Source organism: Chitinophaga sp. 22308 (assembly GCF_052045305.1).
GTDB lineage: Bacteria > Bacteroidota > Bacteroidia > Chitinophagales > Chitinophagaceae > Chitinophaga > Chitinophaga varians_A.
On the sequence record NZ_JBQEOP010000003.1, the window covers coordinates 868,599 to 983,941 of the forward strand.

Annotated in this window: 97 protein-coding genes, 1 tRNA gene, 1 pseudogene and 1 riboswitch (2 of these 100 cut by a window edge); of the genes and pseudogenes, 47 read left to right on the top strand and 52 right to left on the bottom strand. The window is 49.8% G+C overall.

Annotation, left to right across the window (positions count from 1 at the left end):
* The 3 genes from ACTJJS_RS15370 to ACTJJS_RS15380 form a co-directional block, all read left to right on the top strand.
* On the top strand, positions 1 to 8 hold the final stretch of the coding sequence (locus ACTJJS_RS15370) for a sensor histidine kinase (protein ID WP_168870804.1). Its footprint begins 1,012 nt before the window's first position; 8 of the gene's 1,020 nt are visible here — the last part of the coding sequence; its start codon lies beyond the left edge, outside the window; its stop codon occupies positions 6 to 8.
* A gap of 62 nt (positions 9 to 70) precedes the next feature.
* Positions 71 to 781 carry a response regulator transcription factor gene (locus ACTJJS_RS15375; RefSeq protein ID WP_078669614.1) on the top strand — a complete coding sequence of 237 codons (711 nt, stop codon included), beginning with the start codon at positions 71 to 73 and terminating at the stop codon, positions 779 to 781.
* Positions 782 to 1,015: 234 nt separating this feature from the next.
* A complete protein-coding gene (locus ACTJJS_RS15380) occupies positions 1,016 to 1,828 on the top strand; it encodes a sensor histidine kinase (RefSeq protein WP_440664352.1) in 813 nt (270 codons plus the stop codon).
* Positions 1,829 to 1,836: 8 nt separating this feature from the next.
* Here the strand turns inward: ACTJJS_RS15380 and ACTJJS_RS15385 are convergent, their stop codons facing one another.
* From ACTJJS_RS15385 to ACTJJS_RS15395, 3 genes are all read right to left on the bottom strand, one after another.
* A complete protein-coding gene (locus ACTJJS_RS15385; protein ID WP_440664353.1) occupies positions 1,837 to 2,613 on the bottom strand; it encodes a tetratricopeptide repeat protein in 777 nt (258 codons plus the stop codon).
* Positions 2,614 to 2,630: 17 nt separating this feature from the next.
* Complete coding sequence (locus ACTJJS_RS15390) at positions 2,631 to 4,580, bottom strand: BatD family protein (protein ID WP_440664355.1); 1,950 nt, start codon at positions 4,578 to 4,580, stop codon at positions 2,631 to 2,633.
* Between the two features lie 190 nt (positions 4,581 to 4,770).
* Entirely contained in the window at positions 4,771 to 5,472 is a 702-nt protein-coding gene (locus tag ACTJJS_RS15395) for an SDR family oxidoreductase (RefSeq protein WP_168870799.1), read from the bottom strand.
* 96 nt (positions 5,473 to 5,568) lie between these two features.
* Between ACTJJS_RS15395 and ACTJJS_RS15400 the strand changes: the two genes are divergently transcribed.
* On the top strand, positions 5,569 to 6,264 hold the full coding sequence (locus tag ACTJJS_RS15400; protein ID WP_440664356.1) for a YjjG family noncanonical pyrimidine nucleotidase: 696 nt from the start codon (positions 5,569 to 5,571) through the stop codon (positions 6,262 to 6,264).
* 59 nt (positions 6,265 to 6,323) lie between these two features.
* On the opposite strand, the gene ACTJJS_RS15405 is transcribed toward ACTJJS_RS15400, so the two are convergent.
* The 5 genes from ACTJJS_RS15405 to ACTJJS_RS15425 all read right to left on the bottom strand — a co-directional run bounded on the left by ACTJJS_RS15405 (position 6,324) and on the right by ACTJJS_RS15425 (position 9,555).
* Complete coding sequence (locus ACTJJS_RS15405; protein ID WP_440664358.1) at positions 6,324 to 6,578, bottom strand: hypothetical protein; 255 nt, start codon at positions 6,576 to 6,578, stop codon at positions 6,324 to 6,326.
* Positions 6,579 to 6,605: 27 nt separating this feature from the next.
* Positions 6,606 to 7,259, bottom strand: coding sequence for a phosphatidylserine decarboxylase family protein (locus ACTJJS_RS15410; protein WP_440664359.1), 654 nt, complete (start codon positions 7,257 to 7,259; stop codon positions 6,606 to 6,608).
* A gap of 127 nt (positions 7,260 to 7,386) precedes the next feature.
* A complete protein-coding gene (locus ACTJJS_RS15415) occupies positions 7,387 to 8,271 on the bottom strand; it encodes a phosphatidate cytidylyltransferase (RefSeq protein ID WP_440664360.1) in 885 nt (294 codons plus the stop codon).
* A 66-nt stretch (positions 8,272 to 8,337) separates the two neighbouring features.
* Positions 8,338 to 8,577, bottom strand: a complete 240-nt coding sequence (locus ACTJJS_RS15420; protein WP_440664361.1) for a putative signal transducing protein — start codon at positions 8,575 to 8,577, stop codon at positions 8,338 to 8,340.
* A 27-nt stretch (positions 8,578 to 8,604) separates the two neighbouring features.
* Entirely contained in the window at positions 8,605 to 9,555 is a 951-nt protein-coding gene (locus tag ACTJJS_RS15425; RefSeq protein WP_440664362.1) for a lysostaphin resistance A-like protein, read from the bottom strand.
* A 198-nt stretch (positions 9,556 to 9,753) separates the two neighbouring features.
* Here ACTJJS_RS15425 and dusB point away from each other — a divergent pair, with 198 nt between their 5' ends.
* Both dusB and ACTJJS_RS15435 read left to right on the top strand, forming a co-directional pair.
* Entirely contained in the window at positions 9,754 to 10,821 is a 1,068-nt protein-coding gene (gene dusB, locus ACTJJS_RS15430; protein ID WP_168870792.1) for a tRNA dihydrouridine synthase DusB, read from the top strand.
* A 43-nt stretch (positions 10,822 to 10,864) separates the two neighbouring features.
* Entirely contained in the window at positions 10,865 to 11,434 is a 570-nt protein-coding gene (locus ACTJJS_RS15435) for an NUMOD4 domain-containing protein (RefSeq protein WP_168870791.1), read from the top strand.
* Positions 11,435 to 11,532: 98 nt separating this feature from the next.
* Here ACTJJS_RS15435 and ACTJJS_RS15440 read toward each other — a convergent pair whose 3' ends face one another.
* Complete coding sequence (locus tag ACTJJS_RS15440; RefSeq protein ID WP_440664363.1) at positions 11,533 to 14,823, bottom strand: DEAD/DEAH box helicase; 3,291 nt, start codon at positions 14,821 to 14,823, stop codon at positions 11,533 to 11,535.
* Positions 14,824 to 14,911: 88 nt separating this feature from the next.
* On the opposite strand from ACTJJS_RS15440, the gene proC reads away from it, so the two are divergent.
* Positions 14,912 to 15,709: a pyrroline-5-carboxylate reductase gene (gene proC, locus ACTJJS_RS15445; RefSeq protein ID WP_440664364.1), complete on the top strand. Its 798-nt coding sequence runs from the start codon at positions 14,912 to 14,914 to the stop codon at positions 15,707 to 15,709.
* Here the strand turns inward: proC and ACTJJS_RS15450 are convergent.
* From ACTJJS_RS15450 to rimP, 6 genes are all read right to left on the bottom strand, one after another.
* Positions 15,706 to 16,200 carry a SixA phosphatase family protein gene (locus ACTJJS_RS15450; protein ID WP_168870788.1) on the bottom strand — a complete coding sequence of 165 codons (495 nt, stop codon included), beginning with the start codon at positions 16,198 to 16,200 and terminating at the stop codon, positions 15,706 to 15,708. The genes proC and ACTJJS_RS15450 overlap by 4 nt on opposite strands.
* 179 nt (positions 16,201 to 16,379) lie before the next feature.
* Positions 16,380 to 18,227 carry an amidophosphoribosyltransferase gene (locus ACTJJS_RS15455; protein WP_168870787.1) on the bottom strand — a complete coding sequence of 616 codons (1,848 nt, stop codon included), beginning with the start codon at positions 18,225 to 18,227 and terminating at the stop codon, positions 16,380 to 16,382.
* Positions 18,228 to 18,460: 233 nt separating this feature from the next.
* On the bottom strand, positions 18,461 to 19,840 hold the full coding sequence (locus ACTJJS_RS15460; RefSeq protein WP_168870786.1) for a peptidylprolyl isomerase: 1,380 nt from the start codon (positions 19,838 to 19,840) through the stop codon (positions 18,461 to 18,463).
* A gap of 216 nt (positions 19,841 to 20,056) precedes the next feature.
* Positions 20,057 to 23,671, bottom strand: a complete 3,615-nt coding sequence (gene infB / locus ACTJJS_RS15465; protein WP_440664366.1) for a translation initiation factor IF-2 — start codon at positions 23,669 to 23,671, stop codon at positions 20,057 to 20,059.
* Between the two features lie 91 nt (positions 23,672 to 23,762).
* On the bottom strand, positions 23,763 to 25,010 hold the full coding sequence (gene nusA, locus ACTJJS_RS15470) for a transcription termination factor NusA (protein WP_168870785.1): 1,248 nt from the start codon (positions 25,008 to 25,010) through the stop codon (positions 23,763 to 23,765).
* 16 nt (positions 25,011 to 25,026) lie between these two features.
* Positions 25,027 to 25,491, bottom strand: coding sequence for a ribosome maturation factor RimP (gene rimP, locus ACTJJS_RS15475; protein ID WP_247654868.1), 465 nt, complete (start codon positions 25,489 to 25,491; stop codon positions 25,027 to 25,029).
* A gap of 161 nt (positions 25,492 to 25,652) precedes the next feature.
* Between rimP and ACTJJS_RS15480 the strand changes: the two genes are divergently transcribed.
* The 3 genes from ACTJJS_RS15480 (at position 25,653) to ACTJJS_RS15490 (ending at position 26,634) form a co-directional block, all read left to right on the top strand.
* Positions 25,653 to 25,949: a DUF2752 domain-containing protein gene (locus tag ACTJJS_RS15480; RefSeq protein ID WP_440664367.1), complete on the top strand. Its 297-nt coding sequence runs from the start codon at positions 25,653 to 25,655 to the stop codon at positions 25,947 to 25,949.
* Positions 25,950 to 25,955: 6 nt separating this feature from the next.
* On the top strand, positions 25,956 to 26,309 hold the full coding sequence (locus ACTJJS_RS15485) for a TM2 domain-containing protein (protein WP_440664368.1): 354 nt from the start codon (positions 25,956 to 25,958) through the stop codon (positions 26,307 to 26,309).
* Between the two features lie 97 nt (positions 26,310 to 26,406).
* Positions 26,407 to 26,634 carry a hypothetical protein gene (locus ACTJJS_RS15490; RefSeq protein ID WP_440664369.1) on the top strand — a complete coding sequence of 76 codons (228 nt, stop codon included), beginning with the start codon at positions 26,407 to 26,409 and terminating at the stop codon, positions 26,632 to 26,634.
* Between the two features lie 36 nt (positions 26,635 to 26,670).
* Here ACTJJS_RS15490 and ACTJJS_RS15495 read toward each other — a convergent pair whose 3' ends face one another.
* The gene (locus ACTJJS_RS15495) at positions 26,671 to 27,297 is read right to left on the bottom strand and encodes an HAD family hydrolase (RefSeq protein ID WP_168870780.1); all 627 of its coding nucleotides are present in this window, start codon (positions 27,295 to 27,297) and stop codon (positions 26,671 to 26,673) included.
* A gap of 134 nt (positions 27,298 to 27,431) precedes the next feature.
* On the opposite strand from ACTJJS_RS15495, the gene ACTJJS_RS15500 reads away from it, so the two are divergent.
* The 5 genes and pseudogenes from ACTJJS_RS15500 to ACTJJS_RS15520 all read left to right on the top strand — a co-directional run bounded on the left by ACTJJS_RS15500 (position 27,432) and on the right by ACTJJS_RS15520 (position 30,843).
* Positions 27,432 to 27,505 (top strand) — tRNA-Ile (locus ACTJJS_RS15500).
* Entirely contained in the window at positions 27,489 to 27,791 is a 303-nt protein-coding gene (locus tag ACTJJS_RS15505; RefSeq protein WP_440664370.1) for a YegP family protein, read from the top strand. Before ACTJJS_RS15500 ends, ACTJJS_RS15505 begins: the two co-directional genes overlap by 17 nt.
* Positions 27,792 to 27,856: 65 nt before the next feature.
* A pseudogene (locus ACTJJS_RS15510) lies at positions 27,857 to 27,937 on the top strand (DUF1508 domain-containing protein); the annotation flags it as partial.
* 521 nt (positions 27,938 to 28,458) lie between these two features.
* Positions 28,459 to 29,757 (top strand): DUF3108 domain-containing protein, encoded by a 1,299-nt coding sequence (locus tag ACTJJS_RS15515; RefSeq protein ID WP_440664371.1) that lies wholly within the window; start codon positions 28,459 to 28,461, stop codon positions 29,755 to 29,757.
* 108 nt (positions 29,758 to 29,865) lie between these two features.
* Positions 29,866 to 30,843 (top strand): hypothetical protein, encoded by a 978-nt coding sequence (locus ACTJJS_RS15520; protein WP_440664372.1) that lies wholly within the window; start codon positions 29,866 to 29,868, stop codon positions 30,841 to 30,843.
* Here ACTJJS_RS15520 and ACTJJS_RS15525 read toward each other — a convergent pair.
* Positions 30,785 to 31,372, bottom strand: a complete 588-nt coding sequence (locus tag ACTJJS_RS15525; RefSeq protein WP_440664373.1) for a sigma-70 family RNA polymerase sigma factor — start codon at positions 31,370 to 31,372, stop codon at positions 30,785 to 30,787. The two genes, ACTJJS_RS15520 and ACTJJS_RS15525, sit on opposite strands and share 59 nt — an antisense overlap.
* A 103-nt stretch (positions 31,373 to 31,475) precedes the next feature.
* Between ACTJJS_RS15525 and ACTJJS_RS15530 the strand changes: the two genes are divergently transcribed.
* From ACTJJS_RS15530 to ACTJJS_RS15550, 5 genes are all read left to right on the top strand, one after another.
* Positions 31,476 to 32,456: a FecR family protein gene (locus tag ACTJJS_RS15530; protein WP_440664374.1), complete on the top strand. Its 981-nt coding sequence runs from the start codon at positions 31,476 to 31,478 to the stop codon at positions 32,454 to 32,456.
* 253 nt (positions 32,457 to 32,709) lie between these two features.
* On the top strand, positions 32,710 to 35,979 hold the full coding sequence (locus ACTJJS_RS15535) for a TonB-dependent receptor (RefSeq protein ID WP_440664375.1): 3,270 nt from the start codon (positions 32,710 to 32,712) through the stop codon (positions 35,977 to 35,979).
* Positions 35,980 to 35,988: 9 nt separating this feature from the next.
* Positions 35,989 to 37,632, top strand: coding sequence for a RagB/SusD family nutrient uptake outer membrane protein (locus tag ACTJJS_RS15540; RefSeq protein WP_440664376.1), 1,644 nt, complete (start codon positions 35,989 to 35,991; stop codon positions 37,630 to 37,632).
* Between the two features lie 30 nt (positions 37,633 to 37,662).
* Positions 37,663 to 38,943 carry an IPT/TIG domain-containing protein gene (locus ACTJJS_RS15545; protein ID WP_440664377.1) on the top strand — a complete coding sequence of 427 codons (1,281 nt, stop codon included), beginning with the start codon at positions 37,663 to 37,665 and terminating at the stop codon, positions 38,941 to 38,943.
* Positions 38,944 to 38,945: 2 nt separating this feature from the next.
* The gene (locus ACTJJS_RS15550) at positions 38,946 to 40,082 is read left to right on the top strand and encodes a family 20 glycosylhydrolase (RefSeq protein WP_440664378.1); all 1,137 of its coding nucleotides are present in this window, start codon (positions 38,946 to 38,948) and stop codon (positions 40,080 to 40,082) included.
* A 58-nt stretch (positions 40,083 to 40,140) separates the two neighbouring features.
* Here ACTJJS_RS15550 and ACTJJS_RS15555 read toward each other — a convergent pair whose 3' ends face one another.
* From ACTJJS_RS15555 to ACTJJS_RS15570, 4 genes are all read right to left on the bottom strand, one after another.
* A complete protein-coding gene (locus ACTJJS_RS15555) occupies positions 40,141 to 40,434 on the bottom strand; it encodes a DUF1330 domain-containing protein (RefSeq protein WP_168870759.1) in 294 nt (97 codons plus the stop codon).
* A 12-nt stretch (positions 40,435 to 40,446) separates the two neighbouring features.
* Positions 40,447 to 40,854 carry a DinB family protein gene (locus tag ACTJJS_RS15560; RefSeq protein ID WP_440664379.1) on the bottom strand — a complete coding sequence of 136 codons (408 nt, stop codon included), beginning with the start codon at positions 40,852 to 40,854 and terminating at the stop codon, positions 40,447 to 40,449.
* 73 nt (positions 40,855 to 40,927) lie between these two features.
* Positions 40,928 to 41,764, bottom strand: a complete 837-nt coding sequence (locus ACTJJS_RS15565) for a helix-turn-helix domain-containing protein (protein ID WP_440664380.1) — start codon at positions 41,762 to 41,764, stop codon at positions 40,928 to 40,930.
* Positions 41,765 to 41,885: 121 nt separating this feature from the next.
* The gene (locus ACTJJS_RS15570) at positions 41,886 to 42,242 is read right to left on the bottom strand and encodes a hypothetical protein (protein ID WP_440664381.1); all 357 of its coding nucleotides are present in this window, start codon (positions 42,240 to 42,242) and stop codon (positions 41,886 to 41,888) included.
* 394 nt (positions 42,243 to 42,636) lie between these two features.
* Between ACTJJS_RS15570 and ACTJJS_RS15575 the strand changes: the two genes are divergently transcribed.
* Complete coding sequence (locus tag ACTJJS_RS15575) at positions 42,637 to 46,521, top strand: glycosyl hydrolase family 18 protein (RefSeq protein WP_440664382.1); 3,885 nt, start codon at positions 42,637 to 42,639, stop codon at positions 46,519 to 46,521.
* 104 nt (positions 46,522 to 46,625) lie between these two features.
* Here ACTJJS_RS15575 and ACTJJS_RS15580 read toward each other — a convergent pair whose 3' ends face one another.
* The 7 genes from ACTJJS_RS15580 to ACTJJS_RS15610 all read right to left on the bottom strand — a co-directional run bounded on the left by ACTJJS_RS15580 (position 46,626) and on the right by ACTJJS_RS15610 (position 57,704).
* Positions 46,626 to 49,085: a glycoside hydrolase family 31 protein gene (locus ACTJJS_RS15580; RefSeq protein ID WP_440664383.1), complete on the bottom strand. Its 2,460-nt coding sequence runs from the start codon at positions 49,083 to 49,085 to the stop codon at positions 46,626 to 46,628.
* Between the two features lie 141 nt (positions 49,086 to 49,226).
* The gene (locus tag ACTJJS_RS15585; protein WP_168870753.1) at positions 49,227 to 50,777 is read right to left on the bottom strand and encodes a RagB/SusD family nutrient uptake outer membrane protein; all 1,551 of its coding nucleotides are present in this window, start codon (positions 50,775 to 50,777) and stop codon (positions 49,227 to 49,229) included.
* Between the two features lie 24 nt (positions 50,778 to 50,801).
* Complete coding sequence (locus ACTJJS_RS15590) at positions 50,802 to 53,756, bottom strand: SusC/RagA family TonB-linked outer membrane protein (protein ID WP_440664384.1); 2,955 nt, start codon at positions 53,754 to 53,756, stop codon at positions 50,802 to 50,804.
* A 369-nt stretch (positions 53,757 to 54,125) separates the two neighbouring features.
* Positions 54,126 to 55,727 carry a DUF6377 domain-containing protein gene (locus ACTJJS_RS15595; protein WP_440664385.1) on the bottom strand — a complete coding sequence of 534 codons (1,602 nt, stop codon included), beginning with the start codon at positions 55,725 to 55,727 and terminating at the stop codon, positions 54,126 to 54,128.
* 62 nt (positions 55,728 to 55,789) lie between these two features.
* Positions 55,790 to 56,239: a copper resistance protein NlpE gene (locus ACTJJS_RS15600; RefSeq protein ID WP_440664386.1), complete on the bottom strand. Its 450-nt coding sequence runs from the start codon at positions 56,237 to 56,239 to the stop codon at positions 55,790 to 55,792.
* A 59-nt stretch (positions 56,240 to 56,298) separates the two neighbouring features.
* A complete protein-coding gene (locus ACTJJS_RS15605; RefSeq protein WP_440664387.1) occupies positions 56,299 to 57,450 on the bottom strand; it encodes an esterase-like activity of phytase family protein in 1,152 nt (383 codons plus the stop codon).
* A gap of 101 nt (positions 57,451 to 57,551) precedes the next feature.
* The gene (locus tag ACTJJS_RS15610) at positions 57,552 to 57,704 is read right to left on the bottom strand and encodes a lmo0937 family membrane protein (protein WP_168870749.1); all 153 of its coding nucleotides are present in this window, start codon (positions 57,702 to 57,704) and stop codon (positions 57,552 to 57,554) included.
* A gap of 256 nt (positions 57,705 to 57,960) precedes the next feature.
* Between ACTJJS_RS15610 and ACTJJS_RS15615 the strand changes: the two genes are divergently transcribed.
* Entirely contained in the window at positions 57,961 to 58,422 is a 462-nt protein-coding gene (locus ACTJJS_RS15615; protein WP_440664388.1) for a ferritin-like domain-containing protein, read from the top strand.
* Between the two features lie 433 nt (positions 58,423 to 58,855).
* Here the strand turns inward: ACTJJS_RS15615 and thiH are convergent, their stop codons facing one another.
* The 7 genes from thiH to thiS all read right to left on the bottom strand — a co-directional run bounded on the left by thiH (position 58,856) and on the right by thiS (position 64,852).
* Positions 58,856 to 59,962: a 2-iminoacetate synthase ThiH gene (gene thiH / locus ACTJJS_RS15620; protein ID WP_440664390.1), complete on the bottom strand. Its 1,107-nt coding sequence runs from the start codon at positions 59,960 to 59,962 to the stop codon at positions 58,856 to 58,858.
* 14 nt (positions 59,963 to 59,976) lie between these two features.
* Positions 59,977 to 60,753, bottom strand: a complete 777-nt coding sequence (locus ACTJJS_RS15625) for a thiazole synthase (RefSeq protein WP_440664391.1) — start codon at positions 60,751 to 60,753, stop codon at positions 59,977 to 59,979.
* Positions 60,753 to 61,382 carry a thiamine phosphate synthase gene (locus ACTJJS_RS15630; RefSeq protein WP_440664392.1) on the bottom strand — a complete coding sequence of 210 codons (630 nt, stop codon included), beginning with the start codon at positions 61,380 to 61,382 and terminating at the stop codon, positions 60,753 to 60,755. The genes ACTJJS_RS15625 and ACTJJS_RS15630 overlap by 1 nt, the downstream gene beginning before the upstream one ends.
* The gene (locus ACTJJS_RS15635; protein WP_440664393.1) at positions 61,379 to 62,131 is read right to left on the bottom strand and encodes a hydroxymethylpyrimidine/phosphomethylpyrimidine kinase; all 753 of its coding nucleotides are present in this window, start codon (positions 62,129 to 62,131) and stop codon (positions 61,379 to 61,381) included. Before ACTJJS_RS15635 ends, ACTJJS_RS15630 begins: the two co-directional genes overlap by 4 nt.
* Positions 62,104 to 62,697, bottom strand: coding sequence for a thiamine phosphate synthase (locus tag ACTJJS_RS15640; protein ID WP_440664394.1), 594 nt, complete (start codon positions 62,695 to 62,697; stop codon positions 62,104 to 62,106). The genes ACTJJS_RS15635 and ACTJJS_RS15640 overlap by 28 nt, the downstream gene beginning before the upstream one ends.
* A 12-nt stretch (positions 62,698 to 62,709) precedes the next feature.
* The gene (gene thiC, locus ACTJJS_RS15645) at positions 62,710 to 64,566 is read right to left on the bottom strand and encodes a phosphomethylpyrimidine synthase ThiC (RefSeq protein ID WP_440664395.1); all 1,857 of its coding nucleotides are present in this window, start codon (positions 64,564 to 64,566) and stop codon (positions 62,710 to 62,712) included.
* Positions 64,567 to 64,648: 82 nt separating this feature from the next.
* The gene (gene thiS / locus ACTJJS_RS15650; protein ID WP_168870741.1) at positions 64,649 to 64,852 is read right to left on the bottom strand and encodes a sulfur carrier protein ThiS; all 204 of its coding nucleotides are present in this window, start codon (positions 64,850 to 64,852) and stop codon (positions 64,649 to 64,651) included.
* A gap of 50 nt (positions 64,853 to 64,902) precedes the next feature.
* A riboswitch (TPP riboswitch) is annotated at positions 64,903 to 65,006 on the bottom strand.
* Positions 65,007 to 65,289: 283 nt separating this feature from the next.
* Between thiS and ACTJJS_RS15655 the strand changes: the two genes are divergently transcribed.
* The gene (locus tag ACTJJS_RS15655; RefSeq protein WP_168870740.1) at positions 65,290 to 65,769 is read left to right on the top strand and encodes a lipocalin family protein; all 480 of its coding nucleotides are present in this window, start codon (positions 65,290 to 65,292) and stop codon (positions 65,767 to 65,769) included.
* Between the two features lie 8 nt (positions 65,770 to 65,777).
* Here the strand turns inward: ACTJJS_RS15655 and ACTJJS_RS15660 are convergent, their stop codons facing one another.
* The 3 genes from ACTJJS_RS15660 to dnaN all read right to left on the bottom strand — a co-directional run bounded on the left by ACTJJS_RS15660 (position 65,778) and on the right by dnaN (position 68,356).
* Positions 65,778 to 66,029 (bottom strand): hypothetical protein, encoded by a 252-nt coding sequence (locus tag ACTJJS_RS15660; RefSeq protein ID WP_440664396.1) that lies wholly within the window; start codon positions 66,027 to 66,029, stop codon positions 65,778 to 65,780.
* A gap of 36 nt (positions 66,030 to 66,065) precedes the next feature.
* A complete protein-coding gene (locus tag ACTJJS_RS15665; protein WP_440664397.1) occupies positions 66,066 to 66,908 on the bottom strand; it encodes a sterol desaturase family protein in 843 nt (280 codons plus the stop codon).
* A 329-nt stretch (positions 66,909 to 67,237) separates the two neighbouring features.
* Positions 67,238 to 68,356 carry a DNA polymerase III subunit beta gene (gene dnaN, locus ACTJJS_RS15670; protein ID WP_168870737.1) on the bottom strand — a complete coding sequence of 373 codons (1,119 nt, stop codon included), beginning with the start codon at positions 68,354 to 68,356 and terminating at the stop codon, positions 67,238 to 67,240.
* A 384-nt stretch (positions 68,357 to 68,740) separates the two neighbouring features.
* On the opposite strand from dnaN, the gene ACTJJS_RS15675 reads away from it, so the two are divergent.
* The 8 genes from ACTJJS_RS15675 (at position 68,741) to ACTJJS_RS15710 (ending at position 79,694) form a co-directional block, all read left to right on the top strand.
* Positions 68,741 to 70,000 carry a pyridoxal phosphate-dependent aminotransferase gene (locus tag ACTJJS_RS15675; RefSeq protein ID WP_440664398.1) on the top strand — a complete coding sequence of 420 codons (1,260 nt, stop codon included), beginning with the start codon at positions 68,741 to 68,743 and terminating at the stop codon, positions 69,998 to 70,000.
* Positions 70,001 to 70,597: 597 nt separating this feature from the next.
* Positions 70,598 to 71,203, top strand: a complete 606-nt coding sequence (locus ACTJJS_RS15680) for a TetR/AcrR family transcriptional regulator (protein ID WP_440664399.1) — start codon at positions 70,598 to 70,600, stop codon at positions 71,201 to 71,203.
* Positions 71,204 to 71,215: 12 nt separating this feature from the next.
* Positions 71,216 to 71,830, top strand: a complete 615-nt coding sequence (locus tag ACTJJS_RS15685) for a TetR/AcrR family transcriptional regulator (protein ID WP_440664400.1) — start codon at positions 71,216 to 71,218, stop codon at positions 71,828 to 71,830.
* 10 nt (positions 71,831 to 71,840) lie between these two features.
* Complete coding sequence (locus ACTJJS_RS15690) at positions 71,841 to 73,199, top strand: TolC family protein (protein WP_440664401.1); 1,359 nt, start codon at positions 71,841 to 71,843, stop codon at positions 73,197 to 73,199.
* A 66-nt stretch (positions 73,200 to 73,265) separates the two neighbouring features.
* Positions 73,266 to 74,336: an efflux RND transporter periplasmic adaptor subunit gene (locus tag ACTJJS_RS15695; protein WP_168870732.1), complete on the top strand. Its 1,071-nt coding sequence runs from the start codon at positions 73,266 to 73,268 to the stop codon at positions 74,334 to 74,336.
* 21 nt (positions 74,337 to 74,357) lie between these two features.
* Positions 74,358 to 77,540, top strand: a complete 3,183-nt coding sequence (locus ACTJJS_RS15700; RefSeq protein WP_168870731.1) for an efflux RND transporter permease subunit — start codon at positions 74,358 to 74,360, stop codon at positions 77,538 to 77,540.
* 168 nt (positions 77,541 to 77,708) lie between these two features.
* Entirely contained in the window at positions 77,709 to 78,593 is an 885-nt protein-coding gene (locus ACTJJS_RS15705; protein ID WP_440664402.1) for a hypothetical protein, read from the top strand.
* A 141-nt stretch (positions 78,594 to 78,734) separates the two neighbouring features.
* Positions 78,735 to 79,694: a hypothetical protein gene (locus ACTJJS_RS15710; protein WP_440664403.1), complete on the top strand. Its 960-nt coding sequence runs from the start codon at positions 78,735 to 78,737 to the stop codon at positions 79,692 to 79,694.
* On the opposite strand, the gene ACTJJS_RS15715 is transcribed toward ACTJJS_RS15710, so the two are convergent.
* The 7 genes from ACTJJS_RS15715 to ACTJJS_RS15745 all read right to left on the bottom strand — a co-directional run bounded on the left by ACTJJS_RS15715 (position 79,624) and on the right by ACTJJS_RS15745 (position 86,863).
* Positions 79,624 to 81,210 carry a transferase gene (locus tag ACTJJS_RS15715; protein WP_440664404.1) on the bottom strand — a complete coding sequence of 529 codons (1,587 nt, stop codon included), beginning with the start codon at positions 81,208 to 81,210 and terminating at the stop codon, positions 79,624 to 79,626. The two genes, ACTJJS_RS15710 and ACTJJS_RS15715, sit on opposite strands and share 71 nt — an antisense overlap.
* A 92-nt stretch (positions 81,211 to 81,302) precedes the next feature.
* A complete protein-coding gene (locus tag ACTJJS_RS15720) occupies positions 81,303 to 82,718 on the bottom strand; it encodes a nicotinate phosphoribosyltransferase (RefSeq protein ID WP_440664405.1) in 1,416 nt (471 codons plus the stop codon).
* Between the two features lie 22 nt (positions 82,719 to 82,740).
* Entirely contained in the window at positions 82,741 to 83,646 is a 906-nt protein-coding gene (locus ACTJJS_RS15725; protein WP_343744566.1) for an NUDIX domain-containing protein, read from the bottom strand.
* Positions 83,647 to 83,895: 249 nt separating this feature from the next.
* A complete protein-coding gene (locus tag ACTJJS_RS15730) occupies positions 83,896 to 84,582 on the bottom strand; it encodes an NUDIX hydrolase (RefSeq protein ID WP_188097208.1) in 687 nt (228 codons plus the stop codon).
* 12 nt (positions 84,583 to 84,594) lie between these two features.
* Positions 84,595 to 85,002: a hypothetical protein gene (locus ACTJJS_RS15735; protein WP_168870724.1), complete on the bottom strand. Its 408-nt coding sequence runs from the start codon at positions 85,000 to 85,002 to the stop codon at positions 84,595 to 84,597.
* A gap of 11 nt (positions 85,003 to 85,013) precedes the next feature.
* Complete coding sequence (locus tag ACTJJS_RS15740; RefSeq protein ID WP_169223458.1) at positions 85,014 to 85,409, bottom strand: nuclear transport factor 2 family protein; 396 nt, start codon at positions 85,407 to 85,409, stop codon at positions 85,014 to 85,016.
* 128 nt (positions 85,410 to 85,537) lie between these two features.
* Positions 85,538 to 86,863: a M28 family peptidase gene (locus ACTJJS_RS15745; protein ID WP_440664407.1), complete on the bottom strand. Its 1,326-nt coding sequence runs from the start codon at positions 86,861 to 86,863 to the stop codon at positions 85,538 to 85,540.
* A gap of 199 nt (positions 86,864 to 87,062) precedes the next feature.
* Here ACTJJS_RS15745 and gcvT point away from each other — a divergent pair, with 199 nt between their 5' ends.
* The 3 genes from gcvT to ACTJJS_RS15760 all read left to right on the top strand — a co-directional run bounded on the left by gcvT (position 87,063) and on the right by ACTJJS_RS15760 (position 89,517).
* Entirely contained in the window at positions 87,063 to 88,151 is a 1,089-nt protein-coding gene (gene gcvT, locus ACTJJS_RS15750; protein ID WP_168870721.1) for a glycine cleavage system aminomethyltransferase GcvT, read from the top strand.
* A gap of 151 nt (positions 88,152 to 88,302) precedes the next feature.
* Positions 88,303 to 88,776 (top strand): SRPBCC family protein, encoded by a 474-nt coding sequence (locus ACTJJS_RS15755; protein ID WP_168870720.1) that lies wholly within the window; start codon positions 88,303 to 88,305, stop codon positions 88,774 to 88,776.
* Between the two features lie 18 nt (positions 88,777 to 88,794).
* Positions 88,795 to 89,517 (top strand): 2-phosphosulfolactate phosphatase, encoded by a 723-nt coding sequence (locus tag ACTJJS_RS15760; RefSeq protein ID WP_440664408.1) that lies wholly within the window; start codon positions 88,795 to 88,797, stop codon positions 89,515 to 89,517.
* A 67-nt stretch (positions 89,518 to 89,584) separates the two neighbouring features.
* Here the strand turns inward: ACTJJS_RS15760 and ACTJJS_RS15765 are convergent, their stop codons facing one another.
* Together ACTJJS_RS15765 and ACTJJS_RS15770 are read right to left on the bottom strand one after the other, a co-directional pair.
* Positions 89,585 to 89,956, bottom strand: coding sequence for a DoxX family protein (locus tag ACTJJS_RS15765; RefSeq protein WP_440664409.1), 372 nt, complete (start codon positions 89,954 to 89,956; stop codon positions 89,585 to 89,587).
* Between the two features lie 84 nt (positions 89,957 to 90,040).
* Positions 90,041 to 90,928, bottom strand: coding sequence for a helix-turn-helix domain-containing protein (locus tag ACTJJS_RS15770; protein WP_440664455.1), 888 nt, complete (start codon positions 90,926 to 90,928; stop codon positions 90,041 to 90,043).
* Positions 90,929 to 91,013: 85 nt separating this feature from the next.
* Here ACTJJS_RS15770 and ACTJJS_RS15775 point away from each other — a divergent pair, with 85 nt between their 5' ends.
* Positions 91,014 to 91,919: an MBL fold metallo-hydrolase gene (locus ACTJJS_RS15775; RefSeq protein WP_440664410.1), complete on the top strand. Its 906-nt coding sequence runs from the start codon at positions 91,014 to 91,016 to the stop codon at positions 91,917 to 91,919.
* 41 nt (positions 91,920 to 91,960) lie between these two features.
* Here the strand turns inward: ACTJJS_RS15775 and ACTJJS_RS15780 are convergent, their stop codons facing one another.
* Together ACTJJS_RS15780 and ACTJJS_RS15785 are read right to left on the bottom strand one after the other, a co-directional pair.
* Entirely contained in the window at positions 91,961 to 92,434 is a 474-nt protein-coding gene (locus ACTJJS_RS15780; RefSeq protein ID WP_440664411.1) for a hypothetical protein, read from the bottom strand.
* 4 nt (positions 92,435 to 92,438) lie between these two features.
* The gene (locus ACTJJS_RS15785; protein WP_440664412.1) at positions 92,439 to 93,374 is read right to left on the bottom strand and encodes a cytochrome P460 family protein; all 936 of its coding nucleotides are present in this window, start codon (positions 93,372 to 93,374) and stop codon (positions 92,439 to 92,441) included.
* A gap of 217 nt (positions 93,375 to 93,591) precedes the next feature.
* Here ACTJJS_RS15785 and ACTJJS_RS15790 point away from each other — a divergent pair, with 217 nt between their 5' ends.
* The 10 genes from ACTJJS_RS15790 (at position 93,592) to ACTJJS_RS15835 (ending at position 107,973) form a co-directional block, all read left to right on the top strand.
* Positions 93,592 to 94,686, top strand: coding sequence for a LytTR family transcriptional regulator DNA-binding domain-containing protein (locus tag ACTJJS_RS15790; protein WP_440664413.1), 1,095 nt, complete (start codon positions 93,592 to 93,594; stop codon positions 94,684 to 94,686).
* A 351-nt stretch (positions 94,687 to 95,037) separates the two neighbouring features.
* Positions 95,038 to 98,778, top strand: coding sequence for a DEAD/DEAH box helicase (locus ACTJJS_RS15795; RefSeq protein ID WP_168870713.1), 3,741 nt, complete (start codon positions 95,038 to 95,040; stop codon positions 98,776 to 98,778).
* A 259-nt stretch (positions 98,779 to 99,037) separates the two neighbouring features.
* Positions 99,038 to 99,379: a DUF7674 family protein gene (locus tag ACTJJS_RS15800; RefSeq protein ID WP_168870712.1), complete on the top strand. Its 342-nt coding sequence runs from the start codon at positions 99,038 to 99,040 to the stop codon at positions 99,377 to 99,379.
* A gap of 108 nt (positions 99,380 to 99,487) precedes the next feature.
* Positions 99,488 to 99,565, top strand: coding sequence for a potassium-transporting ATPase subunit F (locus tag ACTJJS_RS15805; protein ID WP_211092629.1), 78 nt, complete (start codon positions 99,488 to 99,490; stop codon positions 99,563 to 99,565).
* Positions 99,566 to 99,617: 52 nt separating this feature from the next.
* The gene (gene kdpA, locus ACTJJS_RS15810; RefSeq protein ID WP_440664414.1) at positions 99,618 to 101,336 is read left to right on the top strand and encodes a potassium-transporting ATPase subunit KdpA; all 1,719 of its coding nucleotides are present in this window, start codon (positions 99,618 to 99,620) and stop codon (positions 101,334 to 101,336) included.
* A 22-nt stretch (positions 101,337 to 101,358) separates the two neighbouring features.
* Positions 101,359 to 103,407 (top strand): potassium-transporting ATPase subunit KdpB, encoded by a 2,049-nt coding sequence (gene kdpB / locus ACTJJS_RS15815; protein WP_168870710.1) that lies wholly within the window; start codon positions 101,359 to 101,361, stop codon positions 103,405 to 103,407.
* Between the two features lie 21 nt (positions 103,408 to 103,428).
* Positions 103,429 to 103,992, top strand: a complete 564-nt coding sequence (locus ACTJJS_RS15820) for a K(+)-transporting ATPase subunit C (protein ID WP_168870709.1) — start codon at positions 103,429 to 103,431, stop codon at positions 103,990 to 103,992.
* 55 nt (positions 103,993 to 104,047) lie between these two features.
* Positions 104,048 to 105,136, top strand: coding sequence for a porin (locus ACTJJS_RS15825; RefSeq protein WP_343744558.1), 1,089 nt, complete (start codon positions 104,048 to 104,050; stop codon positions 105,134 to 105,136).
* Between the two features lie 6 nt (positions 105,137 to 105,142).
* Entirely contained in the window at positions 105,143 to 106,267 is a 1,125-nt protein-coding gene (locus ACTJJS_RS15830; protein ID WP_168870707.1) for a sensor protein KdpD, read from the top strand.
* The gene (locus tag ACTJJS_RS15835; RefSeq protein ID WP_440664415.1) at positions 106,264 to 107,973 is read left to right on the top strand and encodes an ATP-binding protein; all 1,710 of its coding nucleotides are present in this window, start codon (positions 106,264 to 106,266) and stop codon (positions 107,971 to 107,973) included. Before ACTJJS_RS15830 ends, ACTJJS_RS15835 begins: the two co-directional genes overlap by 4 nt.
* Here the strand turns inward: ACTJJS_RS15835 and ACTJJS_RS15840 are convergent, their stop codons facing one another.
* Positions 107,974 to 110,982 carry an ATP-binding protein gene (locus ACTJJS_RS15840; protein WP_440664416.1) on the bottom strand — a complete coding sequence of 1,003 codons (3,009 nt, stop codon included), beginning with the start codon at positions 110,980 to 110,982 and terminating at the stop codon, positions 107,974 to 107,976.
* Between the two features lie 277 nt (positions 110,983 to 111,259).
* Here ACTJJS_RS15840 and ACTJJS_RS15845 point away from each other — a divergent pair, with 277 nt between their 5' ends.
* Positions 111,260 to 111,961, top strand: a complete 702-nt coding sequence (locus ACTJJS_RS15845) for a porin family protein (protein WP_168870704.1) — start codon at positions 111,260 to 111,262, stop codon at positions 111,959 to 111,961.
* Positions 111,962 to 112,038: 77 nt separating this feature from the next.
* On the opposite strand, the gene ACTJJS_RS15850 is transcribed toward ACTJJS_RS15845, so the two are convergent.
* Together ACTJJS_RS15850 and ACTJJS_RS15855 are read right to left on the bottom strand one after the other, a co-directional pair.
* Entirely contained in the window at positions 112,039 to 112,815 is a 777-nt protein-coding gene (locus tag ACTJJS_RS15850; protein ID WP_343744555.1) for an enoyl-CoA hydratase-related protein, read from the bottom strand.
* Positions 112,816 to 112,937: 122 nt separating this feature from the next.
* Positions 112,938 to 114,965: a prolyl oligopeptidase family serine peptidase gene (locus tag ACTJJS_RS15855; RefSeq protein ID WP_440664418.1), complete on the bottom strand. Its 2,028-nt coding sequence runs from the start codon at positions 114,963 to 114,965 to the stop codon at positions 112,938 to 112,940.
* A 179-nt stretch (positions 114,966 to 115,144) separates the two neighbouring features.
* Between ACTJJS_RS15855 and hflX the strand changes: the two genes are divergently transcribed.
* Positions 115,145 to 115,343, top strand: partial view of a GTPase HflX gene (gene hflX / locus ACTJJS_RS15860; RefSeq protein WP_168870701.1) — the beginning only. Its footprint extends 992 nt past the window's final position; only the first 199 of its 1,191 coding nucleotides appear in the window; its start codon is at positions 115,145 to 115,147; its stop codon lies off the right edge, out of view.

Here is a 115,343-nt window from a genome sequence, read left to right on the forward strand (position 1 = left end):
GAGCGTAAATTAGTTGACGGATTCATGCTTCGGCAAGTCCGTGATTTATAGTCACATCAAACGATAACACATGAAGGAAGCGACCAAAGCATCCATATTACTGGTGGAAGACGAGGAGAACCTACAGGAGGCGCTGAAGCTCAACCTGGAACTGGAAGGATATGAGGTGACCGCCGTAGACAATGGTACCGCTGCCCTGAAAGCAGTAAAAAACGAATATTTCGATCTCATCATACTGGATATCATGCTGCCGGAAATGGACGGCATTGCTGTATGCGAAAACATCCGCATCCAAAACAATGAAGTGCCCATCCTCTTCCTGAGCGCCAAAAACAGCAGCGCCGACCGGGTGCTGGGCCTCAAAAAAGGCGGTGATGACTACATGACCAAACCCTTCAACCTCGAAGAGCTGCTGCTCCGCGTAGAGAAGCTGATCGTCAAAAACAAAAAGATACAGGATAAAGACAGCGTGCCCAATGTGTACCGCTTCGGCAATAATATGATCGATTTTGCCGCACAGGAATGCGTAGGCAAAGACGGTAAACACTATGAACTGAGCAAGAAAGAAGCCATGCTGCTGAAACTGCTGATCGAAAATAAAGGCGAAGTTGTCACCCGTGAAAAAATATTGCAGGTAGTTTGGGGATATAACGTATACCCCACTACGCGTACCATCGATAACTTCATCCTCAACTTCCGTAAATATTTTGAGGAAGACAGCCGCAACTCCAAGTACTTCCACTCTGTAAGAGGCGTAGGATATAAATTCACCGAAGCCTAGTCATTATGGGATTTTTTGATTTACGATTTTTTGATTTGAAGGACACCAGAGCAGTCTCAATCAAAAAATCGCAAGTCAGAAAATTCCTAAATTGAAAACCACTTTTCCGCAATTTCTCCCCGATTGCCTGTAAAAACCTGCCTCCGGATAATTCCCGCTTCCCCAAAGGAGTGTTTTGACCGATATTTATTGGACTGATCAGAAAGACGTTCAACTTTCCTGTAAACCTTAGTCGTGGTACAACATTTCATTGAAATAGTTTTGGCTGCGGGATGGCCGTATTGGCTATTTTTTTTGTTAAGTCTCCTTGCCATTGTAGTATTTTTTATCCGCCGGGAAAAAAGAATTAGAAGAGCCTCAGCGAAAGAAATAACCATACAACACACCTTAATCAACCTGGAACTCCATGCTTTCCAGGCACATATGGACCCGCATTTTATATTTAACAGCCTCAACGCTATCCATCATTATATCCTTACCACCAGTACGGACATGGCCTCGCTGTACCTCACCCGCTTTGCCCGGCTGATGCGCCTCATGATCAGTAATTTCAACAAAGAGTGGGTAACACTGCAGGAAGACCTGGAAGCGCTGGAACTCTATATACAACTGGAGCAGCTTCGTTTTGACCAACAGTTTTCTTATCAAGTGAGGATTGTGCAGGACGTGAATTCCCAGAGTACCCTCATCCCTCCCCTGATCATCCAGCCTTATGTACAATATGTGATCTGGCACCGGTTACTGATGCGCCCGGAGAAAACCGGCGGACGCCTGGTGGTCCATATCGGGAAAGATGATGACCGGCTCTATATCCAGTTGGAAGACAACGGCATTCAGGCCAGCGAATTACTGGACGATATCGGCGAGCGCCAGGCTGCCGGTATCGACATCGCCGCAGAACGGCTGTATATGATGAGTGAGAAATATCAGATGAAAGCAGGAATTCAGGCGCAACAGCTGTTTGATGAAACCCGCCGTCCCAATGGCAACCGGCTTACCATCAGCATGGAGCACATGTTATCGCGGCACATGCCGCTGGCGGTATAACTCCCGCCCTACAGCCGCTTAATCCAGGCGCAGCTGATCCATCCGGTTTTACCGTCGGCAAGCGATATCTTACAGAAGTCTTTGGTAGCATCTGCAATATGTACTTTCATACCTTCCTGTACTTCAAAGGCATCCTTACTATTATCGTCCGGCGCCGTTTTTACTTTGATATTGCTATGCGTGATAATACCTGCCTGGTGGTTGTTGGCCACCGCATAAGTGTCTATGGCCATTACCAGATAAAGCGTAAACAAGGTCCCGAGCGCATAATTGCCCCAGCGGAGGAATTTGTTTTTCCAGCCGGGCAGGAAGGTATTGAGCATCACGCCGGCTATCACCAGCCAGAAAAAAACGATACATCCAACGGCCCAGCCATTGGGCTTGTGCAGCTGCTGAAGCTGCCGCCACCACTGTTGGAAGAATACTAACGGTAACTCATCTACGAAGCCGTTAACTTTTTGATTCGCAAGGGCCAGGTTGTGTTTGGCGGCTTCATCGCGGGGCGCCAGTTGCAGGGCTTTTTCGTAGTTAAAAACCGCCTCTCCTGTTTTGCCGGCTTTGTAGTAGGCATTGCCAGCGTTGAAATACAGTGCTTTTATAGTGTAGCCTTCATCTATCAGTTGTTGATAGGCGGCCGCGGCTTCTGTGAATTTGCTTTGCTGATAAAGGCTGTTGGCCGCATCAAAACGTTGTTGCGGGAGTGCCTGCTGTGCCCTGAGGATGCTGCCGGTTAACAGCAGGACGGCCAGTAACAGGGCTGATTTAATATGTTTATATCCGGGCATACTACCTTTTCTCTTGATTAATTTTTGAGTGCGTCTTCCAGGTTGCTGATGATCGTCACCGCTTTGGAATAGGTGCCTTGCATTTTATCGTTGTTATGGGCCGGGGCATACAAGGCCACTTCGCAGTTGTCGATCAGCTCAAACAGGTCGCTGGTATTGGTGCCGTTAATATGACGGGCGGCCAGTTTATCCTGTATCAGTTGTTTGCTCAGGTCTGCGAAAGGAATTTTCAGTTTGTGGCTGAGATAACCCCAGACGGCGCGTGACGTTTCTTCATAGAAAGCTTTGTCTTTGCCTTCTTTGAGGTAACGGGCGGCCAGCTCCAGCCGCTTCAGCGCAACTTTATTGGCGTAGCGGTGTTTCAGCAGGGCGGCATTGGTGGTATTGTAATCTTTTCTGCGTTTGTAGAAGACGACGGCGCCGGCGATAAGCAGCGGCAGCGCCAGCAACACATAAAACCAGGGACTGATGATAAACCAGCTGCGGCTTCTGGTCCATTGCTGGATACCTCCGTCTATTTTCACCAGTTCGTTTTTGCCTACGCCAAAATCATGTTTATCTTCTTTTACCCGTTTGCCTTGTGTGATGTCGATCACAAAAGGCTCAGAGCGGAGCGTCTTGTAACTGTTGGCTGCCGGATCGAAGTACGAAAACTCGACGGCAGGAATGGTATGTTTGCCTGCTTCCTGTGGCATGAGCACGTATTCAAACTGCCGGCTTCCGGAAAGCGGGTTGCTGTTTTTCTCGATGTCGTCTGTCATTTTGGGATCGTACTTCTCAAATCCGGAGGGTACGTCCACTTTGGGAGCATTGAGCAGGTTTACGTTGCCATGGCCGCTGATGGTTACTTTGAGCGTAAGGGCGTCGTCGGTGCTGAGGGTGGTTTTATCCACTACAGCAGTCATTTTGAAGCTGCCTACTGCGCCGTTATAGCTGAGCGGGCGGCCTTCCACCGGCAATGGTTTTACGTTGATCCTGATCGGATTGCTCTGGATTTTATAGGGAACATCCTGGTACTCCACTTCCGGCCGGTTGAAAAAATCGTCGAAGAACGGGTCTTTGAATGCCGGATCGTTGAAGAAATCTTCAAACGGGTCGCGGCCACGGTTGCGTTTCCCGTTGCCCACCAGTTTTACGAGCCGCACCTGGTTGTCCACTTCTACCGGATCTAATTCCAGTGTGCCGGACTGCAGCGGGAACAGCAGTGTCTTACGGATGGTGAATACTTTATAGGGGACGCCGTTGATGCGCTCTTCCGTTGCCTGCGGCGGATTGGGAAGTTCTATGTCTTTTGCGGAAAATCCTTTGAATGCCGGTACTTTGGTGACGCTGGAGTTTGTCGGGAGCCGTGTATAGAGTTTATACGTGGCCGTTAGTTGGTCACCTTCGTAGAGGTTGGTTTTATCTACGTCTACTTTAAGGAAGATGTTTTTCTTCAGTTTTTCGTTGATGTCCTCCCCCTTTTTGAGGATGCCGTCAGACAGGTCTTCGCTGATGCCGCCACCGCTTTGGCCGCGGTGCTGGGGCACCATCTGTTGCGGTTGTTGTTGCGGTTGCTGTGCCTGGGCGTTGCCCTTCCGTACTTCAATGAGTACCGGGTTGGACTTGATGACATTGCCGTTTACCCTGGCCTGTGCGCCGGGAATGGTGAAGCTGCCCACATGTTTGGGCTGCAGCACATAGTTCAGTGCAAAATACTCGGAGCGGCGACCGTTGAAGATGGATTGTCCCTGCATTTGTGAAGGGCCTTGCAGTACTTCAAAGTCTTTAAAACTGGGTGGTGTAAAGCTGGTGATGTTGGTCCCGTTTTCCAGCATGAACTGGATCTGGAAAGGTTCGTCCAGGGTAACGGAATTGCTGCTCACGCTGGTGGTAAAGCGGAGATCTTGTGCGCTGGCACAAACGACCAGCCCTAAGCAACACAAAACAGAGAAAATGTACTTCCTTATACTAAATCTGTCCTTCATAGTTATGTCAACAAATTTAACCAAACCCGCTCCGGAAGCGGTGTCAACTGCCGTTAAAACTTAGTTAAAAGATTATATATATCCAATTACGAATTACGAATTACAAATTACGAATGTGGGTTTCTTAGTGGAAGGACTGTTTAGGAACCTTTTTATAAACATGCCCTTAATTCGTAATTCGTAATTGTTTTTAAATATCTCCTAACATGGGTCTGAGCTGTATTTCTTCAACGACAGTCTGTTTGGCCAGTGTAAAGGCTCCCCATACTACGCTGGCGATATCTTCGGGGGGCATCATCCTGTCCGGCGGCGCTTCGAAGCCGTCCCAGGAGGCGGTGAGCGTAGGCCCGGGGCTAACGGCGGTCACCCGCACGTTGTGGGGCATCAGCTCGCGGCGCAGGTTTTTGGTGAATCCGAGCAGGGCATATTTGGTGATACTGTAGGAGCCGCCGTTGGGATAGGCATGATGGCTGGCGGTGGAGCACATATTGAAGATATGGCCGTTACGTTGGGCTATCATGAGGGGCAGCAGTTCGCGGGTGAGGTGGTAGGCGCTGTAGACATTGACGGCCATCAGCTTTTCAAGCAGGCCATCAGCTTCTTCATGAAGGGCGCCGGGGATAAAGATGCCGGCATTGTTGACCAGTATATCCACGGTAGACCAGGTGTCTTTAATTTTCTGTGCAAAAGCCATCACCTGGGCTTTATCGCCCATGTCTACAGATTCGGCGATGACTGTTACAGCGGGGTTCTTCTCCTGAATAGCTGCCTTTGCAGCGGCCAGCGCGTCTGTATTCCGTGCACAGATGATCACGTTGAAACCTTCTGCTGCCAGTCTTTCTCCAATAGCCTTTCCGATACCTTTGCTGGCACCTGTTATAACTGCGTTCATAATTTCTTCGATTAAAGTGTTAAAATAGTGAATTTTGGCTGAATGACCTTAGTCTGGAAACCCCATCTGTCTGGTATTTTGTACCTTTGCCGCGTTATGAGATATAAACATCTTTTCTTTGACCTGGACCATACGCTCTGGGACTTTGAAACCAACGAACAGGAGACCTTGCTGGAACTTTTCAACAGTCATGGACTGGCCAACCGCGGAGTACCATCTTTTGAAGCATTTTCAGAATCTTATGTCGGGCACAACGAACGGTTATGGGACCGCTTCCGCAAAGGCTTCATCAACCGGGCAGAACTGCGTGATAAACGTTTTCGCCTCGCGTTGCTGGATTTCAAGATCGGTGATGAGAAGCTGTGCCAGGCCATCAGCACAGAGTTTCTGGAGATACTGCCTAACAAAAAGGCGCTGTTTCCCGAAACGAAAGAAACGCTGGACTACCTCGCTGCCAAAAACTACCCGATGCACATGATTACCAACGGGTTTGAGGAAACGCAGCTGTTGAAGATGAGGAATGCAGGAATTGAACACTATTTCACCCATATTGTCACCTCCGAAGTGGCTGGCAGCCTGAAGCCGTATGCTCCGATTTTTGAGTATGCCATGGCCAAAGCCGGCACTACTGCGGCGGAAAGCATTATGGTGGGCGATGCCATGGAGTTGGACATTAAGGGGGCGCATGGTGTAGGCATGGACCAGGTCTATTTTAATCCGGCGAAACCACCGGTAGATTTTACGCCGACGTTTACCATCGGACATCTAAAAGAACTCAGAGATATTCTGTAAAAAAGAAACGGGGATTTCGATTATCGAAATCCCCGTTTCTTTTATAAGACAGCGTGGTGTTACTGTGCCTTCCTGATAGCAGCGGTCCTGAGGCTGGCAGTGCGGGAGGGCTGTAAACAGCAGCTTTTTTTCGTTTTGTTGCGGGCCGTAGAGTCCTGTTGACACTGCATCATCTTCGCTGTGCCGCAGGGCAGCGGTTTGTGTGCTGTTGCCGTGGCCTCTTTGGCGGGCGCCTTTTGGCCAGGTTTATCCTGAGCGGTGGCGGCCCCTGTGGCCAGGAGTAACATTGTCAACGCAGTCAAAACATTTTTCATACGGTCCGGTTTAAGTCTGTTAATATACTAGATTTTTGCGATCACGGTCTGTCCGCCTTTTACCACTTGCTCCAGTTTTACGGCCACTTCTGTGCCTATAGGCAGGTAGAGGTCCACACGGGAGCCGAATTTGATAAAGCCCATTTCTTCGTTCTGGCTTACCTGCATGCCTGGTTTGAGGTAGTTAACGATCCTGCGTGCGAGGGCGCCTGCGATCTGTCTTACCAGGATATCTGCTTTCTGGTTGCCGATTACCACAGAATGCCTTTCATTTTCTGTAGAAGATTTCGGATGCCATGCCACGAGGTATTTACCAGCATGGTACTGGGACAGCTTCACGGTACCGCTGATAGGGTTGCGGTTCACGTGTACGTTTGCCGGGCTCATAAAAATAGATACCTGCAAGCGTTTGTCCTGGAAGTATTCCGGTTCAAAAACTTCTTCAATCACCACCACTTTACCATCGCAGGGAGAGATCACCAGGTTGTCTCCGGTAGTATACTGTCTGGCTGGTACACGGAAAAAGGATACGATAAAAAGGAAGAACAGGATGGAAAAGATCAGGACAGCATAGCTCACTGCCGGGATAGAGCCCAGCCAGTAAAATACTGCTCCGTTGATCAGTGCCAGTACCAGGAATACCAGGGAAATGGTAGCAAATCCTTCACGATGGATCTTCATTTGTTTTCTTGTTTGTTAGATTTTTATATATATCCCGGCTTTCGCCGGGATGATTAAGCAAAGTGCAAATTTACTTCAGAAATACTTTTTTCTGTCAGATGAATATAAAATATTGATTATGTGTGTGCTAAGACATCATGAAGGCATGTACATAAATCCAGGCGAACGGGGTGGCCAGCAGCAGGGAATCGAAGCGATCGAGGAAGCCGCCATGGCCGGGCATGATATTTCCGGAATCTTTGACGCCGGCCATGCGTTTGAGCCTGGATTCCAGCAGGTCGCCGATGGTGCCGAATACGGCTGCGATTCCTGCCAGCACCAGCCAGTGCTGCAATGACAGATATTGCTGGCCCCAATAGTAACCATATACGCCGGCGGCGGCCACGGCCAGTATCATCCCTCCCACAGTGCCTTCGATGGTTTTCTTAGGGGAAATGGAAGGAAAGAAAGGCGTACGGCCTATGAGAGAGCCTACAATATAGGCCATGGTATCATTGATCCAGATAAAAATGATAAGCAGCAAGGGAATTAGCCAGCCGGGGGCTGTGCCTACGTTCTCCGGCGTATAGTGGATATCGATGGCATTGAGCCGGATATTGACCAGCAGGCTGAAGGGAACGACCGCATACAGCAGTCCCATGCAGGAATAACCTACATTACGGGGAGAGAAGTCCTTGTCCAGTAATATTTCACCGAGGGGCAATACCAGCAGGAAAATAATGGCGATCCACCATCCGATGAAGCCGGAGGAAATGCCGCCCAGCTGAAAATATTCCCCGGTAAAAGACAGCATGATGGCGCAACCCGCGATAGTCACTCCCCAATTGTGCCAGGAAGGGATATTGTTGTAGCCGGTGTCTATCAGGCGCATGAGCTTAAAAAACTCCTGCAGCGCAAAGAAGCTGACCAGGAAAAAAAGCAGAAAGAAGGTAAAGGGACTCCATAAGATACCTCCCAGCATCACTGCCACAAACACCAGCGCAGAGGCAGTGCGGGTAAAAAAAGTCTTCATTATGCGTAGTTCTGTTAATGATTCTGAACCGCAAAAGTGTGCAAAATTACCCTGCGGAGCAAATTGCTATTCCGACACCTGGTCGCCGGTGGGAAGATTGTTATGATTGTGCACAAGGTCCCTTGCTACCTGTTCTTCTTTTTCGTGCACATACAATTCCACCTGTCCGGGGAGGGTAATGTTGTAGGAAGATGACTGACGATTGATCAGCACCGCTGTGACACCGTTGTCTGCCAGCATACCTTTTACTATCTCCGCTTCAAAGGGACGGTCACTCGAAAATATTTTCACCCAATCTTTTTCCATGGTAATAACGTTTGTCTCCTCGGTAAATTACTGATTTTCATCCACACCGGTGTCGTCTATTTGATCGTTGTCTGCCTTTTGAACAGGGGCTGTCATGAGCATGGGCGTGGATTTCTGGCGTAGTGCCCACAGCAGGCCGATGGAGACCACAAGGCTGAACAGTGCGATATACCATTCTACCGGCGTGTCTTTGGTGGGGTCGGTCTTAATGATGCCCTGCTGGAACAGGTATATCATCACCACCAGTGAGCCGTTGTTGAGTATATGGGCAAAGATGCTTAACCAGAGGTTGCCGCTCAGCACGTAGATGGCGCCCAGCACAAAGCCCAGCACTACCCGGACCATAAAGCCGAGCATTTCAAAATGGATGAAGCTGAAAAAGACAGCGGTCAGGAATACGCTGAGCCATACCCTGCGGGTGCTTTGGATGAGCAGGCGCTGGAATACGCCGCGGAAGAACAGCTCTTCTGCTATGGCAGGCACAATGGCCATTAACATCAGGTTAACGAAAAGGTCTTTGACAGATGGCATGCGAAGCATCACGCCCACCAGTTTTTCGGCTTGTGCCTGCATATCGCGGGCTGCCTGCGGTACGTTCCAGGTCTGGTTCCAGTTGTTCAGATAGCCGCCAAACCAGGTGATGCTGTACATGGCCATCAGCGCCAGCAGTATCTGAAGGGCCCGCGGGGCGGGCTTCAGGCCCAGATAACTGCCTGGATAAGGCTGCCACAGGTAGGCAAAAAGGGCTGCCGGCACCAAATAAACCACAATGGAATATAAAAACTGTGTAATTTTCAGATAGCCGATAAGGTTAGGGTCCTTAATATCCCCGTTTTGAAGGTCCAGCAATGAATGACCAGTCAGCGGTTCCATCAGCAACATCAGGGCTGTATTGTATATCAGCATAAAGCCGATAAAGAAACCGAAAAAGGTAATAAACTGTAAAGCGGGTGGGGACTGTTTCAGATAACCGGTCATAAATACTTACTGTATTAATTTTGCGTAAATTTACATCGTGAAATCCAGTTTGCAGTGATACCTGGTGATCTCCGTCATCTTTTTATGTATGCTGCCTGCTTACCTCCGGGAGTAAGGAACTGTCACTTCCCGCTGTGAAAAAGAGTAATATAAAGTATAAAAATAATAACTGCGGTCTGGCACCGTGGTATTTAACTTATGGTGAAGATAGGAAATATAGAATTGGGTGAATTCCCGCTGTTGCTCGCTCCCATGGAGGATGTAAGCGATCCGCCCTTCCGTGCGGTCTGTAAAGATAATGGCGCAGACCTGATGTATACCGAGTTCATTTCTTCGGAGGGGCTTATCCGTGATGCCATCAAAAGCCGCCAGAAACTGGATATTTTCCCTTATGAGAGACCGGTAGGCATCCAGATCTTTGGCGGAGATGAGGAGCCAATGGCCATGGCCGCCCAGATAGTGGAAACGACCAATCCCGACCTGCTGGACATCAATTTTGGCTGCCCGGTAAAGAAGGTGGTTTGTAAAGGCGCCGGAGCCGGCATCCTGAAAGACATCCCTAAGATGGTAAAGCTGACCGCAGCAGTGGTGAAAGCCACCCGGCTGCCGGTAACCGTAAAAACCCGCCTCGGCTGGGACGACAACACGAAGAACATTGAAGAGGTGGCAGAGCGGCTGCAGGACGTGGGCATACAGGCGCTGACCATTCATGGCCGTACCCGCACCCAGTTGTATAAAGGCCATGCAGACTGGACTTTGATAGGAAAAGTGAAGAATAATCCCCGTATCAAAATTCCGATTTTTGGTAACGGTGACATATGTACGCCGGAACAAACGATAGCAGCCCGGGAGAAATTTGGCGTAGACGGGGTCATGATAGGCCGCGCCGCCATCGGTTATCCCTGGATATTCCGGGAGATAAAGCATTTTATGAAGACGGGCGAACATTTGCCGCCTCCAACTGTTTTGGAAAGAGTAGAAGTCTGCAAAAAGCATCTCCGCCAGTCCGTGTCCTGGAAAGGTGATATTGTGGGAATCCTTGAAATGCGCCGCCATTACGCAAATTACCTCAAAGGACTGCCCCATATAAAGGAATTCAGGCAACAATTAGTAACTTACAAAACATTAGCTGAAATAGAAGACGTATTAGACGCGATTGTTTCACAATACAAGGACCACATTTTCGAAAGGACATCTCCCCCACTAGCTGAACAGAATTTTCTACCGGCTGATAATGAAATGGCTGGTTGTAACGTTTACGTCTAAACGGACTAACCCCATCAAAACAAAAATTATAAATTACTTTCACATGACCACAATTAAAAATCTGAGAAATGAAGTCTGGAAGGACTTACAGATTAAAAACAAATCTGCCCTGCGTAAGAGATACGCGGTTTCAAACATGGGGAGAGTGATCAGTTATCATGAAAGTACAGAAGATGGTAAGCTGCTCACGGGTTCTACCGTGGAAGGCTATACGGTTTTGAATGTAAAACCTGCGGACAGCTACCAGTCACTCTACCTGCACCGGGAAGTGGCCAAGCTTTTCAACAAAAGACCGGGACGTGCTCACAGATATGTGATCCACCTGGACTATGACAAGAAAAACAACAAGGCCAGCAACCTCAAATGGGCAACCAAAGAGGAAATGGAAGACCACCAGCAGAACAGCCCGGCAAAACTGGCTTACAAGGAGAAACAGCGTAACCGCCTCAAAGGCCTGAAGCTGAACGTGACCAAAGTGAAGAGCATCAAGCGCTTACTGAACAAGCCTGGTAAAAAAACCATGAAGCAGATCGCTGAACAGTTTGATATCAGCGAAATGCAGCTGTACCGTATAAAAAGCGGTGAAAACTGGTCTCACGTAACACTGGATTAACGCCTGGTTTACCAGGAATGATCATATATGATGTTGTCTGACTATGGCCATACAACGTGTGGCCATAGTTGTTAGGTTACTTTTTCGATTTAGCTGTTTTACAGGCTGCCCCTGACCATCTCACCCAGTACCTTCCGGTAGTGCGGGCTCCGGCTCAAAGCCGGTTCATAGCCCAGCAGGACCACCTGTTTTCGTGCACGCGATAACGTTACCAGTAACTTACGGTCTACCTCTATATCTGCTTCATCCCATGTGAAACTACCCAGGCATTGCAGGGTATCCACCTGTGCGGCATGATAAACCGCCAGGGACACGATAATAATATCGTTTTCCGATCCCTGAAAACGCTCCACCGTGTCTATGTTCACCTGTTGCAGGGCCTTGTCTCCCGCCAGTAACTCCCGTATCAGGCTGATCTGGGTGCGCCATGGTGTGACCACTCCTACCGTATCCCGGTTAAAGGAATCGCCATACTGCAAACGGAGGTACTGTAACAGGGAAACAACCCGCTCAGCTTCCGTCTGGTTCATTTTGGAAGTGGCCTCGTAAGGGCTGGGAATAAATATTTTCCTGCCCAGGGTCAGTATGTGCCGCCATGGGACTCTGTCCGGACAAGCGGCCGGATCAAAATCCGCCCGTTGCTGCTCTCCGCCCGACGCCAGTTGCCCTGCATAATAGTGATTCACCAGGCTGGCAATACTTTCGTGCATCCGGAAATGGGTGTTCAGCATTCCCCATGCATGGCGCCACTGCGCCTGCTTGCAGCGGTGCATCAGTCTTTCAAAGATGGAGCACCGCAGGTCACGTATGCCCAATTCCAGCAACAGCGGGTCTTTTACCCGGCAGAAAGCGGCTTCCTGTGTAACCACGGGCGGCAGCTGGTTCTGGTCGCCTATGAGTATAAACTTGCGGAAAGGCATCAGCAGCCCTAACAGCTGCGGCTCTGTAAGCTGTGACGCTTCGTCAGCGATCAGCGTGTCGGTGGGAATGCCCATCATCACCAGTTGCTCCAGCCGGGTGGCCATTGTGGCGACTGTTGCCACAAAAACGCGATGCCCGGTGATATATGCCCGCGCATCGTCCAGCGAGCCTTTGAGGCAGAGGTCCCGCAGTTGCCGCGCACTTCCGGTACTCCTGCCACCAAGCCGCAAATATGCAATCTGACGGGCTTCCAGCTTGCTGCAAATCTCGTCTACTGCTTTATTGGTGAACGCCACGATCACTACATGGCGTTGTTGTTTGATCATCTCTCCCACTATCGTGGTAAGCAAAGAGGATGTTTTGCCCGTGCCCGGAGGCCCCTGTAACAGGTAGTAGTCCTGCGCCTCCAGCGCCTGCTGCACGATCTTTTCCTGGTTGGCATTGAACATGGCAGGTGCCGGAAATGGTAAGGGGTGCCAACGGGGTATTTCCAGCCCGAGCAACATGCGGACACGCTGTGCATTTGCCGGCGACAGCATCTGAAACAGCGCAGACGCCGCCATCCAGTAATTAGACTCATAGATATCATGCTCAATGACCCATTCATCAAACTGCCGGAAGAAATCCAGCGTCATCTGCCGGTTGTTGAGTGAAAAGGTGAGCGTATCTTTTGCCAGGTCATCGATGCGGCCCTTAAGCAGCTGTTGTTGTAATGGCTGTAACCCCGCGCCTGTGCGGGGGTAGATGACTGCGGTATCGCCAGTGCGGAAGTTGTGGCTAACGGGACCGGCTATATCAAAAAGCACGGCGCTGTTCACATGGTCAAACTCCCTGAAACGTAATCCGGGAATAATATTAAAGCGGGCGGCCTTTTCCGCGGCCGTCTGCAGCCAGAGTGCGGAGAAGCCGTCGGCGTCTTCTTCCCGGTCCGTTTCGGAATACATGCCGCATTTGGCCTGCAGGTATTCCCGCAGTACAAAAGACAGGTACTGTTTATAATAGGCTTTGGCTTCTTCGCTGGCGGAATACCAGGCTTTTTCAAAGGCAGTGAAATGTATGGCGCTGAAAGGAGGCAGCCCGGTGGCGGCCGTACCAGTGATGGAAGACAGCACGCCATACTCCTCTCCTGCCAGCCGCAGCAGCATGGCCACCACCTGGTTACGCAACAACATCAGCTCATTTTCAGTGCGGTGCGTACTGCTGACGTTGCGGAGCGGATTAGCCGCAGCGGCCGAATACAAAATCGCGGAACTGCCTTTGCGTTGCCGGCCGAAGGCGGAACGTAACAGCAGGTTGTACCCTACTACCTGCATTTCATGGTTTTTCCAGGTATTAAAGTCAGGCGCTTTCCCGCTTTTTAACTCAAAAATTTCTTTACGGTGCGGGTCCTCATTGTCTTCGGTCATGAGGTCCAGCCTTCCCTGCAGGCCATAGCGGGCAGAGAAAAAGGTAGGCTCTATCTGGACCGGCTTATCGCGCAGGTCCCGGACGGTGGCCTGAAGGTTGCCCCAGTGGTGCTGCCGGATGTCGCGGAACATTTCATTGAGCTGCTCGCGCCCATAGGCGGCCGCCTGTAGCACGTTTTCGGCCACCGCTTCCACAAAGGATGTTTTTACGTCCACTTCGCTGTTACGCAGCATCTCATCCAGCAGGGCATTGACGAGGTTTCCCTTGAAAGCGGCCGGGGAAGCCTGATGGGGCGTCAGTTTCCTGACGAGGTACAGCAGATGGTTAGCGCCTTTGTGCGTAAAGCATTCTGCGAGGTCGCTGATATCGATGAGCAGGTCCGGTTCCAGGATGATCTGGCTTTCGGACGCCGTCTGATATTGATGTGGGTTATCTCCCTGCCGGCAGTGATGTACCAGGATGGTGTCGTATGGGCGCAACAGGGGATACAGGGCCACTACGGTCTGGTCATCGAGTTGATCGAGCAATAACTCAAACGTGCCCTGTTCATCGTTTTTGGCGGTGATGGTGAAAGTATGTGAGCCTTTATCATTCAGTGCCAGCGGGCTGGTGCCGGTGACCATACATTTCAGCAGTGGTATATCGGAAGGATGATGCTGGTACGATAGGGAGAGGCAGATACCGCCGGTGTCGCGGAACAGCAGCCGGATGCTTTCCGGCTCCGGTTCCTGATAGGCCCAGGCCACCGCTTCGGCGAGCGCTTTAATGCAGCATTGGTGCTCTTGTTCCTGCAGGGGGAACATGCCGCTGGTGGCCCTGTTGGTGAGGATGCGAAGCGCTGACAGCGGTTGCCGGATCTCTGGGGGCACTGAGTGTTTATCGAAATAAAACTGCATACGCGCAAACAGGTTGCCGAAAGACCGAGTTTCTTCGCGTGTAAGATCGCGAAACAGGGTTTCCAGTATCTGCCGGTACTGGTGGATTTTTTCTTCCGGGCTGGTTGAATGATGCGCTTCTTTTATCCTGGCGAAAAAAGCTGCTGCCTTGTGTGTTGCCTGCATAGTTGCAAGATAACGAATACGCACGGTTTGCATCAGTGGCGCAATTGTTATACCTTCCGTAGGATTTTTATCTGAAAAAATAAATGTTATGTCAGCCAAAAAAATAGCCATTATAGGCGGGGGAAATCTGGGCTCGGCGATCGCGCAGGGATTGGTGAAAAGCGGTTTTTCCCAGCCGTCCGATATTACTATTACCAAGCGAAACACCAGTACCCTGGCCGATCTGAAAGCTGCCGGCGTGCAGGTGGAAACAGACAACGCGAAAGCTATCCGGCAGTCGGAGGTGATTGTAGTGGCGCTGAAGCCCTATAATGTGCGGGAGGTGTTGCAGGAACTGAAAGCAGCATTCGACCCTGCGAAACATATCCTGATCAGTGTGGTGACCGGCGTCAGCATCGCTGACCTGTCGCATATTGTACCGGACCTGCCACTGGTGCGGGCCATGCCCAATACAGCGATTGCCATACAGGAGTCTATTACCTGTATTTGTGCCGCCAATGCCAGCGAAGAGCAGTTGCGTTATGTAAAGACCATGTTTGACCAGCTGGGCGCGACTGTCAGCATTGATGAAAAGCTGATGGACGCCGCTACCGTGCTGGGCGCCTGCGGTATTGCCTTTGCGTTGCGCTTTATCCGTGCCAATATACAGGGCGGTATCGAGATTGGGTTCGATGTAAGAACAGCCAGCCTGATTGCTGCGCAAACAGTAAAAGGCGCCGCTGAGCTGTTGATCCGGGAGAACCGTCACCCTGAAGAGGAAATTGACAAGGTGACTACTCCAAAGGGCTGTACTATAGCTGGACTGAATGAAATGGAGCACCAGGGCTTCAGTTCATCACTGATAAAAGGCATTAGTACTTCTTATAATAAGATTGTGAAGGGTTAGTTGTTACGGGGGTAGTCGAAGAAGAGGAATTTTTTGCGGGCGAGGTCAAAGTCTTTCCAGCTGTCGGTATCGGCCTGTATGGCAAAGATGCCGGTAGTGGGCACATTATCGATGCGGATTTCTTCAGTGAGATAATTGGCAAAGTCGGTGATACCGGGATTATGTGCGAAGATGGCCACCGCGTTGAAGTCGTCATCTATTTTTGTGATCACTTTGAGGAAAGTGGACGCATAACAGAGGTAGAGTTCTTCTTCGAGCAGGATCGCCTGTTTGGGATAGTGCCATTCTTCAGCCATGATTTTGGCGGTAGTGCGGGCACGTTTGGCCGGGCTGGCGATGATCAACTCGGGGACCATGCCTCTGGATACGAGGCGCTGGGCCATTTCCGGGGCGTTTTGTTTTCCCCGCTTGTTGAGCGGCCTGTCAAAATCGTCCATGTCCGGATTGGTCCAGCTGGATTTTGCATGACGGATGAGTAAGAGTGTTTTCATGGGCTGAAAACGGTGATTTACCGGAACGAAAATAAAGATTTTACAGGAAGTTAATGTGTTAGGAGAATAAAGCCAGCCGGAGAGGGATGATTTAAGACAAAATTAACACGGCAGGATACAACTAAAAAAGCGAAGATCAGTTGCTGATCTTCGCTTTTTTTATGATGATGAGTCTTGATTTAGTAGCCTCTTTCATTTTTGCCTTCCATGAAGTTCATGAAGGCTTTATTTACCACGCGGTTGCCGCCGGGGGTAGGATAATCACCGGTGAAGTACCAGTCGCCCAGGTTATTGGGGCATGCCTCGTGGAGGCTTTCAATGGACTGGTAGATGACTTCCACTTTGGCGCCGATACCTTCAGGAGTGAGGATTTCCGCAATTTTAGCGGAGATCTGTTCCGGCGTGAAGGGTTTATAGATATTTTTCACCACGTTTTGCGCGTGGAGGGTGTTGGTGCGTTGTAACTCTTTGCACAGGCCGTAGGCTTCCTGGAGGATATGTTCCTTGCCATGATCTTTCAGCAGGGCTATGGCAGCCTGGAAGGCTACGAAATCGCCCATTTTGCTCATATCGATACCGTAGCAGTCGGGGTAGCGGATCTGCGGAGCAGAGGACACCACGATGATGCGTTTAGGGCCGAGGCGGTCGAGCATTTTGATGATGCTTTCGCGGAGGGTGGTGCCGCGAACGATAGAGTCATCGATCACCACTAGAGAGTCGATACCGGGTCTTACCGTACCGTAGGTGATATCGTATACGTGTTGTACCATTTCATTACGGCTGGAATCTTCCGTGATGAAGGTGCGCATTTTCACGTCTTTGATAGCGATTTTATCGATGCGGATACGACGGTTGATCATTTCATTGAGCTTCTCCTCGTCGTAGTCTTTGTCCCAGGAGAGGATTCTCTCCACTTTGATTTTGTTGAGATAGTCTTCCAGTCCTTTTAACAGACCATAGAAGGCTACTTCCGCTGTGTTGGGGATGAAGGAGAAGATGGTATTTTTCAGATCGTTGTCGATAGCTTTGAGTACGGTAGCGGACAAGTTACGGCCGAGGGAGGTACGCTCCTTGTATATTTTTTCGTCATTACCGCGGGAGAAGTAGATCCTTTCGAAGGAGCAGGCTTTGCGTTCTTTCGGTTCGAGGATCTGGTCGATGCTGTATTCGCCGTTTTCTTTTACGATGAGGGCGTTGCCGGGCATCAGTTCGAGCACTTCATTTTCGCCTACGTTGAAGGTGGTACGGATAGCGGCTCTTTCAGAAGCGGCCACGATCACGTCGTCATTGACATAATAGTAGGACGGACGGATGCCGTGCGGATCACGGATAACGAAGGCGTCGCCGGTGCCGATGAGGCCACACGCGTGGTAACCGCCGTCGAACAGGGAGAATGCCTGTTGCAGGATATGTTTAACGTCGAGGCCGTTGCGGCGTTCTTCATCTTCCTTGGAAAGGAAGTGATGAACGGTTTCGAGCATGGCAGCGAGGTCAGAATTCTTGTGAACTTCACCGGGGTTTACCTGAACAAATTTGAAGAGCTCATCGGCGTTTACCAGGTTAAAGTTGCCCGCCATGGCGAGGTTACGGGCGGGGATGGTGTTGTAGCGTACGAACGGGTGGCAAAGTTCCACGTTGTTTTTGCCCTGGGTGGCATAGCGGAGGTGTCCCATCAGGTTTTCACCAAGGAACCGGATGTGTCCTTTCAGGAGGCCGGGATATTTGGTGATTTCGGGTTGATATTTTTCGATTTCCTGGATCTCTTCCCGGATTTTACTGAAAACATCGCCGATAGCTTGTGGGGCGGCGCTGCGAATCCTGTGCATGAAGGGAACGCCGGGCTCCGTATTGAGTTTTACTGTGGCCACACCAGCGCCGTCCTGGCCTCTGTTGTGTTGTTTTTCCATGAGCAGGTACAGTTTGTTGAGCCCATAGAACACAGTCCCATATTTTTGCTGGTAATAAGAGAATGGTTTTCTTAATCTTATGAATGCCAGGCCGCATTCATGTTTGATCGCATCACTCATCGCTGAAATTTGAAGACGCAAAGTTACGCCAAAAAAATACGAAATACGAATTGTGCGTGTTGAGCGGTGGGAAACGGGGTGGGCAGGCTGTCAGAAAAGCGGCGGGCATCAACCTGAACTGGGGTAAATACGGGAGCAGAAGACCGGAAAAAGAAGATGGGCGAGGACATCCGCGTTATCCGCTTTTGTCTTCGCCCATCAGGAGAATCAGTTTGAATCCTGTTCCCTCACAGTTACTGTTTGGCCAGAGAGGACATCCATTGGCTGATATGGGTACAGTTTTTATAGTCGTCATCTACATGTACGTAGAAGGTGGGTATCTTTTCGATGAGCCATTTGTTGATGGCTTCAGCTCTTTTGATATCGAGGGTCCGTTGCTGGATACGGGAATAGTCGTCGGTCAGGTTTTCGCGGTGTGGCTGGGTACGTGTTTTAAGGTACACGATCCGGACACCGGTAGCGCCTGATTCGTCGGTAAATGCAACCGGGGCTGACATATGTCCTGGTTTAAGGGTATCGAGCATCATAACGATATCTCTTTCTGACGGGTCATCGAGTTGGTCGATGGTGAGCAGGGTGCCTTCGCCGGTTTTGGACTGGAGCATACCGCCGTCGAATTTTGCGCTTTTAGAGTCGCTGAATTTGGCAACCGCTTCCGGGAAAGTGATTTTGTTATTCAGGATCAGGGTGCGGATGGAGTCCAGTTTAGCGGTGGCGCCGGCCAGATCGGCTTTGGTTACGGCAGCTTTCAACAGAATATGTTGTACCGTTACGTTATCGCCGGAGCGTTTGATCATCTGGATCAGGTGATAGCCGAACTGGGATTTTACAGGGGAGGATATTTCACCTTCCTTCAGACGGAAGGCGGCGGCCATAAAGTCCGCGTCCCACTGTTTATCGCTGCGGTTCATCACGTAGATGCCTTTATTTTCTTTTACTCCGGGGTCTTCAGAGTAGAGGATGGCGAGGGAGCCGAAGTCGGATTCCTTGTTGACCACTCTTTTTTTGAAGTCCTGGAGCCGTTCTATCGCGTAGTTGTCCATTTCGCGGGTCGCCTTGGGAATCAGGACGAGTTGACCTATTTCCAGTTCGGACTCATAGAAATGAAGGCTGTCTTTCGGGATGGCGTCGAAGTAGCGTTTTACTTCAGAAGGGGTCACCTTCACGTTTTCCACTACTTTATTGCGCATTGCCTGGGCGAGCAGTCCTTCCTTGATGGGGGTACGGAAACGTTCGCGGAGCTGGTATACGCTGTAGCCGGTAATTTCTTTCATTTTTTCTTTGGAGCCGTAGAGCTGTTCGAAGTAGCGGATACGGTTTTCCATTTGAGCTTCCACGTCTCCGTCAGAAACGGGCAAGCTGTCCCTTTCTGCCTGGAGCACCATCACCTTTTGGGAGATCAGCATTTCCATGGTAGTGCAGGCAGCCTGTGGGCTGACGGTGCCATCGGGGGAGTTCCGGGCCTGGTCTGCCATGGCGCCGTCCATATCGGATTTGAGGATGATCTTATCCCCTACTACGCCGATAATTTTGTCTGCCACGAGTTTTTGCTGAGCGGCAGCAGCTTGCCATAACAGCAAAGCTCCTGCAGATAAAGCCAAAAGTTTCTTCATATTATAGCGGTAAAATCCAAAAATAACCAATTAAAGATCAGGACTGTATTTAATATCGACGGATTTAACAAAAGTTTAGATAAGCCTTTGGTTTCGCGCCGATGGGCAGGGATAATAAAAGAAAAAGCTGTCAAAAAGCGGGGATATTGAGGGTATCACCATTTCTGACAGCTTTTTTTTATGACTTCCCGGTCTGGAGGGACCGGGAAGCGGGTATTAGAGAGTTCTTTTTACTTCCACCTCTTCGAAACCTTCGATGATATCGTCTGGTCTCAGGTCGCTGTATCCGCGGATACTCAGACCGCACTCCATGTTAGCGGCCACTTCTTTCACGTCGTCTTTATAACGTTTGAGGGAGCCGAGTTCGCCTGTATGGACTACGATACCGTCGCGTACCACGTTGATGCGGGTGTTTCTGGTCAGCTTGCCATCGAGAACGAAGCAGCCGGCCACTGTAACCTTGTCGAATTTGTAAGTTTCGCGCACTTGTACGTTGCACACCACTTTTTTCTCGATTTTGGGTTCCAGCATCCCTTCCATCGCGCTCTTGATCTCGTCGATCGCGTCGTAGATGATGGAGTAGTTGCGGATTTCGATGTTTTCTTTTTCCGCAAGTTTGGCAGCCTGGGAAGAAGGACGCACCTGGAAACCGAGGATGATAGCGTCGGAGGCAGTAGCGAGCAGGACGTCGGATTCGGTGATCTGACCTACTGCTTTGTGTACGATACTGATAACGATTTCTTCGGTAGACAGTTTCTGGAGGGAGTCGCTCAATGCTTCCACAGAGCCGTCAAAGTCGGCCTTGATGATGAGGTTGAGCTGTTTAAAGTTACCCAGAGCCAGCCTGCGGCCGATTTCATCGAGGGTGATATGTTTTTTGGTACGGATGCCTTGTTCGCGGACGATCTGTGCTCTGCGGTTAGCGGTTTCTTTTGCTTCAGATTCGTCTTCGTACATTTTGAATTTCTCACCGGCTTGTGGTGCGCCATTGAGGCCGAGCACCTGTACCGGCATAGAAGGACCTGCTTCATCCATACGTTGGCCGCGTTCATTGAACATGGCTTTGATTTTACCGTAGAAGGAGCCGGACACGATAGTGTCGCCCTGGCGGAGGGTACCGTTTTGTACCAGCAGGGAGGCCACGTATCCACGGCCTTTATCGAGGGATGCTTCCACGATGCTACCGGAGCCTTCGCGGTCCGGATTGGCTTTCAGGTCGAGCAGTTCCGCTTCCAGCAGGATTTTTTCCAGCAGGACGTCGATATTGAGGCCGCTTTTAGCGGATATTTCCTGGCTTTGGTATTTACCGCCCCAGTCTTCCACGAGGAGGTTCAGCTGGGCCAGTTGTTCCTTGATTTTTTCCGGGTTGGCGCCGTCTTTGTCCACTTTGTTGATAGCGAACACCATTGGGAGGCCTGCGGCCTGTGAGTGGGAGATCGCTTCACGTGTTTGTGGCATGATGGCGTCGTCGGCAGCGATCACGATCACGGCGATGTCGGCGGCTTTGGCACCGCGGGCACGCATGGCCGTAAATGCTTCGTGGCCGGGGGTATCGAGGAAGGTGATTTTTTTGCCGTTGGCAGTAGTTACCTGGTAAGCACCGATGTGTTGGGTGATACCGCCGGCTTCACCCGCTACCACGTTGGCGTTGCGGATATAGTCGAGCAGTGATGTTTTACCGTGGTCAACGTGACCCATGATGGTAACGATCGGAGCGCGGGGCTGCAGATCTTCCGGTGCGTCTACGTCTTCTTCTTCTTCGGAGTCTTCCGCTGCGTCGAGGCCGATGAATTCCACTTCGTAGCCAAATTCGCCGGCTACCAGTTCGATTACTTCCGCGTCGAGGCGTTGGTTGATGGATACCATGATACCGAGGCCCATACATTTGGAGATAACTTCAGCGAAGCTAACGTCCATGAGGTTGGCGAGCTCGCTCACAGAAACGAATTCCGTTACCTGGAGTTTGTTGTCTTCAGCGCCTTCTCTGGCTTTCTGGCTGGCTCTTTCCTCGCGTTTTTCCCTACGGTGTTTGGCTTTCACGTTTTTACCGCGACCGCCGCCACCGAGTTTGGCCATGGTTTCCTTGATTTTATTCTGGATTTCGTTTTTATCGATTTCCTTTTCTTCAGCAGTGCGTTTATCATCAGCGCCGCGGGCACCACCCGGACGGAAGTTTCCGCCCTGGCCGGGCCTGTTGAAGCCTGGTCTGTTTCCGCCCTGGCCGCCTTGTCTGTTGAAGCCGCCTTGTTGGCCACCTGGTCTGTTTCCACCCTGGCCGCCTTGTTGGCCCTGGCCTCTGTTGAAACCGCCGCCTTGCTGGTTGCCGCCTCTGTTGAAGCCGGTACCTTGCTGGCCGCCCTGACGGTTACGGTTATCACCACCCTGGGTGCCGCCGCCCTGGTTACGGTTATCGCCGTGGCTTCTGTTGCCGCCACGATTATCACCGCCACGGTTATCGCCGCGATTATCGCGGTTTTCGTGGTGCGGACGGTTACCACCGCCACCTTGCTGGCCGCCTTCCTTGAAGTCTTTCGGCTGGATGGGTTCGGGTTTTTTCTCCACGATGATACGTTTACGTTTACGTTTTTCATCGCGGTTGAAATTGCCTTTATTGTTATCGCGTCTGTCGGACTGAACGGGCAGTTCGATTTTGCCGATTACTTTCGGGCCGGTCAATTTTTCGGCCTGGATGTTACTGATCACGGTAGGCTCTTCCGGTTGAGGAGGAGTCTGGGTGTTTTCAGCAGCGGGGGCAGGCGGAATGTTGCGTTGTTCTTCCTTTACGGGCTGTTTAACAGGAATGTTAGCCGGTTCTTTGACTGCAGCCGGTTTTGCCTCTTGTAATACTTCTTCCACTTTGTTAACTACAGGTTTATCTTCAACCGGTGCGGCTTTTTCCGTTTTTTCTGTCGTATCGGTTTTAACTGTTTGCGCTACTTTCTCTGCTTGCGGAGCGGGGGCTGTTTCAGCTTTTTCCGCTTTGGGCGCTGCTTTTTCCACGTCTTCCTGTTTTGCAACGGGGGTGGCAACTGGTGCCGGCGTGGGTTCCGGTTTTTCTTCCGGTTTAGCTGCTACGGGAGGGGTGACCGGTTGTGGTTTTTCCTCTTTGGGAGCAGGTGCTGCTGTTTGTTGAGGAGCCGGTTTTTCTTCCGGTTCTTTTTTGGCAGCAGGTTTTTTATTACGGTTAAGGGCGTCGAGGTCTATCGTGGTGATGACTTTCGGGCCGTTAATCTTAGGAGATTCTGTTTTCACCACTTCTGGTTCAGCGGGAGGTGCCGGTGCTTTTGGAACTTCCGCAACAGGGGGAGCTGTAACAGCCGGAGGTTCTTGTTTAGGCTTGGCTTCCTCTTTTTCTTTTACCGGAGGGGGTGTTGGTTGAGCCGGAGCAGCCGCCTGAGGTTCCTTTTTAGGTGTTTCCTTCACAGGTTCCTGTTTAGGTTCGGGGGCTTGTTCAGCTTTGGGAGCTTCCGCTACGGGTGCAGCCTCATCTTTTTCTTTCAGGTTCTTTTTTGCCGCAGCCTCTGCTTCCTCTTTCTCCTTCTTCATCTTTGTTTCTAACACGCTTCCTTTGGGCAGGGCTATCTGGTCGCTTTTGCGTTTGTTAGCCTTGTCCTGTTGGAATTCCGACTGCAGGGCTGAGTACATGACAGCCGTAAGGCGGGCATTTGGAGATCCAAAGCCGCCCATATCGAAGCCTTTATTGCTAAGGAAATCAATGAGGGTTTCCTTACCAATATTAAACTCTTTGGCTGCAGCCAGCAATCGTGGTGTGTTGTTTGTTGTTTCAGGCATATCGTATTTCGGGCCTCCCCTGTTTCCCGTTTCTTCCAAACGGGATGTTTTTTTACGTTTAAACAATAACTCGAAAAAATCAATTCCCCTTCTAATAAGCCCTTTACCTGGGAAGGTTTCTGGCTGGGCTTTATTCTTTGTCAAACTCTTCCTGTAATATTCTTCTTATATCCTGCACTGTCTCTTCTTCCAGATCTGAACGGCGAACCAGTTCTTCGGTGGTCAGCTCCAATACGCTGCGGGCAGTGTCACAACCTATTCTTTTCAGCTCATCAATGATCCATTCTTCGATTTCATCTGAGAATTCTTCCAGATCGATATCAAATTCGGCTTGTTCCTGCGCTTCGTCACGGAAGACATCAATTTCGAAGCCTGTGAGTTCGCAGGCGAGTTTGATGTTAACGCCTTTTTTACCGATGGCCAGTGATACCTGGTCAGGGTTGAGGTAAACGGAAGCGTATTTGTTTTCGCTATCTACTTCCATGCGGCTGATCCGGGCTGGTGTGAGGGAGCGTTGAATCAACAGCTGGATGTTGGTAGTATAGTTAATGATATCGATATTTTCGTTTCTGAGTTCGCGCACGATGCCGTGGATGCGGCTACCTTTCATACCTACGCAGGCGCCTACCGGGTCGATACGGTCATCGTAGGATTCAACGGCCACTTTTGCTCTTTCACCGGGTTCGCGGACAATTTTCTTGATCACGATCAGGCCGTCAAATATCTCAGGCACTTCAATTTCCAGCAATTTAGCCAGGAAGGATGGATGTGTACGGGAAAGAATGATGAGTGGCGCGTTGTTTTTCATTTCCACTTTCTTTACTACCGCTCTAACATTTTCTCCTTTCTTGAAATAATCTGTCGGAATCTGCTCAGATTTGGGCAAAATTAACTCATTCCCTTCATCATCAAGCAATAAAACTTCTTTTTTCCAAACCTGGTATACTTCCCCGGTAACAATTTCGCCGGCTTTGTCGGCGTATTTCTTTACCAGGATGTTCTTTTTCAGGTCACCGATACGGGCGGAGAGGGTTTGTTTGGCGGCGAGGATAGCCCTGCGGCCGAAGTCGAGGATCTCTACTTCTTCATAAAGATCTTCCCCAATCTGGTAGTCCGGTTCAATTTTAATGGCCTCTGAGTAGGCGATCTGCGCATTGTCATCTTCCACTTCACCGTCAGACACGATAGTGCGGCGGCGTAATATTTCAAGGTCACCTTTCTCTGTATTTACGATCACGTCAAAATTCTCATCTGAGCCATACTTCTTTCGCAGCAGTGTTTTGAACACATCTTCCAATACCTTCATCAACGTAGGGCGGTCAATGTTTTCCGCCTCCTTAAACTCGGTGAATGACTCAATCAGGTTAATACTAGCCATGTTTATGTATTATATTTTAAAACACGATGCACACTTTGGTGTGCTTTATTTCATTTAGTGTTAATTCGGTTTGTTTGGTTTCTTTCTTTTTGCCGATTGTTTCCTCGATGGTGATGGAGTCATCCGTAACCGCCAGCAATGTACCTTCTTTCACTGCACCGTCAAGGAGGGTGACCTCCACTTTGCGGCCAATGTTTTTCAGGTATTGTCTGTGCAGCTTCAGGGGCTCGTCCAGCCCGGGGGAAGAAACTTCCAGGGAGAAATCGTTGTCAGGAAAGAGCTCACTGGTTTCCAGCAGTGCGTAGAGTTTACGGTTAAAAGACACCAGTTTGTCTACTGGTATCCCCTTATCCCCATCTATAAAGAGTTTTACGTTATTGGTGGGTTTTATCCTGATGTCTACCAAAAAATTGTCGGGATCGTTTGCCAGCAGTCCTTCTGCCAGGTCCCGGATAGCTTTTATCACTTGTTCGTTTGCCATACAAAAAACGAGAAGGGGACGTTCTTCCGTCCCCTTCGTTTGAATCATTTTTCCTGATGCAAATCTACAAATTATTTTAATTGAAAAACAAAATCTTTAACTTGAAGAGAATTCAAGACCGCAAGCAGCCCCATCCGGACAACACATTTAATTTTTTTTTAATGATATTTACATTCCTGAAAAAATTGCATCTGGAGTTGCTGGCCTGGCCAGCAGGGCTGATATGTTTATTTTTTCTGGACCCGGCTGCCGGTCAGCCGTCCCTGTGCCTGTTTAAAAATATCGGTATTCCTTTCTGTCCCGGCTGCGGGCTGGGCCACGGAATCCACTTTTTTCTGCATGGCCGGTGGCAGGAAGCCGTCCACCACCACTGGTTGGCACCCGTTGCGGTAGTGATGCTGATTTACCGGACCATCCAGGTGGCACGGTTCCAATACGCAGAATTTAAATTACAATAAATTGTTATGTCTGATTATTCATTTGCCATGTTGCCGGGCATCGAACAGGAGGAAATGTTGTGGCTGCAGGAGCTGACAAAAAGCTACAGTGCTGACAACAAACAACGTTTCCTGGCCTTGTACCAGTCCCGCCGGAAAGATCCCCAGATGATCCTGATCTGTTGCCTGATCGGACTGATAGGCACCGCCGGGATCCAGCGCTTTGTGCTCAACCAGATCGCCATGGGCATTCTCTATCTGGTGACTTTGGGCTTTTGCTTCGTAGGTACTATCATTGACGCCGCGAACCACCGTAAGCTGACCTGGGAATACAATAAAAAGGAAGCGCTGACGAGCGCTGCGCTGCTGGGATTATCCTGAAAGCAACGTTAAAGAAACCTTAAAATCAGCGGATTATCCGGTCTCCGGAAAGATAATCCGCTACCTTTGTCGCATTATGTTGAGATTTTTACTATACATGTTTTTTGCGTGGCTGCTGTACAAGCTGGTATTTGAGTTTATCATACCGGTTTACAGGTCCACCAAGGCGGTTCGTAAACAGATGAACGACATCCAGCAACACATGCGCCAGCAGTATGAGGAGCAACAGTCAGCCCATAACTATGGCCAGGGACAGTCCTCCCAGGGGCAGGCACCCAAACCGCCTAAAAGAGACGATTACATCGACTTTGAAGAAATCAAATAAAGAAAGGCCGCATCATTGCGGCCTTTTTCATTATCATCAGCCGTTCTGCGGCCTGAAAATATCCAGTATCGTTTTCGGCGCCTGCAGGTGAAGCGTCTGTAACCCCACCACCTTCGCCCCTTCTATATTGGGCAACGTATCATCAATAAATAATGTTTCTTCCGCTTTGAGCCCGTTCTCGTCCAGTACCATCTGGTAAGATTCACGGTCCGGTTTCCGGTGGCCCATCAGATGGGAATAATATGCCTTATCGAAAAACACCGCCAGCGAAGGGATACCTCTTGTGTCCTGCAGCATTTTGTTGAATGTTTCCAGATGGATGGCGTTCGTGTTGCTCAGCAGATACATGCCATAATGCTGCCTTAACTGTTGCAGCAACTGTAAACGTTGCAGGGGAAAATCCAGCAACATGGCATTCCATGCCGCAATGATCTGCTCCTCCGTTACCCCTTCGGCGACATGTTTCTTCATTTCCGCCACAAATGCTTCCGGTGTAATATGCCCCGTTTCCAGGTTGTCGAATAGCCGCGAACCCTTGAACTGGTTATATAACTGCTCAAAATGTTGCACGCCCAATGCCGTAAAAGCCTCACGGGTCAGCTGATAATTGATATTAAGAATCACCCCACCCAGGTCGAAGATGATATTTTTTATGCCTTTCATAGTATACAAAGAAAGCAGATTTTTTACAGTATAGGCGTACCCGTGCCCACAGTTAAAAAAAATTTAGGATAATTCGGGGAAATAATTAACTTTGCCGTCCCTTGAAAAAGGGAATCCCCCTGTTCTTCGGAACCGCTCCTATAGCTCAGTTGGTTAGAGCACTTGACTCATAATCAAGGGGTCCCAGGATCATGCCCTGGTGGGAGCACACTACACTAAAGGCTTTCAGCGTATTGACGTTGGGAGCCTTTTTCGTTTGCATACTTTTCTTGTGTTTAATTTCAATACTATATCATTTATTGATTCAGATTTTTCTGGAAAAATATACCCTGTCGGGTATAAAAAACTGTATTTTTTTTAACAAGCATTCAATTCTATATCGGTTTGTCCATAAAGCAAGTAATGGAGAAATTATACTTGTCAGTGAAACATATGCGACTAAGATTGCTATGGAGAATGGCATCGCTTCAGTAGTCAGTAATAAGTCCAAGTAAAGAACGATATGAATCTAAAAGCACCTCAAATGGCAAATATTACTTTACCCTAAAGGCTTCGAAGTGGAATGTACCAATCAGAAAGTAGCAGGGACAATGGAATCCAGTCCGTTACGAGAAATGCGATTCGTCTCCAAGGCAAATGATTTCATTGATATCAGCTTTCTAAGTGAAGAAGATAATAATATATACAAAAAAATCATTCAGGAAAGGGCACAACGATTAGAACGCTAATACCAGGCTCACAATCAGCGGAGCCTTTTTTCAGTTAAGTTTACTGGTTTCCCGGTATAGGTCGCGTCCTATGGAAAATCTAGTTTTGAATAAACTATCAGGACTATGTTTTCTCCAACCCGTAAATCTATTTTCGCTGCGGCCGTGTGGCCTGCCCTAATGTCCGACGATGCCCGGTCGCAAAGTAAATTCGCTCACAAATTGCTGGCACCCGGCCGAAATACGCTCGTTTGTTATACCGTAAAAAATGGCAAAGAATCGCCGATTGGTGGTATGCTGGCAGTGCTCATCCCCTATACCGGACATTTTAAGGAATGGATAACCATAAACAAAGCGCGGTGAAAAAGGGGGAAGCCACTTATTGACAAGCAGATTTTATGTTATATGTTGCCCTAATGACTAATTTTGTATGGTCAGATAAACTATCACAATTATGCTTTCTCCATTTCGTAACTCAATATTCATCGCAGCCACATTAATTGCTGCCATTTCAGGCAAAGCCCTGGCGCAGGGTAAATTCGACCCTAAGCTGCTGAAGGATAGCAAGACCACGTTGGTGTGCTATCTTGTCAATAACGGCAGTGAACAGGCGATCGGTACTTTTACCATCGGTGTTAATACTGCCGGTGGTAAACTCTCCCTTACCACTACCACCGCCATCGCCGGGCTGGAACCGTGGAAAGATACGGCCGTATCAGATCTGAATACCTTCAAACCTATCTATGTTGCCTCCCACAATACCATGAAAGACATGGAGTTGCATTTCGGCAATGATGTTACCGGTTATCATGTTGACAAAAAAACGGGCGAGAAGAAACAGATCAAAGAGGCAGGGAAACAGCCCTTTGTTGACAGTTATTCCTATCCTTTCCTGTTGTCCCTCCTGCCGTTGGCTTCCGGCTATAAGACCGACCTGTCAGTATTTGAATACAAACCGACCAATACTGATAATGTGAAAAAAGTGGTGGTGGAGGAAGTTAAAAACAATACGTACGTCAGCAAATTCACCGGAAAACACGATGTATGGGAAGTGTCTGTCGTAGAACCGGCAACCAATGATAAAATGGTCTGCCTGATCGATAAAAAGACCCGTCGCCTCTGGCAGATGGAAGAGATGGCCAACGGCCAACATATCAGAATGGTAGATATGGAGACCGACTTTAACTCCATCAAAGCACCTTTTGATAAAACGGCAACCATGAAAATGGTGAAAGACGGTAATGCCATCATCTCCGGACAGGTATTTGCCCGTGACTTCGACGAAGGCAACAGACTACAGGTGGTGAATATAAAAGCTAAACAAGTCGCCGCCAAAGGTACCCAGGTGATCCTCATCCCTTATAACGATTACTTTAAGGAATGGATCAAAGTAAACGAAGACCAGCGGAAAAAAGGCCGGGAAGGTATCGCAATTTCAGATGATGCCGCCCAGTGCATCAAAAGCACCAGAGTATACGATGATAACGGTCATTTCGAGTTCGTGAACCTGATGCCGGGAGAATACCTGCTGTATTCAGAATTTAGTTTTTCACACGGTTATACGCAAAGCGAAGTGGTGGGCTACACAGATCACTATATTAACGGGATGTTCCAGGGCACCAGCACCAATACCGTAAACCGGGACTATAGTACCGGCGTAGGCGCTACTGTGAAGAAAGTGGTAACGGTGAGCAAGCCCGGAGAAAAAGTGGACGTGAAATTGAAGAAGACCAAGACCTGGGAAGCGAGGTGATTTTTTATATCATATTGAAAGGCCTTCAGCGTGTAATGCTGGAGGCTTTTTTATTTGTATTTGAATGACAGGCTTTTTCCTATTTTAAGACCTCAAATCCCTATACAAATGAAACTCAAGATTGCGTTATTGTTATTGTTACCCGTCTTTTCCTATAGTGAAGGAACCTATGCACAGGCATATAATCCTATCGGAACAAAACTAGATGAAAGCCGATTGACTTTATTCCCGGAAACAGTCGTTGTAGACGATGCTACAGCTGATGGCGGTAAGGCCATCTTCAGGCCAGCCAACGCTGCATTTAATACTATGTGGTTTGGTCCATATGTTCAGTTTCAGGCTGGAAACTATCTGGTACAGTTCAGGATGAAGGTTACATCAAACGTTAGTAATAATGCCCTGCTCCAGTTGGATGTAATTCCATCTGCCGGAGCATATCAGCCCCTCTGGGTAAGAGCTGATATGTTTCGGGACAGCAATCAATGGGAACTGATTACTATCCCCATAACATTGACAAACACAGTCTCTAACGTTGAGGTAAGAGGAATTTCTTTTAGGCCCGGCACTACAGACGTATACCTGGATTATATCAATATCATTCCGGGAGATGCAAGAGGGTTTTATGCCGGGGAATATACCGTGACGAATAAAGGAGATGTCGGCATTGGAACTGCCGCTCCTGCAACGAAACTCCATGTAGTAGGAAAAAGTAAAATTGAAGGAGATATGGACGTAGTGGGAAACATTAAGACAAAAAGAGTAAAGGTGACCGTTTCAGACTGGCCAGACTACGTGTTTGAGCCGGATTATAAAATGACCGCTCTTAATGAATTGGAACAGTACATTCAACTACATAAGCATCTGCCTGATGTGGTACCAGCTGCAGTGGCAAACAAAGAAGGTATTGATGTAAGTGATACGCAAGCCATCCTGCTGAAGAAGATTGAAGAACTCACACGATATATCATTGAGCAGGATAAACGTATTAATGCCCAGAATAAGCGTATTGAAGAATTAGAGGCGAAAGTTACACCCACCTCTCCACTACCGCCAGTCCCACTACCGCTATCACGCCATAATCCTTAAACTCGCTCCGCATCACCTGTAGTGCTTTACCCATGTGCTTCTCCACGGCCTTCACGGAGATGCCTAAACGCTCAGCTATTTCCTTATAAGACAGCTCATCTCTTCTGCTCATTAAAAAAATTTCTCTGCTGCGGGTGCTGAGCCTGTCCAGCGCTTCGCCGAAGCGTTTTTCCAGTAATTGCAGGTCGTAGTTGCAGGTGTTTTCGGTGACTTCGGGGGTAAGCAGCTGTTGATGGTGCTGCTCATGGATCAGGGAGTTGCGCAGCTCATTGAGGATGCGGTTGCGCAGCGCACTGTGGAGGTATGCGCGCAGGTTGGTGATATCTCCGAGGGAGGAACGTTTCCGGTACAGGGTAAGAAATATTTCCTGTAGCAGGTCTTCCAGCAAATGCGGCACGGGCAGCTTTTTGAAAGCGGCCAGGTACAGCGCCTGCGCATGTCGGTCGTACAGCGCCCTGAAGGCGTTGTTATCGTCGCGTGCCAGCAGGGCAGTGAGTTCGTGGTCGGATAAGGTGGAATACGCGGTCATTCGGGCCAAAAGTTAAAAAAATAAAAGCGATGTTGATAGTATCTCCCTAAAAAAGAAAAAAGAAGGGGTAGGGTAGGTAAAAAGTTATGTGTCTTATATAGACATGCAACCAGATACAACCGATCGGCAGCTGCTGGAGCTGCTGGACAAATACCTGAAGGGGGACTGTACGGAACAGGAACGGCAACTGCTGGAGTCCTGGTACGAAGCTTATGAATCCCGGCTGGCGAACGATGGCCCTGCTGAGCTGCCGGCGCTGTACGACCATATGGTGGTCCGGTTGCAGGCTGAAGAGGAATGGGCAGTGCCGGTTAAAAAGATGCGTAGCTGGTGGAAAGTGGCGGCCGCAGTACTGGTATTGATTGCCGGTACGCTGCTGGTGTGGGTTTTAAGCTCTTCCCGGATGGAAGAAGTACGTACCCTGGCGGGACATCACCGGAAGGTGACCCTCCCCGATGGCACGCTGGTATGGCTCAATGTCAGCAGCAGCCTTAAATACAGTACCGGTATGAAAAACGGTAAGCGCGACGTGTACCTGGAAGGGGAAGGTTATTTCAATGTGGCTACCAGCGACCGCTACCCTTTTATCATTCATACAAAAGATATCACGGTAAAAGTGCTGGGTACCCGTTTCAACCTGAAAGCCTATACGGGCGAATCGCTGGAGACCTCCCTCCTACAGGGAAAAGTGGCGGTAAGCCTGAACAACCAGCCAGAGAAATCATTACAACTGTCACCACAATATAAACTGACACTTACCCGCAAAGAGACCGCTGAACAGGCCCCCGGGGAGGACTGGGGCGAATTTATAGCAGAAGTGCTGCCCATACAACGAGAAGGCGAAACCGAAACACTCTGGCAGAAAGATAAAATGGAATTCCACGACAAACCATTTTCCGAGCTGGCCAGGATTATGGAAAGATGGTACGGCAAAACCATCCTTATTAAAGACACATCGCTCAACAGCAACCGGTTCAACGGTACCTTCCGCAGGGAAGACATCAACCGGGCGCTGAAAGCCTTACAAATCACTGCTGACTTTAACTATAAAATCAAGGGAGATACAGTAATCATTTATAAATAATCAACCAAAAGAACAGAACAATGCAAACATCCAGGACTATTCCACTGCCGGGCTAGAGCCCCCTGTACATCAATAAAAAAGGGAAGTGCTGCTACACTCCCCCTTTTGCCGTCAAACATGGAATGAAACAACAATTTCCGTGCGGGAAGTCATGTGTTTCAAATTGCCTAACATTCAAACCAAATGTATGAAAAAAAAGCTGTGTCCACAACCAGCCATTCCCCGGTCTTTATTGAGAAAAACACTATTGTGTATGAAGCTTTGCCTGTTACTGATGACTGCTTTTGTCCTGCAATTGCGTGCCGCAGTTTATTCACAAACCCGTTTTTCCATCAACAGCAAACAGATGGAAATGCGACGGCTGCTCGAATGGATTGAAACAAAAAGCAGCTACCGCTTTCTCTATAATTTTAAAACGTTTCCCGCTACCGACAAGGTAGATGTGAACTTCGACAACGCTACGCTGCCGGCCATTCTCGACAAAGTGCTGCAACAAACTTATACCTACCGGATATTGGAGGATAACCTGGTGGTCATCTCCCCCGCCGAAAAACGGCAGGACATTACCGTAAAAGGTAAGGTGGTGGGCAATAACGGCATCGAGCTGATAGGAGTAAGCGTACAGCTGAAAGGCACCAGCCGTGGTACCGCCACCGACGAACACGGCGACTTCTCCATCAACGCGCCCGCGAATGGAACATTGCTTATCTCCTATGTGGGATACGCTTCCCAGGAAGTCCCCGTCAATGGTAAAACGCAGCTAAGCACCATCACGCTCAAAGCTTCCGATGCCGGTCTTAATGAAGTCGTGGTGCTGGGCTACGGCCAGAAACAAATACGCCAGAGCGTTACCGGGGCGGTGAGCAGCATACAGACAAAAGAACTGAAACAAAGCCCGGTGGCCAACCTGACCAATGCGCTCGCCGGCCGCCTGCCAGGGCTCATTACAGCGCAACGCTCCGGCCGCCCCGGTTCTGATTATTCACAACTGTTTATCCGCGGCATCAACACTACAGGCTCTACGAATCCGCTGATTGTTATCGATGGTCTGCCTCGCGGCAACGCTGATCTTGGCCAGCTGGACGCGAATGAAATAGAATCCGTTACCATCCTGAAAGATGCTGCTTCTACAGCTTTATACGGTATACAAGGCGCCAATGGCATTGTGCTGGTGACCACCAAGCGCGGCCAGGACGGTCCGCCCAACATACAAATCAACGGACAATACGCGCTGCAACAGCCAACCACTTTCCCCCGCTTCCTCGACTCCTACCGCTCCGGCCTCCTCCAGAATGAAGCGGCCAAAAATGATGGCATGCAGCCGGTATGGACAGAACGACAGCTGGAATATTTCCGTACCGGCCTCAAGCCCTATGATTATCCCAATACTGACTGGTACAACGAATTGATCAGGAACTTCTCCCCGCAAAAGACCCTGAATATGAACATCAGCGGCGGTTCCAAATATGTACGGTACTTCGTTTCCGGCTCTTACCTGCGCCAGGAGCCGCTCTACAAACATGCCAATGAAAATATTTATGATATCAAATACAAATACGACCGCTTTAACTTCCGTTCCAATGTAGATATCACGCTGGATAAAAACACCGATCTGCAGGTAGACCTGGCCTCCCGGCTGGAGAACCGCACTGGTCCATCATCCGACAGGGCCGATTTTGAATTCCTCTGGGTAGTGCTGTCGCAGATGACAAATAACCTGACGCCGGTTAAAAATCCCGACGGCAGTGTGGCCTCGGGCAATATGCGGGAGGACTTCTATAATCCTTATGGCCTGCTCACCCGCAACGGTTATCTCGACGCCTACTGGCACAGCACCAACGGCAGCGTGGCACTCACCCGCAAACTGGACTTCATTACGCCCGGCCTCAAAGTAAAAGGCCTCTTCACCTTCGAAAACTATGGTACAATCAACGTAGCGTTTGATCAGGAGTTTGACTCTTACCGCTATAAATCAGTTCCCGGCACCAGCGGCGGTATTTACACCCGGCACCGCACGGCCACCAGCCTGCAACGCTCCGGCGCCACCAGCGGGGAACGGTACTACTATTACGATGTGAAACTGATGTATGACCGCGATTTCGCCAAACACTCACTGGGCGGCCTGTTGCTGTTCAACCGCAACTATCGTTCGCAGTCCGGCGACCTGCCACGGGTATACGAAGGTTATGTAGGCCGCCTTTCCTACAACTACGATAAAAAATACTACCTCGAATTCAATGCCGGTTACAATGGCTCTGAGAACTTCCCTCCCGGCCGCCGCTATGGCTTCTTCCCTGCGGTATCCGCTGCATGGATGATCAGCAACGAGCGTTTTATGCCTAAAGACGGCGCGCTCAGCTATCTGAAACTGCGTTTCTCCCACGGTTATGTGGGCAATGATCAGGTGGGCAACGGCCGCTGGCTGTATATCTCTGATTTTGCCAAAACCGATGGTTTTACTTTCGGCAGCGTAGCTTCCGGTGTGGGCGGGTATGTGGAAAACAGGATCGGTAATACGGCCATCACCTGGGAAAAGGCTTCCAAAACAGATCTTGGCATAGAAACAGGCTTCCTGAAAGACAAAATAAAACTGAACGTCGATCTGTTCCGCGAGCTGCGCAGCGATATCCTGACGCAGGCAGGCTCCATACCCGGATACCTGGGCATTACGGCTGCGCTGAACCGCAACCTGGGCCGCGTGTTGAACAGAGGCGTGGAAGTGGAGCTGAATGTGAATACCAACGTTGGCAAAGTGGGCGTCTTTGCGAAGGCCAACTATCAATATGTAAAAAACAGGATACTGGAGATGGACGAGCCCAAGCTGGCTTACGCCTATCAAAGCCAGGTAGGCAATCCTATTGGCTACGGGCTGGGATATATTGCAGAAGGCCTCTTCCAGAGCAAAGACGAAATTGCCAAAAGCCCGAAACAAACGTTTGCTCCTTTAATTCCGGGAGATATTAAATACAAAGACATCGACGGAAACGGTGTTATAAACGAAGCAGACCGTGTGATGCTGCCCATGCTGAACGTGCCGACAGGATACTTCGGCGTTACCCTGGGAGTTGATTACAAAGGCCTCGATGTGAGCGTATTGTTCCAGGGCGCTACCGGCGGCCGCCAGATGTACTCTGCGCAGCTGGTGTACAATTACCGTGAAAGTTACCGCCCTGTCCACGAAGGCCGCTGGACACCGGAAACAGCCGACAAGGCCACTTTTCCCGCGCTGCACCTGGTGGAAAGCAATATGTCCAACAACTTCATCAGCTCTACTTACTGGATCAGGAAAACGGATTATATCAAGCTGAAAAACCTGGAGATAGGCTATCGCCTGCCGCGTGAATGGATGAAAAAAATCAAGCTGAAGACAGCGCGTATATACGTGAACGGTATGAACCTGGTAAGCTGGGACCATGTGAGGGACCTCGGTGTGGACCCCGAAGCCAATACCGCAGACCGCTGGGGATGGCAGCCATATCCCATCATGCGCATCTACAACGCAGGCATTACCATCAACCTTTAAACCACGATCATGAAACTAACAGTGAATATAAGAACAGGTATACTGTCAGCGCTGATACTCTGTATCTGTGCCTGTAAGAAAAACTACCTCGACAGAAAACCCAGTGACCTGATCACGGAGGAAGAGGTGTTTAAAAATATCGAGAATGCAGAACGCTTTGTGAATACCACTTATCAGAGCCTGCCCAATATATTCCAGACAGGATGGCCCCTGAGCAGCGCGACGGACGAAACCAATCAGTCGATTGACAATTCCAGCGCAGACGCAGGGAGTTTTAACACCGGTTCCATGAGCCCGTCCAATTTTCCGCTAAGCTGGCAGTGGAACGAGTACTACGGAAAAATACGTGCCTGCAATATCTTTCTGAAGAACTACGATAAAGTGCCTAATGACCCCAATTATCCCGACCGCCGTTCCCGGCTAAAAGGTGAAATACTGGTGCTGCGTGCCTTTTATTATTTCCAGCTCGTGGTCCGCTGGGGAGAAGTGCCGCTGCTGCAACAGGTAGAAAACCCTTTCGATAATCCGGAAGGCATCTATTTTAAACGTAACAGTATCGCCGATGTGCTGGGAGCGGTTATTAAGGATCTGGATGAAGCCGCGTCATTGTTGCCTCCCACCTATGCAGAACGTCCCGGTAACTGGGGACGAGCATCGAGGGTGATCGCGCTGTCGCTGAAAGGCCGCGCCCTGTTATACTTCGCAAGCCCGTTGTACAATCCTGCCAATGACCAGAACCGCTGGACGCAGGCCGCCAATGCCTGTAAAGCCGCACTGGACTCAGCCCTCACCAACGGCTATACGTTGAATGATAATTACGGTGAGATTTTCACCCAGTATTTCAACAAAGAAGTGATCTGGAGCAGGCCCGCACCCGGTGCATTTGGCGATGGCGGCATCGACCGGGAAATGAACCCCCGGGGCGCTAACGGTTATGGCAATGTAAACCCCATACAGGAACTGGTGGACGACTATGAAATGAAAAATACGGGACTGCCGATTACTGATCCGGCTTCAGGCTATAACCCTCAGCGCCCCTACGAAGGCCGTGATCCACGCTTTTATGCTACCATTCTGTATCCTGGCTGTATCTGGAAGGGCCGTCCGCTCAACCCCAACAGCGATGACGCTCCCCGCCCAGGCCAGAATGCTACAGGATACTGGCCACGCAAGTACCTGCTGGAAGGGGTGGACCTGTTTTCCAGCACCGGCGCCACTGATCGTAAATGGGTGCTGATCCGCACAGCTGAACTGTACCTCAACTATGCAGAGGCACAGAATGAAGCCACTGGTCCCGGTGCCGACGTGCTCGGCGCACTCAATGCCGTCAGAGGCCGTGCCGGTATCCCTGCTGTCAACAGCGGTACTAAAGCGTCCATCCGCGAGCGTATCCGCCATGAAAGAAGGATAGAGCTGGCGCTGGAAGCCCACCGTTTCTGGGATGTGCGCCGCTGGAAGATCGCGGAAGTCACTGATAACAGAGAAATACATGGCGTAACGATTACCGGCAGTGGTAATGTGACCTACAGCTACCCTGTTGTGGAGAAACGTGTTTTTGATCCCAAACGCGCCTACTGGTTGCCCGTTCCGCAGGCCGAAATGGACAAAGTGAGCGGCCGTAATCCGGAGTTTGTCCAGAACCCGGGCTGGTGATAATGGCTTCATCCCAAAATCTAAAACGACATGAAACACATCCGATATTATTTCCTGCTGCTGCTGAGCATACTGGTATTCAGCAGCTGCCAAAAAGAAGAGACATTTAAACATGATGCCTCCTCTCCGATCGTCATCGATAAATTTACGCCGGCTGCCGGCGGCGCCGGCACGGAAGTGCTGATCTATGGCAGCAATTTCAGTCCGGACACCAGCCGTATAACCGTTACCGTAAATGGCGTAAAAGCTTATGTGGAAGGCGTGGTGGAAGACCGTATCCTGGTTGCGGTGCCCCGTAAAGCCGGTACCGGTAAAATATCGGTTACTATCGACGGGCAGGCAGGCGTCAGCAAAGAAGACTTCAATTATCAGACATCTTACGTGGTGAGCACGCTCGCGGGCAACGGTTCTGCCGGATATGCCGACGGGAAAGGGCTTGCGGCCGCTTTTAATTTCGGTAACCGCTGCGGCCTGGATATCGATGCCGACGGCAACCTCTATGTGGCAGAAGCTGAAAACCGTCGTATCCGTAAAGTAACGCCCGACGGCACTGTTACCACGCTGGCCGGCAGTGGCAAAAATGAATACGCAGAAGGCAAAGGCACGGAAGCCTCATTTTACCTGCCTATGGACGTAGTAGTGGATAAAGACGGCAATATTTTCACTTCCGATCCGGCGGCATGGACGATCCGTAAGATCACCCCCGACGGCACGACATCGCTCCTGGGCTGGTTTGAAGCCTGGGGCATCGGCATCGATAAAAGAGACGGTACACTGTATTACACTGACGGCAAAGGCAGCGGCAGCGTGTATAAAGTAAAGCCAGATGGCAGCGCAGACCAGATCATCACCGGCCTCTCCTATCCTTCTGACGTGGCAGTAGACAGTAAAGGCAACCTGTTTGTAGTGGTGAACGGAAACTCTACTATTCAGGAATACAAATACGGCACCTGGGAAAAAGGCGTTACCATCGGTCAATCCGGTGCAACAGGCCTGGTAAACGGCGCTGCCAGCGACGCCAAATTTGAATACCCCTGGATGATAGCGACAGATACCCATGACAACCTGTATGTGGCCGGCAATGGTACCTGGGACGGATCATCTGTTAATACCAATCAGTGTATCCGCTTCATCGCTGCCGGTACCTGGCAGGTAAGCACCTACACAGGTGGCAGCACCGCCGGTTTTGCAGATGGAACAGGCGCCGCCGCTTTATTTAACGCACCTACCGGCGTAACGGTAGGAAAAGACGGCACCGTATACGTAGTAGACAGAAAAAATAATCGTATCAGAAAAGTAATTGCAGAATAGTTATGGGAAAAAAAGCTTTAAGATGGATGTTGTTATGGGCGGCTGTTATCACCGTCCTGCAACTCAACGCGCAGGACAACCGCTCCTTTAAATGGAATGAACTGCCGGTAAGAGGCCTGATGATGAGTGTACCTGCCAAACAGGATATTCCGCTGTTCTGCGATTTTATCAGAAAAGCGTTGCCCAAAGAAGGGGTTAATACGCTCGCCCTGCGCATTGAATGCTGGTACCAGTATGAAACACACCCGGAGGTAGTGGAACCCAATGCCATCAGTAAAGAGGGGCTGCAGCAGATTGTTCAGGCCTGCCGTGATGCAAAGGTGCGCTTCATTCCCATGATGAACCTGCTGGCCCACCAGAGTGAACAGTCGGAGATAGGGAGACTGTTGAAACAATATCCGCAGTTCGATGAATCGCCGGATTACAATCCGCCGGTGCCCTGGAAAAACGGCGGTATGTTCGACTTCTACAGCAAATGTCTTTGCCCGGCGCATCCCGATCTGCCTAAGCTGCTGTTCCCTATGATGGATGAACTGATTGACGTGTGTGGTGCTGACGCATTGCATGTAGGGCTTGATGAAGCATGGATCATTGGGTATGATAAATGCCCCCGCTGCGGTGGTCGCGACAAATCAGAAATATTGGCCGAATACATCAACCTGTTGCACGCCCATCTCAAACAAAAGGGCTGTGAGATGTGGATGTGGAGCGATCGCCTGATAGATGGTAAAACGACCAACCTGCTGGCCTGGCAGGCAAGTATGAACGATACACATCGCGCTATTGACCGCATCCCGAAAGATATTATGATCTGCGACTGGAAATATGAAAGCGCTCCTCCTACCCCGGCTTATTTTGCTTTGAAAGGATTTAACGTGCTGGCGAGCGCCTGTTCTAAAACGGATGTGGCGCTGGCGCAACTGGACCAGATACTGGCTGGCCGCAAAGACGGTACCCGTGCGGATTTCGCGATGCCTGTAGCGGAGCGTATGAAAGGTGTTTTTGAAACGATGTGGATCAACAGCAAGGATTTTATCAATGCCTATTACGGCAAAGGAGATTATACCTCCGGCGCAAAAGCGAATGCGGATACTTTTAAAGCGTTGTTCAAAGGCATTCGGGATGGCGCCAAACGGTAACCATGTTCATGATATTCGCAAATGCGGGGCGCTCTTCAAAAAGGGCGCCCCGCTTGTATCAGGGGGTGAATGCTTTCACCAATACCATCGTGCAGTTGCGTACTGCCTTTAACCTGATGGCTTTCAGTGGTTGGTAGGCAGGGTCCTGGTAACACTGTAGTGCCGCTTCCTGTGAAGGAAACCGGATGATAGCGTTCATCATGCGGGGAGTGCCTTCCACTGCCATGCCTTCGAGATCTGACGCCACCACCGCGGCTCCGTATTTTTCCAGAAGGGCTATCACGCCTGGCGGATACTGGCTGAAAAGCTCCATGTCAATGATATCGTAGCTGTTAATATAGTATACTGTCATATGAATCGAAGATTAATAGGTGTATTCCGGTGGTGTAACGCCCTGGCAGCGCAGGTAAGTCGTTGCCTGGCCGCGATGGTGCGTAATATGGTCCAGTGTAGCATAGAAACCGTGAATAACGTTTTCATCAGTATCAGTTTTCTCTATACTTTTTTGTAAGATATTGAAGCATTCAGACAGATATTCCTGTGTGGCTGCCGCATCTTTGGTGGCAGCAGGCGGGTTCCAGTCGGCCGGCTTCCGGAGAATATAGTTTTCATTACACCAGGTGATTCCATAGCCAATATGATGCAGTAGGTCATTAAAGCTCCAGGTGGCGGTATCCGGTTTAAAGGCATAGTTGTCTGCCGGCATGGCTGTGGCCACGTTCATCGTGTATTGACGGGCATTCTCCAGCGTGCTTAATAATTGTGCTTTCATAAACATAACAAGTTGTTTGATAGCACAAAACTATGGCAGGCCGTCAGGCCGGATTTAAGAAAAATTGCTCTTTTTACCGCCGCATTTGGGACGGCGCCAGGCCGAATTGTTTTTTATAGGCGGCGGAGAAATGTTCGAGGCTGTTGAAGCCGGTATCAAAGGCGATGTGTGTTACCGGTTGGCTGCTATGGCGTAGCTGGAGATGGGCTTCTTTTAATCTTACCTGTAGCAGGTAGTTATAGGGGGTGATGCCTGTCATCTGTTTGAACAGCCGGTTAAAATGAAAGGGGCTGAGATGTCCGGCTGCAGCCAGTTGTGGGAGGGTAATATCTTCAGAAATATTTTCATTGATAAATGTTTTTACGGAAGATATCACCGGCAGATGATTTCTTTTTTGTCTGTCTGTCAGCGGTGGAATGACTTTGTGCTGCCCGCGGGAAAGGACCAGCGAAAACAGTTCCAGCATCATTTGCTCTACCCACAGGCGGGGAAAATGTGGTTTTTGCAGCAGGTTGAAAATGCGGTGATGCAGGTATTCCATTTCGGGCGTAGCTTTTATCAGTACCGCATGGAGGTCAGGGTTTTTCAGGAACCATGACAGTTCCCGGCCCTGTTCTTCCAATTGATCGACATTAACTGCCGGAAAGGAGAATATCGTGCACTGGTCCGGCATTTCGTGGACATGTCCTACCCGGTGTTCGTATCCGGGCTTACATACGAGGAATAAGCCGTTAAAAGCGTCCAGGTCATTCCGGAACACTTTGAAAACAAAATTCCCCTGTCGGATGAAAGCAATGGAAAACGTATCCTGGTGTTCCCAGGCAGACAGGTTACACTGTTGGCACTGGCACAGAAAGTTATGAACATTGCCGATAGGCGACTGATAAATATTTTGAACGATAGCTTCCATAGTTGCAGTTAGCGGTCTGTTTGCTGTGTTGTTCGATTGTTTACATCGTTGTGTGTGTAACAGCCTGCCTGCAAAAATAAACAATTGATGTCTTTAATAAGGTAGACATTGTTGACAATAACTAAAATGGAATTCCTTCCACAGGAACCGTTACATCGCTTAGAAAATAGGCGTCTTCTATTTCTTCCGGTTCCTCCAGCCAGCGCGGATATTTTTCCGGTGTGTTAAAGTGCTGCTGCAATAACTTCAGCAAATGTTCGGAAGCAATATGAGCTTCTTTCAGGATGGCTTCTTCCTCAGCTTTGCTGAGAAAAGACTTTCGTCCTTTTTTGCCCGCTGCGGGATAATGGCACCTCATTTTGCGGTAAAACGTTGGTTCACTCCAGTTACACGCGGTACATACCATCTGGCGGAACTTTCCACAGAAGATATTAAAAACGGAATAAACGTCTCTGAGTAAGTTAGGATCTGAAGTCATTTTGTTTTTTGTTGTGCGTGAGGGAAAGTAAAATCAGCACTCTGAAAACAACGATCACATGATGCTGAAAGCAAGTTAACCAATCAATACGCAAAGGATTTGCGTGCTCCTGTTTTTTATCATCCATACGGTAAAGGAATCCTTACGATATATAATCCATCCGGCAGCAAATATGCAGCAGTGTCGATGAAAAAAATTTTTTTATCGCATAGTACTTTTTTAAAATTGTGCCGACTCCCCCATCGTGCTGTTTTTGCGTGAAACCCTTAATGTTTTAGTATAGATCTGAAAACCTTACAAACGATAGCCTAGCATTAACCCGAACGCACATGTAATTCCCTTTGAGGTGAGCACTAGTTTTTATTAACCATTATCTTAACAAACAATCATCACTATGACACCAAAGTCTACCAATGGAGGCGCAGCATTCCGCTGTCTTGCATTTGTCTGTTGGCTGTTACTGTCACTATCGCCCGGTACCTTTGCCCAGGTGAGCCCGACTGTTCCTGCCACCACTCAACAACACAACAAACAGGTGATCGGTTACATCACCCAATGGGATGCCTGGAAAAATGTGGCAGGCACTGTTCCCCTGGGCGGTTACAATCACCTGAATGTGGACTATTCCCAGTACACCATTCTGAACTTTTCGTTCTTCGGTGTGGCGAACGACGGATCGCTGCACAGTGGCGACTTCCGCAACAAAAACATCTACCAGGCGGGCGCGGTACAGGCACCTGCACCCCTGGTCAATGAAGACATTTACAGCAGCTGGGACATGTACCTGCTGTATGGCGAACTGGACGTGCTGTACTACATCCCGGACAACAGCTACGCTTACTCTCTCGGCTACCGCAACGGCGGCAGCGGATGGACCAACGTCAACACCGGAAAGTCAGGCAGCTTCCCGCTGTCTGTGCCCAAACAGGGCGGCGCTCCCGGCGTGATAGACCTGGCCCACCAGAAAGGGGTGAAAGTATTGGCTTCCATCGGTGGCTGGAGCATGTGCAAACACTACCCGGAAGTAGCTGCTGACGCTACTAAAAGAGCCAAATTTGTAGCCGGCTGCCAGCAGCTGATCAGCATGGGCTTTGACGGCATCGACTTCGACTGGGAATATCCCAACGATGCAGGGATGAACATTGAACACTACAGCACCGCGGACTATACCAACTTCGCGATACTGCTGGAAGCTGTAAGAGCAGCCATCGGCCCCAATAAACTGATGACCAGCTGCTTCTCCCCCGCACTTGCCAAACTCCCGGGCTTTGACTGGCCGCGCCTCAACAACGTCCTCAATTATTTCAACATGATGACGTACGATTACAACGGCGGATGGTCTAACAAAGCTGGTCACAACTCCCCCCTGTACGAATACCCCGGGCAGGAATTTGCGGGATTCTCGCTCGACGCCACCACCAAAGGGTTGCGCGCTCTCGGCATCAACATGAGCAAAGTGAACCTCGGTGCGCCTTTCTATGGCCGCGGCGTAATCACCACCGGTACCGCCGCCCTGAACGCACCTACCACCAAACGGGCCGAAACCGTGCAGCCTGACGGCCCTATCCAAACCTGCGCAGACTATACCAACTGGGCAAAAGACGTATGGGACGGAACTCCCAACTACAGCTACATCCTCAATACCACCGGCTCCGGCTCCGGCTGGACCGACAACTGGGACGATGTGGCCAAAGCGCCTTACAAAACAAAAGGCAACTTCTTCCTCAGCTATGACAACGAACGTTCTGTTGCGGCCAAAGCGCAGTATATCAAAGACAATGGCCTGGCAGGCGTGATCATCTGGCAGGTATACGGCGATATGACCAACATGACCAGCAGCACTGTGCCTAAAGGAAAACTCATCTATTGCCCCAACACTAAAAATCCGCTGGTAAACAAAATCAATGAAGTGTTTGCCACCGGCGGCAGTGGTACCAATGTGCCTCCTACTGTAAGCATCACATCGCCGGCTAACAATGCCACCTTCACCGCTCCGGCCGGCATTACCATTCAGGCTGCCGCCAGCGATACCGATGGCCAGGTGATCAAAGTAGACTTCTATAATGGCACTACCCTTCTGGCTACCGACAGCGCGGCTCCATACAGCTATGCGTGGAACAACGTGCCGGCCGGCAATTATACCATTAAAGCCATCGCTACAGACAACAAAGGCGCTTCTACCACTTCTTCTTCGGTAAGCGTGGTGGTAAATACTTCCGGTCCCGGCCAGCCCGGCGACTCCGGCAAGGTCATTGTAGGTTACTGGCAGAACTGGGGATCTCCTACGGACGCTTCTCCGTACATCCCTCTCCGTAATATCAATCCCAAATATAATGTGATAGAAATTGCCTTCGCCGTCAGCGGATCTGATCTGGCCACTATTTCCTTTGTGCCGGAAAACGTAACACCGGCGCAGTTCCTGTCAGATGTGCAGTACCTGCAGTCGCAAGGCAAAAAAGTATTGTTGTCGCTGGGAGGCGAAAACGGTTCGCTGAACCTCTCCACCGCTGCGAAGAAACAAGCTTTTGTCACTTCCATGAAAGCACTGCTGGACCAGTACAATTTCGATGGTTTTGACCTGGATATAGAAGGCGGTACCAACCTGCAGCTGGACAATGGCGACAAGGATTTCACCAATCCTACCACAGCCAAGGTACAGAACCTGATCGCAGGCGTAAAAGAAATCATCGCCTATCGCAAAGGCCAGGGCAAAAACTGCTGGCTCACCATGGCGCCGGAAACCTATTATGTACAAACGGCCTATGGCTCTACTTATTCTCCCCTGGTAGGCGCGTATCTGCCTATCATCTACGGACTGCGTAACGAACTCACTTTCATCCAGACGCAATATTATAATACCGGTTCCGTAATGGGCCTCGATAACGGTGTATACAACCAGGGCACTCCTGATTTTATCGTATCGATGTCTGAAATGTTGTTGAAAGGATTCCCTGTATCCGGTACCACACAAACCTTCCCGGCCTTGCGTCCGGACCAGGTGGCCTTCGGTCTTCCTGCTACACCCAGCGCTGCCGGTGGTGGTTATATCGCTCCTGCCAATGTGAAAAAAGCGCTGGACTACCTGATGAAAGGACAGTCCTTCGGAGGTGCTTACCAGCTGCGTAATGCGGCGGGATATCCGGGCCTGCGTGGTATCATGACATGGTCCATTAACTGGGATAAAGCTAATAGCGATGAATTTGCCAATAACTATTACGATTACTTCTTCGGCTCTGCGCCAATCAACAAACCACCGGTGGTGAACATTACATCACCTGCCAACAACGCCACCTACACCGCTCCGGCTACCGTAAATATTCAGGCCGCAGCTTCCGACAGTGATGGTGTGGTAACCCGCGTGGCTTTCTACCAGGGCAACACCCTGCTGGGCGTAGACAGCGTAGCGCCATACGCCTGGACCTGGAACAACGTTGCGGCCGGCAGCTACAGCCTTACCGCTAAAGCTACTGACAACAAAGGGGCTACTACCACTTCTGCCGTGGTGAACATCAGCGTAACTTCAGCGGGCAACAAACCGCCGGTAGTGAGCATTACTTCTCCTGCCAATAACGCTGCCTTCACCGCTCCGGCTACCGTGAACATACAGGCGGCAGCTTCCGATAGCGATGGGGTGATTACCCGCGTTGCCTTCTATCAGGGCACCACCCTGTTGGGCACAGACAGCGTAGCGCCTTACACCTGGACCTGGAGCAATGTGGCGGCCGGCACCTACAGCCTGACTGCCAGGGCAACAGATAACGGTGGCGCCACTACGATTTCCGCTGCCGTAAACATTACCGTAAACGGCGGTAGCAATAACTGTAATGGCATTCCGGCATGGTCCCCTGCGACTGCTTATAACGGCGGCGCACAGGTGGTGTATAACGGTAAAGTATACTCTGCAAAATGGTGGACACAGAACGAACAACCGGATATCAGCACTGGCGATGGCAAACCATGGAAATATGTCCGTGATTGTACCGGTGCGGCAGCAGCCATGGCCGCTTCTCAGCCGGAACAACTGACTGTCTATCCGAACCCGGTAACAGGTAGCAACCTGCAGATACTGGTAGACGCACCTGCCGGTGAGAAACTGCTGGTGGAAGTACTGGACCTGAAAGGAAGCGCTCCTTTATTGCAACAGATACATACCGCCAATGCAAAAGGTAATATACCTTTACGCGTAGATATGTCTAAAGTGCCGAATGGTACCTGGATTATCCGGGTGACAGGCCAGCAAAGCAGGAAAATCTGGCGTAGTAAAGTAGTGAAGCTGTAAAGAAAACCCAATATATAAAAAGCGCAAAGCAGTCCACCGTGGCTGCTTTGCGCTTTTTGCATTTAAAAAGGCCCCCCGGAAAATCCAGGGGGGCCGTTCTTTTCTCATAAACCCACGTTAAGAAGCTCGTTACTGTTGGCAAAGGTGGCCACTTGTACCGGACAGCTTTCAGCCGGTATAAATGATCCCTGCGGATCAAACCGGGATATGGGTGATAAAAAAGAAAAAGGACCTGCGCTGACAGTTGTCGCTTTACCGTTGACGGTTATACGCTGTATGCTGTCAAACCCGTGCAGGATCAGCTTAATGTGATGAAACTGGCTGCCATAATTACCCTGTGGCCTTTGCAGCGTCAGTGTTTGTTGCGCCGGATCATAGGTAATGGCCCTTTCATAGAAATCACCTTTTTCGTACGAGAAGCTTTCGCCGTCATCTTCGTAGTATACGAACGTATTAGGCTGACTGCCTTTATATAGATGAAGGAAAAGCGTATCAGCAGGTTTTTCGCGGGTAGATTGCACCAATGACTGCATGGGCACAATGCTGCTTTCTTTTACATATACCGGTAAGGTTTTGATGTTGAGGGGTGTGATGATATCTTGTCCGCCGGTAGTGACGGCGTCTGTATAGAGATTGTACCATTTCCCTTTAGGGAAATAAATACTGCCAAAATCTTTTGTGCTCTCAAAAGGAGCGATCATATACGCGTCGCCAAACTGGTACTGGTTCTGGAACCGGGTATCGTACACCTGCGGATCGAAAGTGTTTTGAAGTGCCAGCGTGCGCATAACAGGCATGCCTGTACGACTGGCAGCGTACATAGTGCTATAGAGATAGGGCAGCATATGGTAGCGCAGGTTTACATAATTGCGGGTGATTTCCAGGGCTTCCTCGCCGAAAGCCCATGGCTCTGCGGACTTGGTGTTGACGCCGGTATGGTTCCTGAAATAGGGAATGAAGGCACCAATTTGCATCCAGCGGGTATAGAGGCCAACGGAAGGATTGCCGGTGAAGCCGCCCACGTCCATGCCGGCGAAGGGAAAACCGCTGACACCGAGGCTGTTCAGGAGCCGTACGCCCAGCAGCATATGGTCTTCTTCCGCCCGGTTGTCGCCGGTCCAGATGGCGCTGTAGCGCTGACTGCCGGAATAGGCCGCACGGGTGAGGAGGAACGGCCGTTTTTGAAGGGCCTCGCGGGTACCTTCATAACTGGCGCGTACCATTTGCAGGCCGTAAATATTATGCGCCTGCAGATGTGTGGTCGGGTGCCCTTCGTAATCAAAGATCACGTTGTTAGGCATTTTCTGGCCCCATGTGGCAATTTCATTCATGTCGTTCCAGATGCCGCTGACACCGTCACGGATATACGATTTTACCTGGCTTTTCCACCAGCTGCGGCCTTTCTCACTGGTGAAGTCCGGGAAATGGCACCAGCCAGGCCATACCTGTCCGGTGTAGTTTTGGCCGTCGTTGTATTTAATGAAGATATTTTCCTTTTTACCGTTTTCGTAAGCGTGATAACCTTCTTCTACCTTAATGCCGGGATCTACGATAACGGTTACACGAAAACCCATATCTTTTAAGCGGCCGGTAAGCTGTGCCGGATCAGGGAAACGGTCTTTATTCCAGGTGAACAGTTTGTAGGCATCCATATAGTGGATATCGAGGGTGATGCCATCGGCCGGGATTTTCTTTTCCCGTAAAGTTTGAGCGATCCGGTATACTTCAGTGTCAGGATAATAGCTGTAGCGGTTCTGCTGATAGCCGAGGCTCCACAACGGAGGCATGGGCATACGCCCGGTGAGGCTGGTATAAGACCGGATGATGTCTGCCATCTGCGGATGATAGATGAAATAGTAATTCATTTCTCCTCCCCTTGCACCGAGGGAAGAGAAACGATTGTTGCTGGCACCAAAGTTAAAATCGCTCTGATAGCTGTTATCGAAGAAGATGCCGTAGTTCTGCTGGTGATGAATACCGATATAAAAAGGAATGGTGGCATAGATGGGGTCCCGGTTAGTAGCATAGCCAAACACGTCGGAGTTCCAGTTCGTATAGCCTTCCCCTTTACGGTCCAGGTTGCCGGTCTTTTCACCCAGTCCGATAAACCGTTCGTTTTCCTGCATTTTTTTGTAAGTCGTCACCTCGTCGCCGATCCAGGAGGTACCGAGGCCGGCTTCATCTTCGCTGATCACATCGCCCGAAGGGCTGAAAAAGCTGACCGCAAAAGGGGCTTTCTGAATCCGCATTTTTAGGGAATCAGTTACAATATTGATTTCACTATTGTTTTGGGTGATTTGTGCTTTTACAGGTAATGGTTTTGCTATTACGGCGTAAGAAAAGTCCGCTGGCAGCGGGCGCTTGTCCATTCTTACCCGGATAATGGACGGGCTGTATACAGTGACCTCCGCAAAAGCATTGGTCGTTTTTATTTTTACCTGTTGACCGGAAATGCTGACGCTATTGACATTTCCTGCCGGCACCACCTGTGATTGAGCGGTAATCGGGAGGCGTATCAGCAATAATAACAGCAGCGAAAAAGCCGGTAGCGGAATTTTATTCATGGGATGATGATTTGATGAAAAAACCTCCCCCGGACGCCTGATGAGACCAGGCGCAGCAGCGGGTAACAGGTAAAAATAGCCGGAGGATATACCGGGAACAGTGCCGCTCAGGGCACTATTCCCGGTAATGGAAAATATGGTTTAGTAACCCGGGTTTTGTGTCAGGTTTTTGTTGACAGCAAGATCGCTGGTAGGAATCGGGAACAGCAGGTTCCTTGGGTTATCAACAGGTTTCAGTTGCCATGGCTGCAGGAACTTGCCAAAACGGATCAAGTCCTGTCTTCTCCAGCCTTCCCAGTAGAGCTCGCGTCCTCTTTCATCCAGCAGGGAGTTCACGTCCAGCGCGCCCAGCGGGCTGGCGCCACGGGCGAGCCGTATTTCGTTTACCAGTGCCAGTGCGCCGGCAGCATTACCGGTACGGAGCAGTGCTTCAGCTTTCATGAGCAGCACGTCTGCATAGCGGAAGAAAACATAGTCGTTGCTGGCTTCGTTGTTGTCCTTGGAGTTCTGGGAGGTAAAGAAGTCCGGGATATATTTAATAACGCGGATACCGGTTACTTCCAGATTGGCGCCGGACTCTTTGAGCTGCACATCACGGGTGAAGGCCAGCGGATTGCCTTTACGGTCTTTCAGCGGATTATGGTTTACATCATATTGCTGGCCGATGAGGAAACCGGCGAGCATGCCGCAGGTATCGGTAAGGCCGGTATAGGCGCCGCCTCTCCTTCTGTCTGTTGCTTCAAACTTGTCATAAAAATCAGAGAGCGTGGTAAAGCCGTTCCAGCCGCTGGGCGTCATGTTGTAGTGAACGGTGAATTTCCAGCGGGCATAGGTAGCGTTACCCTGACGTACGGTGCTGAAGCCGGGGCCATTTTGCTGTGTGAAGATATTTTCAGTGGACTTCACATCGTTGTCGCGGGCGAAGTTATCGAAGTAGTCGGACGCCAGTTTGTAGGCGCCGGTGGCTTTGATCTGATCGGCGAGCGTGATCACCTGTTGCATATCGGCAGCATCAAAGGTCGGTGCGGCCCTGTTGATAAATGCGCCTTTATTAAGGTAACATTTCATCAGTAAGGCGCGGGCGGCATCCTGGTTGGCCACATAGGCGGCTGTTGCAGGGCGTGCGCCCAGATCAGGAAGGATGGCGTTCAGCTCGGAGATGATATAATCCAGCGCTTCCTGTGTTTTCAGCACTTTAGGCGCGTTCAGCAAGGTGTCTGTAGGATTCCTGAAAGGAACCTGCCCCCAGAGGTCCACTACGGTGAACATGGAGAGGGCCCGGAGGAAGCGGGCCTGTGCGGCCTGGTTCTTACTGGGTTTGAAATTGAGCACATTGCTGGCGCTGAACTGAAGTGTCAGCAGATTGGTAAAGGCACGTTGTATGTGCGCGTGGTCTGCGTTCCAGGTATGTTCATGCAGGGAGCGCCATACACCGTTATCGTCCCAGTCGCCGCCACGGGTGGGGCCTAAGGTTTCGTCTGTTGACATCTGCGAGAGTCCCCAGCTGTTATCGAATTCCTGGTATGGCAGCTGCATGTTGTCATAAGCACCTTTTAGCAGGGCCGGTACTTTGATCACAGAGTCGGCATCTTTCCGGGTAATGGTGGAGCCGAGCTGTTCATTGAGCCCGCAGGCCTGAAAGCCTACGACAGAGGCGATTACGATAGCGGATCGGAAAATATGTTTAGTCATGATAGCAGTTTTTAGGTGAATGGTTTACAAGGAAAACAGGATGCCGAGCATGACCGTTCTGGCTGTTGGGTACGGACCGTACTCGATGCCAAAGGAGGTCACTCCATTCACGTTTTTATCGGTATTCACCTCAGGATCGAAGCCGCTGTATTTGGTGATCACGAAGAGGTTTTGGCCGGTGGCATACACAGCTGCATTTTTCAGGACGCGGCCTACGTTGCCAATGTTATAGGTAAGCGTCACGTTGTCCAGCTTGAAGAAGTTGCCTTTTTCGAGGTAACGGGAAGACACGGTGATAGGATTGGAAAGTGCTTCGCCGTTGCCCAGTATTGACTTGGCAATGTTGCGGGAGCCAAGGTTGCCGATTGGCAGTACAGTGTTAGCGGTATTGTTGTATACCTCGTGGCCGAACGCGCCGTGGCCGCTGGCTGCCAGTACCCACTTTTTGAATACCACTTCGGTGTTGATACCGAGCAGCACTTTCGGGTTGGGATTGGTGAGGTAATACAGGGTATTGCCATTGTCGGTATATACAGCCTGACCTTTATCATCGAAGCCTTCGAACTTGCGAACGTAGAAGGTGTTCAGCGGATAGCCGTTGGCCAGACGTTGTGCGGTGGCACCGGAAACACCCTGGCCGCTGATGGCGCCAGTGAGCACCGGAGGACCGTCATAGTTTTTCAGTTCGTTATGCAGGAAGGTGCCGTTTACACCTAATGTCCATCTCAGGTCTTTTTTCCGGAGAATGTCTCCTTTGAGGGATACTTCCACCCCGTTGTTGATCACATTGCCTGGCAGGTTGATCCAGTAGGTGGACGCAGGCGCCGGCTGGATGGCGGGGAAGCTGAACAGCAGGTTGCTGGTGTTTTTATAGAAGTAATCCACGCTACCATAGATGCGGTTGTCTACGAGACTGAAGTCCACACCGGCGTTGAACTGTTTGGAGCTTTCCCATTTCAGGTTGGGATTGGCAACGTTGGTGAGAGCGGCGGAACCGGAGGCGCCCAGGCCATATTGTTCCTGTGCCGCGCCGGCAGGGAATTCCTGGTTGCCCGTAGAACCATAACCTACTCTCAGCGCGAGGTTGTTGATGGTTTTATTGCCTTTCAGGAAGTCTTCTCCGGTAATGTTCCATTTGGCGGCGAAAGACGGGAAATAGCCGTATTTGTTGTTGGAACCAAATTTACTGGAGCCGTCGGCCCTCAGGGTACCGGTGAGGATATATTTGTCATAGAGATTGAAGGTCGCTCTTCCAAAGAAGGACTGCAGCTCTGAGCTGGGGTTCCGGAAGGAGCTGATATTTGTATTGGCCTGGGTAGGAGCCTGAAGAATATCAGTATACTTCACAGCGTAGGTAGGAAACCCGGTGGCGCCGAGGCTCATGCCAGCATAGTCAAACTTCTGGTATTCATGGCCCACTACGGCGTTTAAGTTGAAGGCAGAAGTAATCTGTTTGTTGAAGCTCAGGGTGTTGGTCAGCAATTGGGTGGTCAGCTCTGCATTGCCATAGTAGGCCTGCCCCTGTTTCATGATACCAGGGATATTAATGAAGGATGCTACCTGTGTTTCCCTTTTGCCCACCTGATGGTTAATGCTGTACAGGGCACGATATTCCCAGTTGTCATTGAATTTATAGTAGGGAGAAATGCTGGCCAGCACGTAGCTGATGTTTACCTTGTCGTCATATGCTTCGGACATGGCTTCCGGGTTCACGGCGCTGCCCTCCCCCAGGATGTTAAATGATCCGTCGGCATTCCGGATAGGCATGGTCGGGTTCCACTGGAGGGCCATGCTGATAAGGCTACCGGTGAAACCGGCGTCGTTGGTGATGGGGGCCAGCTGTTCAGTGGTTTGGGCGGCCATGATATTATAATCGATACCCAGTTTTTTGCTGTCGAGGAACTTATTCTGACCGTTGAGGGTAGCGGTATATTTTTTCAGGCCCGACTTTTTGACGATACCTTCCTGGTCCTGTACACCGAAGGAAGCACGGTAACGACTTGTTTCATTTCCGCCGCTCATCGCCACATTGATATTATGGGTGATACCAGTGCGGAGGATGGATTTCATCCCATTGGAGCTGCCGCCGTAGTCGCCGCCGGACAGGTTGTAGGTTTTAAGGGCGGCGCGGTATTCGTCGGCGTCCAGTACGTCCAGTTGTTTCATGATGTTGCTGGCGCCCACGGAATAGCCTACATCGAGGCGGGTAGCACCAGGCGTGCCTTTCTTGGTGGTGATGATGATAACGCCGTTGGCGCCGCGGGAGCCATAGATGGCCGTGGCGGAAGCGTCTTTCAGCACGTCCATGGAAGCGATATCGCTGGAATTGATGAAGTTGAGCGGGTTGGCGTCAGGCGTCTGGCCAAGGCCGCTGACATTAATGGCAGGCCGGGCTACACGTCCGTCGAGCGGCACACCGTCTATTACATACAGGGGTTGGTTGCCGGACCTTACGGAAGACACGCCCCTGATGCGTACTGTGGCGGAAGCCCCGGGAGCGCCGCTGTTGTTAAGCACCATCAGGCCGGACACCTTGCCCTGGATCAACTGATCAGGGGCGCTGGTGATACCACGGTTAAAGTCCGCGGCTTTTACCTGGGAGATGGCGCCGGTAATATCTTTTTTGCGGGTGGTGCCGTAACCAACTACCACTACGTCAGTAAGGGTGGTATTTTCGGCTACCAGTTTTACATCTACATGAGTTTTGTTGGCGATACTGACTTCCTGTGCGGTTTGTCCGATAAAGGAAATAATCAGAGTGTTGGCGTTGGCGCCAACAGATACCTTAAAGTTACCTTCAGGATCGGTGGTGGTCCCGCTTTTAGTGCCTTTGATTTGCACGGAAGCACCTGGAATAGGGGAGCCTTTGTCATCTGTAACTTTACCTGTCACGGTCCTGTTCTGGGCCATGAGCAGACCCTGTAACAACATGAAACATGTGCACAGGAAAAGATGCCTGAAAAGTCGTGTTTTCATCATAATGTGGATTTTTGAGCAGTGAATGAACTGTTCTGTTTACCGTGGATTTAAAAACTTAGATTCAATTTGGTTGCTGAATGTAGAGCAGGCTCGACATGCGGAACAACGTGGATTTATAAATTAACTGGTTTACGTGGGCGGCAATGATGCCTTGGTTTATTGGCTTTTTTAAATTCAGATTATTGGTTTATGCTTCCTTTTTGTCAAAGTAAGAAAGCAATGCTCAGGTGAACAACTTATACAGGATAAATATAGAAAATAAAAGGCTATTTTGAACAGGTTGTGGACGTATCTTTTTGATAAGCAATAAAATACAAACAAATATATTTTTTACATATATTGATGGTATTCGCCATTTTTACCCCCTTTTTAAAGGGCTTTAATGGCCATGATCCGGTTTTCAAATTCTTCATTGGGCACCAATGAACGTTTTTTGATTTTGGTCTTATAGGCGTAAATGGTGTTGACGGAATATTCCAGTATCCGGGCAATTTTTTCATTATCAGTGATGCCTATACGAATAAGGGCAAAAATCCGGATGTCCGTATTGAGTAATTCATTTTCCCGAAGGACTACCTGGTTGACCGGTTCAAACAGGTTATTAAATTCTTCCACGAAATGAGGGAATATCTTTAGAAACACCCGGTCAAAAGTGGTGAAAAGGTCTTCCCGTTCCTGCCGGACATTGATATTATTTATAAGATATTTTAACTCACTCGGCTTGTTTTCGGTTAATTTTTGTTCAAGCGTCTGTTTTAATTTTTCAATCTTGCTGATATAGGACGCGTAGATATTAAAACAATAGCCGACGTATTCTTCCTTTATCTTATTGGCTTCCAGTAATTGATTGTTGATTTCCTGTTGTTTAAGATGTGCTGCAGTGATGATCTCCTGGGCGACTTTCAGTTTGCGCACCTGCCTCGTGACTGTGATAGCGAGTATCACCACCGCAATCAGCAGCAATGTCACAATGGATGCGTAGATGAGCAGCGATCTGGTTCTTTCTTCGGCTGTATTGACCCTTTCCTGTTCAATGATAGGTAAAATACTACTAACCTGCACTTTCCGTTGTCTGGCGCCATAGAATGCTGCCTCGGCGACAGCTTTTTCAATGAAGTGCGAGGCGTTTTTGATATCACCTTTTTCAAAAAGCAGGGTGGCCAGGGTATACATGGCCATGGTTTCCTTGGTGGAGGATTTAATATCTGCGATGGCAGAACGGTACATCAGCTCAATAGCTGTATCAGTCTCATGGGCGTGCAGGTATATATACCCCAGCGTACAGGCGGCAACGGCCAGCTGCCGGTAGTTGAGCCCCGGCTGGTTAAGATCTGGGTAACTGTTACGGGCAGCGGCGAGGTTGCCCATCTTGTAATATTGCAGCCCTCTGTTATACTGATATTCGAAAGAAGATGGAGGCAACAGGTGAAGGGCGGAGTCCATATATATACTGCCCTGGTGAATATAGGAAGGTGAATAATACCGGTCCTGGTTATAGTCTGCCAGATCATAGTAGAACCGGCTTTTCATCAGATAATACTGGCTGCGGATACTGTCGGGCATGCCTGTCACATCAAGGCTGTTGAGAAAGGCGGATGTTTCTGTGAACATGCCGGAAGACAACAGGATAAAACCAATTCTGGTGCGGGCATAGGTGAGGCGCTGCTGGTCCTGCATTTCCCCTGCCACCTTTTCCATAAGACGGGCATATACAAAGGCAGAGTCAAAATTGAAAACTTTGTACTGCTCATATAATAGCTGGTATATATGGTAACGGGCGCCCGGGTCGGTGCCGGCATTGGCAAGGGTACGTTTGATACTGTCGATGCCTTTCATTTTCAGGGCGTCATACACAGCTGCATTTTCAATGCTGCGGTTTAACTCCTTCAGCAAACTGTCCTGTGGAGATTTCCCAAACACATACATCTGCAACGTCAACAAAGCCATCAGGCAGCCTAAAATACGCGTCATAATTTTGGAATGATAAAGTCACTGGTCGGAGCTAAATTTAAGCGACTTTTTTGATATATCAGTTATTCACTGACGCGTTTGAGGCTATAGGTCATAGCACCTGGGACAGCCTGTTTGTCCTTGTCCAACTGACGGAGCACATCCCCTGCCCTGCGGAAATAACGTTGAAGGTTCTGGTCTTTGTCCGGGTTAAGCTGTATGATCTCGGCATCTTTGTCTTCTGCGTCGCCATGTAGCACCTTATAGTTGCCCTCACTGTGAAATGTCTGGTCTTTTCCCGCTACTCCCTGGTAGGTTTCCTTGAGTTTGAAGCCCAGCTCCCCGTCGGGGGCGTTCTCCTCAAGGCTAAGGGTGGTAAGGATGCCGCTGCAGTCCGCACAGGGAAGGGTGCCGGTATAGGTGATCCAGACAGGGGAAACGGCACTGCTGTCAGGATGGCCGGCCTGCTGGCCGGAGCGGGTATGCTGACAGGCAAATAAGGCCATGGCAGATAATAACAGGAGGTATTTCATAACGATGAATGATTTTTCCGTATAACAACCAGGGCCGGTATTTAGTTAATGCCCACAGGTCAGGGAATCAGCTCAAAGACAAAAAACTGGCTTTCTTCTGCGGCGGAGAAGTTGTTATCTGCCGCAAACACCAGGCTTTTATGGCCATTGGGCAATACAGGTCCGAAAGTTACGCCTTCAATGTTATCTATATATTTCCCAAGGGAAGCGAAATCAAAAAGTAAGGATTTGGTAACGGTCTTCACACCTGTGGCTGTTTTCAGGGAGCTGATATCACTGATGTCCGTGGCGCCGTGAAGGTCTACCAGGAACACTTTGATGGTACAGTCTTTCACGCCGGAAGAAAAAGAGCGTTCTATGGACAACAGCTGATGATCAGACAACACCAGGATATCGGAGATGCCGTTTACCTTAAATGCATTGGCGGGAATGGCCGGATATGCAACGGGGTCTAAGCGGTAGGCATATTGTGCCACCGGTTGCAGGGTTTTGTTGTCATATTTGATCAGTCGTGTAAGCGCGGTGGTGTCTCCTACATCTGCACGGGGACCGTCTTCGTAGCGGGGTTCTTCCAGGCTGACGAACGTGTGGCGGTAGTCCGGTGTAAAGCCGAGGCCTTCAAAGGCGCCATTACGCCGGGGGCCGTTGTCTGTGGCCTGCATACGGAACTGCGATGGCAGTGCGAAAGAATCCAGGTAGTGACCGTCTATGGATATTTCATATACGCCGGGGTTGGTGAGGATGGTGTCTTTGGTGTTCACAATACGTTCTCCTTCGCTGCTCCATACCAGGCACCCCTTTTGGGAGTTGTAGCGCAACGCTTCAGGATCGGGCGTCAGCGCCGGATTGACTTTTACACCGGGATAAGGTTGCCCGTTCTGTTGCAGCAGCGTTGTCATGCCAGTAAAGCGAACGCTGTCAAATGACTGGGCGGAAAAGTAGAGTTTGGCCGTATAAAAGCGGGCTGGTGCCAGTTCGGAACGGTCGTCACAGATCATATAATACTGCTGCCGTGAAGCGTCGTAATCTATACCGGAGAGCCCGCCGGTAACGGTACCCATAAAAGGCATGTTATGCGGTATGGTCTGCTCCCCGATGAGCCGGAGCCTGCCGAAGCCGGCAGTAACAGATTGGGTGACAGGACGGGTACTGGCGCAACTCGCGCCTAAAGCCACTGCAACAATGGCCAGCAAAAACCGGGATACTTTCATGACGGCAATTTAAGACAAATACGAATTACGGATTACGAATTACAAAATCGGGCTTTTGAAAAGTCATCCTTCGTTATTCGTAATCCGTCATTCGTAAGGTCTTATACCGCTCTGCCGCGAATGATGTTAATTAAGATGGCAATGATAGCTAGTACCAGTAGGGCGTGGATCAGGGCACCGGCAGAATATACAAAGAACCCCAGAACCCACCCGATAACGAGAATGACGGCAATTAGATACAACAGGTTACTCATGTTTTAAGGATTTGGTCCGCCTATTCTGCTAAAAAATATATGCCAACGCTGATAAAGCGCTTATATACAATATATAGGGGGAAGAATAAATGCTGTACAGGTGTGGAATCGCTTCCCCCATACGAAGAAAAAAAAGGACGGGTGAAGGAAAGCCGGATGATTGAAGTATCTGGTAATAAAGGCTGTGCAAAATGGTCGCATTTTTGGGTTGTTGCAGACAGAGACTATCTTTTTAATCCTAAAAATTTACCGGAACATGCAACAACAAGAAACAATCGCCGAAGTAATCAGCGACCTCGTCAGGATCAATAACGATAGAATGGAAGGGTATCAACAGTCGATGGATGCTACTGATGATATGGATTTGAAAGCGCTTTTTCAGCGTATGATCGATGACAGCCGCCGGTATGCCTCCCAGCTGTATGATGAATTGGTGGCGCTGGGCGAGCAGAGACGCTTCGGCACTACAGCTGCCGGCAAGCTATACCGTACGTGGATGGAGATAAAGACCGCTTTTACCGGTCATGACCGGCATGCTATTCTTTCTTTTTGTGAATATGGAGAAGATGCGGCGCAACGCGCCTATAGTGCCGCGCTCCGGTCAGATACGCCCATGTCCTACCGTCTCCGGGAACTGATAGCCGATCAACAGAAGTCATTACGGAATGATCACGATATCATCAAGACTTACAGAGATGTACAACGGATCGTGTACTAACGTGCGAAAGGATTTTTTTGTGCAGCAAATTGATGATTGTTCATTTTGTTCAAACTGAAGCTAAATACGGTTGTTCAGGAATAGCATTTTATTTTTGGATAGCGGTATTCCAATCATACTTATTTTTATAAGTAATATGGCAACTACGGGATTTTTCGGTACAAGGCTGCTTCATCAAGGAAGCAGCCTTTTTTTATGCCTGTAACCGAACCAGGTTTCCCGCACAACAACGCTGTTGACAGACCGGAAACCAGTGATTTTGTTCACCGCTCATAAAATCTGTTCATTTTGTTCATTTTTAATGCGCACTACTTTTATATCTCCGCTCATCTTATCTTTAAAGAGATTGAGAGAAGTTATTACCCCTTGTAATATTGCTTTTAACCAGCTATGAAAAACAACAAAGGTGGCCACTGGGCCACCTTCTTTTATGTTAGCCCAATACTTGGTCCCAGTCTTTCCATACCGGTTCATAACCGCTGTTTTTCAACATGGCGGCGATGGTGGCTGCGCTTCGTTCGTCGGATATTTCAAACTGTTCAAGCGATTGCCGGTCGGCGGCGTAGCCTCCGGGATTGGTGCGTGATCCGGCGCTCATACTGGTAATGCCGAGCCGGATAATGTGGTCCCTGAAAGATTCCCGCTCCCGGGTGGAAATACTCAGTTCCACTTCCTGATTAAAAAGGCGGTAAGCGCAGATGAGTTGTACCAGCTCCCGGTCATTCATTTCCACTTTAGGTTCCAGTCCGCCGGAGAAGGGACGCAGGCGTGGAAAAGAAATGCTGTACCGCGTTTGCCAGTATTTTTTTTCGAGATACTGAAGATGCAGTGCTGTAAAAAAGCTGTCGGTACGCCAGTCTTCAAGACCTATCAACACCCCGAGCCCCATTTTATGAATACCGGCGCGGCCCAGTCTGTCGGGCGTTTCCAGCCGGTATTGAAACGATGATTTGCGTCCTTTGGGATGATGCTTTTTATAATCCTCCTGATGGTAGGTTTCCTGATATACCAGCACGGCATGTAGCCCCAACGGTATCAGGGCGGCGTAATCCGCCTCGTCCATCGGTTGCACTTCCATGGAGATATGAGCGAAATGGGGACGTAACAGTTGCAGCGTTTTTTTGAAGTAGTCGAGGCCTACTATCTGATGTGCTTCGCCGGTTACCAGCAGCACATGGTCATATCCCATCTCTTTGATGACGGCTGTTTCCTGTAGTATCTCCGCTGCGCTGAGGGTTTTGCGCCGGATCTTATTGTCCAGGCTAAAGCCGCAGTAGGTGCAGATATTCTGGCATTCATTGGAGAGATACATGGGGATATATAGCTGCATAGTATTGCCAAAGCGCTGTAAGGTGCGCTGATGGCTCATTTCGGCCATTGGTTGCAGGTAAGCCGCTGCCGCGGGAGAAATGAGGGCGGCAAAATCATCGAGGGTGCGGCGCTGGTTATGAAGGGCCTGCTCCACATCTGCGGCTGTTTTGTCGTAGATGCCTGCCTTTACTTCGTCCCATTGATATTGCTCAAAAATGTCTTTAAACATGATCGCAGTTTTGATTAAGCTTCATCGAGAAAAGCCACCAGCGGGCTGGAGGCGATGGCGTGGGCACTGGTGGGCGCCAGGCCGGCTTCATAGGCCATGCGGCCGGCTTCCACGCCCGCTTTGAAGGCAGCGGCCATTTTTACCGGGTCTTTGGCCACTGCCAGTGCAGTGTTGACGAGAACGGCGTCTGCGCCCATTTCCATGGCCATGGCGGCATGAGAGGGCGTGCCGATGCCGGCGTCTACCACTACGGGCACATTGCTTTGTGCGATGATGATTTCAAGGAAGTCGGCGGTACGGAGCCCCTTGTTGCTGCCAATAGGTGAGCCAAGCGGCATAACGGCTGCGGTACCTGCGTCTTCAAGCCTTTTGCACAGCACCGGGTCTGCATGTACATAGGGCAATACCACGAAACCCAGTTTTACCAGCTCCGTGGCGGCCAGCAGGGTTTCTACCGGGTCGGGCATCAGGTAACGGGGATCAGGATGTATTTCCAGTTTTATCCAGTTGGTTTCGAGCGCTTCCCGTGCCAGCTGGGCGGCATAAACGGCTTCTTTGGCGGTACGTACGCCGGAGGTATTGGGCAGCAGCTGTATATGCGGATGATGCAGATGCCGCAACAGGTCATCTGCCTGCTGTTGCAAGTCCACCCGCTTCAGGGCGACGGTCACCAGCTCGCTGCCGGAGGCCAGCAGGGCTTCTTCCATCAGCGGGGCGGAGGCAAACTTGCCAGTGCCGGTAAACAGGCGGGAGGTAAATGTCCGGCCTGCGATGGTGAGTGGTTGTGTCATCACTGTTTGTTTAAAAGGTCATAAATATGTTGTACCAACAACCGTTGCCCGGTTGCCTGTGTAATCAGCCCGCTCACGGCTATGCCATGGATGCCGGTCTGTATAATGGCGGGAATGTCTGATTCCATAATACCGCCAATGGCCACTACCGGCGTATTGATCTGCTGCTCGCGCAAGGCGGCCATGATCGCCTGATAACCTTCAATGCCCAGGATGGGGCTGAGGTTTTGTTTGGTGGTGGTGAAACGGAAAGGCCCAAGGCCTACATAACTGGCGCCGTTCTTAACGTGTGTGAGCACATCGGAGAGTGTATTGGCGGTGCCACCGACTATTTTATCGGTGCCTACGATAGCCCTTGCAGCAGCCACTGTCATGTCCTGGAGGCCAACGTGCACACCGGCGGCGTCAACGGCAACGGCTATATGCGGATAATCGTTGATGATCAGCGACACTTTGTACCGGTCGCAGAGGGCTTTGGCGGCAGTAGCTACCGGCAGCACGTTTTCGTGCGTTTCATTTTTAATGCGCAGTTGTACCAGCTGACAGCCGGCGTCGCATGCCGCCCGGATGTTGTCGAGGTGGCTGCGCCGGTCTGTTTGCTGGGAGATATAATGCAGTTTGTTTATCATATGTGATGATATCCGGTTAATGAAGGATGACTGGACAATAAATTTTCCGTATAGGCTTTGGCGTTAGCACATGCGTCGGACAGTGAATGGCCAAGTGCCAGATTGGCCGTGATGGCGGCAGACAACACGCAGCCTGATCCGTGTTTAGGATATGCCCGCTGGGCGCCGGCGGGAAACCGCTGTTCTTCGTTGCCGGTGTACAGCGTGTCCTCTCCGGGCCTTGCCTGATGATGGCCTCCCTTGAGCAGTACTGCACAGTGGGCGGAGAGCTGTTTCGCTGCCGCGTCGCCATCATCGAGGCCGGCCAGCAGCATGGCTTCGTGATAGTTGGGCGTGATCAGGTACAGTTCTGGCAGCAGTTCCTGCCATGTCTGCCGGGGGATGCTGCTGTGAAAAGTATGTCCGGCAGAGGCTTTCAGCACCGGGTCAACGATAATGCGGATGCCGGGCGACAGCAACCTGATGGCACGTACCAGTTCCAGCAGGGACTGTACATCTGTCATGATGCCGATCTTGCAGTAGGCCAACGTTTCGGTGGCCAGCAGCGGCTTTGCCTGCGCCAGGATGCGTGGCAGTGACAGCCAGTCCACGGAAATGAAGTCGCTGGCGGTTTGTATGGTAAGTGCCGTGCATACGCCGAGGCCATACACGCGGTGCTGCTCAAAAGTCTTGATGTCTGCCAGCAGGCCGGCTCCCCCGCTGGGGTCGAGGCCTGCAAAGCTCATGACGACTGGTCGTTGCTGTTCCATCGTTGTTGTATGCGCTGATAAATGGTGACTGCTTTGCCGGGTTGTTGCCAGATGGCGCCTAATACGGCGGCGCCATCGAAATGCCAGGCTTTCAGCTGATGAATGTTGGAGGCGTCCACCCCTCCCAGTGCGAGTACCTGTCTGCCCTGCTTGTCTGGCAGCGGCTGTGCAAAGCGGCCATGGTGACTGGTTTTGGAGATACTGTTGAAAACAGGGCTGAGCAGCAGTACGGAAAAGTGTGGTGGCATCGTGGCAATAGCCGTGGTATCATGTATGCCGGTGCTGCACAGCGGGAAACGCGACAGCGCGTGGGCATCGGTACTGTAGCGGGCTTTTTCGCTGAGATGCAGCCCACCTGCCGCGAACCGGCTGCTGATGTCAGGCTGATCGCGGACAATGATACGCGGATGCCATTCCGGCGCTGTTTTCTCCAGGAAGGCCAGATAGTCGGCCGTTTGCCAGGAGGGTTTGCGCAGCAGAATATGGCTGGCGCCTGCCTGTAACAGATCGGCGACGATCTTTTCTTCTTCGTATATACGTTCAGGTGAGGTGACGACCCAAATCATCGGCAGCTGTTTTTATTGATAGATTTCACCTCCCTGTTCAGCGAAGGACCGGGCTTTTTCCTGCATGCCTGTTTCTAGGGCGGTGGCATCGTCCAGCCCTTCCCTGGCGGCGAAATCCCTTACTTCCTGCGTAATCTTCATGGAACAGAAGTTAGGGCCGCACATAGAGCAGAAGTGGGCGATTTTAGCGCCTTCCGCCGGCAGTGTTTCATCATGGTATGCGCGGGCGGTCTCCGGATCAAGGGAGAGGTTGAACTGGTCTTCCCAGCGGAATTCAAACCGAGCCTTGCTGAGGGCGTTGTCGCGGTGTTGCGCGCCAGGGTGGCCTTTAGCGAGATCGGCGGCGTGGGCGGCGATTTTGTAGGTGATCACGCCTTGCCGTACGTCTTCTTTGTTAGGCAATCCGAGGTGTTCTTTCGGCGTAACGTAGCAAAGCATGGCAGTGCCGAACCAGCCGATCATGGCCGCGCCGATACCGGAAGTGATGTGGTCGTAACCGGGCGCGATGTCGGTGGTGAGGGGGCCCAGGGTATAGAAAGGCGCTTCGTGACAGTGTTCGAGCTGCTTGTCCATGTTTTCTTTGATCAAGTGCATGGGCACGTGGCCGGGTCCTTCAATCATCACCTGTACATGATGTTTCCAGGCTATTTTGGTGAGTTCGCCCAGTGTTTCCAATTCTGCGAACTGTGCCGCGTCGTTGGCGTCGGCGATGCTGCCGGGACGGAGGCCGTCGCCAAGGGAGAAGGAAACATCATACGCTTTCATGATTTCGCAGATATCTTCGAAATGGGTGTAAAGGAAGTTTTCCTTGTGATGGGCCAGGCACCATTTGGCCATGATGGAGCCGCCGCGGGAAACGATGCCGGTTGTTCGTTTAGCCGTTAACGGTATATAGCGCAGCAATACGCCGGCGTGGATGGTGAAGTAATCAACTCCCTGTTCGGCCTGTTCAATCAGTGTGTCGCGGAATATTTCCCAGGTGAGGTCTTCCGCTTTGCCGTTTACCTTTTCGAGGGCCTGGTAGATAGGTACGGTACCGATGGGCACGGGTGAGTTGCGGATAATCCATTCTCTGGTTTCATGGATGTTTTTGCCGGTACTGAGGTCCATGATGGTGTCTGCGCCCCAGCGGCAGGACCATACGGCTTTTTCCACTTCTTCTTCGATGCTGGAGGTAACGGCGGAGTTGCCGATGTTGGCGTTGATTTTCACGAGGAAGTTACGGCCGATGATCATAGGCTCACTTTCCGGGTGGTTGATATTGGCTGGTATGATAGCGCGTCCGGCGGCTATTTCCTGGCGTACGAATTCGGGCGTGATCTGTTTTTTAGGAATGTTGGCGCCCATGCTGTTGCCCGGATGCTGGTGCCAGAGCGGGCTGTTTTCCTGGTAGTATTTTTCTGCGTATTGATTTTCGCGGATGGCGAGGTATTCCATTTCCGGTGTGATGATTCCCTGCTGTGCATAGTAGAGCTGGGTCACATTCCGGCCGGGCAATGCGCGCAATGGTTGGGCGGTGATGCTCATGCCGGGCATGTTGTCGCCTGTTTGTTGCAGCTGCCGTACATAAGGGCTGGTATACTGCGGCAGTTGTTCCACGTCTCCCCTGCCGGTGATCCAGGATTCACGCAGCCTGGGAAGGCCGCGGGTAACGTCTATGTCGATGGACGGGTCGGTATACGGGCCGCTGGTGTCATATACCACTACCGGTTCATTGGGTACGGCATCGCCTTTTCGGCCGTGAATACGGGTATCTGTCAGTGTTATTTGCCGCATGGCGACTTTTACAGGATGGATAGTCCCGCTGACATATATTTTTTCTGAGGCGGGAAAGGGCGTGCGGCTGATGGCCACGGATTGTTTTTGCATGAGAAAGGATTTTGTGGACATGAGAATATCGTTCCGTTATGTATGTATAACGGTGATGATTAAACGAAATAAGGAAACCGAACTATCCGCCCTGGGTGGCGCGGATGATCGTGATACTGTCTGATGGCTGCAATGGCTGGTCATTCCACGAGTTCCGTGGGACCACCTGGTCGTTGACCGCAACAGCAATACCTTTTTGGGCGGAGAGTTGAATAAACTGTAAGAGCGCAGCAATGGTTATTCCTTGCTGCACCGCATAAAGTTTATTGTTTACAAGCACTTCCATGCGTGTTGGAATTTAAGTGAAACAATAAACTTTAAGGATGTGGAAGATGAGAAAGTTCAGTTACTTTTCCCTACGGCAGTATGAGCTGCTTCAGGTACTGAGGGTATCATCTCAGCTTATCCCGGGTACGGGATAAACACCCCTAAAGTGAGGGGTAAAAGTAGGAAAAAAATAGTAATTGCAGGGGGATAATTTTCCGGGCCACGGATGGCTGTGGACAGTCATACCCAAAAAAGAATCCGGACAAATAGCTTTTAATAACGTAAAAGGTTATACGAAATATGTGGGTGTTGAGTGATATCCGATATGATTTAATGTATATGACTGGCGGTGGTAAGCTAACGATGATGAAAAGAATAAGGAGGAGCGCACAGCCTGATTGACGGCAGGGTTAAAAAATATCTTTCGCATATACTGGTAATTCGTAATTTAGTTTCATGTTAATAAAACAGTTACCGTCACTATTGCCATTATTATTGTTATTGGTAGCGTGTAAGTCAAAGAAAGCACCTGTGCCGGAAGAGGCTGCGCACGACAGCAGCCTGGTAGTGGTTACAGACAGCAGCAATGCCGGCGTTACCGACAGCATCGCTGCTGTAACTGATACGCTGCGGGTGGACACAGCTAAGCTCATAGGGAAATGGATACAGCCCGTAGCAGGGCTGGACAAGGAGATGCAGGGGTTTCAGCTGCGCAGGAACGGTACTGCAAAGTCTATCAACATGTATACGCTGGTATATGAAAAATGGGCGTTGAACAATGACACGCTGTTTTTATGGAGCCATTCGGAAGGCGTAAAAGATACGGCTGCCGTTATAGACACCACCATTATCAGAGAGCTGTCCGACACATCATTGGTGCTGTTTCCGTTGAAGGCAGCGGAGGGGTATACAGACCGGTATCGCCGGAGCCGCTAGTCATGTCTTTAGTTATACATTTGCCAGAGTCCTACCAGGCAGGCTACTACAGCCATAAAGATGCCGGCAGCGGCCAGCTGCATATCATCAATATTTTTTCTGCCGATATACAGGGATATGAGGCCTACTATACCCGCTGCTGCGCCGGAGGCGACGGCATAGGTGGGCGTTTTGGTGGCAAAAGCAAATGCTGCTGAGAGGACGCCGATGACCAATGCTGCAATGCAGGCTGTTTTTGTGAGTGCTGTTGAGTGTTGCATATGTTCGGATTTAATAAACAGGTAAAAGAATACAGTCTACAGGTTACTGCTCACTCCACTTATCTTATCATTGTTGGCTACGGTGGTTTGTTCCCAGGGTACTTTCAGGAGCGGCCCTACTTCCTGGTAACGGTTGTCCCGGTATTCGTCCAGCCCGTACCGGATGGAGGTGGTATCCGGGATAAAAATGAAGGTGCCGAAAATGCGGTCCCATATCGAGAAGATATTGGCGTAATTGGAGTCTGTTTCCGGCTGATAATGGCTGTGGTGCACTTTATGCATATCAGGGGAAACGATGATCCAGCTGAGGGCGTTATCAAGCCCTTTAGGCAATCTGATGTTGGCGTGGTTAAACTGTGACATAAATGCAGAGAGTGACTGGTAAAACATGACCATCCAGAACGGCACGCCCATGGAAAGAATGGCCAGTAGAAGCGCACCCACGCGGAAGAGGCTTTCCACCGGGTGATGGCGTAACGCAGTGGTGGCATCTATTTGTGTATCGATGTGGTGTATTTTATGGAACTGCCACATCCACCCTATTTTATGTTGCACCAGGTGAATGAGGTAGGCACCTATCAGGTCCAGCATCAGGATGGCCAGCAGGGCATGCAGCCACAGGGGCAGGTGCAGCCAGTATAAGAGCCCGAAGCGGGCGTTGCTGGTCCATTGTGAAGCCTTTACGATCAGGAACGCAAAACCGGTATTCACGATCACGGTGGTGAGGGTGAAAAACAGGTTGGTACCGGCATGCCGGTATTTGCTGCCGCGGAAGGTGAAACGGGGAAAGAACCCTTCGATGATCCACAACAACAGTAAACCGCCTACCAGGATAGCGGTACGGTAATAAGACGGAATATTTTCAAAAAACGTTACCATAACTGGTAATAAGATATATCCGGGAAATGTGTGTTCTCTGCTTTCTGAAATTATCAAGGTTTTCCGGCCAGGCCAACAATATCAAACGGGTGGATAGGTGGGGTATAATAAATTAAATCAGTGACTGTCTCTGTTTTCCTATAAGCTGTTTTTCCTGTTTACCCCGGTTAAAAATTACGACTTTTTGGGGAATAAATAAGCGCTCTTTTCCGCCACTGGCAAAGAAAAAAGCAACCTCTTTGGAAGAGATTGCTTTATATATAAACTTTTAGCTATAAGCATATGGCTTTTAGTGTAGCCGTTCACTTTAGCCGGCTGAAAAGCGGGTATTAGTTGTTCAGCATGAGCGGCATTACCAGCATCAGCAGGTCTTCATTTTCCTCTTTTTCGGAAGGTTTGAGGATACCGGCTTTAGTGGCAGTGGCCAGTTCGATGGTCACTTCATCACCTTCAGCGGCATTCAGCATTTCGATGAGGAATTTGGCATTGAAGGCGATCTGCATATCGTCGCCGGTGTACTGGCAGCTCATACGTTCGTTGCCTTCAAAGGAGAAGTCAACATCCTGTGCAGAGAGCTGCAGTTCGCTGCCGGTAATATTCAGTGCTACCTGGTTAGTGCTTTTGTTAGCGAACACGCCTACACGTTTCAGGGCGTTCTGGAAATCGCTTTTTACCACGGTGAGGCGGTAAGGGTTGTCTTTAGGGATTACCACTTTATAGTCCGGGAAACGGGCATCGATGAGGCGGCAGATCATCTGTGCGCCTTCATGCTGTACGAAGAAGTGGTTCTGGCTGTAAGAAACCTTGATTTCAGAATCGTTGTCCGGCAGTGCGGATTTCAGCAGGTTCAGCGGTTTTTTAGGCACGATGAACGTGTCTGCCTGCGGGCATTTCGCATCTGTTCTTACATATTTCACCAGGCGGTGCGCATCTGTAGCAACAAATGTGAGGCTTTCCGTGCCGAGCTCGAAGAACACGCCGGTCATGGCCGGGCGGAGATCGTCATTGCTAACGGCAAAGAGTGTTTTGTTGATCGCTGTTACCAGTGCTGTAGATCTCATCGTAAAAGATGTGGTGTCGTCAGCAGCCGGCTCTTTGGGGAAGTTTTCCGGATTTTCTCCCATTACCTTGTACTTACCATTGTCTGAAGTGATTTCCACGGCGTAGGAATTCAGGTCAATGTGAAAAGTCAGCGGCTGGTCAGGCAGATTTTTCAGGGAGTCCATCAAAATCTTGGCCGGGATACAGATCCGTCCGTTCTCTTTGGCTTCCACCTCCAGCTTCACCCGCATAACGGTTTCAAGATCAGTTGCAACTACGGTCAGCTCATTTTTATCAATCAGGAACAGGAAATCCTCCAGTATGGGTAATACTGTGTTGGAATTGATAACACCGCTGATCTGTTGTAATTGTTTTAATAAAGTAGAGGAAGAAACAATAAATTTCATGGTCTATATTAGTTTGCTTGTCATTCTTAGTTGCCGGGGAGTTGTGCCCTCCTGCCTGTCTGTTCACATGGCACCCCTGATAAAAGGTGTAAATGTACTGTAAACAAAGATAGAAAGTTTTGTTATTCCTCTGAATTTCATCACATCTTATACACTAAATATAAGCGGTTTTACACAGGCTGCGCTGAAAGAAAATCACATTTAAAAATAATATAATGCTATATAAAAAGCAGAAATGTGGCATCTGGTTTAGATAAAAACCAACAATTGGTAATGATTATTGATGATTGTAAAAAGAATATCGCTTTTCTTTTAAATTATCTTCAAATCGGTTACTTTTGCCGCGCTGAAAAAATATTCTACAACCACAAAAAATAGCAGGTTATGAAACTGTCTCATTTAGCCGAAACATTGATTGGATCAGAAATCATCAAGTTAGCAGCTGAAGTCAAGGAGAAACAGGCCAAGGGCGAGAAGATCTACAACTTCACCATCGGCGATTTTGACCCGAAGGTGTTCCCTATCCCGGTTGAATTTGAACAGGAAATCATAACTGCCTATAAGGAGCACCTGACCAACTATCCGCCGGCTGATGGTATCGCCGACCTGAGAAAAGCGGTAGGTGATTTTATAGCAGAGCGTGAGGGACTGACCTACGATCCGGCCAAAGAAATCGTGATCTCCTGCGGCGGCCGCCCCATCATTTATGCTACTTTCCGCACGATCGTTGACCGTGGCGAGAAAATCGTATACGCTACGCCCTCCTGGAACAACAACCACTATACCCGCTTCCTGGAAGCAGAACACGTAGTGCTGGAAACCAAAGCGGAAAACGACTTCATGCCTACCGCAGCTGAATTGAAACCACTGCTGAAAGGCGCTACCCTCCTGGCCCTGTGCTCTCCACAGAACCCTACCGGTACCGCCTTCCACAAACAACAGCTGGAAGAAATCTGCGACCTGGTGATCGCTGAAAACAAAAGCAGGGGTGCCAACGAAAAGCCGCTCTACATCATGTTTGACCAGATGTACTGGGTGCTCACCTTTGGAGAAACACATCACTACAACCCCGTTCAGCTGCGTCCTGAACTGAAAGAATACACCATCTTCATCGACGGTATGAGTAAGGCTTTTGCCGCTACCGGCGTAAGAGTAGGCTGGGCCCTCGGTCCTGCCCACGTGATCGGCAAAATGAAAGCGATCCTCTCTCACGTTGGTGCCTGGAGCCCTATGGCAGAACAAAAAGCAGCTGCCCGCTACCTCGTACAGAAAGAGAATGTGGATAAATACCTCCAGCACTTTAAAGGCGAAATCGAAGAAAGACTGGTGAAAATCTATGAAGGCTTCGATAGCCTGAAAAAAGCCGGTCACCCTGTAGAAGCGATCGCTCCACAGGCAGCCATCTACCTCACTGTAAAACTGGACCTGGTAGGTAAAACCACAGCCGACGGCACTGCGTTGCAAGACCAGGCCGCCGTTACCTCCTACATCCTCAATGAAGCGAAACTGGCCCTGGTGCCTTTCTACGCTTTCGGTGCTGCTAAAAACTCACCCTGGTACCGCCTCAGCGTAGGCACCTGCGTGAAACAGGAAATCCCTGAAATGTTCGAAAAACTGAAAGCAGCACTGGAAAAACTGAAATAGGATGATTTGATCATTTCGCTATTTAGTTATTTTATTATTTAATTTATATGCCTTGTGGGGCCGGCCGGAATGGTTGGCCCCATTTTTTTTCCAGGGCTGAAGCCCCGGGCCACATTGTGTTTTGGGCTGTTTGGGCAGTGGTGATGTTGCGTATATTTAGGTGTTGGCCTCGAAAACTTCAACGGGCCTCCGGGTTTTCTCCGTACCCGGGAGATGGGAGCAAAAGACAGGCATCGCCCGAAGGGCAAATACCATTATGTGGATAAGTTGGACCAGACAAAAGTGCGCCCCCTTTTCCCAAAGGTTAATAGTAATCATGTGGATAGCTAAAGTTGAGGATGATATCCACCTGTGTCCTTGTTTTTTACATGATAATTTTATTGTTGTTAAAATCTGCCGTAATCCTTACTGGTAGATATTTTTATTCCCGATTTTTCTTTCTCCGGACTGAATAGAGCAGCAGTATCCAGACCATCAAAGTTGACTTTTTGACTTTTGTCATCGAAAAGTTAAATACCTGTTAAAACAACCAATGTCCCTTCTATATTGAAAAAACTTCCTAATTTTGACCTTGAAACTAAAAAAGTCAAAAAGTTAATGCATACAGAGAATAAAGACGAAATGAGGGATAAGATCCTTGAGGCGGCTCTGAAGCGTTTTACTCATTATGGCGCAGGCAAGACCACGATGAATGAGATCGCAGATGATCTTCATTGCTCCAAGGCATCCCTGTATTATTATTTTCCGGACAAAAAAGCCATGCACCTGGCCGTGCTGGAGAAAATAGCCGAGCTCTATTTTGCAGAGATGCATAAAGTGGTCATTAACATCACGTCAGCAGCAAAAGCGCTGCATGACATCATCGATGTGAAGAAGGGCTTCATCAGTAAGTTCTGCCGGCTGGAGATCTTTAAAATACAGAAAGACGGCCCTACTGTTTTCCAGGAAGGTGTGAAAAAGGCCAAACAGATTGAAATAGCGTTAACAACACAGGTGATCAAAGCTGGTGTTGCTTCCGGGGAGTTTAACGTAGACAGTCCTGAACAGACGGCAGATTTGTTGGTGCAGTCCCTTGTTGGGCTGCGGTTTTCCGTGCCCGACCACTTTTCCAACGACGAAGAACTGGACGAAGAAACATTTGAACTGGTTATAGAGAAACAGAAACTGTTAGTGGATTTTTTCATTAACGCGATGAAAGCATAAAGAGAAAAGATCATGGTAGCGAGGGAAAGAATCAAGGAGGTGGCGCTAAAACTGTTCAGAACATACGGCGTGAAAGGTGTGACGATGTTTGATATTGCCCGTGACTGCGGGATGTCCAAGAAAACAGTGTATGAACATTTTTCCGATAAACAATCGCTGATCGATGAAGGCATGCAACAGCTGCTGGACACGCACGGCACATTTTTTAAGGAAACACACGCCAACGCGGAAAATGCTATCGACGAACTGGTGCGCAGCATGAAATATATTACCAATATGGCCAGATCGTTTAACCCGGTCATGTTGTTTGAAATACAGAAATATCATCCGGACACCTGGAAAAATATTGAGAACTTCCAGCGGGACTGTATCCTGTACGGCATTACAGAAAATCTGAAAAGAGGCATGTCGGAAGGCCTGTACCGGCAAAGCCTCGATCTGAACGTGATGGCCCGTATGCGCCAGCTACAGCTGGACGCGGCCTTCGATCAGCTTCAGTACCCGCCGGACACATTCGATATGCCGGCTGTGATGGAACAAGTCACTGCACATTTTATACTGGGCATTGCCACTATCAAAGGCCATAAGCTGGTAAACCAGTATCTGCAAATCAAAGAAGAAGAATAACTATCAACGTATGAAGCGATTAAAGTTAACGCTTATCCTCTTAATGGGGATAGGGGGATTGCATGCCTACGCTCAGGCGCCACTGACACTGCAGGAAGCGCTGAAGTTTGCACTGAATAATAACCAGCAACTCTCCAGAACAAAAATGGAAGAGGAAATGGGAAAATTCAAAACACAGGAAGTGCGAGCACAAGCCCTTCCCCAGATCACCGGTAATGCTAACTATACGGATAACCTGAAACTGCCGAAGTCACTTCTGCCTGGCACCGTTATCGGTAAGCCCGACAGCTCCCTGACCATCGCCTTCGGTACCCAGTATACCGCCGCGGTAGGTGCAGAACTGAACCAGCAGATCTTTAACCAGGCTGTATTTACCGGCCTGAAAGCTGCTAAAGCCGGGGAAGAATATTATACCCTGCAAACGCAGAAATCCACCGAAGACGTAATCTATAACGTGTCCAGCCTCTATTACCAACTGCTGGTATTACAGGAAAAAATCGTGACCGTGAACAGCAATATCGAAAAGCTGACCCAGCTGGTGAATGCTACCCAGTCACAATACGAAAACGGCCTCGCCAAAAAAATTGACCTGGACCGTATCAAGGTAAACCTGACCAACTACAAAACCCAGCTCACACAACTGCTCAACAGCGCGTCTACACAGGCCAACAACCTGAAACGGGTGATGGGCATGCCGATGCAGTCCAGCTTTACCATCCCGCGCGCTTCTCTCAAAGAGATTGAAACCAAAGCGGCCGGCGTATTGCAATACGATGATATGAACCTGGAAAACAGAACAGAATTTAAGCTCGTACAGAAACAACAGCAACTGCAGGAATTCCAGAAGAAAGCCTACCTGGCAGAGTACTACCCCTCCCTGTCACTCTTTGGCCGCTATTCTTACAATGGGATGAGCCAGCAGTTCCTGTTCTCTAAAAATGATCCTGCCAACGCTACTTTCTGGTATGGCGCCGCGGCCGTAGGCCTGTCGCTGCACATCCCCATCTTTGATGGTTTCGGCCGCCGTGCGAAAGTGAGCCAGGCAAATGTGGCCCTGCGCCAGCTGGCCAAACAGAAAGAGGAAATATCACTCAGTCTGAACACAGACTACGAAAATGCCAAACTGCAGGTCCGCACTAACTTGTCTACTATCCACACCCAGAAGGAGAACGTAGACCTGGCCAACGAAGTGTACTATTCTACCCAGAATAACTACAAACTCGGTCTCGCCAGCCTGACAGACCTGCTCAACGCAGAAACATCCCTCACGGATGCGCAAAACAGCTACAACGAAGCACTGCTTCAATATAAAATGGCAGAACTGGATATCATCAAAAGCAAAGGTGTCCTGAGAGAACTGCTCAACTAAAACTAATACAACGAATAAAACGATAGACCGCAACTGTGGCGGATATAAACACACAAATTATTGCAGATGAAAAAGTTTATTATCTGGGGCTTGGTAACAGTAGGTGCAGTGGTGCTGATCATGTGGAAGCTTAACGCCAATAAAAAAGCCAATGAAGCTAAAACAGCGTTTGTAAAAGAAAGCAATAGCGGCGATGTGCCCGTACTGATACAACGGGTATCCACCAACGATTTCTCCCAGGGTTTCCTGGCCAATGGTAACTTCGCTCCTATCCGTGAACTGTCTTACCTCGCCGAAACCTCCGGCCGTATTACACGCCTGCTGGTAGATGAAGGCAGCGTGGTAAAACAAGGCCAGGCCATCGCCTACATTGACGCTGAGATTGTAAACACAGACCTCTCTTCTGCAAAAGCCAATCTCGATCAGCTCAGGGTGGATAAAGAAAGATATGAAGCCGCTTTTAAAACCGGTGGCGTTACCCAGAAACAGGTAGATGATGTGAAACTGCAGTATGACATCGCTAAAACCAGATATGAAGCATCCAGCCGTCGTGTCAGCGATACTTACGTGAAAGCGCCTATCTCCGGTGTTATCAACAAAAAATATGTGGAACAGGGCGCCTACCTCTCCCCCGGTAATAAAATGTTTGACATTGTAGACGTGTCCAGGCTGAAACTGGCTGTAGCCGTACCAGAAGCGCAGGTAGTCACCCTGAAGAAAGGACAGAAAGTAAAAGTGACTTCCAATGTGTTTCCCGAAGCCAGCTATGAAGGCACTATCACCTTCATCGCTGCGAAAGGCGACAACTCCCTCAACTACCCGGTTGAAATGGAAGTCGGCAACGTGGCAGGCAAAGAACTGAAAGCAGGCATGTACGGTACCGCCCACTTTGAAACGCCTACTGCAGCTAAAACCATATTCATTGCCCGCACGGCCTTCATCGGTGGTGTGAACAGCAATGAGGTATATGTAATGGAAGGTAAAGTGGCTAAAAAACGCAAGGTGACAGCCGGCCAGATCATCGGCGACCAGGTGGAAATACGGGGTGGCCTCAACGAAGGCGATACCGTGATCACCAGCGGACAGATCAACCTTACAGATGGTACACCAGTAGTAGTACAGGGTGGCAATAAATAAGCGTGAACCAATTCTTGCAACATGAAGATTACTGAAGTTTCCATAAAAAGGCCCACGATCGTGGTGGTGGTGTTCACCATCCTTACGCTGCTGGGCGTCATGAGTTATAAATCGCTGAACTATGAGCTGCTGCCTAAGTTCAGCTCCCCGATCGTCACCATTGCGACGGTATACCCCGGTGCTTCGCCCAATGAGGTGGAAAGTACCATCACAAAAAAGATAGAAGACGCGATCGCTTCCATGGAAAAAATCAAGAAGATCACTTCCAAATCTTCTGAGAGCCTTTCCGTGATCACCGTAGAGCTGAACAACGATGCGAATGTGGACATCGCGCTCCAGGATGCGCAACGTAAGGTAAACGCCATCCTGGCCGACCTTCCGGGCGATGCGAAACCACCATCCCTCAATAAGTTTTCGCTTGATGACCTGCCGATCATGACGTTGTCTGCCACCGCTAAAATGGACGATAAAAAGTTCTATGACCTGGTAGACAAGAAACTGCAACCACTGTTGTCCCGCCTGCCGGGCGTGGCGCAGGTTTCGCTGATCGGTGGCCAGGAACGTGAAATACAGGTAAACGTAATCCCCGACAAACTGCAGGCTTACAATATGTCTATCCTGCAGGTACGCCAGGCGGTTACCAATGCCAACATGGACTTCCCTACCGGTAAGGTGAAAACAGCCAATGAACAGATCCTGATCCGTTTGGCTGGTAAATATAAAAACGTGGACCAGCTGCGTAACCTCGTACTGAAAACCACCGCTGAAGGCAGCCAGATCCGCCTGCAGGATGTGGCCGACGTACAGGATGCCCAAAAAGACGCAGAGCGTATCGCCCGGGTAGACGGTGTAAACGCGATTGCCCTCCAGGTACAGAAACAAACCGACGCCAACGCGGTAACGGTGAGCGAGGAGATGAAGAAGGCTATCGCACAGGTAGAGAAAGACTACGCGGCCAATGGCCTCAAGATACTGGTGGCCAACGACTCTTCCGACTTTACGCTGGAATCTGCCGACTCCGTGATACATGACCTGGTGCTGGCGGTAATCCTGGTGGCCGTGGTGATGCTGTTGTTCCTGCACAGTATTCGTAGTGCCATATTCGTTATGATCTCCATTCCGGCGTCTTTGATCGCTACGTTTATTGGCATGAAACTGATGGGCTTCTCCCTCAACCTCATGTCATTGCTGGGCCTGTCGCTGGTGGTAGGTATCCTGGTGGATGACGCCATTGTGGTGCTGGAAAATATTTACCGTCACATGGAAATGGGCAAAAACCGTGTCCGTGCAGCATTTGATGGTGTGAAAGAGATAGGTTTCACCGTTACCTCCATTACCCTGGTAATTGTGGTGGTGTTCCTGCCGATCTCCCTGACCAACGAGCTGGTATCGAAGATCCTGCGTGAGTTCTGTGTGGTGGTGATGATCTCTACCATGCTCAGCTTGTTGTCTTCCTTTATGATCGTGCCGCTGCTGTCGTCCCGTTTCGGTAAACTGGAACACATCACCGGGAAAAATATCTTCGAGAAATTCATCCTGTGGTTTGAAAAACAATTACATCGCTTTACCCTGTGGATGACCGGTATCCTCAGATGGGCGCTGGCACACAAGGCCATTACCCTGATAGCCTCCGTAGGTCTGCTGTTTGCTTCCTTTATGCTGATTGGTAAAGGATATATCGGTGGTGAGTTTATCCCGAAAGGCGACCGCGGTCAGTTCATCGTGATGCTGGAAATGCCCAAAGACGCTTCTGTACAGCAGTCTAACCAGGCTACCCGCACTGCGGAACAATATCTCAATAAAAAAGCAGAGGTGGAGAGGCTGATCACCACTGTAGGCCAGACCAGTGAAGACGGTTTTGGTACCTCCCAGTCCACCGCCTATAAATCAGAGATCACCGTGATCATGGTGCCGCTGGAAAAACGTACCGAAAGCTCTGATATCTATGCTGCCAAAGTGAAGAAAGAACTGAAAGCGCTCCTGCCTGGCGTGAAAGTGAAAACAACCGACGTAAGCATCATGGGTACGGCAGAAAGAGCGCCGGTAGAACTGGTGGTCATGGGCAGTGAAATGGACAGTGTGATGAGCTTCGCGAAAAAAGCCATGGACACGCTGAAAACCATCAGCGGTACCAGCGAGGTGAAACTGTCTGTGGAAGAAGGTAACCCGGAAATCAACGTGCAGGTGGACCGTGATAAGATGGCCGCACTGGGCCTCACCCTCGATATGGTGGGTGGTACCATGCAAACCGCTTTCAGTGGTACGGCAGATGATTCTAAAGTGAAGTTCCGCCAGGGTGATTATGAATATGATATCAACATCCGTTTCGACGATTTCAATAAAAAGAACCTCCAGGACGTGGCCAACATCCAGGTAGTGAACGATAAAGGCCAGCTGATCAAGTTGTCGCAGTTTGCTACCGTGACAGAAGGCTCCGGCCCCAGCCACCTGGAAAGAAGGGATAAAAACACTTCCGTGTCTGTACAGTCACAGGTAATGGGACGCCCCTCCGGTACTGTAACACAGGAATTTGCCGCCAAACTGGCGAAAATGGAAAAACCGACCGGCATCAACTTCGTGTTTGGTGGCGATGCGGAAAACCAGGGCGACTCCTTCGGCACATTGGGCGCAGCTTTGCTGATCTCCATTGTGATGGTGTACCTGATCATGGTGGCGCTGTATGACAACTACATCTACCCGTTTGTGGTACTGTTCTCCATACCGCTGGCGATCATCGGCGCCTTGCTGGCACTGGCGCTGACCAACAATACGCTCAACATCTTTACCATCCTTGGTATGATCATGTTGATTGGTCTGGTGGCGAAGAATGCGATCATCCTGGTGGACTTTACCAACCAGATGAAGGAGCAGGGCCAAAGTACGTTTGACGCGCTGATACACGCCAACAACGCACGTTTGAGACCTATCCTGATGACCACCATCGCGATGGTGATCGGTATGTTGCCGATTGCGTTGGCTACCGGTGGCGTGGCTTCTACCAAAAATGGCCTGGCGTGGGTTATTATTGGTGGCCTCATCAGCTCCATGTTCCTCACCCTGATCGTAGTGCCGGTGGTATACATGGTGGTAGATAAGGTGATGGCCAGATTCGGCATAGGCAAACTGTCTACCAAACGTTATATCAGACAACGGATGGTGGCTTCCTACGAGGAAGTGCCGTTAAGCGAAATTCACAATAACTAATTGAAGATATGTTACTAACAGTGTAACAGTTGTAGGTTTAGGTAATGGCCGGAGTATTCATACTCCGGCCTTCTTTTTTCCTGTACTTTGATATTCATAAGTAATGCTTTGTTGTGCACAACTTCTGTCGCGGTACAGGCGTTTATTTTTGTAGCCTAAACTATTCGTATGAAAATAATGACTCCCCTTTTACTGGCTGGTATGTTAGCTTCCACCACCATTCACGCACAGCAGACCATTACCGGCCTGGCCACGCCGGAAAGCGCGGTGGCCTGGAAAGACGGTTATTTTGTGTCGCAGATCGGCCCCAGGCCGGACGCCTTCGTTAAAGACGGCGACGGCAGCATTGCCTGGGTGAAAGCCGGAAAAGTACAGTCTGCCCGCTATTTCAACGATACCCTGAATGCTCCCAAGGGCCTGGAAATAATTGGTCATACCCTGTATGTGACCGATATGGACCATCTCAAAGGGTATGATATCGACAGCCGGAAAAAAGTTTTTGATCTCATTCCGGAAGGTAAAAACCGGCAGCTCAATGACCTTACCGTGGTGCATGACAGCCTGCTGGTAGTCAGCGATTGTGTTACGGGCGATATTCTGCTGGTGAATCCCCGTACGGCAGATGTGAAGCTGCTGGGCAATATTGTGGTTGCCAACGGCGTCACCTATGATGAAGCGGCTGATCAGCTGTATGTATGTTCCATGGGGCCGGAAATGAACGGGACCGGGCAGCTGTTTCACCGGAGCGTGGATAGGGCCGATGATGTTTTTCAGCCGGTAAAGAACTCCCCTGTCGGTTTGTTTGACGGGATTGTTCAGCTGGATGCCACCCACCTGCTGTTGTCTGACTGGATTACAGTAAAAGGACCCAAGGAAGGTCTGCTGCACGTATACGACCTGAAAGCAGGAACGTCTAAAAGCATGAAGGTCATCCATTCCCCTGCAGATATTGCATTGGACAAACGGCACCAGGCGTTGCTGATACCGGTAATGCTGGACGGAAAGATGGAGGTGTGGCCGCTAAAAAAGCTGCCCTTCCTTTCTCACCAGTAACAACATATGGGAAACCGGTCTCCGGTTTCCCTGTTTCGTTTAGGCGGAACAGTTGGGGTCAGATGCCCCAACAGTCATCGTGGTTGGGTACAATTGACAGCGCAGGACTGGTGTTTATTTTTGAAAGATAAACCTATACGCATGAAAAGATCTATCCTTCTGTTACTGGCTGGCATACTGGCAACCACTGTTTCCCTTGCGCAAGTCACCGGCCGCCGGACTGTTAAGGGCCTGCTATCTCCCGAAAGTGTGGTTGCCTGGAAAAACGGCTATTTTGTGTCACAGATGGGCTATGCACCGGACCCTGCTGCAAAAGACGGGAATGGCGCCATCGCTTTTGTCAAAGGGCGTAAGATAAAGTACCCCCGTTATTTCAACGATACCTTACATGCGCCCAAAGGCCTCACTATTATTGGTCAAACGCTGTATGTGACAGACATCGATCATCTCAAAGGATATGATATCAGGAGCCGTAAAAAAGTGTTTGATCTTAACCTGGAAGACAGAGCGGGTATGCTGAATGACATTACCACCGCGAATGACAGCCTGCTGGTCATGACCGATTCATTTAAGGGAGATGTGTGGCTGGTGAACCCTCATACCGTAACCATGAAACGACTGGGAAACATCCCTGCTGTCAACGGAGTGCTATATAACCCACAGACCGACGAATTGTACGTGTGTTCCATGGGCCCTGACATGAATGGAAAAGGGCTGCTCTGGCACAGAAAGCTGAATGTTAACGGAGATGTATTTGAACCGGTAATGGATTCCCCCACCGGTTTGTTGGACGGGATCGTTCAGTTGGACAGCAATCATCTGGGCTTGTCAGACTGGGCAGCGGAGGTCAAGCTAAAGCAAGGACCAAAGTATGGCACGCTGCATGTCTATACCCTGAGCACAGGAACTGATTTTCCTATTTTGATAAGACACTCCCCCGCTGATATTGCGTTGGACAGATGGCATCAGCTGCTGATACCGGTTATGCTCGACAACACCCTCGAGATATGGTCCCCCGAAGCAACGGAATCTACTTACGTGCCAGTAATAACAGGTGGGAAGCCGGGAATGGCATCGGTTCCGGCTGACCGCTCTCATTAAGACGGAACAGCTGCGTTTTACCTTCCAGCCTGTTCTGCACGATCCATTCGTTGCGGTAGGTGTGCGAAAGGTTGTCCAGTCGCAGGCCTGCGTCTTCCAGTGCTTGTTTCCAGTCGTTGTAATTCCAGAAGCAGAAGGTTTCGTGCATTTCGCTGAGCCAGTTGTCGTGATAATCTTTTTTGAAAAGGAATTCGCAGGCGTCCTGCATCGACAGTTTGCAGTAGGTGATGCCGTCTATGGTCACCCATTCGTGTGGGAGGTGGTAGCCTTCCTCATGGCGGAAGTCCTGCGCAAAGCGATGGAACAATGCTTTGGTGGACAGCTGCCCGAGCCACGCGGCCAATGACTGCGTGGTGGGGTTTTCAGGCATGGGCAGATCGTTGGCGCCGTCTGTTTCATTGAGCCACAGCAGTACGGTCTCTGTCCTGTTCTCCGGCCCTACCACGTCGCGGTTGATCCATACGCCGCCGGGCACCAGTTCCTGATAACGGTTTTGGATAAACGCTAACAGGTCTTTTCTGCTGCCGTAGGATTCTATTTCATGTGTTAAGGAAGAGGTGTGGACGGTGTTCATGCTACCTGGTTCAAACACGAGGCTGGTCACCGCATTTTTTTGTGCAAAAAATACGGAAGGGTTGGCGAATTCGCCGTTGTGCTTGCGTTGCAGGCAGATATCATAGAGATGCCGCGACACTTCGATGCCGTAGAAATCACATTCATGCAGGCGGTCGTCTTCGCAGGCTATTTTAATCCAGGAGCCTGCAGCGCAGCCGATATCGCCGATATTGCCGGGTTGTATGTAAGGGGCGGTTTCGCGGTATTTGAGTGCTGCGATATCGTCCATCTGTTTTACGTACACGTTGTAGTCACGGGTGGCGGTAAGATCGCCATCGGCCCCTATGATAGGGTCTTTCAGGATTTGCTGTACTTTCTCTCCCACACCATACAATGACCAGATTTTAAAGGCCGCAGGATGTACCTGTTCGAGAACGGTGGGATTCTTGCGCCAGTCGCCGGTTTGCGCGATGAGGTTGACGAGGTCCCATGGCATGGGCTGTGTGAACCGGCTGGTGGCAGGGTCCCACTCGGCCGTAAGGATACGGAACCTTTGTTTCATGTACATCTCACGAACGCTGGTGGAACAGATGACCACCGTATTTTGCGGCGTAAGGTTATGTGCGCCCTCGCTGGAGTGCCGGATGGTTTTGATCGTATATTCCGCAAAGTCGTGGATCACGCCCACATCGTCGATGCCGTACACATAGGCCGGCACATCGAGGGAGTTGGAGAACTCCTGTATCACCATGGCGCGCAGGTAGAATGGTACCGGGTTGCGTTTGGTGCCGAGGTGGTTGGCGGAAGTGACGGCGAAGATGAGCCCTTCCACGGGAGATGCGGCCAACGGTTGTCCATATACGTCTTTTTCGCCTTCCAGGCTGCATTTGATCAGGCGGTTCAGGTATTTGAACTGAAAATCGGTCAACAGGTGGTGGCGTCCGGGAATAAGTAAGTACATACGGTGAAGTTAATGGATTTCCGGAAAAAGCCCGGGGACTGAGTCCCGGGCTGTGGAATGGGGTAACCTTACTGGAGGAAATATGAATGATGTTACAAAGCGGCTGCCTGGCGGACGGCATCGAAAGACCATGCTTTGGTGACTTCGCCGTTTTCGAAAACGGTTTCGAGGAGGTCGTCCAGCTGAGGAGCTTCATCGAGGCCGATGGTTTTGAAGGCGCCGTTTTCTTTTACCAGTTTCAGTTTGCCGGCTTTGGATTTCTTGAAGGAGGTTTGTAACTGGCCGTTGGCGTCCATTTCCACCGGCATTTTCTGTACGTTGATGCCTTTACCGTTTACTTCTGCATAGGCGCATTTCAGGGCAAACTCCTGTGTGTCGCGGTTAACGCGCTGGAGCAGTGCGCCACCCATGCCGAGCACCAGGTTTTCGGCGCTGATGCCTGCCTTTTTCAATGCTTCGAAGATACCGGGGATAGAAGAGTAGCTGATGCCGTCGCCCTGGATCACGCGTACCTGTGGTGGTAATACCTTGTATCCTTTTTCATTGACGGTGAAGCCGAATTTATTCATGAGGATATCGAACACCCGCAACAGGGTTTGTATCGGATCGCCGCTGTCGGGACGGATAACGAGGGTACCCTGACGGCTCAGGATTTGTTCTTTCAGTTCGGTGCCCCAGTATTCTTCGCAGGCACGGAAGATATTGTAGGAGTCAGACACACAGGCGATGGTGCCGGTAGGGAATGTGTTGAGTACATGTTTGAAGATTTCCAGCTCTCCGGGTTCTCCCAGCATGGTAACAATGGAGTGTTCCGTAGCAGGGATAGACAGGCCGGGGGCGGCAGGTGCGTCGTAGTAACGTTTCGCGAAGATAGAGCCTGCGATGGTATCGCTGCCGGAGAAGCTTACCAGGTGGGCGCTGCCACCGATGCCTGCACTTTCCACAGAGCTGGCGCCCCGGAAGCCGAAGTCGTTCAGGACAAAGTCGATACCTCCGAAAGCTGCCGTGCTGGCGGTATCATCATAATAACGTTTAACGACTTTTTTGATTTCCCTGGAAAGGGACGCCACCGTGCAGGGGTACCAAACCTGCATCAGCAGGGTTTCGAGGAAGTTGGTGAGCCAGTAGCATTCCGGATCGGTGTTTTCGATGGTCATGAGCACATTTCGTACAGGCACCACTGTTCCTTCCGGTACTGCTTTGATGCGGACAGGCAGTTTGCCGCCGTGTCTATCAATAATATATTCAAAGCGGCTGCGGTCAAACACATCGTTACGGCCAAATACTTCTTTCAGGGTTACTTCGGCTTCGTCCAGCTTTTCTTTGGTGAAGACGGCGCCCTGGAGGTATTCCTTCAGGAAATATTGTAAACCGTAGAATACTGTTTCATCGAATTTGCCACCGCGGCTTTCGAGGTAAGAGTAGATATGTTGTGTTCCGGGGATGTATAATTTATGGTGGGAATATTTGTAAGCATCGGCCAGGAGGATGAGATTTTCCTTTGTCATAGTAGTAAGTTTTTGCGTCTTCTTATTTAGCGTATTTATCAGCCAGTCGTTGAAATAAGGGAAGGTGTGTGTCGGCGAGTTCCTGTTTTTGGATCAGTTCAGGTATATCCGTTACCGTTATCCACTTTACATCTGCCAGATCGTCGCCTGCTGCGGGCTCGCCATAAAGCAGATCTGTGGCGAACAGGGTGGTGATGATTTTATTTGTTTCGGAGCGGTAGCGCCAGTCATCTATTTTCACGGATGCCACATATTCCATGGCGCTGGTCTCGATGCTGCCGCATTCTTCCCGGAGCTCCCTTGCAGCAGCTGTTTCAAAGCTTTCATCTGTAGGGTCAGAGAATCCGCCGGGCAGGCGCCAGGTGCTTTCGTTGGGCTTGCGGCCTACAAGCAGCTGTTGTTTATTGTTTTTGAAGAGGGCGATATCTACAGTGGCATATACTGAAGGGAACAGGTTATAGGTGTTGTAGATGATGCCGGCACGGAATTCTTCGGTGTCAAACACTTTGTCGGACAAGGCTTCCCGCATGGCGGTAGCGTTGTAGTCTTTCACCGGTGGCAATGCCTCTGTGGGATAGCGGCCGGAATAGGTGCCCATAAAGCTGTCGCGGCTGCCGTAGAGCACAAAGGTCTCGTGCGGGAAGTTGTTGTGCAGCAGTTCATCCAGTTTTTTGGACCATACGGCATCATATTTCTGATCGCTCAGGGGGAGAATAATGATTTCGGGAAACTGTTGTTTGATCATGCGCTCGCGGGTGTAGTAGTCGAGCGGGTTTTTCCGGCTGCCTTTTACCGGGCTTACGCCAAGAATGATCAGTACACGGTTGTGTTTCATTTTCACCTGCCGGATCAGTTCGAGGTGTCCTTCATGAAGGGAAGGCGTTTGAAACCGGGCTATAATAACTCCTGTGGGCTTTGTTGTTTGCATATCCGAGCTATTTTGTGTATTTGTTACACAAATGTATAAAGGGAATTGATATCGGCAAAATATTTTTTGTAAAAAATACACAAAATATTTTAATCGATTGGCTTACAATTACTTATGTTGATAATTATTTTTGCTCTCCTCTTGTTAGAGATATTCTTTACTTATAAGATGTGCGACTGGCTGTTTAATACAGCGGACAACGACAACGACAGGCTCCCCGAAATCAAAAAGCCGACAATCAAAAAATCCCTAAATCTCGAAGGCCATTCCTTCTTTTTTCAGCTTGAAATACTGTTCTTCATTGAAGCTGAAAAGTTTGGCCGGGCGTCCCTGTGATACCTGCTTTTGTTTTTCGTTGTGAGCGATCAGGATACCGAGATGATTTATTTTTTTCTGGAAGTTCCGGCGGTCGATGGGCCGGTCCAGCAGTGTTTCGTATAGTTTTTCCAGGTCGGCGATCGGGAATTTCTTGTCCAGCAGTTCAAAGCCGATAGGTTCGTAGCGGATTTTATTACGGAGTCTTTGTACGGCCACGTCTATAATAGTGGCGTGGTCGAAGGCCAGTGACGGCAGGTCCTTGATATTGAACCAGGAGGCATCTTCAGCGTCGGAGCTGGCCGCCAGTTTGAAATTGGTGGGATTTACCAGGCCGAAGTAGGCAACAGACACCACTCTCCCTCTGGGATCGCGGCCCGGCAGGCCGAAGGTGTACAGTTGCTCGAGGTAGTTGATATTAACGCCGGCTTCTGTCAGCAGTTCGCGGGTGACGGCCGTTTCCAGGGATTCATCGTCCAGCACGAAGCCGCCGGGCAACGCCCAGCTGTGCAGATAAGGGTCTATGGTGCGTTTGATCAACAGCACAACGATGCCTTCCCTGGGGATATATCCAAATACGACCGCGTCTACGGTTAACCTGATGTTCTGTTTTACTGGCAAACTGCTAACGGATTATTTTGCTTTAATATAGTTTTCAACCTGGGCGGTGCCCTTATGTAAATTTACGAATAACGGGTTTTTCACCGGATCAAATACAATGATGGTGTTCATGGACCATACATCCTGTGGCGCCGGCATTTCGATCATTACCTCGAGACCGTTGGCCCGGTGGAACAGCAGGCTGTCTTTACCTGCGATATGTGGCTTAAAGCCCTGTTGATCGAGGTAGTCTGTGATTTCCTTCCGTAACCGCAGCGCGGAATCCATTTCCGGGGTGGATGCTGGTTTGAATTCCCGGTACACATAGCTTTTTTCGGTAATCACGTCGTACGCGTCTTTGTTTACCTGAGAATCATTACGGGTAGGGTTACACGCAAAGAGCAGGCTGGCGGCGGTCAGGATGGATAATAATATTTTCATGATATCTGGCTTTAATGTTCGTAGCAACCGTAATTACGCTGCCGGTATATTTTTCCTTCGCGGAATTCGATGACAGTGCAGATGAATGCTTTCATCACCTGTCCCCTTCTGTATTTGCCGGCATCTACGCCTATTTCTCCGGTCCATGTGGCTTCCACCACCAGGGTATTGCCATGCTGAACGGCTTTCAGCACGCTGTAATGCTGGGATTTCAGGATCAGTTTATTGGTGGCCATACTGTCCAGCATCAATTCAAAATTTCTTTGTTTGACTTCGGCTGACAGCAGGTTTGGATATTCTGTCTGAATAACGCCCGGATGAAAAATATCGGCAAACTCGGCCGGATCTGCTGAAAATTTTTCAAGCAGCTGGAAATACCGGTATACGAGGGCCAGTTTTTCGTCCATTAACAGGGATGCGTTGAATTAATAACAAATAAAGCAGGACGTATGTACGCAATGCAATCCGCGAATTTATAAAATTCGTGTCAATGTAATTCATTCCTGCTCACGGAAAACGCGGGGAACGGCGGGATTTATTTTTTGGCGGTACCGGTGTTGAACGCCAGTTTTTCCATATTGTCTGTTTTTCCGATGATATCATACACCAGTTTGATCACGGTGAGGGCGCCGTCATAGTTGATTTTGTCCGGGTTGTCGTCTGTTTCCGGAACATCTTTATGGGCGTGGGTGTAGAAGTACAATACCGGAATATTTTTTTTATAGAACGACACATGGTCAGAGGTGCCGGTGCCGGACGAGTCGTAAACCACCCGGGTGTCCTTGGCGGCCACGCTGCCAATGATGGCGGGCCATCCTGCCGAAGAGTGGATGCCTCCGATTTGCACGCCTCTGGAAGCGTCGAGGTCGCCAATGATGTCCATATTGATCATATAGTTCACTGACTGGAGGTCGATGCCTTCGCTGTGGGACGTGAACCAGGACGAGCCGGCGAGTCCTTCTTCCTTACCGGAGAAGGCGATGATCAGGAAGTTGTGGTTTTTGATCCGGGCGGACTTCAGCATGCGGGCCAGTTCCAGCAGGGCGGCGGTGCCGCTGGCGTTGTCATCGGCGCCGTGATAGATGTTGTTATTGGCGTCTTTGCCGAGATGGTCGTAATGTGCCCCGATGATCACGGTTTTAGCGGCTTTGTTATCGATATAGCCGATCACATTGGTGCCAGTCACTTTCACTTTTTTGAAAGCGATTTTCATATCTATCTGAAAAGCGTTGGCGTCATCGTTGCCCAGTATTTTGCTGATATCGCTGCTCACCCACACCGCGGGGATGCCGGCGGCGGCCATGGGTTGTTTGTGCCAACCGTTTACCTCTGCCGGCGTTTCTTTGCCATTGTAGAAGATAACCGCCGTGGCGCCGGATTTGGCAGCGATCTGTGTTTGTTGCAGGTATTGTTCCAGTTTGCTTTTATGCGGATCGGCTTCTATTTCTGTGACGTTGATCAGCCAGATATTGTCTGGTTCGTTCACCGCGGGCAGCACTTCGCCTTTGGCGCCTTTAGCAGCGCTGAAAGGCAGGGCGATAAATTGTTTGCCGGATACCAGTTTATCATGATTGAGGCTCAGGGTGCAGTTGTCCGGCTCCCGGCCTTCGCGGATAGTGAAGGTTTGCAGGAAACCGTTGTCCCCTCTGGGGCTGACGCCTATTTGTTCGAGTTGGGAGGAAAGATAGGCAGCGGCCAGTTGCTCGCCGGGAGCGCCTGTCCGGCGGCCTTCCAGCTTGTCGCTGCAGAGATAAGTGACATGCGTTTGCAGATTGGACAGGGTTTTTCGGTCATTTTTTTTCTGTGCATCTACGAACAAGGTAGTACATACCAGTGGTAACAGCCAGGTTATCTTTTTCACGCAATCTTTTTTTGGGTTGCTGCAAAATTACGGAATTACCCCCTGCCAAAAGCGCAATGGGGGCAGTTCTTTTTTAAGCTCCTGTTGCATTTCAAGTATGTTTAATATGATGCTTGGTCTGAAAACAGTCATTCGCCGGGAGTGGTTTATCTTTCATAAAAGGCAAATCCCTATTTTTGCCCCGTTTTAAAAACAAAGTATGAAAAACACACCTTTTACACAGAAGCACATTGCATTGGGCGCCAAGATGGCTCCTTTTGCGGGTTACAACATGCCAATCTCCTATACGGGTATCAATGATGAGCACCAGGCGGTACGTACAAATGCCGGTGTGTTTGATGTGAGCCATATGGGTGAGTTTATTTTGAAAGGTGAACATGCGCTGGACCTGATTCAACGTGTTACTACCAACGACGCCTCCAAACTGACCGCCGGCAAAGCCCAGTACAGCTCCCTGCCTAACAACGAAGGCGGCCTGGTAGACGACCTGCTGGTATATTGCATTGAAGAAAACAACGTGTATATGCTGGTAGTAAATGCCAGCAATATCGAAAAAGACTGGAACTGGATCAGCCAGTTTAATACCAAAGGGGTGGAAATGCACGATATTTCCGATAAAACCTGCCTGCTGGCCATACAGGGCCCTAACGCCACCAGCATCCTACAGCCTCTGACAGACGTAGACATCGTCAACCTGAAATATTACACTTTCGCCAAAGGCGTTTTTGCCGGCGTTCCCAACGTGGTGATCAGCGCTACCGGCTACACCGGCGCAGGCGGCATCGAAATTTATTTTGAAGACAAAGACGGCGCTGCAGAGAAAATCTGGGACGCTATCTTCGCTGCCGGCGGTCCTAAAGGCCTGAAACCTATCGGCCTGGGCGCCCGCGACACCCTCCGCCTGGAAATGGGCTTCTGCCTGTACGGTAACGATATCGACGACCGTACTTCCCCGATGGAAGCCGGCCTGGGATGGATCACCAAATTCACCAAAGATTTCCCTTCCCGCGCTATCTTCGAAAAACAGAAGGCAGAAGGCGTTTCCCGGAAACTGGTAGGCTTTGAAATGATCGACAAAGGCATTGCCCGTCATGACTATGAAATCAAAGACGCAGCCGGTAATGTGATTGGCCGTGTAACCTCCGGTACACAGTCGCCTTCCCTGGGCAAGGCCATTGGCCTGGGTTATGTGAATACAACCAATGCAGCACTGGATTCAGAGATATTTATCGCCGTAAGGGACAAAGCCCTGAAAGCAAAAGTGGTGAAAGTGCCTTTCCTTGGCTAGGAATAGCGGGTGAAAGTTCTTAATTTCGGCACGCAAAGAATTTAAGAGAGCAAAGGGGCAAAAGGGATGAAACCTGTTCTTCGCTCCTTTGCTCTCTTAATTTGGTCCTTTGCACCTTTGCCAGAGAAATTATTTATTTATTGCCATATCTATGCCTATCATTCATTTAACTACCGTTATCCATGCACCACTAGAGCGGGTGTATGACCTTAGCCGGAGTATTACCCTGCATAAACGCAGTATGTCACACATGCAGGAAGAGGCCGTCAAAGGCCGGACCAATGGATTGATCCGGTTGAACGAAACTGTCACCTGGCGCGCCAAACATATCGGCAAAATGCGGGAACTGACCACCAAAATCACTGCCATGAAGGAAGGAGAACATTTTACCGATGAAATGACAGAAGGTGATTTTACCCACATGAAGCATGAGCACCATTTTAAGGAAATCGGTAACGGCACCGTAATGATTGATATCATGGAATTTGGCACTCCTTACGGCTGGTTCGGGCGGATGTTTGAAAAATTCTACCTTCAAAAATATATGACCCGCCTGCTGAAACTAAGGAATGATGTTATTAAGGACTATGCAGAGAGCGAAAAGTGGAGAGTAGTCCTTGATTAAATGCCTAAAAGCAATTGAATGACAACAACCAACAAACCCAGCCTGGAAGTATGTTTATCTCCGGCCTTATTACATCTGTATGATGTGAAAAACAGCATCGTGGTCATCATCGATGTGCTGCGTGCCACCTCTACCATCTGCACTGCCCTTTATAACGGCGCAGCGAGAGTAATACCGGTAGCTACTGTGGAGGAATGCGTGAACATCGGCCGCGCTATCGACGGCATCACCGCCGGAGAGCGCGACGGCAAAGTAGCGGAAGGGCTTGTGCATGGCAACTCCCCTTTTGAATACCCCCGGGAATTCATCGAAAACAAAACACTGGTGCTGACCACCACCAACGGAACGAAACTGCTGCATATGGCCAAGGATGCCATCCAGATCGTTACCGGCTCGTTTCCCAATATCAGCGCCGTATGTGATTACCTGGTGTCACAGGGACAAAACGTAGTCCTGGGCTGCGCTGCCTGGAAAGACCGCGTGAATATGGAAGACACGCTCTTTGCCGGCGCCGTGGTAAGCCGCATCCGTGAACATTTTGATGTGAACTGTGATTCTGCCACTGCCGCTGAAACCCTGTACAATACTACGAAAGGAGACATCTATACTTATATGGAACAGGCTTCCCACTACAAACGCCTGGCGAAATACGGACTGGAAAAAGATATCACCTACTGCCTCACACCTGACGGCGCTAATGTGCTGCCGATATTCAGGAATGGAGAACTCGTACCATTTTGATATTTGTTCATTTGGTTATTTGCTTATTGAAGTCTGCCTCTAATAAACAAATAACCAAATGAATAGATTAAATGTTTTTTCCCCCTATAATACAGGCTGCAAATACAATCATCATCGACAGCGGAAAGGCCGTGTCGGAGAAAGGCGCGCCGGAGCTGATTTTAAACAGGGTAGCTATCACCATGGTGAACAAAAGTGCCACCGCCGCCGGCCGGATAAAGAACCCGGTGATCAGCGCAATACCGCCAGCCACTTCCGCCAGCATCGCCATAAAACCCCAGAAGACCGGCCATTGACTGATACCAACCATTTTCAGTGTTCCTCCCAGAAACGCCCACATAGCAGGGCCTCCCATGATTTTCTGAATACCAAAAACGAGGAATAATACGCCGATACCTATACGTAATACGAGAAATGCGCTTTGTTTGTTGTCTTTCATGTCTGTGTGTTTTAAAATGAAGACACAAAACTAGCGCGCATCCACAGGGATGTCCATGGATAAAATAGTGTTTGGCTTGCACATTTATGCCGGTTGGGATGTTTCCCTGAACTGCTGCGGCGACTGGCCGGTGTTCTTTTTGAAAAAGCGCGTAAAATAAGCAGGATCATCAAATCCAAGTTGGTAGCCGACTTCTTTAACAGTCAGCTCATTCAGGAACAACAACCGTTTTGCTTCCAGGAGGATACGCTCTTTAATGAAAGCGCCGGCCGTTTTACCGGTCAGCTTTTGTGTGAGCGCATTCAGCTGCCGTGGGCTTACATGCAGCTGAGAGGCATAGTCCTGTACTTCGTGGAGCTCCCGGAAATGCCGGTGCAGCAGCTGTTTGAACTGTAGCAGCTGCGTCTGCGGCTGGCCGGGCAACAGGTGCGGCTCTGACAATTGCCGTCTGCGGATACGCATGATTTCCATCAGCAGTACACGGATATACGAAAAGAGAATAGGTGTGGTGTCTTCGTTTGTATGTTCATACTCATCGCGTGCAATGCCCATCAACTTCTCCAGCCGCGCGAGATCTGACGGCTCCAGCGGTATGACCGGATAAGCCTGCATATTATCAAACAGGAAATGCCCCAACAGCTGACTGTCGGGATCGTTGCCGCTGCTGAAGAAAGAGGGATCAAACTTCAAAGAATAGCCGGTGGTGGCCTCTCTGTCTAACTGATGCACCTGTTCCGGCGACAACAGGAATACCACCGCCCCATCAAAAGGGTACGTATTGAAATCAATAGCGTGAATGCCTTTGCTGTTATGCAACAGCAGGACCTCGTAGTAGGTATGCCGGTGAGGGTACTGGCGCGGCATGATTTTGCCGGTATCGTCAAAAGCAGCGATCAGTACATGTTTGACAGGTACAGAAACCGTCGTGGTCACGCCATCATTGATCCGGTGTTGGGGAATAGCAGGTCGCATGTTCAAATGTACAAGTATTTGTCGAGTATGTCCCTTGAAGACGGTGTGGCAGCGGGCTACTTTTGTTTTTCAAAACAACGATATCATGGCACAAGACAAATCAAGACGGGAGTGGCTTAAACAAAGCGGACTGGCAGTGGCAGGATTCCCGCTTTTATCGAAAATGCCCTACCTTTCTGAGGACAAACCGAAAAATATGAAACATTATATCTGTGTGACCTGTGGCGTGCAGTACGATGCCACGACTGATGCGCCCACACACTGCCCGATTTGCGAAGACGAACGCCAGTACGTGAATCCGGCCGGACAAAGCTGGACCACCTTTGACCAGTTACAGAAGAGACATAAAAATATCATAGAGCTGATAGCGCCCGGGCTGTATGCCATCTATACCACGCCTGATTTTGGCATAGGGCAGCGGGCCCACCTGCTGGTGACGCCCAACGGCAATATCCTGTGGGACTGTGTGGCTCACCTTGACGCCTCTACGATAGATATCATACAGCGGTTGGGTGGTATACGTGCGATTGCTATTTCGCACCCGCATTATTTTTCCACTATCGTGGAATGGAGCCATGCTTTCGGCCAGGTGCCCGTATATGTGCACAACCTGGATGCTTCCTGGCTGGGACGGCATGACGAGGTGATCAAACTGTGGGACGGCCAGACGCTGGACCTGTGGGACGGTATGAAGCTGATACTGTGTGGTGGTCATTTCCCCGGAGCGAACGTGTTGTATAGTCCGGCTGGCAAGGGAATGCTGCTGGTAGGTGATGTAATCCAGGTATCTACTGACAGGAAGACCATGTCGTTTATGTATAGTTATCCTAATAATATTCCGTTGTCTGCTGCGGAGGTAAAAGTGATTGACGATGCGGTGGCGCTGTACGCATATGATGCCATGTACGGCGCATTTGGCAAGTATGTGCTTACCGGTGCAAAAGAGGCCATGGATTTTTCCGTGAAGCGGTATATCCGGCATATTGGCTGACGCCGGATGAACGCAGCCGGGCAGGCCGGACAGCTGCGCGGTTATGGACTTACGGCTATTTTCTGACCGAGGATAAATGTTGTTCTTTCCGCTTCGTCCGTGCTGCGCTCCACTTTCCGGGGAACCTTGCCCTGGAAGCATGTATAACGGGTTTCATTTGTTGAAATGATCTCCACACGTTCTGTTTTCTGGATCGTCTGAGGGATATTGGCGCCAAACCATTGCCGGTCTGGCTGCTGTTTCCAGGTAACTTCGTATAGTACAGCCCCTGCGGGATAATGACCGTCTGTGTTCATGGCCGCATAAGCATATGCTGAAGCATTGCCATACAGCACGGTCGTTATGCTGTCTTTGGGATAGATGGCACTGGTAATGGCATAGAGCATAAACGGGTTTTCAGGCAGATCTCCCAGCTGCGTAAGGGACGCTTCCCTGTTTAATGCCGGTTTGTTTTCGGAGCGGAAACGGCAACCGGCTATCGATATAAGAACAAGTATATAAATAACGTATTTCATTTGATCAGTTTTTAAAAGTAAAAGGAGTAGTAAATACATAGTCGTTGTCCTTTCTTGGACTATGACATGAGACACATTCCGTTGTAAACACCGCTTTTTCACCATAGGGCTTCAGGCTGGCCCCCCGCCACCTGGCCCATCCCCAACCGGCTGTGGATGCATATTTCTGAGCATCTTTAATCATAAATTCAACCTGTACAAAATCTCCTGCCGTGACACTACCGTCTGCATTGGTTTGTTGCTTCCAGGCTGCTTTGGCAAAGATGCTTCCGTTCGGCCATGGATTTGTTTTACATTCCCGGATTGCTTTAACCGCGACTTCATTCCCATAAATAATCCGCATGGTTCCATTATCGAACCGGTCTGTTATGCTTATTACTTTCCAGTTACGGTAATCAGGCAGATATTCGATGCCATTGGGCGCAGGCCGGACAGGCAATCGGGAGGTGGCATCCTGGCTGCCGGCAGAACCGGTGAGTTGCGGACGCGCTTTATTGGTTGCTGGCCTGGGTAATGTTCTGGCAATCAAAAAATTCTTTAATACCTGAATATCCCCGCCAGAGATTTTTTTGGTTGGATGTACCGTTGTATAGGACGGCAAGGGCATTTCATTTTCCAGGATTTTGTTCAGAGAATAAAATAATATTCCGCTCTGTGCTGCAGGAGCCAGTGAATCCCACTTCGAAAAATCCAATGCTTTGCGGCCTTTTTGTATATGGTCATATACCAGGAGGTTGGCCGGTGACAGCTTGTCATACCATTGCAGCGTTGTTTGAGACGAATGGCAATCGAAACAGGAATTGCGGATAATAGCATTTACTTCTTCCGGTATCCCGGAGAGGTTAGGAGCCGGTACGGATGCCGGTTTGTCCGGACCAAAAAACTGTAATACAAGGAAGCCTGTTCCTAACAGGGCTATCGTCAGACGTATTTTTTTCATCGGTTTTTGAATTTCATCGGTTGGGACAAAATTATTGATATACAAAAGGTTAGGACATATAATGGATGCTGAGAGGGATAAAATGGAGGCTGAAAAGGAATATATGTCTGCGAGAGGGAGTGCATTCCGTTGAAGGTGACTGTTGTGTCTGGAAAGGACTGCCGAATTTTTCAGATCGACCTCAAAAGGGGCTACATTAGCAGCGAATAATCAAACAATGAAAAAGACCCGACTTTATCTGCTGACGTTTGCGGCGCTTGTTTTTGTGGCCATATTGGCAGGCTGGGGAGCACTTTATTATTACTATACAGAAGCCCGTGGAGCTTTATTTGAGCAGAAAATGGAATCGGGGCAAAGGGAAATCCGTGAACTAGGCACTTTGCTGGAGCAACAACTTCTGGCTGGTATATCGCCGGATGTGGTCATTGAAAACCTGCAAAAAAGCATCGTCAATACGGACGTTCAAAGCGAGTTTGTGTGCATGTACAACAAGGAGGGAATAGAACTTTGTCATCCCGATCCCTCATTAGTGGGGAAAAAAATCGTGGAAGGAAATTCCAGGCTTTCGGGATTCGGTAATTCAAAGGCTTTTAGTGATATACTTAAAAGCGGTAAGCTGATCTCGGGCATCAGGACTTTTCCGGCGAGTGCCAACCGCAGTTCGGAAATTGTAAGCGTGCATCCTGTAAACGGCACCGACTGGATGCTGGCCAGTCACGCCAATATAAAGGTTTTAAGAGCGCAACTGGACCATTTGTACCAGAAGTTTTTAGCAGGGAGTTTTTTGTTGATACTCCTTATTGCCGCTGGTTGTTTCGGACTGATGAGGGCCATATACCGGCGATATGAACAGCAGGTGGACCAGACCATTGCCGGATTAAATGAGGAGATCAATGGTCTGAGTATGCTTAATCGTCAGCTGGAAACAAGGCAACAAAATGTTATTGCAGACAGCAAACCAGGGGAAGAAGGCCCCAGGAAGCGGCTGGTCACCTATGAAAAAGATGAGATCATCACTGTGGACGTGCAGGATATCGTGTATATATGTCTCACAGACAATGTCATTTCCGCTGTCACTTTTCAAAATAAGGTGTTCGTATTAAACAGCAGTCTGGATGATTTGATGGGGCAGCTTGACAATGAAATATTTTACAGGGCCAACCGGCAGTATATCGTTAACATTAATGGTATTGAAAACATTTGGATATACGGCCGTAACCAGTTGAGGATATCAACCAGTCCTTCCTCTGCTGATCCTATCATCATCAGTAAACATAAGGTGCCGGAGTTCAAGAAGTGGTTGGACCGCTAACAACTTTTACCGGATTATTCGCGTTAACGGGGCCTGCATTTAAGAGAAATGGCTATTTTTATTTATATGATTATAATAGATTGAAAAACAATGGTAAAATAATATCACCCAAAATGCATTATAATAATTAAATATAAAAATATTTTTATATCAAATAAGGTGCCCTTCCCGGGCGGATCGCAGCGAAGTTGCCACCACCAAGAGATTGCTGTTTTACGAGCATTTTGCCCGCTGTTTATTAAAGATTTCTGCTTACTTTTGTGGATTGCCTTTTTATCAGCGGTTAAAGATTTTTAATATATTTATTTACCCCGTAGTCGCTGATATCAAAAGCAGGCAACAACGAATAGTATGTCGCTGCCCCATTTGCTAAAATATGTTTACAATAACGGCACTGATGAAGTGATCCGCAGGGGGAAGCGTATTTTTTCTACCGGAGGAGTTGAGCTCATTGAAGCCGATCCGGTATTGAAATCAGCTACTTTCCGCGTCAAAAGTGACACGCATGCCAATTATTACCGGGTTTCCATCAATAAATACGGTGAAACCAGCGGTATGTCTATCCGTTGCCAGTGTCCCTATAACCTGGGAGACATCTGCCGGCACGAGGCAGCAGCACTGTTCCAGCTTCAGGAAATGCTGGACAAGAATCATTTCGAGAGCTTCGAAACACATTTTGATCAGCAACACACCCTGATCAAAATGAAATCCATCGATATTAAAACGATCAAATTACTGACTTCCAGCACGATCATCGCGGAAGCGGAAGCGATCGTAAAGCAGCATCCCGCCAAGGTTTCATCTGCCAAGGATGAAAAGGTGGAAGCTGTGCTGACGTTGGATAAAAAGGAGTACCCGCTGATCATCCAGCGCAATGAGGAACGCTTTTTTGATACCCATTGCACCTGCGATGAAACAGCCCATGCGCTCTGCGTGCATAAAACCGCCCTCTTCCTGCAGCTGCTGCAAAAGAACGGACCGTTTTATTTTGATACGCTGCGCAACTGGGACAAGGAAAAAAACAAGCTCCTCTCCCTCTACGGCTATTCCCTGACGGACGACCTGGACGGAAAGTTCGCCTTTTCCTATATGGACGGCAAACCCTTTCTGCGTGTGCTGGACCCTACCATTAAACGGGTAGACGGCGCTACTGCCGGCAGACAGCAGCAGCAAACGGCGCCTCCACCGGAAGAAACCCTGACGGTGACACAACGGCTGGCTGCGGTCTTCAACGCCAACGAAACGTTATATCCTTATTTTAAAATAGATATTGTCGCCGGTGAAGTGAACGAGGAGCAGACCGCCTTTGTATCACTGGCCAGCAAACTGGACCTCACCAAGTACGTGGACTTTTACCAGTACAAGGAAAAGGACCGGGAACTGATAGCTCCCATCCGTAAACTGCAGGGGCCGGAAGTCAGCAAGTTTCTCAGCAAAAATTCGCCGTTCGCCGGCATCTGGGAAAACATCACGCATGAAAATGCGGAAGAGCTGCCTACCGAAACCAAAGAACTGATGCTGGAATACCTGCATCCCAAACTGGCGAAGCTGTTTCCGCAGCTGGCCGAACATGGGCTGGTATTTTATCTTCCCAACAGGCAGCAGTTCAAAACAAAAAACTTGGAACCCTTACAGATAGGCGCTGAAAGGTTGAAGCTCATCCTGAAGACCCACAGCGGCAGTTCCCATGTGGAAATCACCTGCTACGTGTCTATAGAAGGAGAACTGATCGACGTATCTAAAAATAACTGGGAAAGCCCGTTGTTATTCCTTTACCAGAACACGCTGTTCCTGTTCGAAAGTCCACAGGACGCCCTGCATGTAGCTCTCTTTCAGCAGAACGGCGGTAAACTGAAAATCCCTAACAAGGAATGGCCGGTATACCTGAAAGACTACCTGTTGCCCTTAAGCCGTCAGTACGATATCCGTTTCGATAAAGAACTGCTTGCTGAGGTGACAGACATCGAACCGGAATGCCGCGTATACCTGAAAGAGCTGGGCGAAACCTTCATCATCCAGCCTGGATTCGCTTACCGCGGACAGGAAGTGGAATGGAATGAAGAAGAGAAAATCACCGTACAGGAAGGCAACAAAGTACTGGTCATCCGCCGTAACAAAGAAGCGGAAGACGCCTTTGTGAACCGCCTGCGCACCCTGCATACCAATTTCGCACAAAACGATAACCAGCACTATTTCTACCTGCGCGCCAAAGAAGCCCTGAAGAACAACTGGTTCTTCCTTTTCTTCGACGCCCTGAAAGAAATGAACGTGCGCGTTTTCGGTTTCGATAACCTGCGCAACTTCAAATTCAGCTCACATAAGCCGGTCACCAACCTGCAAATCAGCTCCGGCATCGACTGGTTCGATGCCCAGATTGAAGTGCTGTATGGCGACCAGAAGGTCAGCATCAAAGACATCAAAAACGCGCTGGCCAACAAACAGAACTATGTGCAGCTGGCAGACGGCTCCCTGGGCCTTTTGCCGGAAGAATGGCTGCGTAAATACTCTCTCCTCTTCAAAGTAGGGGAAGAAAAAGACAAAGGCCTTAAACTCAGCAAATACAACTTCAGCGTGATCGATGAACTGTATGAGTTCATTGACGATGAAGCTGTGGTAATAGAACTGGAACAGAAACGTAAAAAACTGTTGCAGTTCGATGAAATCCGTAACATCTCCCTGCCATCCAACCTGCAGGCAACGCTGCGCCCCTACCAGGAAAGCGGCTTCCAGTGGCTTAATTATCTCGATGAGATCAAATGGGGTGGCATCCTCGCAGATGACATGGGTCTTGGTAAAACCATCCAGGCGCTGACCTTCCTCCAGTATTACAAAAATAAAAACGGCGGAAAATGTATGGCACTGGTGGTATGCCCCACCACCCTGATCTATAACTGGGAAAACGAGATCCGTAAGTTCACGCCGGAAATCAAACACCATATCCATCATGGCCCTACCCGTATCAAAGATTCGGAGGAACTGGCCAAATTTGATGTGATCATCACCACCTATGGTACGCTGCGCAGCGATATCCAGACGCTGATGAAACTGGAGTTTGACTACGTGGTGCTGGATGAATCCCAAGCGATCAAAAACCCGCAGTCCAAAGTGACCAAAGCGGCCCAGCTGCTGCAAACCAGGAACAGGCTGGCGCTGAGCGGTACGCCCATGCAAAACAATACTTTCGATATCTACGCGCAGATGAACTTCCTGAACCCGGGCATGCTGGGCAGCGTGGACTTCTTCCGTAACGAATTTGCCACACCGATAGACAAGTTCCAGGATGAAGAAAGAAAAGAACACCTGCGCAAACTGATTTATCCGTTCATCCTCCGTCGTACCAAAGAACAGGTGGCGAAAGACCTGCCGGATAAAATCGAGACGGTCATCTTCTGTGAAATGGACCCCGAACAGCGTCATATTTATGATGCTTACCGGAACACCTACCGGTCCAAGATCCTGGGCGTGATAGAAGACCAGGGCATGGAACGTTCACAGCTGACCATCCTGCAAGGCCTGATGAAGCTGCGCCAGATATGTGATTCTCCCGCTATCCTCAACGATACGGAACAGTATCCCAACCACTCTGTGAAGCTGCATGAACTGACCCGCGAAATTGCTGAAAACATCGGGAACCACAAGGTGCTGGTGTTCTCCCAGTTCCTCGGCATGTTGGGCCTGATACGGGAACGCCTGCAACATATGAAGATACCGTACGAGTACTTCGATGGCAGCACCTCTACCATGGACCGTGAAAAGGCTATCCAGAACTTCCAGCATAACGACGAGTGCCGGGTGTTCCTGATATCACTGAAAGCCGGTGGTGTGGGCCTCAACCTGACGGCGGCAGACTATGTGTACATCGTTGACCCCTGGTGGAACCCTGCTGTGGAGCAACAGGCGATAGACCGTACCCACCGTATCGGACAAACGAAAAATATCTTCGCTTACCGTATGATCTGTAAAGACACGGTAGAAGAAAAAATATTACAGTTACAGGAACGTAAAAAATCGCTGGTGAAAGAGATCATCTCCGATGATAGCGGCTTTGTGAAGAAGCTGACCAAAGAAGATGTGTTGTACCTGTTCAGTTAAAGCATTTAAATTTCACGACTGTAAAAATTGATCAGCGCTTCCCTCCCGGGAGGCGCTTTTTTTATGTCGATGCCCACCTTTCCGTTTTTGAAAAGACCATGCAGATTCTGCATGGTTGCCCCCTGTTATTTTTTTATTTGATCATATTGACATTTAATTATTTGATTGATTTTCAGATGGTTATGTAAAATTTCTAACGCTTTTTTAATACTGGCATTTGGCTGGTATGCCAGTCATTGTATCAAAACATTTGATTCACATGTTACCAGACTCGAAAATCTCACAATTGATCGGTTTACAGATCCCCGGCCTGTCGTTTCCTATGCAACAGCTGACGGCCAGGGAAAGAGTGAGTAAAGTGATCCACACATTTGCCGACTATACTGGCAACATGATCCGTCATGAACAATTGCAGGAAGTGAAACGTTGTTTTACCATTGCCGGGGTGTTATACCGCAATGGTAGCAGCGTGCTGCGGAATGCTATTGAAAGTGTGTTTATGTATGCGTTGTCTCCCATCTTATGCACGCAACACCGGGACATGTTACCAGCTTCCCTTCGAACTGTCAGGATTCAACATTTACAAACAATAGCGCTTTAAAACATTTTTTATGATGACTGTATTACTGGTACTCGCGGGCCTGGCCTGCTTTGCCTTGTTCTTTGCCTCTGTCGATTACTTTGAAAAAATCTGATAAACACCTCCATTATGAACGCATTATTCGTGCTATCAATACTGGTCTTCGGCTACATGATCTATGTACTGCTGAAACCGGAGAAATTCTGAGACGGCCTATTCACTTGTAGCCGCATGCAACATGCTTTTTAACTAATTAGAAATGACAACAGAAATTTTAGGCGTTATTGCCACCTATGGACTAACATTACTACTGGCCTGGCCACTGGCGAGGTATATCGTAAAGGTATTCAAAGGCGAAAAAACCTGGTCCGACTTTATGGCTCCGATGGAGCGGCTGTTCTTTAAGATCTCCGGCATCGATCCCAAAGAAGAAATGACCTGGAAAGAACATCTGAAAGCGTTGCTGACCATCAACCTGGTGTGGTTTGTATATGCCTTCTTTATGTTGATGTTCCAGGACAAGCTGCCACTGAACCCTGACGGTAACCCGGGACAGTCGGCAGACCTGGCGTTCAACACGGCGATCAGCTTCCTCGTGAACTGTAACCTGCAACACTATTCCGGTGAAACCGGTGTTACCTATCTTACCCAGTTGTTTGTACTGGCATTCCTGCAATTTGTGAGCGCTGCTACCGGTATTGCTGCACTGATCGTTGTATTCAAAGCATTTAAAGAAAAGACTACCACCAAACTGGGCAACTTCTGGGATATCTTTGTAAAGACCAATACCCGTATTCTCTTACCCTTCTGTATAGTAGTTGCGCTGATCCTGGCGTTCAACGGCACTCCTGCCAGCTTTGACGGTAAAGATACCGTAGTGACCATGCAGGGCGACACTGTGAATGTGTCCCGCGGCCCTGCTGCCGGCTTTATCGCTATCAAACACCTGGGCACCAATGGTGGCGGATGGTTTGGCGTTAACTCCGCGCATCCGCTGGAGAACCCGAACTACCTCACCTGGATGACTGAAATGGTGGCGCAGGTAGTGATCCCTATCGCCATGGTATTTGCACTGGGCATGTTTATCAACCGCCGCAAGTTTGCCTATGTCATTTTCGGGGTGATGACCATCGGGATGATCATGCTACTCATACCCACTATGATGGCGGAAATTAATGGCAACCCGGCCATCGCGCATATGGGCATACAACAGCTCACCGGCGCCATGGAAGGCAAGGAGGTCCGCTTCGGCCCTGCCGCTACAGGCTACTGGAGCACCGTGACCACCATTATCTCTACCGGTTCTATCTGCGGATTCCATGACAGTACCATGCCGATGACCGGTCTGATGGAGCTGCTGGGCATGATGCTGAACTGCTTCTATGGCGGTTGTGGCGTAGGTATCCTTAACTATTACATTTTTATCATCATCGCGGTGTTTATTTCCGGTCTTATGGTAGGCCGTACGCCCGAACTGATGGGACATAAACTGGAGGCCAGGGAAGTGAAGATCGCTGCGATCATCACCCTGTTGTCACCTTTCCTGATATTGGCGGGCACGGCCCTCTCCTCCTGGGTACTGGCTCATCACCCGGATGCAGACTGGGCCGTGAAGCCGTCAGCCTGGCTGAACAATCCCGGCTACCATGGCTTCTCCGAGATGCTGTATGAATATACTTCCTCCAACGCCAACAACGGCTCCGGTTTCGAAGGCCTTGGCGACGGCAATGTATTCTGGAACGTATCCACCGGCTTTGTGCTGATACTGGGCAGGTTCCTGCCGATCATCGGCCCTGTGGCCATCGCAGGTATCATGGCTTCTAAAAAATACATTCCGGAATCTGCCGGTACCCTGCGTACAGACTCGGTCACATTTGGAGCCATGACATTCGCCGTGATCATTGTCCTCACCGCCTTGTCCTATTTCCCTGCGCTGGCGCTGGGCCCTATTGCAGAGTATTTCTCCCTGTACAGATGATAAACCATAATGAACAATTACCATGAAGAAAAGAGATAATACATTGTTTCCGAAGGAACAGGTGATGCAAAGCCTGAAGCAGTCCTTCGTGAAACTGAATCCGAGACTGATGATCAAAAACCCGGTGATGTTTACCGTGGAGATAGGTACCGTGGTGATGCTGATTGTTGCCCTGTACGCTGCCTTTACCAAAAACACTGATCAGGGTAGTGCGGCTTATAACTTCACCGTCTTTTTCATACTCTTCCTCACCGTGCTGTTTGCCAATTTCGCAGAAGCCATTGCGGAAGCGCGCGGTAAAGCGCAGGCAGAGAGCCTTCGCCGCACCAGAGAGGAAACACCGGCCAAAAAAATAGAGCTGATAGGAGAAATTTTCACCAACGAAATCAAAGTGATTTCTTCTTCCGCGCTGCGCAAAGGCGATATCTTCGTTTGTGATCCGGGTGATATCATTCCGGCCGACGGGGAGATCGTTCAGGGCCTCGCCAGCATCGACGAATCAGCTATCACCGGTGAATCTGCACCGGTGATCCGTGAAGCCGGCGGCGACAAATCCAGTGTAGTAGGCGGTACCAAAGTACTGTCTGACCATATCAAAGTACGGGTGACCACCGAACCGGGCGAATCATTCCTCGATAAAATGATCGCTCTGGTAGAAGGCGCCAGCCGTCAGAAAACACCGAACGAGATAGCGTTGACGATCCTGTTGGCCAGCTTCACCCTCGTGTTCATCATTGTATGTGTGACCCTGAAACCATTTGCGGACTACGCACAGACACCGATCACCATCGCCGCTTTTATCTCCCTGTTTGTCTGTCTGATCCCCACTACCATCGGTGGCCTGCTTTCCGCTATTGGTATTGCAGGCATGGACCGTGCCCTGCGTGCCAACGTGATCACCAAATCCGGTAAAGCCGTGGAAACAGCCGGCGACATCGACGTGCTGCTGCTGGACAAAACCGGCACCATCACCATCGGTAACCGGAAAGCCACCAACTTCTACCCTTCCAATGGCCATGCACCGGAAGAATTTATCAGACTGTGCGCCCTCAGCTCCCTGTCTGACGAAACACCTGAAGGTAAGTCCATCGTGGAACTGGCCGGTAAGGACATCGTCAGCAAACTGACCGTGAACGGCGCCAGCCTTGTGAAATTCACCGCCGAAACCCGCAGCAGCGGTATCGATCTGGCCGATGGCAACCGTATCCGCAAAGGCGCTTATGATGCCATCAGAAAGCTCACCGAAAAAGAAGGCTTCCATTTCCCGGAAGACACACAAGCCCGGGTGGAAGCTATCTCCCGTGATGGCGGTACCCCGCTGGTAGTGGCCCTCAACAGCAAAGTACAGGGCGTCATAGAGCTGCAGGACATCATCAAACCCGGTATCAGCGAACGTTTTGAACGCCTGCGTAAAATGGGTGTGAAAACCGTGATGGTAACCGGCGACAACCCGCTCACCGCCAAATATATCGCTACCAAAGCCGGCGTGGACGACTTCATCGCGGAAGCCAAGCCGGAAGACAAGATGACGTATATCCGCAAAGAGCAACAGGAAGGCCGCCTCGTGGCCATGATGGGCGACGGTACCAACGATGCGCCGGCACTGGCACAGGCAGACGTGGGCGTAGCTATGAACAGCGGCACCCAGGCGGCCAAAGAAGCCGGTAACATGGTGGACCTGGACAACGACCCTACCAAGCTGATTGAGATCGTGGAAATCGGAAAACAACTGCTGATGACACGCGGTACCCTCACCACTTTCTCTATCGCCAACGACGTCGCGAAATATTTTGCTATCGTACCGGCACTTTTCGTAGCCTCTATCCCTGCTTTGCAGGGTATCAATATCATGAAGCTGCACAGCCCTGAAACAGCTATTCTCAGCGCTGTGATCTTCAACGCGATCATTATCCCTATGCTTATTCCGCTGGCATTGCGCGGTGTGGCTTACAAGCCTATCGGCGCCAGCGCACTGCTTCGCCGGAATCTGCTGATATACGGTGTGGGCGGCGTGGTCGCTCCTTTCATCGGTATCAAACTGATTGATATGCTGATCGCTCTCTTTATGTAGTCAAAAGAAAAAATTAAGAAGATGAAAAAGTATCTCCTGCCCTCTATTAAACTGACCGTTCTCCTGCTGGTGCTGCTGGCAGGCATCTACCCGCTCATCATTGCCGGTATCGCCAAAATGGCGCCCGGTAAAGGCGGCGGGGTAACGGTAACGCATAATGGAAAAGTAGTAGGGTATGAAAATATAGGACAGAAATTCACAGACGATAAGTATTTCTGGTCCCGCCCCAGCACGGTAGATTACAATGCTGCCGGTTCCGGCGGTTCCAACAAAGCGCCTGGCAATCCGGATTACCTGAAAACCGTGGCGGAAAGAATTGACACTTTCCTGGCCCACAATCCGGACGTGAAAAAAGCCGATATCCCGGCAGAACTGGTGACAGCTTCCGCCAGCGGCCTCGACCCGCACCTCTCTCCTGCTGCGGCTTATATACAGATACCACGCGTGGCCAAAGCCAGGGGTATTGCTCCTGAAAAACTGAAACAACTGGTAGATGCCAATACCAAAGCACCTTTGCTGGGTATGCTGGGCCCTTCCACTGTCAATGTCCTCAAGCTCAATGTTGCGCTGGACGAGCTAAAATAAACGAATGATTTCCGGTGAGACTTCACCGGAAATCTATTTAACCTATATACATTTTATGAAGAAGATTTTATTGCTGGTCGCCATTCTGGCAGCCGCGGTTACGCTCTTTGCCCAAACCGAACCAACTACAGAAAAAGAAAAGGAAAAAGGTAAACTGACATTTTCCGGTTATGCGGAAGCTTATTACAGTTATGACTTCAATCAGCCGGCCAATCATACCAAGCCCGGTTTCCTGTATAACTTCAACAGGCACAATGAGCTGAACCTCAACCTGGCCATGCTGAAAGCCAACTACAACTCCGACAGGGTTCGGGGCAATATCGCCCTGATGACAGGTACTTACGCCCAATACAATATGGCTGCGGAACCTTCCATCTTCCAGTATGTATATGAAGCCAACGTAGGCGTAAGAGTTGGTAAAAACGTATGGATCGATGCCGGTATCATGCCCGCCCACATCGGTTTTGAAAGCGCTATCGGAAAGGACTGCTATACGCTCACCCGCAGCATGCTGGCAGAAAACTCCCCTTACTTTGAAACCGGCGCCAAAGTGACCTGGACACCCAACGAAAAATGGTCATTTGCCGCCATGTACCTCAACGGATGGCAACGTATCAAACGGGTAGACGGTAATCAGACACCTGATTTCGGCACACAGATCACCTTCAAGCCATCCGATAAAGTGTTACTCAACTGGAGCACTTATGTGGGCAACGATTTCCCTGACAGCACCCGCCGGATGCGTTATTTTAACAACCTTTACGGTACCTTTGGGATAACAGAAAAATTCAGTCTGATAGCGGGAATTGACTATGGCCTGCAACAGAAAGCAAAAGGCAGCAGCGGCCTGTCTGACTGGTATACGCCGATCGTGATCGCCCGTTATGCTTTCACTGATAAACTGGCGGCAGCGGGAAGAGTAGAATACTTTAACGATGCAGACGGCGTAGTGATCGCCACGGAGACTCCGCACGGCTTCCAGACGACCGGTTATTCCCTCAACCTGGATTTTACCCCTGTCAGCCATGTGATGTTTCGTATAGAAGGAAGGATGTTTAACGGCAGAGACAAAACATTCATCAAAGGAACAGAACTCAAAAACAATAATGCTGCCCTGACGGCATCGCTGGCAGTGTGGTTTTAATATACCATGACAGAAAAAGAAAACACCGTACAACATTACCTTAACCTGGCAAACCGCAGTGGCCGGGGCAAGTTCAAGATCTACATCGGCATGAGCGCCGGCGTGGGCAAGACTTACCGCATGCTCCAGGAAGCGCACGCCATGTTGAGGAACGGCATCAATATCCAGATTGGATATATAGAAACACACGGGCGTACCGAAACACACGCCCTGCTGGAAGGCCTGCCTGCGATCCCCCGCAGGCAGGTTTTCTATAAAGGCAAGATGCTGGATGAAATGGACCTCAATACCATCCTGCTGCTGGCGCCGGAATGGGTGGTGGTGGATGAACTGGCACACAGCAATATCCCAGGGTCTAAAAACGAAAAACGCTGGCAGGACGTGATAGACCTGCTGAATGCAGGCATCAACGTGATTTCGGCGGTCAACATTCAGCATATCGAGAGCATCAACCAGGAGGTGAAAGCCATTACCGGCGTGGAAGTGAAAGAACGGGTGCCCGATAGTATGCTGCAAATGGCCGATGAAGTAGTAAACATAGACCTCACTGCCGATGAGCTGATCACACGGTTGAAAGAAGGCAAGATATATGATCAGTCCAAAGTAGACACTGCCCTGCGCAATTTCTTCCAGGCCGATAAAATCCTTCAGTTGCGGGAACTGGCGCTTAAAGAAGTGGCCACACAGGTAGAACGCAAGGTGGAAACAGAAGTGCCGCGCAGCCAGCAGATGCGCCATGAAAATTTCCTGGCCTGTATTTCCACCAATGACGAAGTGGCGCGCAAGGTTATCCGCAAAACCGCCCGCCTGGCGGCCTATTATCATGCAGACTGGTTTGTGCTGTATGTGCAGACGCCGCGCGAAAGCGTTGAAAAAATACCACTGGCCGCACAGCGTCATCTGATCAATAACCTGAAACTGGCGACAGAATTAGGCGCGGAAGTTGTGCAGGAACATGATGCGCGTATTTCTGATGCGATCATCCGCGTAGCGCTGGATAAACAGATCACTACCGTCTGTATCGGCAAACCGCATATCAGTTTGTTCCGGATCATTTTGCGGACCAACCTGTTTAACCAGCTGCTGAAAACACTTTCTTCCAACGATATAGATCTGATTATCCTGTCATGAGTACACTGAGGCTAAAAACGAAGATTACTTTGGGGGTGTTGTTCCTCTACATTATGCTGCTGATAGTAAGTGTACTGGGATACTATTACCTGAACCGGCTGACAGAAAAGGCCAAGATCATCCTGAAAGACAATTATGAGTCGCTGGAGTACGCGAAGAATATGATGGTAGCGCTCGAAGACCTGCCTCAGCACAGAACGCAGGCCTTGCAGCAGTTTGCCACCAACCTGAAGCAGCAACAGGCCAACGTGACAGAGCGGGGGGAACGCACGGCCACCGCCCAGGTAACGGCTTTGTTTGACAAGCTGCAGCATGACAGTGTTCCCAATCCGGCCGATGTGGCGGCGATCAAGAAAGGGATCTATAACATCATGGACCTCAACATGAACGCGATCGTTGGAAAGAACGAGCTGGTAAAGCGCACGGCCGATCATGCCCTGTTGTATATCGCTGTTATCAGCGGTGTATGTTTCCTGTTGGGCTTCACCTTTGTGTATAATTTCCCCGGTTATATCGCCAACCCTATCGATGCGCTGACAGAAGCCATCAAAGGCATTTCCAATAAACAATACAGCAAGCGGCTGCATTTCAAGTCCAACGATGAGCTGGGCGAACTGGCCACGGCCTTTAATACCATGGCGCAGCGGCTGGATGAATATGAGCACAGCAATATTGCCCGTATCACTTTCGAAAAACAACGCGCCGAAGCGGTGATCAGCAGCCTGAAAGACGCCACCATCGGGTTTGATACCCAGAACACCGTGCTTTTTGCCAATGCGCAGGCGCTGCAGCTGCTGAGTATCCCAGAAAAAGAACTGATAGGCCATTCGGCAGATGAGCTGGCGAAGCAGAACGACCTGCTGCGATTCCTGATCAACCCCCGGGAGAATGTGCCCCTGAAGATCGTTGTGGACGGCAAGGAATGTTTCTTTACGCAGGAAGCAGCTGACATCCGGCATGAAGACAATCGTATAGGCTATGTCGTTATCCTTAAAAATATCACTGCTTTTAAAGAGCAGGACCTCGCGAAAACGCATTTTATTGCCACTATCTCTCATGAGTTAAAAACCCCGCTGGCATCTTCCGATTTCAGTCTCAAGCTGCTGGAGGATGAACGTATCGGGCCATTGAAGCCGGAACAGCGCGAGCTGCTGGAAAGCATGAAGCAGGACAACCAGCGGATGATCAAAATTGTGGGCGAGTTGCTGGACCTGTCGCAGGTAGAGAGTGGCAATATCCAGCTGCAACCGCAGCCTGTTACGGCCTTGAATATTGTGCAGTATGCGCTGGACACCGTGCAGAAACAGGCGGCCCAGCGGGAGGTCACCATCCGGCAAAGCGTGCCCGAAGTGCTGCCCCAGGTAATGGCCGATGTGGAGAAAACCGCGTGGGTGCTGGTGAACCTATTGACCAATGCCATCCGTTATTCTACGTTGAAATCGGCGATAGACCTGAAGGTGGAAAACACGGGCACCAATATGTTGTCTTTTTCCGTGCAGGATTATGGCAAAGGAATACCGTTGGCCTTTCGCGACCGGATATTTGAGCGTTTTTTCCAGGTGCCGGGAGTAAAGGGGCATAAAGGAAATGGCCTCGGGCTGGCCATTTCCAAAGAGTTTATCGAAGCGCAGGGCGGTGTGATCGGCGTTTCCAGTGAAGAAGGCAAAGGTAGCCTGTTCTACTTTACGCTGCCGGTAGCACAGTAATCACGGGCAGATGGCTATATGTGCCTCAATATCGGGTTTGTATCGGTTAAATAATTCTTCTATCCTGGCGGCTTTGCGGGAGATTTCCTCATAGTTGTTATCGAGCACCACTCCCCTGTTGATCTCATGCGCCAGTTGTACTGCTTCGTGCATGGAAACAAACCCCAGGTTGCCTTTCAGCTGATGGGCGAGATTACCGACTTCCTCCCAGTTTTTTTCTTCGATATATTGCCGCATTTGGGAAATGTAGGCGGGCATGGACAGCACCAGTTCTTCCAGCACAATTTTCACTTCATCTTCCGCTACAGCCGAATGGATAAACTCGAAGCTGATAGCCGGTTTTTCGTTGGGCGCCGGATCGGACGGCGGCAGACCGCTTCCACCTGAACCGGCTGGCGTGGACAGTTGTTGGGCAGGACCCGGGCGGTGTTCCGGTTGCGGGCCCTGGTCATCGCCGTTGTTGGTAGAAGCCTGGATTTTCCGGAACAGGTCCTCTTTCTCAAAAGGCTTGGACACGTAGTCATTCATCCCCGCCTGCAGGCAACGTTCCCTTTCACCATCCAGCGCAGAAGCAGTGAGGGCAATAATGCTGGTATTGATACCATTGTTACGGATAGCACGGGTGGTTTCATAACCATCCATGCCCGGCATTTGTAGGTCCATAATGATACAATTATAGGATTTGGTACTTAATATTTCGAGAGCGGCCATGCCACTGTCAGCAACGTCTATGCGGGAGCATCCGCCTTTCTTCAGTGTGTAGTAGGCTACCTGCTGATTGATGCGGTTATCTTCCACGATGAGGACAGACAGTCCTTTCAGCGGTTGAGCCGGTGGCTGCGTCTGCGGCTGGCCCGGCAGCTGTGGCCGTGGAAAAGGATTTTTTGTAAAAGGCAGTTCAAAGTAAAATACAGAGCCTGTGTCGGGACTGCTTTCTACTTTGAGCGTGCCGTTTTGCAAGTCTATCAGGTGTTTGCAGATTGTAAGTCCAAGGCCGGTGCCACCAAAGTCGCGGCTATTGCCTTTGTGGCTCTGGGAGAAGCTTTCGAAGATCATGTCCAGTTTATCGGCGGGAATGCCGATGCCGGTATCTTTTACTTCGAAGCCTATCCGGAGGCCTGAATTATTTTTATCGGCCGATACCAGTGTAACCGTGACTGTTACATAGCCTTTGGGTGTGAATTTAATTGCATTTTCGATCAGGTTGGTGAGGATCTGACGGAGCCGTACGGCATCGCCCAGGAGTTCAACCGGCATGTTTTCCGCCGTACGGACATTGAAGACCAGTCCCTTTTCCCTGGCTTGCAGCTGCAGCGGGAAAGTGGTGCTGCTGACAACTTCCCGGAGGTTGAACGGTTCGCTGACCACCTCCAGTTTGCCTGCTTTTATTTTAGAGAAATCGAGTATTTCATTGATGATGACCAGCAGGTTTTCGGCAGACCGCCGGATGGCGGTCACATATTCCTGTTGGATGGGAGAAAGGCCTTTTTCCTGTAGCAGGAGTTGTGTCATTCCCACGATACCGTTCATGGGCGTACGTATTTCGTGGCTCATGTTAGCCAGAAAAGTTTCCTGGCTTTTCTGCGCCTCTACTGCTTTTTCGCGGGCTTCCTTCTCCTGTTCCAGGTAAAGTGTTTTCTCCGTAAGATCGGTGCCGATGCAGCAGATACCGATCATTTCATGGCTGGCGTTGCGGAGGGGAAACATGGTGAGCAGGAAATGGTATGTTTTGCCATCTATGGTCAGCGTTTCTTCTGTTTTTTCCCTGGTACCGGTTTCCATTACTTTGCGGCTCATGCCGGCATACCGTTCTACCCAGGGATAGCGGAGGTCCGCGTCGGTTTTTCCTACAATATCATCTTTGGAGACGCCCATTACTTCCATAAACCGGTTATTGACCAGCAGATAGTTGCCGGGCATATCTTTTACGAACATCATGGACGGCATGTTGTCCAGAATGGCTTCCAGTCTTTTCTGCAGGTATTGGACATGTTGTTCCTTGCGGTATTCGCGGTCAATGTCCCGCACGATACATTCAAATTCCTTGCTGCCGTTTTCGCCGGTGATGAGATAGGCCAGTTGTTCCACCCATTTTTTCTCTCCGGTGCGGGTAGTGATTTCAAAACGAAGCGACGAGTATTCGTCTCCGTTTTCCAGCTGTTGCAGATAGAAGGTTTTCAGCCGTTCAAATTCCTTGTCATCCAGGAGCAGGGAGTAATGTTTACCTACCAGCGTGGTATTGGGATAGCCTGTCAGTTCTTCCGCGCGGGGGCTGACGTAGGTAAAGAAGCCGTGTTTAGTGGATTGGTAGATGATCGGTTCGGCTTCTTCCACCAGGCGTTTGAAGGTTTGTTCGCTTTTGAGCAGCTGGTTGCCCCAGTCTTTTATTTTTACAGACAGTTTGAAGATAAAGCGGACTTCCCCGATCAGGAGGATGATCATGAAGGCGCTAAGGCCGAGCGTCACCCATAAAGACCAGGAGGTATAGGAGGAATCTTTATGGATGCGTTGAAGCAGTTCCTGTTGTTCCGTATCGATGTAGGTATTGATCAGGTTCCGGAGGCTGGCTGTCTGGGCGGAGAAGGCGGTGCCGAGGATCATTTCCTCTGCTTGGTCCGGGTTGGTATCGGCGGTGGCGATGATCTGTTGTTTAGTATGGCGGCGTTGCAGCAGCAGTTGTTGTATGGCCTGGAGGTGTTCTTGTTGGGTGGTGGTGTTGTGGGTATTGCCGGAGAGGCGCTGGAGTGCTTGCTGGAGGCTGTCCTGCAGCCGTGCTTCCGGAAGTATGAGGCGGCCGTTGCTCAGCAGGAAGTCTTTAATACCGGCGGTGCTTCTGTAATCTAATATGGAGATGGCCCTGGCCTGATTGGTGGTTATCTGACTGGTTCGTATCCAGTCGGCAGCAGCGTTGGTCCTTTTCCGTACCGTCACGGCGTAAAATATGAAGCCGCTAAGTACCATGAGTACGGCTATCACGAGGGTTATGACGGTGAGGGTTATATTTCTCATCTGGCTTTTGGTTTCACAGACTAGTTTGCTGTTTTGGCCGGGGTAGTTCCCCCATTGGAGGATTCATTCTGGAAATTTAGCTAAAAAAAAGCATTATTGGTGTTCATCTTGTTCATTTGTTGGGAGTGGCACATGTAAAGAATATGAGTTATCAATATGACTTTTTATGTAACTTTCGCGCCGAAAAGGAGGTGGTTGGGAATATTTTAACCAATTCTTTTACAATCATTCCAATATATTTGCCTAATATTCTTTTTCCTAAGTATTAAAATATTTTATGAAAAAAATAATTTTTACCCTTGGCCTGATAGCTGTAGCTGTGGGTGTATTTGCACAGGAAGGCGGTTCTCCCATGAACAAGGCAGTTAGCAGGGCCACCCATTCCCGGGATTTTCTGATGATTCAGATGTCCTATGATGGTTGGGCTGGTGCGCCTGATAGTATCAAGACAGGTTTCAACAGGGGCTTTAATATCGCGTTGATGTACGATTTCCCGTTCAAGAAGTCTCCCCTGAGCGTGGCGGCTGGTTTGGGTATCAGCACCAGCGGGGTATATCTGAAAGACCATACTTTTGACATTTCCGGAAAAGTGAGCCCGGACAAGGCTTCTTTCCCTGCCAGCAATGCATATAAAAAATACAAGGTAGCCACTACTTACCTGGAAATTCCTATTGAGCTGCGGTACCGCAGTGTGCCGGACAATGCCAACAAAGGTTTTAAAGCAGCGTTGGGCGTAAAAGTGGGTACCCTGGTAAATGCACATACCAAAGGCCGCAACACCGGTGCTAACGGTTCTAAAAACTGGGATAAAGACATCAACAAAGGCTTTTTCAATCCATGGCGTTTCTCTGCCACTGCCCGTGTAGGTTATGGCAACTTCGCCCTGTTTGGCGCCTATTCCCTGAACCCGATGCTGAAAGACAACAGCGATCTGGATATCAGACCTTATCAGATCGGTATCTGCCTGAGCGGACTGTAATCGTCCACAGGGTTAAAAATATAACGGCCATGGTTGTATCAAACCATGGCCGTTTTTTATTGCTTATTGTTTTGGTATCAGTTGCCGGTGAATGCCGGTTTTCTTTTTTCAAGGAAAGCGTTGATGCCTTCCCGGTTGTCGGTGGAGTTACCGGCAATTTCCTGGCAGTAGGCTTCGTATTCGAGCGTAGCGTCCAGTGATTCTGTCATGCCTTTGGTGAGCATTTTTTTCATCAGCGCGATGGCTTTGGTGGGGGCTGCGGCGTAGTAAGCGGCTTCGGCATCCACGGCGGCATCGAGTGCATCCGCCGGTACTACTTTGTTGACCAGTCCCATTTGCAGGGCTTCCGCAGCAGTGACTTTAGAGGCTTTGGTGGCCAGTTCAAAAGCGCGGTGGTAGCCTACGGTGCGCGGCAGGAAATAAGAGGAGCCGGAATCCAGTACCAGCGCGATGTTCACAAAGATCTCGATCATGGTGGCAGCTTCGCTGGCGATGATCATATCGCAGGCCAGTGCGAGGGAGCACCCTGCGCCGGCGGCCACGCCATTGAGTTTGCAAATAACCGGCTTTGGCATGTTACGGATAGCGCGGATAATAGGATTGTAGCGTTTGTGCAACGATTCGCTCAGGTTGCGTTTCCCCGCTTCCATAGACGCTTTGAGGTCTTGTCCGCTGCTAAAGGCTTTGCCTGCTCCTGTCAGCACCACTACCCTTACCGCGGGGTCTCTCTCTGCCTGTTTGAGGGCGTCCTGTAGTTCATAACTGAGCGGATCATTGAATGCGTTGTAAACTTCCGGGCGGTTGAGCGTGATGGTGGCCACGCCATTGGCGGTTTCCAATAACAGGGAGGTCATAATAATTACGAATTAGGAATTACGAATTACGAATGAAGGGTTTAATTATAGAAAGGTCACTAAATAACCGTTTTAAAAATAAGCCTTTAATTCGTAATTCGTAATTCCTAATTCGTAATTGTTTAAAGTGTTTCTTTCAGCCAGTTGAAGAATTCCCGTTGCCATACGATGGCGTTCTGTGGTTTTAACACCCAGTGGTTTTCTTCAGGGAAATAGAGCAGTTTGCTTTTGATGCCTTTCAGCTGCGCGAGCTGGAAGGCTTGCAGGCCCTGCTCTATGGGCACGCGGAAATCGATACCGCCCTGGATGATCAGGATGGGCGTGTTCCATTTGTTGGCGTGTTCGCTGGGATTGAAGTCCTTATATGCTTTTGCATTGGCAGGGTCCCAGTAAGCGCCGATGTCCCAGTTGGCGAACCACAGTTCTTCGGTGGTGCCGTACCAGCTTTTCAGGTCAAACAGGCCATCGTGGGCGATGAAGGTTTTGAAGCGGTTTTCGTGTACGCCAGCCAGCATGTATACGGAGTATCCGCCGTAGCTGGCACCGATGGCACCGAGGCGGTTTTTGTCCACATAGCTTTCTTTGCTTACGTCATCGATGGCGCTCAGGTAGTCGCGGATAGGCTGGCCGCCCCAGTCTTTGCTGATGGAGGCATTCCATTCCACGCCGTGGCCGGGCATGCCTCTTCTGTTGGGCGCTACCACGATGTAACCCTGTGACGCGATCAGCTGGAAATTCCAGCGGAAGGAATAGAACTGGGAAAGGGCTGATTGAGGGCCACCCTGGCAATACAGCAGGGTTGGATATTTTTTAGCGGGATCGAAGTCCGGCGGTAAGATCACCCATACGAGCATCTCTTTGCCGTCGGTAGTTTTCACCCAGCGTTTTTCCACTTTGCAGGAACCTATTTTATCGTAGGTGCCTTTGTTGACGTTGGTCAGCTGTTGCAGGCCGCCTTTCTGGAGGTCTACGGTAAACAGTTCCGCCGCGTGGTTCATGTCTGTGCGGGTCACCACCATGGTGTTGCCTGACTGTGCCACCATGCCGTTGATATCAAAATCACCGGAGGTGATCTGGCGTATATGCTTGTCCGTTGTTTTGGACGGATCTTTCTGCAGGGCTATTTCCAGCAGTTGTTCTGTGCCTTTCAGGACGGCGAGGAAGTAGACTTTTTTGCCATCGTTACTGAAGCGTACAGCGGAAGCGGTGCCGTCCCAGTTTTGGGTGAGGTTGGTTTTGGCGCCCGTAGCGCGGTCCAGGAGAATGACATCATTTTTATCTGCCTCAAACCCGTCGTGGGCCATGCTGAGCCAGGTGAGGTATTTACCGTCCTGGCTGAAGGCGGGGGCCATATCATAACCCATCATGCCTTCGGAGAGGTTGCGGGTGGCTTTTGTAGCGATGTTGTACTCGTAGATGTCTGTATTGGTGCTGATGGCGTAGTCTTTACCATATTTTTTCTTGCACACATACAGGATGTTTTGGCCATCGGGGCTCCATATCAGGTCTTCGGCTCCGCCATGCGGCATCTGCGGGCAGTCGTGTGGTTCGTCGGCCATAATATCTACCGGCGTACCTATCTCCCCATTGTTATAGGTAGCATAAAATACGTGGGAGAAGTTGCCGTCTTCCCAGGTGTCCCAGTGGCGGTAGTTCAGGTTATCGTAGATCTGAACGTTGGATTTCGGGAGGTCGGCGTAGTGGTCTACACCGGAAATTTTTTTCACTTTCACCTCTTTGGTAAACATGATGTGTTTGCCATCGGGAGAAATTTTGATGTTTTGCATTTCACCGGTCCCGTTAGTTTTCTGTACGGCGCTGGAGCCGTCAGCATTCATTTCCCACCATTGGCCTTTGAGGGAGTAGCCAATTTTGCCACCGGGGAGCACGGCCACATCGCCTTCTCCGCCGGGCGTTTGGGTCAGTTGTCTGGGTGCGCCGCCTGTCAGCGGAACGGCATAGAGGTTTCTTTCACTCTTGTTGTCGGCCAGGCTGGGTTGTGACACGCTGAAGATAACGGTCTTCCCGTCGGCGCTGATGGCCTCTCCGCTGACTCTGCCGAGCTGCCACAGCAATTCGGGCGTCATTTTGTCCTGGGCTGTCGCCATAGTTGAAATTAATAGTCCTGTCAGTAAAAATGGTTTGTACATGATCTGCAAGATGTTTTGGATCACCTAAATGTAGGAAACTACCTGCTGATTCTGCTGGTTTGAGGTATTTTTCTGATGAACGGAGTGATGGCAGTCATCTTCATATAATAGAAAAAACAATTTATGGACGGCATCAACTGCGTAAAAACAAGTATTTTTGCAGCAAATTTTTAAGCACTTTGATAGAAAAAAAACAAGTCGTCCAAAAAGAAGAGAAAGCCGTCATTGTAGGGGTCATCACTAAAGACCAGACGGACCGGCAGGTACAGGAGTTCCTGGACGAGCTGGTGTTTCTGGCGGAAACGGCCGGTGCCACCACGTTAAAACGCTTTACCCAGAAACTGTCCCATCCGGACAGGGCTACTTTTGTGGGTAAAG

Bases quoted from the DNA above. Each gene is read 5' to 3' on its own strand.
- ACTJJS_RS15395 (WP_168870799.1), bottom strand. From the start codon at position 5,472: ATGAACGCAGTTATAACAGGTGCCAGCAAAGGTATCGGAAAGGCTATT.
- ACTJJS_RS15835 (WP_440664415.1), top strand. From the start codon at position 106,264: ATGAGTACACTGAGGCTAAAAACGAAGATTACTTTGGGGGTGTTGTTC.
- ACTJJS_RS15805 (WP_211092629.1), top strand. From the start codon at position 99,488: ATGAACGCATTATTCGTGCTATCAATACTGGTCTTCGGCTACATGATC.
- ACTJJS_RS15655 (WP_168870740.1), top strand. From the start codon at position 65,290: ATGTTAATAAAACAGTTACCGTCACTATTGCCATTATTATTGTTATTG.
- ACTJJS_RS15605 (WP_440664387.1), bottom strand. From the start codon at position 57,450: ATGAAAGTATCCCGGTTTTTGCTGGCCATTGTTGCAGTGGCTTTAGGC.
- ACTJJS_RS15705 (WP_440664402.1), top strand. From the start codon at position 77,709: ATGAAAATAATGACTCCCCTTTTACTGGCTGGTATGTTAGCTTCCACC.
- thiC (WP_440664395.1), bottom strand. From the start codon at position 64,566: ATGCAAAAACAATCCGTGGCCATCAGCCGCACGCCCTTTCCCGCCTCA.
- ACTJJS_RS15690 (WP_440664401.1), top strand. From the start codon at position 71,841: ATGAAGCGATTAAAGTTAACGCTTATCCTCTTAATGGGGATAGGGGGA.
- ACTJJS_RS15820 (WP_168870709.1), top strand. From the start codon at position 103,429: ATGAAAAAGTATCTCCTGCCCTCTATTAAACTGACCGTTCTCCTGCTG.
- ACTJJS_RS15385 (WP_440664353.1), bottom strand. From the start codon at position 2,613: ATGCCCGGATATAAACATATTAAATCAGCCCTGTTACTGGCCGTCCTG.
- dusB (WP_168870792.1), top strand. From the start codon at position 9,754: ATGGTGAAGATAGGAAATATAGAATTGGGTGAATTCCCGCTGTTGCTC.
- ACTJJS_RS15440 (WP_440664363.1), bottom strand. From the start codon at position 14,823: ATGCAGGCAACACACAAGGCAGCAGCTTTTTTCGCCAGGATAAAAGAA.
- thiH (WP_440664390.1), bottom strand. From the start codon at position 59,962: ATGTTTAAAGACATTTTTGAGCAATATCAATGGGACGAAGTAAAGGCA.
- ACTJJS_RS15635 (WP_440664393.1), bottom strand. From the start codon at position 62,131: ATGGAACAGCAACGACCAGTCGTCATGAGCTTTGCAGGCCTCGACCCC.
- ACTJJS_RS15715 (WP_440664404.1), bottom strand. From the start codon at position 81,210: ATGTACTTACTTATTCCCGGACGCCACCACCTGTTGACCGATTTTCAG.
- ACTJJS_RS15435 (WP_168870791.1), top strand. From the start codon at position 10,865: ATGACCACAATTAAAAATCTGAGAAATGAAGTCTGGAAGGACTTACAG.
- ACTJJS_RS15515 (WP_440664371.1), top strand. From the start codon at position 28,459: ATGCTTTCTCCATTTCGTAACTCAATATTCATCGCAGCCACATTAATT.
- gcvT (WP_168870721.1), top strand. From the start codon at position 87,063: ATGAAAAACACACCTTTTACACAGAAGCACATTGCATTGGGCGCCAAG.
- ACTJJS_RS15420 (WP_440664361.1), bottom strand. From the start codon at position 8,577: ATGGAAAAAGATTGGGTGAAAATATTTTCGAGTGACCGTCCCTTTGAA.
- ACTJJS_RS15700 (WP_168870731.1), top strand. From the start codon at position 74,358: ATGAAGATTACTGAAGTTTCCATAAAAAGGCCCACGATCGTGGTGGTG.
- ACTJJS_RS15850 (WP_343744555.1), bottom strand. From the start codon at position 112,815: ATGACCTCCCTGTTATTGGAAACCGCCAATGGCGTGGCCACCATCACG.
- ACTJJS_RS15760 (WP_440664408.1), top strand. From the start codon at position 88,795: ATGACAACAACCAACAAACCCAGCCTGGAAGTATGTTTATCTCCGGCC.
- kdpA (WP_440664414.1), top strand. From the start codon at position 99,618: ATGACAACAGAAATTTTAGGCGTTATTGCCACCTATGGACTAACATTA.
- rimP (WP_247654868.1), bottom strand. From the start codon at position 25,491: ATGGCAAACGAACAAGTGATAAAAGCTATCCGGGACCTGGCAGAAGGA.
- ACTJJS_RS15720 (WP_440664405.1), bottom strand. From the start codon at position 82,718: ATGACAAAGGAAAATCTCATCCTCCTGGCCGATGCTTACAAATATTCC.
- ACTJJS_RS15825 (WP_343744558.1), top strand. From the start codon at position 104,048: ATGAAGAAGATTTTATTGCTGGTCGCCATTCTGGCAGCCGCGGTTACG.
- ACTJJS_RS15855 (WP_440664418.1), bottom strand. From the start codon at position 114,965: ATGTACAAACCATTTTTACTGACAGGACTATTAATTTCAACTATGGCG.
- ACTJJS_RS15480 (WP_440664367.1), top strand. From the start codon at position 25,653: ATGATATTTACATTCCTGAAAAAATTGCATCTGGAGTTGCTGGCCTGG.
- ACTJJS_RS15830 (WP_168870707.1), top strand. From the start codon at position 105,143: ATGACAGAAAAAGAAAACACCGTACAACATTACCTTAACCTGGCAAAC.
- ACTJJS_RS15845 (WP_168870704.1), top strand. From the start codon at position 111,260: ATGAAAAAAATAATTTTTACCCTTGGCCTGATAGCTGTAGCTGTGGGT.
- ACTJJS_RS15485 (WP_440664368.1), top strand. From the start codon at position 25,956: ATGTCTGATTATTCATTTGCCATGTTGCCGGGCATCGAACAGGAGGAA.
- ACTJJS_RS15540 (WP_440664376.1), top strand. From the start codon at position 35,989: ATGAAACTAACAGTGAATATAAGAACAGGTATACTGTCAGCGCTGATA.
- ACTJJS_RS15495 (WP_168870780.1), bottom strand. From the start codon at position 27,297: ATGAAAGGCATAAAAAATATCATCTTCGACCTGGGTGGGGTGATTCTT.
- ACTJJS_RS15525 (WP_440664373.1), bottom strand. From the start codon at position 31,372: ATGACCGCGTATTCCACCTTATCCGACCACGAACTCACTGCCCTGCTG.
- ACTJJS_RS15410 (WP_440664359.1), bottom strand. From the start codon at position 7,259: ATGAAGATCCATCGTGAAGGATTTGCTACCATTTCCCTGGTATTCCTG.
- ACTJJS_RS15710 (WP_440664403.1), top strand. From the start codon at position 78,735: ATGAAAAGATCTATCCTTCTGTTACTGGCTGGCATACTGGCAACCACT.
- ACTJJS_RS15795 (WP_168870713.1), top strand. From the start codon at position 95,038: ATGTCGCTGCCCCATTTGCTAAAATATGTTTACAATAACGGCACTGAT.
- ACTJJS_RS15460 (WP_168870786.1), bottom strand. From the start codon at position 19,840: ATGAAGAAACTTTTGGCTTTATCTGCAGGAGCTTTGCTGTTATGGCAA.
- ACTJJS_RS15520 (WP_440664372.1), top strand. From the start codon at position 29,866: ATGAAACTCAAGATTGCGTTATTGTTATTGTTACCCGTCTTTTCCTAT.
- ACTJJS_RS15755 (WP_168870720.1), top strand. From the start codon at position 88,303: ATGCCTATCATTCATTTAACTACCGTTATCCATGCACCACTAGAGCGG.
- ACTJJS_RS15580 (WP_440664383.1), bottom strand. From the start codon at position 49,085: ATGAATAAAATTCCGCTACCGGCTTTTTCGCTGCTGTTATTATTGCTG.
- ACTJJS_RS15390 (WP_440664355.1), bottom strand. From the start codon at position 4,580: ATGAAGGACAGATTTAGTATAAGGAAGTACATTTTCTCTGTTTTGTGT.
- ACTJJS_RS15595 (WP_440664385.1), bottom strand. From the start codon at position 55,727: ATGACGCGTATTTTAGGCTGCCTGATGGCTTTGTTGACGTTGCAGATG.
- ACTJJS_RS15505 (WP_440664370.1), top strand. From the start codon at position 27,489: ATGCCCTGGTGGGAGCACACTACACTAAAGGCTTTCAGCGTATTGACG.
- ACTJJS_RS15660 (WP_440664396.1), bottom strand. From the start codon at position 66,029: ATGCAACACTCAACAGCACTCACAAAAACAGCCTGCATTGCAGCATTG.
- ACTJJS_RS15455 (WP_168870787.1), bottom strand. From the start codon at position 18,227: ATGAGTGATGCGATCAAACATGAATGCGGCCTGGCATTCATAAGATTA.
- ACTJJS_RS15570 (WP_440664381.1), bottom strand. From the start codon at position 42,242: ATGACTTCAGATCCTAACTTACTCAGAGACGTTTATTCCGTTTTTAAT.
- ACTJJS_RS15555 (WP_168870759.1), bottom strand. From the start codon at position 40,434: ATGACAGTATACTATATTAACAGCTACGATATCATTGACATGGAGCTT.
- ACTJJS_RS15840 (WP_440664416.1), bottom strand. From the start codon at position 110,982: ATGAGAAATATAACCCTCACCGTCATAACCCTCGTGATAGCCGTACTC.
- ACTJJS_RS15565 (WP_440664380.1), bottom strand. From the start codon at position 41,764: ATGGAAGCTATCGTTCAAAATATTTATCAGTCGCCTATCGGCAATGTT.
- ACTJJS_RS15450 (WP_168870788.1), bottom strand. From the start codon at position 16,200: ATGAAAACACTCTTACTCATCCGTCATGCAAAATCCAGCTGGACCAAT.
- ACTJJS_RS15530 (WP_440664374.1), top strand. From the start codon at position 31,476: ATGCAACCAGATACAACCGATCGGCAGCTGCTGGAGCTGCTGGACAAA.
- ACTJJS_RS15785 (WP_440664412.1), bottom strand. From the start codon at position 93,374: ATGAAAAAAATACGTCTGACGATAGCCCTGTTAGGAACAGGCTTCCTT.
- ACTJJS_RS15615 (WP_440664388.1), top strand. From the start codon at position 57,961: ATGCAACAACAAGAAACAATCGCCGAAGTAATCAGCGACCTCGTCAGG.
- ACTJJS_RS15590 (WP_440664384.1), bottom strand. From the start codon at position 53,756: ATGATGAAAACACGACTTTTCAGGCATCTTTTCCTGTGCACATGTTTC.
- ACTJJS_RS15695 (WP_168870732.1), top strand. From the start codon at position 73,266: ATGAAAAAGTTTATTATCTGGGGCTTGGTAACAGTAGGTGCAGTGGTG.
- proC (WP_440664364.1), top strand. From the start codon at position 14,912: ATGTCAGCCAAAAAAATAGCCATTATAGGCGGGGGAAATCTGGGCTCG.
- ACTJJS_RS15405 (WP_440664358.1), bottom strand. From the start codon at position 6,578: ATGAAAAATGTTTTGACTGCGTTGACAATGTTACTCCTGGCCACAGGG.
- thiS (WP_168870741.1), bottom strand. From the start codon at position 64,852: ATGGAAGTGCTTGTAAACAATAAACTTTATGCGGTGCAGCAAGGAATA.
- ACTJJS_RS15560 (WP_440664379.1), bottom strand. From the start codon at position 40,854: ATGAAAGCACAATTATTAAGCACGCTGGAGAATGCCCGTCAATACACG.
- ACTJJS_RS15400 (WP_440664356.1), top strand. From the start codon at position 5,569: ATGAGATATAAACATCTTTTCTTTGACCTGGACCATACGCTCTGGGAC.
- ACTJJS_RS15625 (WP_440664391.1), bottom strand. From the start codon at position 60,753: ATGACACAACCACTCACCATCGCAGGCCGGACATTTACCTCCCGCCTG.
- ACTJJS_RS15535 (WP_440664375.1), top strand. From the start codon at position 32,710: ATGAAGCTTTGCCTGTTACTGATGACTGCTTTTGTCCTGCAATTGCGT.
- ACTJJS_RS15780 (WP_440664411.1), bottom strand. From the start codon at position 92,434: ATGAAATACGTTATTTATATACTTGTTCTTATATCGATAGCCGGTTGC.
- ACTJJS_RS15600 (WP_440664386.1), bottom strand. From the start codon at position 56,239: ATGAAATACCTCCTGTTATTATCTGCCATGGCCTTATTTGCCTGTCAG.
- ACTJJS_RS15800 (WP_168870712.1), top strand. From the start codon at position 99,038: ATGTTACCAGACTCGAAAATCTCACAATTGATCGGTTTACAGATCCCC.
- ACTJJS_RS15545 (WP_440664377.1), top strand. From the start codon at position 37,663: ATGAAACACATCCGATATTATTTCCTGCTGCTGCTGAGCATACTGGTA.
- ACTJJS_RS15425 (WP_440664362.1), bottom strand. From the start codon at position 9,555: ATGACCGGTTATCTGAAACAGTCCCCACCCGCTTTACAGTTTATTACC.
- ACTJJS_RS15630 (WP_440664392.1), bottom strand. From the start codon at position 61,382: ATGATAAACAAACTGCATTATATCTCCCAGCAAACAGACCGGCGCAGC.
- ACTJJS_RS15550 (WP_440664378.1), top strand. From the start codon at position 38,946: ATGGGAAAAAAAGCTTTAAGATGGATGTTGTTATGGGCGGCTGTTATC.
- ACTJJS_RS15375 (WP_078669614.1), top strand. From the start codon at position 71: ATGAAGGAAGCGACCAAAGCATCCATATTACTGGTGGAAGACGAGGAG.
- ACTJJS_RS15575 (WP_440664382.1), top strand. From the start codon at position 42,637: ATGACACCAAAGTCTACCAATGGAGGCGCAGCATTCCGCTGTCTTGCA.
- ACTJJS_RS15640 (WP_440664394.1), bottom strand. From the start codon at position 62,697: ATGATTTGGGTCGTCACCTCACCTGAACGTATATACGAAGAAGAAAAG.
- ACTJJS_RS15680 (WP_440664399.1), top strand. From the start codon at position 70,598: ATGCATACAGAGAATAAAGACGAAATGAGGGATAAGATCCTTGAGGCG.
- ACTJJS_RS15675 (WP_440664398.1), top strand. From the start codon at position 68,741: ATGAAACTGTCTCATTTAGCCGAAACATTGATTGGATCAGAAATCATC.
- ACTJJS_RS15740 (WP_169223458.1), bottom strand. From the start codon at position 85,409: ATGGACGAAAAACTGGCCCTCGTATACCGGTATTTCCAGCTGCTTGAA.
- ACTJJS_RS15770 (WP_440664455.1), bottom strand. From the start codon at position 90,928: ATGCGACCTGCTATTCCCCAACACCGGATCAATGATGGCGTGACCACG.
- ACTJJS_RS15665 (WP_440664397.1), bottom strand. From the start codon at position 66,908: ATGGTAACGTTTTTTGAAAATATTCCGTCTTATTACCGTACCGCTATC.
- ACTJJS_RS15610 (WP_168870749.1), bottom strand. From the start codon at position 57,704: ATGAGTAACCTGTTGTATCTAATTGCCGTCATTCTCGTTATCGGGTGG.
- ACTJJS_RS15685 (WP_440664400.1), top strand. From the start codon at position 71,216: ATGGTAGCGAGGGAAAGAATCAAGGAGGTGGCGCTAAAACTGTTCAGA.
- dnaN (WP_168870737.1), bottom strand. From the start codon at position 68,356: ATGAAATTTATTGTTTCTTCCTCTACTTTATTAAAACAATTACAACAG.
- ACTJJS_RS15735 (WP_168870724.1), bottom strand. From the start codon at position 85,002: ATGAAAATATTATTATCCATCCTGACCGCCGCCAGCCTGCTCTTTGCG.
- ACTJJS_RS15415 (WP_440664360.1), bottom strand. From the start codon at position 8,271: ATGAAGACTTTTTTTACCCGCACTGCCTCTGCGCTGGTGTTTGTGGCA.
- ACTJJS_RS15775 (WP_440664410.1), top strand. From the start codon at position 91,014: ATGGCACAAGACAAATCAAGACGGGAGTGGCTTAAACAAAGCGGACTG.
- ACTJJS_RS15490 (WP_440664369.1), top strand. From the start codon at position 26,407: ATGTTTTTTGCGTGGCTGCTGTACAAGCTGGTATTTGAGTTTATCATA.
- ACTJJS_RS15725 (WP_343744566.1), bottom strand. From the start codon at position 83,646: ATGCAAACAACAAAGCCCACAGGAGTTATTATAGCCCGGTTTCAAACG.
- ACTJJS_RS15765 (WP_440664409.1), bottom strand. From the start codon at position 89,956: ATGAAAGACAACAAACAAAGCGCATTTCTCGTATTACGTATAGGTATC.
- ACTJJS_RS15585 (WP_168870753.1), bottom strand. From the start codon at position 50,777: ATGACTAAACATATTTTCCGATCCGCTATCGTAATCGCCTCTGTCGTA.
- kdpB (WP_168870710.1), top strand. From the start codon at position 101,359: ATGAAGAAAAGAGATAATACATTGTTTCCGAAGGAACAGGTGATGCAA.
- nusA (WP_168870785.1), bottom strand. From the start codon at position 25,010: ATGGCTAGTATTAACCTGATTGAGTCATTCACCGAGTTTAAGGAGGCG.
- ACTJJS_RS15790 (WP_440664413.1), top strand. From the start codon at position 93,592: ATGAAAAAGACCCGACTTTATCTGCTGACGTTTGCGGCGCTTGTTTTT.